105 protein-coding genes and 1 pseudogene are annotated in these 113,577 nt (G+C 72.1%); 62 read left to right on the forward strand and 44 right to left on the reverse strand.

Annotated elements, in window-relative coordinates:
• The first annotated feature begins 128 nt into the window (after nucleotides 1–128).
• From Pme01_RS07585 to Pme01_RS07610, 6 genes are all read left to right on the forward strand, one after another.
• Nucleotides 129–656 carry a hypothetical protein gene (locus tag Pme01_RS07585; RefSeq protein WP_203935487.1) on the forward strand — a complete coding sequence of 176 codons (528 nt, stop codon included), beginning with the start codon at nucleotides 129–131 and terminating at the stop codon, nucleotides 654–656.
• A gap of 64 nt (nucleotides 657–720) precedes the next feature.
• A complete protein-coding gene (locus Pme01_RS07590; RefSeq protein WP_168114887.1) occupies nucleotides 721–2,118 on the forward strand; it encodes an RNB domain-containing ribonuclease in 1,398 nt (465 codons plus the stop codon).
• 38 nt (nucleotides 2,119–2,156) lie between these two features.
• Nucleotides 2,157–3,935: an AMP-binding protein gene (locus Pme01_RS07595; RefSeq protein WP_275408505.1), complete on the forward strand. Its 1,779-nt coding sequence runs from the start codon at nucleotides 2,157–2,159 to the stop codon at nucleotides 3,933–3,935.
• Between the two features lie 62 nt (nucleotides 3,936–3,997).
• Nucleotides 3,998–4,705 carry an NADPH-dependent F420 reductase gene (gene npdG / locus Pme01_RS07600; RefSeq protein WP_168114888.1) on the forward strand — a complete coding sequence of 236 codons (708 nt, stop codon included), beginning with the start codon at nucleotides 3,998–4,000 and terminating at the stop codon, nucleotides 4,703–4,705.
• Nucleotides 4,702–5,466: a helical backbone metal receptor gene (locus Pme01_RS07605; RefSeq protein WP_168114889.1), complete on the forward strand. Its 765-nt coding sequence runs from the start codon at nucleotides 4,702–4,704 to the stop codon at nucleotides 5,464–5,466. The genes npdG and Pme01_RS07605 overlap by 4 nt, the downstream gene beginning before the upstream one ends.
• Entirely contained in the window at nucleotides 5,463–6,659 is a 1,197-nt protein-coding gene (locus Pme01_RS07610) for a cytochrome P450 (protein WP_203935488.1), read from the forward strand. The genes Pme01_RS07605 and Pme01_RS07610 overlap by 4 nt, the downstream gene beginning before the upstream one ends.
• 86 nt (nucleotides 6,660–6,745) lie before the next feature.
• Here the strand turns inward: Pme01_RS07610 and panB are convergent, their stop codons facing one another.
• The 3 genes from panB to Pme01_RS07625 form a co-directional block, all read right to left on the reverse strand.
• Entirely contained in the window at nucleotides 6,746–7,585 is an 840-nt protein-coding gene (panB, locus tag Pme01_RS07615) for a 3-methyl-2-oxobutanoate hydroxymethyltransferase (protein WP_168114890.1), read from the reverse strand.
• A 104-nt stretch (nucleotides 7,586–7,689) separates the two neighbouring features.
• Nucleotides 7,690–9,621, reverse strand: coding sequence for a DUF4132 domain-containing protein (locus Pme01_RS07620; protein WP_168114891.1), 1,932 nt, complete (start codon nucleotides 9,619–9,621; stop codon nucleotides 7,690–7,692).
• 6 nt (nucleotides 9,622–9,627) lie between these two features.
• On the reverse strand, nucleotides 9,628–11,388 hold the full coding sequence (locus tag Pme01_RS07625; RefSeq protein WP_168114892.1) for an NAD+ synthase: 1,761 nt from the start codon (nucleotides 11,386–11,388) through the stop codon (nucleotides 9,628–9,630).
• A gap of 215 nt (nucleotides 11,389–11,603) precedes the next feature.
• Between Pme01_RS07625 and glnA (Pme01_RS07630) the strand changes: the two genes are divergently transcribed.
• Nucleotides 11,604–12,956: a type I glutamate--ammonia ligase gene (gene glnA, locus Pme01_RS07630; protein ID WP_168114893.1), complete on the forward strand. Its 1,353-nt coding sequence runs from the start codon at nucleotides 11,604–11,606 to the stop codon at nucleotides 12,954–12,956.
• 10 nt (nucleotides 12,957–12,966) lie between these two features.
• On the opposite strand, the gene Pme01_RS07635 is transcribed toward glnA (Pme01_RS07630), so the two are convergent.
• The gene (locus Pme01_RS07635; protein WP_168114894.1) at nucleotides 12,967–14,064 is read right to left on the reverse strand and encodes an MGDG synthase family glycosyltransferase; all 1,098 of its coding nucleotides are present in this window, start codon (nucleotides 14,062–14,064) and stop codon (nucleotides 12,967–12,969) included.
• Nucleotides 14,065–14,309: 245 nt separating this feature from the next.
• On the opposite strand from Pme01_RS07635, the gene Pme01_RS07640 reads away from it, so the two are divergent.
• The 5 genes from Pme01_RS07640 to Pme01_RS07660 all read left to right on the forward strand — a co-directional run bounded on the left by Pme01_RS07640 (nucleotide 14,310) and on the right by Pme01_RS07660 (nucleotide 20,721).
• Complete coding sequence (locus Pme01_RS07640; RefSeq protein ID WP_168114895.1) at nucleotides 14,310–14,735, forward strand: VOC family protein; 426 nt, start codon at nucleotides 14,310–14,312, stop codon at nucleotides 14,733–14,735.
• Nucleotides 14,736–14,793: 58 nt separating this feature from the next.
• Entirely contained in the window at nucleotides 14,794–15,582 is a 789-nt protein-coding gene (locus Pme01_RS07645; protein WP_239088074.1) for a type 1 glutamine amidotransferase, read from the forward strand.
• Nucleotides 15,583–15,667: 85 nt separating this feature from the next.
• Nucleotides 15,668–18,607, forward strand: a complete 2,940-nt coding sequence (locus Pme01_RS07650) for a bifunctional [glutamine synthetase] adenylyltransferase/[glutamine synthetase]-adenylyl-L-tyrosine phosphorylase (RefSeq protein WP_168114896.1) — start codon at nucleotides 15,668–15,670, stop codon at nucleotides 18,605–18,607.
• Nucleotides 18,597–20,153 carry a hypothetical protein gene (locus Pme01_RS07655; RefSeq protein ID WP_168114897.1) on the forward strand — a complete coding sequence of 519 codons (1,557 nt, stop codon included), beginning with the start codon at nucleotides 18,597–18,599 and terminating at the stop codon, nucleotides 20,151–20,153. The genes Pme01_RS07650 and Pme01_RS07655 overlap by 11 nt, the downstream gene beginning before the upstream one ends.
• Before the next feature lie 67 nt (nucleotides 20,154–20,220).
• Nucleotides 20,221–20,721, forward strand: a complete 501-nt coding sequence (locus Pme01_RS07660) for a hemerythrin domain-containing protein (protein WP_168114898.1) — start codon at nucleotides 20,221–20,223, stop codon at nucleotides 20,719–20,721.
• A 67-nt stretch (nucleotides 20,722–20,788) separates the two neighbouring features.
• On the opposite strand, the gene Pme01_RS07665 is transcribed toward Pme01_RS07660, so the two are convergent.
• Together Pme01_RS07665 and glnA (Pme01_RS07670) are read right to left on the reverse strand one after the other, a co-directional pair.
• On the reverse strand, nucleotides 20,789–23,380 hold the full coding sequence (locus Pme01_RS07665; protein WP_373315468.1) for a penicillin acylase family protein: 2,592 nt from the start codon (nucleotides 23,378–23,380) through the stop codon (nucleotides 20,789–20,791).
• A gap of 118 nt (nucleotides 23,381–23,498) precedes the next feature.
• Nucleotides 23,499–24,923 carry a type I glutamate--ammonia ligase gene (gene glnA, locus Pme01_RS07670; protein ID WP_168114899.1) on the reverse strand — a complete coding sequence of 475 codons (1,425 nt, stop codon included), beginning with the start codon at nucleotides 24,921–24,923 and terminating at the stop codon, nucleotides 23,499–23,501.
• 282 nt (nucleotides 24,924–25,205) lie between these two features.
• Here glnA (Pme01_RS07670) and Pme01_RS07675 point away from each other — a divergent pair, with 282 nt between their 5' ends.
• Nucleotides 25,206–25,571, forward strand: a complete 366-nt coding sequence (locus Pme01_RS07675; RefSeq protein ID WP_168115074.1) for an RDD family protein — start codon at nucleotides 25,206–25,208, stop codon at nucleotides 25,569–25,571.
• Between the two features lie 61 nt (nucleotides 25,572–25,632).
• Here Pme01_RS07675 and Pme01_RS07680 read toward each other — a convergent pair whose 3' ends face one another.
• From Pme01_RS07680 to lipB, 3 genes are all read right to left on the reverse strand, one after another.
• Complete coding sequence (locus tag Pme01_RS07680) at nucleotides 25,633–26,322, reverse strand: DUF4191 domain-containing protein (protein ID WP_168114900.1); 690 nt, start codon at nucleotides 26,320–26,322, stop codon at nucleotides 25,633–25,635.
• A gap of 23 nt (nucleotides 26,323–26,345) precedes the next feature.
• A complete protein-coding gene (gene lipA, locus Pme01_RS07685) occupies nucleotides 26,346–27,263 on the reverse strand; it encodes a lipoyl synthase (RefSeq protein ID WP_239088087.1) in 918 nt (305 codons plus the stop codon).
• Between the two features lie 338 nt (nucleotides 27,264–27,601).
• Nucleotides 27,602–28,243, reverse strand: coding sequence for a lipoyl(octanoyl) transferase LipB (lipB, locus tag Pme01_RS07690; protein WP_373315469.1), 642 nt, complete (start codon nucleotides 28,241–28,243; stop codon nucleotides 27,602–27,604).
• A 150-nt stretch (nucleotides 28,244–28,393) separates the two neighbouring features.
• Here lipB and Pme01_RS07695 point away from each other — a divergent pair, with 150 nt between their 5' ends.
• Nucleotides 28,394–30,547 (forward strand): MMPL family transporter, encoded by a 2,154-nt coding sequence (locus tag Pme01_RS07695; RefSeq protein WP_168114902.1) that lies wholly within the window; start codon nucleotides 28,394–28,396, stop codon nucleotides 30,545–30,547.
• A gap of 61 nt (nucleotides 30,548–30,608) precedes the next feature.
• Here Pme01_RS07695 and Pme01_RS07700 read toward each other — a convergent pair whose 3' ends face one another.
• The 4 genes from Pme01_RS07700 to lpdA form a co-directional block, all read right to left on the reverse strand.
• A complete protein-coding gene (locus Pme01_RS07700) occupies nucleotides 30,609–32,333 on the reverse strand; it encodes a DUF6311 domain-containing protein (protein ID WP_168115076.1) in 1,725 nt (574 codons plus the stop codon).
• Between the two features lie 164 nt (nucleotides 32,334–32,497).
• A complete protein-coding gene (locus tag Pme01_RS07705) occupies nucleotides 32,498–33,394 on the reverse strand; it encodes a TIGR01777 family oxidoreductase (protein WP_168114903.1) in 897 nt (298 codons plus the stop codon).
• A gap of 90 nt (nucleotides 33,395–33,484) precedes the next feature.
• Complete coding sequence (sucB, locus tag Pme01_RS07710; protein ID WP_168114904.1) at nucleotides 33,485–35,353, reverse strand: 2-oxoglutarate dehydrogenase, E2 component, dihydrolipoamide succinyltransferase; 1,869 nt, start codon at nucleotides 35,351–35,353, stop codon at nucleotides 33,485–33,487.
• A gap of 78 nt (nucleotides 35,354–35,431) precedes the next feature.
• Entirely contained in the window at nucleotides 35,432–36,814 is a 1,383-nt protein-coding gene (gene lpdA / locus Pme01_RS07715) for a dihydrolipoyl dehydrogenase (protein ID WP_168114905.1), read from the reverse strand.
• A gap of 179 nt (nucleotides 36,815–36,993) precedes the next feature.
• Here lpdA and Pme01_RS07720 point away from each other — a divergent pair, with 179 nt between their 5' ends.
• Entirely contained in the window at nucleotides 36,994–37,314 is a 321-nt protein-coding gene (locus Pme01_RS07720; protein WP_168114906.1) for a hypothetical protein, read from the forward strand.
• Here Pme01_RS07720 and Pme01_RS07725 read toward each other — a convergent pair.
• On the reverse strand, nucleotides 37,311–38,864 hold the full coding sequence (locus Pme01_RS07725) for a leucyl aminopeptidase (RefSeq protein WP_168114907.1): 1,554 nt from the start codon (nucleotides 38,862–38,864) through the stop codon (nucleotides 37,311–37,313). The two genes, Pme01_RS07720 and Pme01_RS07725, sit on opposite strands and share 4 nt — an antisense overlap.
• A gap of 102 nt (nucleotides 38,865–38,966) precedes the next feature.
• On the opposite strand from Pme01_RS07725, the gene gcvT reads away from it, so the two are divergent.
• Nucleotides 38,967–40,064 carry a glycine cleavage system aminomethyltransferase GcvT gene (gene gcvT, locus Pme01_RS07730; RefSeq protein WP_168114908.1) on the forward strand — a complete coding sequence of 366 codons (1,098 nt, stop codon included), beginning with the start codon at nucleotides 38,967–38,969 and terminating at the stop codon, nucleotides 40,062–40,064.
• Here the strand turns inward: gcvT and Pme01_RS07735 are convergent.
• Together Pme01_RS07735 and Pme01_RS07740 are read right to left on the reverse strand one after the other, a co-directional pair.
• Nucleotides 40,061–40,834, reverse strand: coding sequence for an adenosylcobinamide-GDP ribazoletransferase (locus tag Pme01_RS07735; RefSeq protein WP_168115077.1), 774 nt, complete (start codon nucleotides 40,832–40,834; stop codon nucleotides 40,061–40,063). The genes gcvT and Pme01_RS07735 overlap by 4 nt on opposite strands.
• A 61-nt stretch (nucleotides 40,835–40,895) precedes the next feature.
• Nucleotides 40,896–42,632, reverse strand: a complete 1,737-nt coding sequence (locus tag Pme01_RS07740; protein ID WP_168114909.1) for a bifunctional adenosylcobinamide kinase/adenosylcobinamide-phosphate guanylyltransferase — start codon at nucleotides 42,630–42,632, stop codon at nucleotides 40,896–40,898.
• Nucleotides 42,633–42,739: 107 nt separating this feature from the next.
• Between Pme01_RS07740 and Pme01_RS07745 the strand changes: the two genes are divergently transcribed.
• The 3 genes from Pme01_RS07745 to Pme01_RS07755 all read left to right on the forward strand — a co-directional run bounded on the left by Pme01_RS07745 (nucleotide 42,740) and on the right by Pme01_RS07755 (nucleotide 44,253).
• Complete coding sequence (locus Pme01_RS07745; RefSeq protein ID WP_168114910.1) at nucleotides 42,740–42,940, forward strand: hypothetical protein; 201 nt, start codon at nucleotides 42,740–42,742, stop codon at nucleotides 42,938–42,940.
• 1 nt (nucleotide 42,941) lies between these two features.
• Nucleotides 42,942–43,727: a site-2 protease family protein gene (locus tag Pme01_RS07750; protein ID WP_168114911.1), complete on the forward strand. Its 786-nt coding sequence runs from the start codon at nucleotides 42,942–42,944 to the stop codon at nucleotides 43,725–43,727.
• 91 nt (nucleotides 43,728–43,818) lie between these two features.
• Nucleotides 43,819–44,253, forward strand: coding sequence for a MarR family winged helix-turn-helix transcriptional regulator (locus Pme01_RS07755; protein ID WP_168114912.1), 435 nt, complete (start codon nucleotides 43,819–43,821; stop codon nucleotides 44,251–44,253).
• Between the two features lie 72 nt (nucleotides 44,254–44,325).
• On the opposite strand, the gene Pme01_RS07760 is transcribed toward Pme01_RS07755, so the two are convergent.
• Complete coding sequence (locus Pme01_RS07760; RefSeq protein ID WP_168114913.1) at nucleotides 44,326–45,324, reverse strand: aldo/keto reductase family protein; 999 nt, start codon at nucleotides 45,322–45,324, stop codon at nucleotides 44,326–44,328.
• Between the two features lie 221 nt (nucleotides 45,325–45,545).
• Entirely contained in the window at nucleotides 45,546–47,057 is a 1,512-nt protein-coding gene (locus Pme01_RS07765) for a WG repeat-containing protein (protein ID WP_239088075.1), read from the reverse strand.
• 1 nt (nucleotide 47,058) lies between these two features.
• Here Pme01_RS07765 and Pme01_RS30795 point away from each other — a divergent pair, with 1 nt between their 5' ends.
• Complete coding sequence (locus Pme01_RS30795; RefSeq protein ID WP_168114883.1) at nucleotides 47,059–47,430, forward strand: hypothetical protein; 372 nt, start codon at nucleotides 47,059–47,061, stop codon at nucleotides 47,428–47,430.
• Between the two features lie 1,538 nt (nucleotides 47,431–48,968).
• Here Pme01_RS30795 and Pme01_RS07770 read toward each other — a convergent pair.
• The 3 genes from Pme01_RS07770 to nadA all read right to left on the reverse strand — a co-directional run bounded on the left by Pme01_RS07770 (nucleotide 48,969) and on the right by nadA (nucleotide 52,366).
• A complete protein-coding gene (locus tag Pme01_RS07770) occupies nucleotides 48,969–49,613 on the reverse strand; it encodes a DUF3043 domain-containing protein (RefSeq protein WP_168114914.1) in 645 nt (214 codons plus the stop codon).
• 58 nt (nucleotides 49,614–49,671) lie between these two features.
• Nucleotides 49,672–51,000, reverse strand: a complete 1,329-nt coding sequence (gene murA, locus Pme01_RS07775; RefSeq protein WP_168114915.1) for a UDP-N-acetylglucosamine 1-carboxyvinyltransferase — start codon at nucleotides 50,998–51,000, stop codon at nucleotides 49,672–49,674.
• Nucleotides 51,001–51,202: 202 nt separating this feature from the next.
• A complete protein-coding gene (nadA, locus tag Pme01_RS07780; RefSeq protein WP_168114916.1) occupies nucleotides 51,203–52,366 on the reverse strand; it encodes a quinolinate synthase NadA in 1,164 nt (387 codons plus the stop codon).
• 69 nt (nucleotides 52,367–52,435) lie between these two features.
• Here nadA and Pme01_RS07785 point away from each other — a divergent pair, with 69 nt between their 5' ends.
• The 5 genes from Pme01_RS07785 to Pme01_RS07805 all read left to right on the forward strand — a co-directional run bounded on the left by Pme01_RS07785 (nucleotide 52,436) and on the right by Pme01_RS07805 (nucleotide 56,094).
• Nucleotides 52,436–53,551: a glycerate kinase family protein gene (locus Pme01_RS07785; protein WP_168115079.1), complete on the forward strand. Its 1,116-nt coding sequence runs from the start codon at nucleotides 52,436–52,438 to the stop codon at nucleotides 53,549–53,551.
• 129 nt (nucleotides 53,552–53,680) lie between these two features.
• Nucleotides 53,681–54,049 (forward strand): iron-sulfur cluster insertion protein ErpA, encoded by a 369-nt coding sequence (gene erpA, locus Pme01_RS07790; protein ID WP_168115080.1) that lies wholly within the window; start codon nucleotides 53,681–53,683, stop codon nucleotides 54,047–54,049.
• A gap of 179 nt (nucleotides 54,050–54,228) precedes the next feature.
• Complete coding sequence (locus Pme01_RS07795; protein WP_168114917.1) at nucleotides 54,229–55,206, forward strand: carbohydrate kinase family protein; 978 nt, start codon at nucleotides 54,229–54,231, stop codon at nucleotides 55,204–55,206.
• 25 nt (nucleotides 55,207–55,231) lie between these two features.
• Nucleotides 55,232–55,675, forward strand: a complete 444-nt coding sequence (locus Pme01_RS07800; RefSeq protein ID WP_239088076.1) for a TlpA family protein disulfide reductase — start codon at nucleotides 55,232–55,234, stop codon at nucleotides 55,673–55,675.
• The gene (locus Pme01_RS07805) at nucleotides 55,675–56,094 is read left to right on the forward strand and encodes a DUF4395 domain-containing protein (RefSeq protein WP_168114918.1); all 420 of its coding nucleotides are present in this window, start codon (nucleotides 55,675–55,677) and stop codon (nucleotides 56,092–56,094) included. The genes Pme01_RS07800 and Pme01_RS07805 overlap by 1 nt, the downstream gene beginning before the upstream one ends.
• A gap of 11 nt (nucleotides 56,095–56,105) precedes the next feature.
• Here the strand turns inward: Pme01_RS07805 and Pme01_RS07810 are convergent, their stop codons facing one another.
• Both Pme01_RS07810 and Pme01_RS07815 read right to left on the reverse strand, forming a co-directional pair.
• Nucleotides 56,106–56,324, reverse strand: a complete 219-nt coding sequence (locus Pme01_RS07810) for a sulfurtransferase TusA family protein (RefSeq protein WP_168114919.1) — start codon at nucleotides 56,322–56,324, stop codon at nucleotides 56,106–56,108.
• Nucleotides 56,321–57,415 carry a cysteine desulfurase family protein gene (locus tag Pme01_RS07815; protein ID WP_168114920.1) on the reverse strand — a complete coding sequence of 365 codons (1,095 nt, stop codon included), beginning with the start codon at nucleotides 57,413–57,415 and terminating at the stop codon, nucleotides 56,321–56,323. The genes Pme01_RS07810 and Pme01_RS07815 overlap by 4 nt, the downstream gene beginning before the upstream one ends.
• A gap of 161 nt (nucleotides 57,416–57,576) precedes the next feature.
• Here Pme01_RS07815 and ctaC point away from each other — a divergent pair, with 161 nt between their 5' ends.
• Nucleotides 57,577–58,503 carry an aa3-type cytochrome oxidase subunit II gene (gene ctaC / locus Pme01_RS07820; RefSeq protein ID WP_373315470.1) on the forward strand — a complete coding sequence of 309 codons (927 nt, stop codon included), beginning with the start codon at nucleotides 57,577–57,579 and terminating at the stop codon, nucleotides 58,501–58,503.
• Between the two features lie 18 nt (nucleotides 58,504–58,521).
• Nucleotides 58,522–58,953: a cytochrome c oxidase subunit 4 gene (locus Pme01_RS07825; protein WP_168114921.1), complete on the forward strand. Its 432-nt coding sequence runs from the start codon at nucleotides 58,522–58,524 to the stop codon at nucleotides 58,951–58,953.
• A 235-nt stretch (nucleotides 58,954–59,188) separates the two neighbouring features.
• Here Pme01_RS07825 and Pme01_RS07830 read toward each other — a convergent pair whose 3' ends face one another.
• From Pme01_RS07830 to ctaE, 5 genes are all read right to left on the reverse strand, one after another.
• The gene (locus tag Pme01_RS07830; protein WP_168114922.1) at nucleotides 59,189–59,383 is read right to left on the reverse strand and encodes a hypothetical protein; all 195 of its coding nucleotides are present in this window, start codon (nucleotides 59,381–59,383) and stop codon (nucleotides 59,189–59,191) included.
• A gap of 164 nt (nucleotides 59,384–59,547) precedes the next feature.
• A complete protein-coding gene (gene qcrB / locus Pme01_RS07835; RefSeq protein WP_168114923.1) occupies nucleotides 59,548–61,170 on the reverse strand; it encodes a cytochrome bc1 complex cytochrome b subunit in 1,623 nt (540 codons plus the stop codon).
• The gene (gene qcrA, locus Pme01_RS07840; protein WP_168114924.1) at nucleotides 61,167–62,234 is read right to left on the reverse strand and encodes a cytochrome bc1 complex Rieske iron-sulfur subunit; all 1,068 of its coding nucleotides are present in this window, start codon (nucleotides 62,232–62,234) and stop codon (nucleotides 61,167–61,169) included. Before qcrA ends, qcrB begins: the two co-directional genes overlap by 4 nt.
• A complete protein-coding gene (gene qcrC, locus Pme01_RS07845) occupies nucleotides 62,231–63,085 on the reverse strand; it encodes a cytochrome bc1 complex diheme cytochrome c subunit (RefSeq protein ID WP_168114925.1) in 855 nt (284 codons plus the stop codon). The genes qcrA and qcrC overlap by 4 nt, the downstream gene beginning before the upstream one ends.
• Nucleotides 63,086–63,157: 72 nt before the next feature.
• On the reverse strand, nucleotides 63,158–63,757 hold the full coding sequence (gene ctaE, locus Pme01_RS07850) for an aa3-type cytochrome oxidase subunit III (RefSeq protein ID WP_168114926.1): 600 nt from the start codon (nucleotides 63,755–63,757) through the stop codon (nucleotides 63,158–63,160).
• A gap of 107 nt (nucleotides 63,758–63,864) precedes the next feature.
• Here ctaE and Pme01_RS07855 point away from each other — a divergent pair, with 107 nt between their 5' ends.
• Genes Pme01_RS07855 through trpD form a run of 3 tightly spaced genes read left to right on the forward strand, consistent with a single transcriptional unit; the run spans nucleotide 63,865 to nucleotide 66,375 of the window.
• Nucleotides 63,865–64,923: a cytochrome c oxidase assembly protein gene (locus tag Pme01_RS07855; protein ID WP_203935490.1), complete on the forward strand. Its 1,059-nt coding sequence runs from the start codon at nucleotides 63,865–63,867 to the stop codon at nucleotides 64,921–64,923.
• The gene (locus Pme01_RS07860; RefSeq protein ID WP_168114928.1) at nucleotides 64,920–65,321 is read left to right on the forward strand and encodes a response regulator; all 402 of its coding nucleotides are present in this window, start codon (nucleotides 64,920–64,922) and stop codon (nucleotides 65,319–65,321) included. Before Pme01_RS07855 ends, Pme01_RS07860 begins: the two co-directional genes overlap by 4 nt.
• Nucleotides 65,322–65,325: 4 nt before the next feature.
• Nucleotides 65,326–66,375 (forward strand): anthranilate phosphoribosyltransferase, encoded by a 1,050-nt coding sequence (gene trpD, locus Pme01_RS07865; RefSeq protein ID WP_168114929.1) that lies wholly within the window; start codon nucleotides 65,326–65,328, stop codon nucleotides 66,373–66,375.
• Here trpD and Pme01_RS07870 read toward each other — a convergent pair.
• The gene (locus Pme01_RS07870) at nucleotides 66,372–67,235 is read right to left on the reverse strand and encodes an alpha/beta hydrolase family protein (RefSeq protein WP_168114930.1); all 864 of its coding nucleotides are present in this window, start codon (nucleotides 67,233–67,235) and stop codon (nucleotides 66,372–66,374) included. The genes trpD and Pme01_RS07870 overlap by 4 nt on opposite strands.
• Before the next feature lie 59 nt (nucleotides 67,236–67,294).
• Between Pme01_RS07870 and Pme01_RS07875 the strand changes: the two genes are divergently transcribed.
• Nucleotides 67,295–69,241, forward strand: a complete 1,947-nt coding sequence (locus Pme01_RS07875; protein ID WP_168114931.1) for a S9 family peptidase — start codon at nucleotides 67,295–67,297, stop codon at nucleotides 69,239–69,241.
• Nucleotides 69,242–69,293: 52 nt separating this feature from the next.
• Here Pme01_RS07875 and Pme01_RS07880 read toward each other — a convergent pair whose 3' ends face one another.
• The 4 genes and pseudogenes from Pme01_RS07880 to Pme01_RS07895 all read right to left on the reverse strand — a co-directional run.
• Complete coding sequence (locus tag Pme01_RS07880) at nucleotides 69,294–69,581, reverse strand: Lrp/AsnC family transcriptional regulator (protein WP_168114932.1); 288 nt, start codon at nucleotides 69,579–69,581, stop codon at nucleotides 69,294–69,296.
• A gap of 42 nt (nucleotides 69,582–69,623) precedes the next feature.
• Nucleotides 69,624–70,454 carry an NTP transferase domain-containing protein gene (locus tag Pme01_RS07885; protein ID WP_168114933.1) on the reverse strand — a complete coding sequence of 277 codons (831 nt, stop codon included), beginning with the start codon at nucleotides 70,452–70,454 and terminating at the stop codon, nucleotides 69,624–69,626.
• A 9-nt stretch (nucleotides 70,455–70,463) separates the two neighbouring features.
• Nucleotides 70,464–71,000, reverse strand: coding sequence for an NUDIX hydrolase (locus tag Pme01_RS07890; RefSeq protein ID WP_168114934.1), 537 nt, complete (start codon nucleotides 70,998–71,000; stop codon nucleotides 70,464–70,466).
• A 17-nt stretch (nucleotides 71,001–71,017) separates the two neighbouring features.
• A pseudogene (locus Pme01_RS07895) lies at nucleotides 71,018–72,682 on the reverse strand (RelA/SpoT family protein); the annotation flags it as partial.
• 64 nt (nucleotides 72,683–72,746) lie between these two features.
• Between Pme01_RS07895 and Pme01_RS07900 the strand changes: the two are divergent.
• Together Pme01_RS07900 and Pme01_RS07905 are read left to right on the forward strand one after the other, a co-directional pair.
• A complete protein-coding gene (locus tag Pme01_RS07900) occupies nucleotides 72,747–72,923 on the forward strand; it encodes a hypothetical protein (RefSeq protein WP_168114884.1) in 177 nt (58 codons plus the stop codon).
• A 93-nt stretch (nucleotides 72,924–73,016) separates the two neighbouring features.
• The gene (locus Pme01_RS07905; protein WP_168114885.1) at nucleotides 73,017–73,334 is read left to right on the forward strand and encodes a hypothetical protein; all 318 of its coding nucleotides are present in this window, start codon (nucleotides 73,017–73,019) and stop codon (nucleotides 73,332–73,334) included.
• A gap of 271 nt (nucleotides 73,335–73,605) precedes the next feature.
• Here Pme01_RS07905 and Pme01_RS07910 read toward each other — a convergent pair whose 3' ends face one another.
• Nucleotides 73,606–75,339: a DEDD exonuclease domain-containing protein gene (locus Pme01_RS07910; protein WP_168115084.1), complete on the reverse strand. Its 1,734-nt coding sequence runs from the start codon at nucleotides 75,337–75,339 to the stop codon at nucleotides 73,606–73,608.
• Between the two features lie 188 nt (nucleotides 75,340–75,527).
• Between Pme01_RS07910 and Pme01_RS07915 the strand changes: the two genes are divergently transcribed.
• The 4 genes from Pme01_RS07915 (at nucleotide 75,528) to Pme01_RS07930 (ending at nucleotide 79,744) form a co-directional block, all read left to right on the forward strand.
• A complete protein-coding gene (locus Pme01_RS07915) occupies nucleotides 75,528–76,907 on the forward strand; it encodes an NYN domain-containing protein (RefSeq protein WP_168114935.1) in 1,380 nt (459 codons plus the stop codon).
• 66 nt (nucleotides 76,908–76,973) lie between these two features.
• Nucleotides 76,974–77,228: a hypothetical protein gene (locus Pme01_RS07920; RefSeq protein WP_168114936.1), complete on the forward strand. Its 255-nt coding sequence runs from the start codon at nucleotides 76,974–76,976 to the stop codon at nucleotides 77,226–77,228.
• 129 nt (nucleotides 77,229–77,357) lie between these two features.
• Entirely contained in the window at nucleotides 77,358–78,614 is a 1,257-nt protein-coding gene (locus Pme01_RS07925; protein WP_168114937.1) for a M48 family metallopeptidase, read from the forward strand.
• Nucleotides 78,611–79,744, forward strand: a complete 1,134-nt coding sequence (locus tag Pme01_RS07930) for a glycosyltransferase family 4 protein (RefSeq protein ID WP_168114938.1) — start codon at nucleotides 78,611–78,613, stop codon at nucleotides 79,742–79,744. Before Pme01_RS07925 ends, Pme01_RS07930 begins: the two co-directional genes overlap by 4 nt.
• 43 nt (nucleotides 79,745–79,787) lie before the next feature.
• Here the strand turns inward: Pme01_RS07930 and Pme01_RS07935 are convergent, their stop codons facing one another.
• Genes Pme01_RS07935 through Pme01_RS07945 form a run of 3 tightly spaced genes read right to left on the reverse strand, consistent with a single transcriptional unit; the run spans nucleotide 79,788 to nucleotide 83,933 of the window.
• Nucleotides 79,788–80,456: a response regulator transcription factor gene (locus Pme01_RS07935; protein WP_168114939.1), complete on the reverse strand. Its 669-nt coding sequence runs from the start codon at nucleotides 80,454–80,456 to the stop codon at nucleotides 79,788–79,790.
• 29 nt (nucleotides 80,457–80,485) lie between these two features.
• Complete coding sequence (locus Pme01_RS07940) at nucleotides 80,486–82,144, reverse strand: sensor histidine kinase (protein WP_168114940.1); 1,659 nt, start codon at nucleotides 82,142–82,144, stop codon at nucleotides 80,486–80,488.
• The gene (locus tag Pme01_RS07945) at nucleotides 82,134–83,933 is read right to left on the reverse strand and encodes an AMP-dependent synthetase/ligase (RefSeq protein ID WP_168114941.1); all 1,800 of its coding nucleotides are present in this window, start codon (nucleotides 83,931–83,933) and stop codon (nucleotides 82,134–82,136) included. The genes Pme01_RS07940 and Pme01_RS07945 overlap by 11 nt, the downstream gene beginning before the upstream one ends.
• Nucleotides 83,934–84,116: 183 nt before the next feature.
• On the opposite strand from Pme01_RS07945, the gene Pme01_RS07950 reads away from it, so the two are divergent.
• From Pme01_RS07950 to Pme01_RS07975, 6 genes are all read left to right on the forward strand, one after another.
• Nucleotides 84,117–84,566, forward strand: a complete 450-nt coding sequence (locus tag Pme01_RS07950; protein ID WP_168115085.1) for an SRPBCC family protein — start codon at nucleotides 84,117–84,119, stop codon at nucleotides 84,564–84,566.
• Nucleotides 84,563–85,402: a histone H1-like repetitive region-containing protein gene (locus Pme01_RS07955; RefSeq protein ID WP_203935491.1), complete on the forward strand. Its 840-nt coding sequence runs from the start codon at nucleotides 84,563–84,565 to the stop codon at nucleotides 85,400–85,402. The genes Pme01_RS07950 and Pme01_RS07955 overlap by 4 nt, the downstream gene beginning before the upstream one ends.
• 19 nt (nucleotides 85,403–85,421) lie before the next feature.
• A complete protein-coding gene (locus Pme01_RS07960; protein WP_168114942.1) occupies nucleotides 85,422–86,369 on the forward strand; it encodes an ROK family glucokinase in 948 nt (315 codons plus the stop codon).
• A 6-nt stretch (nucleotides 86,370–86,375) separates the two neighbouring features.
• Nucleotides 86,376–87,059: an endonuclease/exonuclease/phosphatase family protein gene (locus Pme01_RS07965; RefSeq protein WP_168114943.1), complete on the forward strand. Its 684-nt coding sequence runs from the start codon at nucleotides 86,376–86,378 to the stop codon at nucleotides 87,057–87,059.
• Nucleotides 87,060–87,199: 140 nt separating this feature from the next.
• Nucleotides 87,200–88,606 carry a flavin-containing monooxygenase gene (locus tag Pme01_RS07970; protein WP_168114944.1) on the forward strand — a complete coding sequence of 469 codons (1,407 nt, stop codon included), beginning with the start codon at nucleotides 87,200–87,202 and terminating at the stop codon, nucleotides 88,604–88,606.
• Nucleotides 88,603–89,406 carry an alpha/beta hydrolase gene (locus tag Pme01_RS07975; RefSeq protein ID WP_168114945.1) on the forward strand — a complete coding sequence of 268 codons (804 nt, stop codon included), beginning with the start codon at nucleotides 88,603–88,605 and terminating at the stop codon, nucleotides 89,404–89,406. The genes Pme01_RS07970 and Pme01_RS07975 overlap by 4 nt, the downstream gene beginning before the upstream one ends.
• Nucleotides 89,407–89,409: 3 nt before the next feature.
• Here the strand turns inward: Pme01_RS07975 and Pme01_RS07980 are convergent, their stop codons facing one another.
• Nucleotides 89,410–90,312, reverse strand: a complete 903-nt coding sequence (locus Pme01_RS07980; protein ID WP_168114946.1) for a DUF308 domain-containing protein — start codon at nucleotides 90,310–90,312, stop codon at nucleotides 89,410–89,412.
• Nucleotides 90,313–90,524: 212 nt separating this feature from the next.
• Here Pme01_RS07980 and Pme01_RS07985 point away from each other — a divergent pair, with 212 nt between their 5' ends.
• Nucleotides 90,525–91,268 (forward strand): lysophospholipid acyltransferase family protein, encoded by a 744-nt coding sequence (locus Pme01_RS07985; protein ID WP_168114947.1) that lies wholly within the window; start codon nucleotides 90,525–90,527, stop codon nucleotides 91,266–91,268.
• A gap of 30 nt (nucleotides 91,269–91,298) precedes the next feature.
• Here the strand turns inward: Pme01_RS07985 and Pme01_RS07990 are convergent, their stop codons facing one another.
• Nucleotides 91,299–91,991 carry a Crp/Fnr family transcriptional regulator gene (locus Pme01_RS07990; RefSeq protein ID WP_168114948.1) on the reverse strand — a complete coding sequence of 231 codons (693 nt, stop codon included), beginning with the start codon at nucleotides 91,989–91,991 and terminating at the stop codon, nucleotides 91,299–91,301.
• Between the two features lie 321 nt (nucleotides 91,992–92,312).
• Here Pme01_RS07990 and Pme01_RS07995 point away from each other — a divergent pair, with 321 nt between their 5' ends.
• From Pme01_RS07995 to Pme01_RS08030, 8 genes are all read left to right on the forward strand, one after another.
• Entirely contained in the window at nucleotides 92,313–92,822 is a 510-nt protein-coding gene (locus Pme01_RS07995; RefSeq protein WP_168114949.1) for a polyadenylate-specific 3'-exoribonuclease AS, read from the forward strand.
• A gap of 216 nt (nucleotides 92,823–93,038) precedes the next feature.
• On the forward strand, nucleotides 93,039–94,064 hold the full coding sequence (locus Pme01_RS08000; RefSeq protein ID WP_168114950.1) for a 6-phosphofructokinase: 1,026 nt from the start codon (nucleotides 93,039–93,041) through the stop codon (nucleotides 94,062–94,064).
• Nucleotides 94,065–94,162: 98 nt separating this feature from the next.
• A complete protein-coding gene (gene proC / locus Pme01_RS08005) occupies nucleotides 94,163–94,969 on the forward strand; it encodes a pyrroline-5-carboxylate reductase (RefSeq protein ID WP_168114951.1) in 807 nt (268 codons plus the stop codon).
• Between the two features lie 36 nt (nucleotides 94,970–95,005).
• Complete coding sequence (locus Pme01_RS08010; protein WP_168114952.1) at nucleotides 95,006–96,094, forward strand: FHA domain-containing protein; 1,089 nt, start codon at nucleotides 95,006–95,008, stop codon at nucleotides 96,092–96,094.
• 102 nt (nucleotides 96,095–96,196) lie between these two features.
• Nucleotides 96,197–96,721 (forward strand): PadR family transcriptional regulator, encoded by a 525-nt coding sequence (locus tag Pme01_RS08015; RefSeq protein WP_168114953.1) that lies wholly within the window; start codon nucleotides 96,197–96,199, stop codon nucleotides 96,719–96,721.
• A complete protein-coding gene (locus Pme01_RS08020; protein ID WP_168114954.1) occupies nucleotides 96,718–97,407 on the forward strand; it encodes an ABC transporter ATP-binding protein in 690 nt (229 codons plus the stop codon). Before Pme01_RS08015 ends, Pme01_RS08020 begins: the two co-directional genes overlap by 4 nt.
• Complete coding sequence (locus tag Pme01_RS08025; protein WP_168114955.1) at nucleotides 97,404–99,725, forward strand: FtsX-like permease family protein; 2,322 nt, start codon at nucleotides 97,404–97,406, stop codon at nucleotides 99,723–99,725. The genes Pme01_RS08020 and Pme01_RS08025 overlap by 4 nt, the downstream gene beginning before the upstream one ends.
• 53 nt (nucleotides 99,726–99,778) lie before the next feature.
• A complete protein-coding gene (locus Pme01_RS08030) occupies nucleotides 99,779–100,147 on the forward strand; it encodes a PIN domain-containing protein (protein ID WP_168114956.1) in 369 nt (122 codons plus the stop codon).
• A 54-nt stretch (nucleotides 100,148–100,201) separates the two neighbouring features.
• Here Pme01_RS08030 and Pme01_RS08035 read toward each other — a convergent pair whose 3' ends face one another.
• Complete coding sequence (locus Pme01_RS08035) at nucleotides 100,202–101,026, reverse strand: patatin-like phospholipase family protein (RefSeq protein ID WP_168114957.1); 825 nt, start codon at nucleotides 101,024–101,026, stop codon at nucleotides 100,202–100,204.
• 76 nt (nucleotides 101,027–101,102) lie between these two features.
• On the reverse strand, nucleotides 101,103–101,555 hold the full coding sequence (locus tag Pme01_RS08040) for a MaoC family dehydratase (RefSeq protein WP_168114958.1): 453 nt from the start codon (nucleotides 101,553–101,555) through the stop codon (nucleotides 101,103–101,105).
• Between the two features lie 26 nt (nucleotides 101,556–101,581).
• Here Pme01_RS08040 and Pme01_RS08045 point away from each other — a divergent pair, with 26 nt between their 5' ends.
• From Pme01_RS08045 to Pme01_RS08075, 7 genes are all read left to right on the forward strand, one after another.
• Nucleotides 101,582–102,175: a TetR/AcrR family transcriptional regulator gene (locus tag Pme01_RS08045; protein ID WP_239088078.1), complete on the forward strand. Its 594-nt coding sequence runs from the start codon at nucleotides 101,582–101,584 to the stop codon at nucleotides 102,173–102,175.
• A 39-nt stretch (nucleotides 102,176–102,214) separates the two neighbouring features.
• Nucleotides 102,215–102,964, forward strand: a complete 750-nt coding sequence (gene fabG / locus Pme01_RS08050; RefSeq protein ID WP_168114960.1) for a 3-oxoacyl-ACP reductase FabG — start codon at nucleotides 102,215–102,217, stop codon at nucleotides 102,962–102,964.
• 2 nt (nucleotides 102,965–102,966) lie between these two features.
• Nucleotides 102,967–104,145: an acyl-CoA dehydrogenase family protein gene (locus Pme01_RS08055; RefSeq protein WP_168114961.1), complete on the forward strand. Its 1,179-nt coding sequence runs from the start codon at nucleotides 102,967–102,969 to the stop codon at nucleotides 104,143–104,145.
• 76 nt (nucleotides 104,146–104,221) lie between these two features.
• Nucleotides 104,222–105,298 carry an acyl-CoA dehydrogenase family protein gene (locus tag Pme01_RS08060; protein WP_168114962.1) on the forward strand — a complete coding sequence of 359 codons (1,077 nt, stop codon included), beginning with the start codon at nucleotides 104,222–104,224 and terminating at the stop codon, nucleotides 105,296–105,298.
• 18 nt (nucleotides 105,299–105,316) lie between these two features.
• A complete protein-coding gene (locus Pme01_RS08065) occupies nucleotides 105,317–106,291 on the forward strand; it encodes a magnesium transporter CorA family protein (protein WP_168114963.1) in 975 nt (324 codons plus the stop codon).
• 81 nt (nucleotides 106,292–106,372) lie between these two features.
• Nucleotides 106,373–107,764, forward strand: a complete 1,392-nt coding sequence (locus tag Pme01_RS08070; RefSeq protein WP_168114964.1) for a class II 3-deoxy-7-phosphoheptulonate synthase — start codon at nucleotides 106,373–106,375, stop codon at nucleotides 107,762–107,764.
• Entirely contained in the window at nucleotides 107,757–108,776 is a 1,020-nt protein-coding gene (locus Pme01_RS08075; protein WP_168114965.1) for a threonine aldolase family protein, read from the forward strand. Before Pme01_RS08070 ends, Pme01_RS08075 begins: the two co-directional genes overlap by 8 nt.
• 24 nt (nucleotides 108,777–108,800) lie before the next feature.
• On the opposite strand, the gene Pme01_RS08080 is transcribed toward Pme01_RS08075, so the two are convergent.
• From Pme01_RS08080 to Pme01_RS08090, 3 genes are all read right to left on the reverse strand, one after another.
• A complete protein-coding gene (locus Pme01_RS08080; protein ID WP_203935492.1) occupies nucleotides 108,801–109,655 on the reverse strand; it encodes a deoxyribonuclease IV in 855 nt (284 codons plus the stop codon).
• A gap of 23 nt (nucleotides 109,656–109,678) precedes the next feature.
• Nucleotides 109,679–111,670: a Stk1 family PASTA domain-containing Ser/Thr kinase gene (gene pknB, locus Pme01_RS08085; RefSeq protein WP_168114966.1), complete on the reverse strand. Its 1,992-nt coding sequence runs from the start codon at nucleotides 111,668–111,670 to the stop codon at nucleotides 109,679–109,681.
• Between the two features lie 62 nt (nucleotides 111,671–111,732).
• Entirely contained in the window at nucleotides 111,733–112,371 is a 639-nt protein-coding gene (locus tag Pme01_RS08090; RefSeq protein ID WP_168114967.1) for a hypothetical protein, read from the reverse strand.
• A gap of 112 nt (nucleotides 112,372–112,483) precedes the next feature.
• Between Pme01_RS08090 and Pme01_RS08095 the strand changes: the two genes are divergently transcribed.
• Genes Pme01_RS08095 through Pme01_RS08105 form a run of 3 tightly spaced genes read left to right on the forward strand, consistent with a single transcriptional unit; the run spans nucleotide 112,484 to nucleotide 113,484 of the window.
• Nucleotides 112,484–112,831 (forward strand): Rv2175c family DNA-binding protein, encoded by a 348-nt coding sequence (locus Pme01_RS08095; RefSeq protein ID WP_203935493.1) that lies wholly within the window; start codon nucleotides 112,484–112,486, stop codon nucleotides 112,829–112,831.
• A 12-nt stretch (nucleotides 112,832–112,843) separates the two neighbouring features.
• Nucleotides 112,844–113,176, forward strand: coding sequence for a lycopene cyclase domain-containing protein (locus Pme01_RS08100; RefSeq protein ID WP_168114968.1), 333 nt, complete (start codon nucleotides 112,844–112,846; stop codon nucleotides 113,174–113,176).
• On the forward strand, nucleotides 113,173–113,484 hold the full coding sequence (locus Pme01_RS08105) for a lycopene cyclase domain-containing protein (RefSeq protein WP_168114969.1): 312 nt from the start codon (nucleotides 113,173–113,175) through the stop codon (nucleotides 113,482–113,484). Before Pme01_RS08100 ends, Pme01_RS08105 begins: the two co-directional genes overlap by 4 nt.
• Nucleotides 113,485–113,577 lie beyond the last annotated feature (93 nt).

Raw genomic sequence — 113,577 nt, forward strand, 5'->3', positions numbered from 1 at the left:
TCGCGACCAAGGCGACCGCCACCAAGGCGACCGCCACCGCGGCGAAGACGACCGCGGCGAAGACGACGGCCGCCAAGACGACCACGAGACCGGCGGCGAGGACCACCACGAAGACCGCGAAGTCTGCCGTGTCCAAGGCCGCTAGCACCGCCAAGCGGGCCACGGACACCGCGATGAAGGCCACGGACACCGCGAAGGCGGCGGTGACGAAGGCGGCCGACACCGCGAAGTCCGCCGCGGACATGGCGGCCAAGGCGGCCACGTCGGCGGCGGCGAAGGCGACCGAGGTGACGAGGACCGCGAAGAAGGCGGCCACGAGGGCCACCGGCGCCACCGTGCCGGCCCCGCGCCGGCGCGCCGCCGGTAGCGGCAACGGCGAGACCGGTACCACGCCCGCGAAGCGCACCACGGCCGCCACGAAGGCCGCGCCGGCCAAGCGGGCGACCTCCGCGCGTACCCGGACGGCAGTCGCGACGCCGGCTCCGGAGCCCGCCGAGCGGCCCGCCGAGGCGCGCGAGGCGGTGGCGCTGGGCCGTGACGTTCCGGCCGGGCAAGCCCGGCCCGGTGACATGCCCACCGGCGCGAGCGGCGACGCCGGCCGCGCCGAGTGGGCGGCGACCGCCGGGGCGCCGGGCACCGAGACCGTCCAGAAGTAAAGCGAGACCGTACGGAAACAACCCGGGTGGGGCGCCGTACGCGCGAGTGGGGTAGGACATACCCGTGGCACTTCGACGCGTACGTGCGCCCCACATCGATTTCGGCGTGCTGCGCCGCGAACTGAAGCTGCCGGAGGAGTACCCGGCAGAGGCCGCCGAGGAGGCGGAGCGGAGCGCCGCCGATCCTCCGGTACCCCCGGTCGACCGCACGGACCTGCAGTTCGCCACGATCGACCCGGCCACCTCGCTCGACCTGGACCAGGCGATGTGCCTTCAGCGGCGCTCCGGGGGTGGCTACCGCGTCCACTACGCGATCGCGGACGTCGCGGCCTGGGTACACCCGGGTGGTCCGCTGGACGCCGAGACGTGGCGTCGCGGGCAGACGGTGTACCTGCCCGACGGGAAGGTGCCCCTGCACCCGAAGGTGCTCAGCGAGGACGCCGCGAGCCTGCTGCCCGACCGGCCCCGTCCCGCCGTGCTGTGGACCATCGACCTCGACGCCGACGGCGCCACGGTGGCGGTACACGTCGAGCGCGCGCTCGTCCGCAGCCGCGCCAAGCTGGACTACGAGCGGGTGCAGTCCGACGTGGATGCCGGCCGGCTCGCCGAGCCGGTCGCGCTGCTTCCCGAGATCGGCAAGCTGCTCATCGAGCGAGGTCTGGCGCGGGGCGCCATCAACCTGCCGATGCCGGACCAGGAGATCGAGCGGGACGGGGACGGCTGGCGGCTGCGGCTGCGCGCGCCGCTCGCCGTGGAGGAGTACAACGCCCAGATCTCGCTGCTCACCGGGGTGTCGGCGGCCAAGATCATGATCGACGGTCGGGTGGGCCTGCTGCGCACGATGCCCGCGCCCCGGGCCGAGGCGGTGGAGAAGTTGCGGGCGGCAGCGCCCGCGCTGGGCGTGCTCTGGCCCGCCGGCGTGCAGGCGGGTGCCGTCATCGCGACGCTCGACCCGGCCGATCCCCGCGCCGCGGCCTTCCTCGACCAGGCGGCCGAGTTGATGCGCGGCGCCGGGTACCGGGCGTTCGAGGGGCAGGCGCCGGCCGACGCCGGCCACGGGGCGGTGGCCGCACCGTACGCGCACGTGACCGCGCCGCTGCGGCGGCTGGCCGACCGGTACGCGACCGAGGTCTGCCTGGCGCTGTACGGCGGCGCCGAAGTGCCCGACTGGGTACGGCAGGCGCTGCCGAAGCTGCCCGAGGTGATGTCGTCGACCGACCGGGTCGCCGGTGCGGCCGAGCGCGGCGCGGTGGACCTGGTGGAGGTCGTCCTGCTGGCCGGGCGGGTCGGTGAGGTCTTCGAGGCCGCCGTGCTCGACACCGCCCCGGGCGTCGTCGCGCTGGACGAGCCCCCGGTCCGCGCGCGCTGCGAAGGCGACGGACTCGTGCCGGGCACCCGGGTGCGCGTACGTCTGATCGAAGCCGATCCCTCTCGGCGAAAGGTCGTCTTCGGACTAGCCTGAGCGTGCGATACGCCACATGCCCCGAGGAGGTGGGCCGCGTGCTCGACCCGCAGTCCGACGACGCCCAACTCGACGGCTCGATCCCGGATGTCGTCGCCGGAACCGAGTTCCGGGCCGCCCGTGACTTCCTGCTGGACCATCGCGACGACTACGACACCGCGTACCGCGACTTCCGGTGGCCGAAGCTCGAGACGTTCAACTGGGCGGTCGACTGGTTCGACGGCGTGCTCGTCGTGGAGCGGCCCGACCAGACCGCGCTGTGGCTCGTGGAGGAGGACGGCAGCGAGACGAAGCGGAGCTTCGCCGAGATGTCGTCGACCGCCAAGCAGGTGGCGGCGTGGCTGCGGGCGCAGGGCGTGCGCCGGTACGACCGGATCCTGCTCATGCTCGGCAACCAGGTCGAGCTGTGGGAGGTCATGCTCGCCGCCGTCCGGATCGGCGCGGTCGTGATCCCGGCGTCGACCCTGCTCGGCCCCGACGACCTGCGCGACCGCATCGAGCGCGGCCGGGTCGACCACGTGGTCGCCCGCAGCGCCGACGCGGCGAAGTTCGCCGACATCGAGGGCGGCTGGACGCACGTCGCCGTCGGGGAGCCGGTCCAGGGGTGGCTCGCCTACGACAAGGCGTACGAGTTCGGAGGCGACGAGGCGATCGAGGGCCGCAGCCGGGGCGACGACCCGATGCTGCTGTACTTCACCTCCGGTACCACCGCCCGGCCCAAGCTTGTCGGGCACACCCACTCGTCGTACCCGATCGGGCACCTGTCCACCATGTACTGGCAGGGCCTGCGCCCCGGCGACGTGCACCTCAACATCTCCTCGCCGGGCTGGGCCAAGCACGCGTGGAGCAACGTGTTCGCACCGTGGAACGCGGGCGCGACGGTCCTGGTCGTCAACCAGGCCCGGTTCAACGCGAAAGCGCTGCTGGACGCCGTCGTACGCTGCGGTGTCACCACGTTCTGCGCGCCACCGACGGTGTGGCGGCTGCTCATCCAGGCCGACCTGGGCGCCTGGACGGTGCCGTTCCGGGAGTGCGTGGCGGCCGGTGAGCCGCTCAACCCCGAGGTCATCGAGCAGGTACGGGCCGCGTGGGGCATCACCGTGCGCGACGGGTACGGGCAGACGGAGACCACGGCCCAGATCGGCAACCCGCCCGGCCAGCCGCTGAAGCTCGGCTCGATGGGCCGGCCGCTGCCCGGGTACCGGATCGTCCTCGCCGACGTGCTGACGGGGGAGCGGGTACCGGACGGGGCCGAGGGCGAGATCTGCCTCGACCTGGGCGGCGAAGCAGCCGGTGACGGCTCGGCCGAGCGCCCCGTCAGTCTTATGAAGGGCTACCTCGACGACGACGAGCACACCGCGCACGCCATGCGCGACGGGCTCTACCACACCGGCGACGTCGCGTTCCGGGACGCGGACGGGTACATCACCTACGTCGGGCGTACCGACGACGTGTTCAAGGCGTCGGACTACCGCATCTCGCCGTTCGAACTGGAGAGCGCGCTGATCGAGCACGACGCCGTGGTCGAGGCGGCCGTCGTGCCCGCGCCCGACCCGGTGCGGCTGGCCGTGGTCAAGGCGTACGTGGTGCTCGCCGAGGGGCACCGACCCGGGCCCGAGATGGCGCGGGAACTGCTGCGGTTCGCGCGTGGGCGGCTGGCCCCTTACCAGCGGGTGCGGCGCATCGAGTTCGCGGAGCTGCCGAAGACGATCTCCGGCAAGATCCGCCGGGTCGAGCTGCGCGGCCAGGAGAACAGCCGCGAGGGTCGCGGCGCGCACGAGTACTGGGAAGAGGACTTCCCCGAGCTGAAGTCCTGATCATGTTGTGACGATCATGACGGCAGGGGTGCACGGCTGACCGACTCTGGGAGACTGGCGGAATGAGCTTCGACCCGAGCACCCTGCCGGACGTGTCGGACCTGACCGTCGGCATCCTTGGCGGCACCGGCCCGCAGGGCCGCGGGCTGGCCTACCGGTTCGCCCGCGCCGGCCAGCGGGTACGCATCGGCTCGCGCTCGGCGGAGCGGGGTTCCCAGACCGCCGCCGAGATCGCCGCGATGCCCGGCGTGGTGAGCGGCCTGGTCAACGGCAACCACGTCACCGGCGGCGACAACGCGTACGCCTCCGACTCGGACGTGGTCATCGTCGCGGTGCCCTGGGAAGGCCACGACGACCTGCTGAAAAGCCTCGCCGAAAAGCTGACCGGCAAGATCGTCGTCGACTGCGTGAACCCGCTCGGCTTCGACAAGCAGGGGCCGTACGTGCTGCCGGTGCCCGAGGGCAGCGCCGCGCAGCAGGCGGAGGCGCTGCTGCCGAACTCGCGGGTGTGCGCGGCGTTCCACCACGTCAGCGCGGTGCTGCTGATCGACCCTGAGGTCGCGGCGATGGACCTCGACGTGCTCGTCCTCGGCGACGACCGGGAGGCGGCCGCGGTCGTGCAGGCGCTCGCCGGCCGGATCGACGGGATGCGCGGCCTCCACGCCGGGCGCCTGCGCAACGCCGCGCAGATCGAAGGGCTCACCGCGAACCTCATCGCCCTCAACCGGCGGTACAAGGCGCACGCCGGCATCCGCATCACAGACGTGTGAACGACGACCTGGGGGAGCCGCTTCCGCTGGCGGCCCCGCCGCGACGGGTCGTCTCGCTCGTACCGTCGCTGACCGAGGCGGTCGCGGTCAGCGCGCCGGGCCTGCTGGTCGGCGCCACCGACTACTGCGTCCACCCCGCTGACCTCGACGTGGCGCGGGTCGGCGGCTCGAAGTACCCGAACGTCGACGCCGTGCTCGCGCTGGCGCCGGACCTCGTCCTCGCGAATGCCGAGGAGAACCGGCCCGAGGACGTCGAGGCGCTGCGGGCCGCCGGGGTCGGGGTCTGGGTGACGTTCCCGCGCACCCTCGACGAGGCGTTCGGGTCATTGTCACGGATGCTGTCGGTCCTCGGCGCCGACTCACCGGCCTGGCTGGAGCAGGCCCGCCGGGCTTGGGCCGCGCCGCCGGAGTACGCCCTGCGCGTCGTCGTACCGGTCTGGCGCCGTCCCTGGGTCGTCCTCGGTGGCCGGACGTTCGCCGGCGACCTGCTCGCCCGGCTCGGGCTGGTGAACCTCTACGCCGGCGACGCGCAGCGGTACCCGCGCCCGAGGCTCGCGGACATCCCGGAAGCCGACCTCGTCGTCCTGCCCGACGAGCCGTACGCCTTCAGCGCGGTCGACGGCCCGGAGGCCTTCGGTGGCCAGCCCTGCGCGCTGGTCTCCGGGCGGCACCTGACCTGGTACGGGCCGACCCTCGCGGAGGCGCGGGAGGTGCTGGGCCGTCAGTTGTCGTCGCAGGCCTGGCTACGATCTCCCGCGTGACACCCGCATTCGATCCCTGGTCACCGCTGTTCGTGGCGCACCCCTACGACGTGTACGCGAGCCTGCGCGAGGCCGAGCCGGTGAGCTGGTTCGAGCCGACCGGCCAGTGGCTGATCTCCCGGTACGACGACGTCAACGCCCTGCTGCGGGACCGGCGGCTCGGGCGCACGTACCTGCACGTGGCCAGCCACGCCGAGATGGGCCGCCCCGACGACCCGGAGCACCTCGCGCCGTTCTGGCACGTCGTCCGCAACGGCATGCTCGACCTGGAGCCGCCCGACCACACCCGGCTGCGCCGTCTCGTCTCGCAGGCGTTCACGGCGCGGCGCGTCGAGGCGATCCGGCCGACCGTGCAGCGCATCGCCGATGAACTCGTGGACGAGTTCGTCGCTGACGGCGGGGGAGACCTGATCGCCCGGATCGCCGAGCCGCTGCCGGTCACCGTCATCGCGGAGATGCTCGGCGTACCCGAGGCCGACCGGCACCTGCTGCGCCCGTGGTCGGCGGACATCTGCGGGATGTACGAGCTGAACCCGTCCCGCGAGGTCGCCGATCGGGCGGTACGGGCCTGCCTGGAGTTCTCCGACTACCTGCGTGCCCTGGCCCGTCGCCGGCGCGCGGAGCCGCAGGACGACCTCGTCAGCGCGCTCACCCAGGTCGAGGGTCTGACCGAGGACGAGCTGATCGGCACCTGCGTACTGCTGCTCAACGCCGGGCACGAGGCGACCGTGAACACGACCGGCAACGGCTGGTGGGCGCTGTTCCGTAACCCGGATGAGCTTTCGCGGCTGCGGGCCGATCCGGCGGGTCTGCTGCCGACCGCGATCGAGGAGTTGATGCGCTACGACACCCCGGCGCAGATGTTCGAGCGCTGGGTCCTGGAGGACATCACGGTACGGGGCGTCGCCATCCCGCGCGGCAGCGAGGTCGCGCTGCTGCTGGGCTCGGCCAACCACGACCCGGCCGTGTTCACCGATCCGGCCCGGCTGGACCTCGGGCGCGCCGACAACCCGCACATCACGTTCGGCGCCGGCATCCACTACTGCCTGGGCGCTCCACTGGCGCGCATCGAGCTGGCGGCGTCGTTCGGCGCGCTGCTCGCCAAGGCGCCCGGGATGAAGCCGGTCGAGACGCCGACGTGGAAGCCCGGATACATCCTTCGCGGCCTGGAGTCGCTGCTCGTCGAGGTCTGAAGATCGTCACAACCACCGGGAGGTCGTGGTCTCGGGGTGGTACTGAGACCACGACCTCCGATGCGCAGGTCGTGCCGATCACGCGGTCACTGGAAGGTGTGCTCCGCGGCGGGGAAGGCGCCCTCGCGTACCTCGTCGGCGTAGCGGCGCGCCGCCTCGGACAGCACCCCGGCCAGGTCGGCGTACCGCTTGACGAAGCGCGGACCCTTGCCGGTACGCAGGCCGGCCATGTCCTGCCAGACCAGTACCTGGGCGTCGGTGTCCGGCCCGGCGCCGATCCCGACCGTCGGGATCGGCAGTTCGTGCGTGATCTCCTTGGCGACCTCGCCGGGCACCATCTCCAGGACCACCGCGAACGCGCCGGCCTCGGCCACCGCGTACGCGTCGGCCAGCACCTCCGCGGCCGCGTCCCCGCGCCCCTGCACCCGGTACCCGCCGAGCGTGTGCTCGCTCTGCGGTGTGAAGCCGAGGTGCGCCATCACCGGGATGCCGGCGCCGGTCAGCGCGGCGATCTGGTCGGCGCAGCGGCGGCCGCCCTCCAGCTTGACCGCGTGCGCGCCGCCCTCCTTCATGAACCGGACCGAGGTGCGCAGCGCCTGGGCCGGGCCCTCCTCGTACGATCCGAACGGCAGGTCGGCGACGACCAGGGGGCGCTTCGTGGCCCGTACCACCGCGCGGACCAGCGGCAGCAGTTCGTCGACGGTGATAGGCAGGGTGCTCTCGTAGCCGAACACGTTGTTGGCGGCCGAGTCGCCGACCAGCAGCACCGGAATGCCGGCCTCGTCGAAGATCGAGGCCGAGTACTGGTCGTAGCTGGTGAGCATCGCCCACCGTTCGCCGCGCTCCTTGGCGGCGAGCAGATCGCGGGTGCGTACCCGGCGGCTGGTGACTCCGCCGTACAGTGACGCCACCTCGGGCTGGGACATCGTTGTCTCCCTCACACTCCTCGAGGCCCTCCGTCGGGTCCCCGGGCTATGAGGTCGATCGTCGCATCGGCGCTGTGGTACCCGGCAGTGTTCGATGGACAATCTCACAGGGACGTCTGCTCCAGATCGTGCCGCAGCCCGTGGTCGCTGATCTCGGCGTCGTGGGCCAGCAGCAGGGCCGTGCCGAGGATGTTCCGGAGCGTCTCGTCGTCGTCGAAGGGTACGAACGCGCCGCCGTCGCCGCCGCGCGCCGACTGCTTCGGCGCGATGGGCAGGTACGCGTTGTCCGGGCTCATCACGGCGCCGCCCGAGCCCAGATGGATCTTGTAGTCGTGCAGGTCGCCGTGGACCAGCAGGAACCGGTCGCCGACCCGTACCCGGTCACCGACCCCGAGCCCGGACAGCAGGTGGGTCAGCACGTCGCGCCGGGTCCGGCCGGCGGCCGACAGGTCACCGAAGCGGTACGAGCGCCAGTAGTCGCGGTAGCGCCCCTGCGGGCCGCCGTCGCGCCAGGCCGGGTCGCTACCGACGCTGGCGACCCCGACGGCGATGTCCACGTCCCGCAGGATCTCGCTGAGCACCAGCGGTGGCACCCGGTCCAGCGGTACCGGGTCGGGCCGGCCGGTGAAAGCCGGGCCGCCGAGCCGGACGAACCGGATCGGTCCGGTGACGACCTGCTGGTACGCCCCGGACGCGAACGTCTCCCGGTCGTCGGCCGGCGCGAGAAGGAACTCCGCGCGCAGCCCCCACTCGGGCAACTCGCGGGTCGCCGGCGCGGGGGCGTCGTCGTCGCGCGCCATCCGCAGCGTGTCCCGCCAGCCGCGCCGGGCGGCGACGGCGTGGAACCGGTGCTGGCGCAGGACGTGACCGGCGAAGCGGTCGGAGGAGACGGCCCCCTCCTCGTCGGCGGTTATCCGGTACACCTCCCGGTGCGCCTGCTTGAACGGCTGCCGGACGCCGTGGCGTTCGAGCCAGTCGCGCCACCCCTGTACCTCGTCGTCGGAGCGGCCGACCGGGTGCCACAGCTCGACGGTCGCGGCCGGCTCCGGGCGTACCGGCACGTCCTGGATGGTGCGCAGCTCGCCGTCCGCGTACCCGACCGGCAGCCCGTTCACCGTCCAGATCAGGCGCCGGGCCAGCGTGCCGACCAGTGGGTGGTCGGAGTACCGCTCCTGCCAGAGCGTGAAGCGCCAGGTGGGGGCGGAGATGAACAGGCGGTCGAGACGGTCACGCTGCGCGGTGAGCATCTTGCCGATGTCCCGGGCCGTGCCCCGCAGTTCGGCGAGCCGGTCGGCGTGCTGGCGGCGCACCGCCGCCGGTACCGACGCCAGCGCCGCCCCGCCGGCGTCGCGCCAGGACAGGTGCGCGTGACCGTCGGACACCACCAGCTCGGCGGTGGCGTCGCCGACCCGCTCGACCCGGCGGCCCACCTCGGTCAGGCCGTACGTGGGGATGCCGAGCTCCTCGATCTCCTCACGGGACAGACCGAGCGCGCTCGCCCGGGCGTCCAGTGCGTCGTGGATCCGGTTGAGGGTGCCGCGGTAGCGGACCCGGCTCGCCAGCCGTACGAGTTGAGCCAGCCCGGCGTCGCCGGAGAAGCGCGACAGCGCGTACACCGCGGCGTTCGCCACCTTCGGGCTACGCGGACCGACGCCGGCGACCCGACACAGGGCGGTCTCGACCAGGTCACCGAGCGCGCGGGCGGCGTCGTGGTGCGCCGGTACCAGCGCGAGCATCCAGGCCAGGCCGCGCAGGACGGTCGCGTTGCGCGGGCTGAGCCGGTCGGCCGATCCGGTGTCCCCGGCGGTGCGGGGCCGGCCGACGAGGGCGAACCAGTCGACCGCGCGAGCCCGGAACTCGTCCGGCCCGATGTCGGCGAGCAGGCTGCGCGCCCGCTCCTGCCAGCGACCCGACGGGCGGGCCGAGGTCGCCGTCGCGGCGTGCGCGACCAGTTCCCGCCAGGACGGCCCGAGGGCGTCCAGGTCGGCGGTCACCCGAGCGCCCCAGCGCTCACCCGGGTCCAGGGCTGGTGCCATGAGCTCCTAGACGGCTCCCTCCCGGAACCGGTTGGTGATGGGCAGCCGGCGGTCGCGGCCGAACGCCTTGATGCTGATCTTCGGCCCCGGCGCGGCCTGGCGGCGCTTGTACTCGGCCAGGTCCACCATCCGCAGCACCCGGTCGACCAGCGCCGGGTCGTGGCCGGCCGCGATCAGCTCGTCGCGGCCCAGGTCACGGTCGATGTACCCGACGAGGATCGCGTCGAGGACGGCGTAGTCCGGCAGCGAGTCGGTGTCGAGCTGGCCCGGGCGCAGCTCCGCGCTCGGCGGCTTGGTGATGGAGTTCTCCGGGATCGGCGGGGTCTCGCCGCGTCGGGCCGCGTCGGCGTTGCGCCACTCCGCGAGCCGCCACACCAGGGTCTTCCACACGTCCTTGATCGGGTTGAAGCCGCCGACGGAGTCGCCGTACAGGGTCGAGTAGCCCACCGCCAGCTCGCTCTTGTTTCCGGTGGTGAGGACGAGGTGTCCCTCCTGGTTGGACAGCGCCATCAGGATGATCCCGCGTACCCGCGCCTGGAGGTTCTCCACGGCCACCCCGGACAGCGACATGTTGGACAGGAACGCGTCGACCATCGGCTGGATCGGCTCGATCCGGTAGTCCAGCCCGGTGCGCTTGGCCAGCTCGGCCGCGTCGTCGCGGGAGTGCTCCGAGGAATGGCCGCTGGGCAGCGACACCCCGACGACGTTCTCCGCGCCGATGGCGTCGCAGGCGATCGCCGCGACGACGGACGAGTCGATGCCGCCCGACAGCCCGAGTACGACCGACCGGAAGCCGTTCTTGCGTACGTAGTCGCGCAGGCCCAGCACGAGCGCCCGCCACACCTCGGCCTCGTCGCCCACGCGCTCCGCGACGCCGGGTGCGGCGGACTCCGTCGACGGCGCCCGCAGGTCGCCGTCCAGGCGCAGCCGCTCCACCCGCATCTCGCCGCCGTCGAAGCTGTCGGCCGCCGCCGGATCCGCCTCCGGCAGGTCCAGGTCGATCACCAGCAGGTGCTCGTCGAACTGCGGCGACCGGGCCAGCAGCGTCCCGTCGGCCGCGACGACCATCGAGTCGCCGTCGAATACCAGCTCGTCCTGGCCGCCGATCATGTTGACGTACGCGACCGTGGCGCCCGCCTCGGCGGCGCGGCGCTGGACCAGCGGTAGCCGGACGTCGTCCTTGTTCCTCTCGTACGGTGAGGCGTTGATGTTGACGACCAGGCCGACCCCGGCCCGCCCGGCCACCGCGAACGGCCCGCCCGGCTGCCAGATGTCCTCGCACACCGTCAGAGCCACGTCGACCCCGGCCATGCGGACGATCCGCAGCGTGTCGCCGGGTACGAAGTACCGGTCCTCGTCGAAGACGCCGTAGTTGGGCAGGTGGTGCTTGAAGTACGTGGTGACCACCCGGCCGCCGTGCAGCAGCGCGAGGGCGTCGCGCGGCCCGCGGTCGGGTACGGCGTCGGCGCCGAGCCTGGCCGGCCCGTCCGCGTCCAGGTAGCCGACGACGACCGCGACCTCGCCGAGGCCGTCGGCGGCGAGGTCGGCCGCCAGCCGATCGAGCGTGTTCTTCGAGGCGGCCACGAACGACTCCCGGAACACCAGGTCTTCGACCGGGTACCCGGACAGCATCATCTCCGGGAACGCGACGAGTTGGGCGCCGGCGTCGGCCGCCTTGCGGGTGTGGTCGCGCACGATCGCGGCGTTCCCGGGGAAGTCGCCGACGGTCGAGTCCACCTGGGCGAGGGCGATGCGGAGCTGCGGCATGTATCCATCTTCTCGCAGGCGGCTGGTGGCCGGTCGGTTGCCCGGCCGGTGCCGGAAAAACCCTGGTTGGCCCCGCGCCGTAACGTCCGCGTAACAAGCGCGGGCAAGACTTTGCCCGGAATGAGCGGAGTCGCTCAGTCGATCAGGGACGCGAGCCGAGCAGGAATACCATTCGACCAGGAAGCCCGGTCGACCAGAAGCAGCAGGGGAACGCAGTGGATCGTCAGCAGGAGTTCGTCCTCCGTACCCTCGAGGAGCGCGACATCCGGTTCGTGCGCCTGTGGTTCACCGACGTACTGGGGACGCTCAAGAGCGTGTCGGTGGCGCCGGCGGAGCTGGAGGCGGCGTTCGACGAGGGCATCGGCTTCGACGGTTCGGCCATCGAGGGGTTCGCCCGGGTGTACGAGTCGGACATGGTCGCCATGCCCGACCCCACCACGTTCCAGGTCTTCCCCTTCGAGGGCGGCGCGAGCGGCGAGAGCGCCCGGATGTTCTGCGACATCGTGCTGCCCGACGGCTCGCCGTCCTGGGCCGACCCGCGCCACGTGCTGCGCCGCGCGCTGTCGAAGGCCGCCGAGAAGGGTTTCACCTTCTACACCCACCCCGAGATCGAGTTTTTCCTGCTCGAGGACGCGCCGACCGACGGCAGCGCGCCGCGCCCGGTAGACGCCGGCGGGTACTTCGACAACACCACCCACGCCGCCGCGCGCGACTTCCGCCGCCAGGCGGTGCTGTCGCTGGAGCGCATCGGCATCTCGGTCGAGTTCAGCCACCACGAGGTGGCCCCGGGCCAGCAGGAGATCGACCTGCGCTACGCCGACGCCCTCGCCACGGCGGACAACATCATGACGTTCCGGCACGTCATCAAGGAGGTCGCGCTCTCCCACGGCGTGCACGCGACCTTCATGCCCAAGCCGTTCTCGGAGCAGCCGGGCAGCGGGATGCACACGCACCTGTCGCTGTTCGAGGGCGAGCGGAACGTGTTCCACGACCCCGGCGACCCGATGAAGCTGTCGAAGGTGGGCCGGGCGTTCATCGCCGGGATCCTCACCCACGCCCGGGAGTTCACGGCGATCACCAACCAGTGGGTCAACTCGTACAAGCGGCTGTTCCCGCAGGTGCTGCCGGACCGGATCACCGAGTCGCCGGCGTACGTGTGCTGGGGACACCTCAACCGGAGCGCCCTGGTGCGGGTACCGGCCTACGGCAAGCCCAACTCGGCCCGCGTCGAGGTGCGCTCGCTGGACTCGGCCTGCAACCCGTACCTGGCCTACGCGGTGCTGCTCGGCGCCGGCCTGAAGGGCATCGAGGAAGGGTACGAGCTGCCGCCGGGCGCCGAGGACGACGTCTGGTCGCTGTCGGACGCCGAGCGCAAGGCGGCCGGGTACCAGGCGCTGCCGGAGAACCTCAGCGAGGCGCTCGACGTGATGGCCGGCTCCGAACTGGTGGCCGAGATCCTGGGCGAGCACGTGTTCGACTTCTTCCTCAAGAACAAGCGCACCGAGTGGGAGGAGTACCGCCGGGTGGTGACGCCGTACGAGCGGCAGCGCTACCTGACGATGCTCTGACCGTCGCCTTTCACAGCACGGCCATCTCCCGGTCGTCGCAGAGTTCGGCGACGACCGCGGCCGGGTCGTCGCCGACGAACGGCGCCCTGGCCACGGGGCGGGCGAGCGCCCAGGCGAGGAACGGGCCCAGTTCGTCGCGGCGGCGGACCCACGGGATCCAGCCCGCGGTTTCCAGCGCGGCGGCGTTGGTCCGGCCGTGGCCGTCGAGGCTGCGGTAGGTGAGCACCGGTACGCCGGTCGCGAGCGCCTCCAGCGAGGTGAGGCCGCCGGCGTTCTGTACGACGACGTCACAGGCGGAGAGCAGTGCCGGCATCTCGTCGGTCCAGCTCAGCGCGATCACGTCACGCGCGCCGAGCTGCTCGCGCAGCACGTCGTTGCGCCCGCACGCGACGACGGGTACGACCAGGCCGGTCGCCGCGAGGTCGGCGGCGGCCTCGGCGATCTCACCCACGCCCCAGGAGCCGGCGACGACCAGTGCCAGCGGCGCGGCCCCGGGCAGGCCGAAGCGGCGCCGGGAGGTGAGCCGCCGCCCGGCGTCACCGATCGGTCCGAATCCGGGGGAGAGGGCCGGTGTGGTCACCCGTACCCGGCCGGCGCCGGCCAGCCGGGCCTGCTCGGCGGCGACCGGATGCAGCGCCAGGTGCAGGTCGACGCCCTTGGCGACCCACAGCGGATGGACCGACAGGTCGGTGAGGTACGTGACCACCGGCGCGGCCAGCGCCCCGCGCCGCCGCAACTGCCCCAGCACCTGGCTGGCCAACGGGTATGTGGAGACGACCGCGTCGGGTCCGGCCGCGAGGCGGCGGCGGGTCGCGCGGCGTGCCAACCCGGCCGCCGCCTCGGCCGTGGCGGCCACCGCCGGGTACCGCTGCAGCGCGCCCAGCAGCCACTCCCAGCTGTGCGGCGCGACCTGGAGCTCGGTCCGGTACAGCCGGCGCAGGACGGCGCCGAGCGAGGCGGGCAGCAGGTCGAGGAAGTCGAACGCCTCGACGTGCAGGCCGGCGCCGGTGAGCCGGCGGCCGAGTTCCCCGGCGGCGCCGTCGTGGCCGGCGCCGATGCTGGCCGAGACGATGGCGATCCGGCGCGCCCCGCGGGGCTGAGAAGTCATGCCCCGACCCTGCCGCTACGGCCGTGCGACTGCCATCCGGGTGTGTCCCCGACTTGGCCCTGAATCGATGACCCTGTATCGGATCGGGGTCGCCGGATCGTCGTACCCCGCCCGCCGCTTCTTCCGTGATAACTGAGGGTTTGGGCGCTGGGCCACCCAAAACTCTCGGTGATCACAGAGTTGGGCCGGCAACGGTGGGCAGGAATGCCGGGTGAAGGGCACGCCCGATGGGAGGAGAACGCACCATGGCCACCCGGGTGCGAGTAGTGATCGACTGTGCCGAGCCGGAGAAGCTGGCGGAGTTCTGGGCGCAGGTGCTCGGATACGAGGTGCAGGACCCGCCCCACGGGTACCCGACCTGGGAGGACTTCTTACGGGCGCGGGGCGTCCCCGCGTCCGAGTGGAGCGCGGTCATCGATCCGGACGGCATCGGCCCCGGCATCTGCCTGCGGCGGGTACCGGAGCCGAAGACGGCCAAGAACCGGGTCCACCTGGATCTCGCCGTCAGCGGCGGCCCGGACGCCCCGACCGAGGCCCGGCGGGAGCGGATCTTCGAGGAGGCCGCCCGGCTGGAGACGTTCGGGGCCACCCAGCAGCGCGCCGTCGAGGACTGGAGCGGTTTGTGGGTGATCATGCAGGACCCGGAGGGTAACGAGTTCTGCTTGCACTGACTCGCTGGGAGTGACGAGTGTTGACGGCTCGGTCGGTGACACCCGATAGCCTCGACGCGTGAGTAGCGAAACCCCGCGCGGCCGGCGATGCCTGGTGGTGCAGAACGACCCGACCGACGACGTCCGCCGACTGGGCGACTGGCTGATCGAGGGCGGCCTCGAGCTGGACGTGCTGCGGCCGTACGCCGGTGCGACGGTACCCGACAGCCTCGACGGTTACGCCGCTCTCGTGGTGATGGGCGGAGAGCAGAACGCGTACCCGGGGCCCGACGGCCAGCCCGGCGCCCCGTGGTTTCCCGAGCTGGAGCGGCTGCTGCGCAAGGCGGTCCGGGGACGGGTACCGACCCTGGGGGTGTGCCTGGGTGGGCAGCTGCTCGCGACCGCCCACGCCGGCACGGTCGAGCGCAGTCCGTCCGGCCCGGAGATCGGCGCCCGGCTGGTCGCCCGTCGCGACGTGGCCGAGGCCGACCCGCTCTTCGGCGCGGTACCGTTCGCGCCGGACGTGCTGCAGTGGCACCAGGACGAGATCACTGAGCTTCCGGCCGGCGCGGTGCTGCTGGCCGCCTCGACCCACTACGCGCACCAGGCGTTCCGCCTCGGTGACGCGGCCTGGGGCGTGCAGTTCCACATCGAGTGCGACATCGAGATGATCGCCGCGTGGGCCTCCGGCAACCTGGACGTGCTGGCCGACCTGGGGCAGGACCCGATCGAGCTGCTGGAGTCGTGCGACGCGGTGATGGACGACGTCGAGGAGGTGTGGCGGCCGTTCGCGAAGCGCTTCGCGGCACTCGCGCTGACCGGTCCGACGGCCATCGGTTCGCGGCACCTGCCGGTGATCGGAGCATGATGGCGTTTCCGCGATCTCGGACACGTGGCGGTACTACAGGCCCGATCGGTATCCAAGATCGCAGAGAGACCATGGGGTGGCCACGGTGAGCAGGCCGGTCAGCGCGACGGCCCGGCTCGTGCGGTACGGGTTCGTTGACGGCGCCCGGGCCCGCGAACTGCTCGGGCCGCAGGGGCTCGAGCTGTGGGACGAGGCCGGTCGGGGGCCGGCCGGGGACGGGGCCGAACTGCTACTGGAGGCCTTCGCCCAGGTGGCCGACCCCGACCTGGCGCTGCTGCAGTTGCAGCGCATGGTGGAGGCCGAACGGCGCAACGGTTCGAGCGACGTGCTGGCGGCCGCGCTGTCCGACGCCACCCTGCGCGGGCGGCTCCTCGCGGTGCTCGGCGCGTCGGCGACCCTCGGCGACTACCTGGTCGCGAACCCCGGCCAGTGGCGGGTGCTGGCCGCGCCGCTGGACGGGCCCGTGCTCGAGGACGCGCCCGACGTGCCGACGCTGCGCCAGGCGTACCGGCGCAGCCTGCTCCGCATCGTCGCGGCCGACCTGACCGGCGGCTCCGAGCTGGAGCAGACCATGGCGGCGCTGTCCGCCCTGGCCGACGCCACCCTCCAGGCAGCCCTGGCGATCGCGGCGGCGGAGAAGCCGCAGGAGGCCCAGGCCTGCCGCCTCGCCGTCATCGCGATGGGCAAGTGCGGTGGCCGGGAGCTCAACTACGTCAGCGACGTCGACGTGGTGTTCGTCGCTGCGCCGGCCGAGCCGACTCAGCCGGCCGGACCCGACGTCGACCAGGAGGTCGTGCTGCGCGCCGCGGCGCTGCTGGCGAGCCGGCTGATCCACATCTGCGGGCTCGTGGCGTGGCCGGTCGACGCCGCGCTGCGCCCGGAGGGCAGCCGGGGGCCGCTGGTGCGTACCCTCGCGTCGCACCTGGCGTACTACCGCAAGTGGGCGAAGACCTGGGAGTTCCAGGCACTGCTCAAGGCACGCCCGGCAGCCGGCGACACCGAGCTCGGCGCCGAGTGGCTGCGCGAGCTCCAGCCGCTGATCTGGCACGCCGCCGAGCGCCCCGAGGCCGTCGACGAGGTGCGCTCGATGCGGCGGCGCATCATCGACGCGGTACCCCGTACCGAGCTGGACCGGGAGATCAAGCGCGGCCCCGGCGGCCTGCGCGACATCGAGTTCGCGGTGCAGCTGCTGCAACTGGTGCACGGGCGGGTCGACGAGTCGCTCCGGTCGACGTCCACATTGGAGGCGCTGCGGGCGCTGATCGACGGCGGGTACGTGGGCCGGACCGACGGCGAGGCTCTGGGTACGGCGTACCGGTTCCTGCGTACGGTCGAGCACCGGCTGCAGTTGCAGCGGTTGCGGCGTACCCACACGGTGCCCGACGACCCCGAGGCGCTGCGCTGGCTGGCCCACTCGCTCGGGTACCGGGGCGACGTCCGGCGGGACGCGGTCGAGGCGTTCTCCGCCGACTGGCACCGCCACGCCGGCGACGTGCGCCGGCTGCACGCCAAGCTGCTGTACCGGCCGCTGCTGGAGGCGGTCGCCCGGGTGCCGTCCGAGGAGCTGCGGCTGACGCCGGAGGCGGCCGGGGCGCGGCTGAAGACCCTCGGGTACGCCGATCCGGCCGGCGCGCTGCGCCACATCCAGGCCCTCACCGGCGGAGTGTCGCGGACCGCGCTGATCCAGCGCCAACTGTTGCCGGCGCTGCTGAGCGAGTTCGCCGACGCGCCCGAGCCGGACCGGGGGCTGCTGGCGTACCGGCAGGTGTCGGAGAAGCTGGGCAGCACCCCGTGGTACCTGCGGCTGCTGCGCGACGAGGGGCCGGTCGCGCTGCGGCTGTCCCGGCTGCTCGGACTGTCCCGGTACGTGACCGAGCTGCTCAGCCGGGACCCCGAGGCGCTGCGACTGCTCGCCGACGACAGCGAGCTGGTACCCCGCTCGACCGCCGTGCTCTGCGACGGGTTCGGTGCGGCGGCGGCCCGGCACGACGACCCGGCCCAGGCGATCGCGGCGGTACGGGCGCTGCGCCGCCGTGAGCTGTTCCGCATCGCCGCCGCCGACCTGCTCGGCCTGCTCGACGTGACCGCGGTGGGGGAGGCGCTCGCCTCGGTGACCGACGCGACCCTCGCCGCGGCGCTCGCCATCGCCAACCCCCACGGTCTGCCGATCACCGTCATCGGGATGGGCCGGCTGGGCAGCGCGGAGATGAGCTACCCGTCCGACGCCGACGTGCTGTTCGTGTACGAGCCGCCCGCGGGCATGCCCGAGGAGGCGGCCGCCGGCGCGGCGCACGCCGTCGCCGAGGAGCTGCGGCGACTGCTGTCGATGCCCTGCCCCGACCCGCCGCTCGGGGTCGACGCCGACCTGCGGCCGGAGGGCAGGCAGGGGCCGCTGGTACGCAGCCTCGACGCCTACCGGCGCTACTACTCCCGCTGGTCGAAGGTGTGGGAGGCGCAGGCACTGCTGCGCGCCCGGTACGTCGCCGGCGACGCCGACCTGGGCACCCGGTTCCTGGAGCTGGCCGACCGGACGCGGTACCCGGTGGGTGGGCTGTCGCGCGAGCAGGTCACCGAGATCCGCCGGATCAAGGCACGGGTCGACAACGAGCGGCTGCCCCGCGGCGCCGACCCGGCGACCCACATCAAGCTCGGCCGCGGCGGCCTCGCCGACGTGGAGTGGACGGTCCAGCTCCTGCAACTGCGGCACGCCCACGACGTCGAAGGACTGCGCACCACGCGTACTCTCGAAGCTCTTTCCGCCGCCGCGCACGCGCAGCTGGTCGACCCGGTCGACGCCGCGGCGCTCGACGCGGCGTGGCGGCTGGCCACCCAGGTCCGCAACGCCCTGACCCTGGTACGCGGGCGGCCGGTGGACCAGCTGCCCCGGCGCGGGGTCGACCTCGCCGGCGCCGCGCAGGTGCTGGGCCGGCCGGAGGGCAGCGACCCCCAGGAGTTCCTCGAGGAGTACCTGCGAACCGCGCGGCGGGCGCGCCAGGTGGTGGAACGGATCTTCGATGCGGGTTAAGGCGGCAGCTGGCCTGATCGCGTTCGTGCTGTCCGTCGGGTACCTGCTGGCACCCCCGATGGGGACCGACCTGTCGGCGCAGGTGGCGCGGACCGGGTTCTTCGCCCGCAACGGTTCCGTGCCCGTCGACTTCGGCTGGTACGGCGGGGAGAGCCAGTTCGGCTACAGCCTGCTCACCGCGCCGCTCGGCTCGGTGCTGGGGGTACGGCTGCTCGGGGTGCTCGCCGCGGTGGTCTCGGCCGTCGCCTTCGCCCACCTGCTGTCCCGCCGGCACGCGCACCGCCCGCTGCTCGGCGCCGTCCTCGGCGCGGTGGTCCTGGTCGCCAACCTGGTCAGCGGCCGCACCACGTTCGCCGTGGGTACCGCGTTCGGCATGCTCGCCCTCTGCGCGGTTGCGGCGTCGTGGCCGGTCCGGCCGGTCCGGCTGGTCCTGGCCGCCCTGCTGGCGGCGCTCGCCACCTGGGCGAGCCCGGTCGCCGGCCTGTTCGCCGGGCTGGCCGGCGGCGCGCTGCTGCTGGCCGGGCTGATCCGGCGCGACCGGGAGCAGTACCGGTGGTACCCGGAGAGCCTCGTGCTGTGCCTGGCCCCGGTGGCCGCGCTGCTCCCGATGGCGCTGCTGTTCGGCAACGGCGGGGTACAGCCGTTCACCGCGGAGTCGATGCGGATCAACGTCGCGCTCGCGGCGGCGACCTTCGTGATCGTGCCGGCCCGGCACCGGGCCGTCCGCTACGGCGCCGTGCTCACGGTGCTCCTGCTGCTGGCGGCGTTCTACCTGCCCAGTCCGATCGGGTCGAACGCGCTGCGGCTGCCGATGCTGTTCGCCCTGCCGGTGGTGGCCGCCTTCGCCACGGTCGAGCCGCGGTGGCTGGCCGCCGCCTGCGCCGGGCTCGTCTGGTGGCAGCCGCCGGTGATCCTCGACGACCTGGGCCGCGCCGGGTCGGCCGAGACCCGGGCCGCGTTCTACCGCCCGCTCACCGACGAGCTGGCCCGGCGGGCGCCGATCGGCCGCGTCGAGGTGGTACCGCTACGCGACCACTGGGAGACGGCGTACGTCGCGGCGGCGGTACCGCTGGCCCGGGGCTGGGAGCGGCAGGCCGATGTGGAGCGCAATCCGCTCTTCTACCGCAACACGCTGTCCAGCGACGGGTACGCGGCCTGGCTGCGCCGCAACGCGGTCAGCTACGTGGCGCTGGCGCCGGAGAGCGTGCCGGACACGTATGGCAGGCAGGAGGCGGCGCTCGTCGCCACGGTGCCGCCGTACCTGCGGGAGGTGTGGCGGGACCGGACCTGGCGGCTGTACGCAGTTGTCGACCCGGGCCCGTTCGTGTCGGGGGCACGGTTGGTGGAGTCGTCGGGCGCCGGGGTCACCCTGGTGGCCGACGCGCCCGGCGACGTGGTGGTACGGGTGCGGTGGTCGCGGTGGTCGAGCCTTGACGGGCCGGCCGGCTGCCTGGCCCCCCGCCCGGACGAGTGGACGACCGTACGCGTGACGCGCCCCGGCCGGTACCGGCTCGCAAGCAGCCTGTCGCCTCGGTCCCACTGCTGATCGGCGAGTTTCATTCGGCGGTCCTGAGGGCACCACAGCTGTGTCCGAGACGTTTGAAGGAGCCGAGATGTCGACCGACGCGATCGTTTTGTTGAAGGAAGACCACAAGCGGATCCGCAAGCTGTTCAGGGATTTCCAGCAGGCCGGAGACGGGGCGAAGGTCGCCAAGGGGAAGATCGTCGATCAGATCATCGAGGAGCTGACGGTCCACACGTACCTCGAGAACGAGATCATGTACCCGGCGGTGCGCAAGGCACTACCCGACCTCGAGGACGACGTGCTGGAGTCCTACGAGGAGCACCACGTCGCCGATGTGCTCTGCATGGAGCTGTTCGCGATGAAGCCCGACGACGAGCACTTCGACGCGAAGACCACCGTCCTCATCGAGAACGTCACGCACCACATCGAGGAGGAGGAGCAGGAGTGGTTCCCGAAGGTCCGGGAGGGTCTGGGCCGCAAGGAACTGCAGGAGATCGGCGAGGCCATGATAGCGAAGCGCGACGACGCTCCGCGCAAGCCGACCCAGCCGAGCGCGCTCAAGAAGGCCGTCGACGCGGTGATCGCCTGACCCCATTTCCATGGTCCTGAAGGATTTTCCGTGCTCTGACACGGAAAATCCTTCAGGACCATTGGTATCAGGGCTGCAGGGTGAGCGTGTGCGCCGCCTCACGCTCGATGGTGGCCCGCTGCCAGCGCATCGGCAGCGTCCCGCCGGTGCGCCACAGCTCGAACTGGTCGGAGTAGTGCGGGCTGAACGCGTGCCCGGACTGGCCCATCAGCTGGATCCAGCGCGACTCGTCCAGGTTGGACATGTCAACGATCATCCGCATCGACGGTACCCAGTCCACCTCGTACCCGACGCGCGCGTCCCAGCCGGTCGCGTTCACGATCGACCCGCCGCCCGAGGTCGGGGCCGGCCCCACGTTGAACAGCCACTCGATCGGTGCGATCCCCGACTTGCCGAAGGTCTGGTTGCGTACGGTGATCTCGTGCACCGAGCCCCAGCGCCAGCTCGCCGGGTCGCCGCCGAGCCGCTGCGACAGCTCGTCGTACGCGTCCCGCATCGCCGCCGCCACGATCTCGTCGCGCGACTCGCGCACCGGCGTGCTCCGGTCGTCCCACCACGGTGACGCCGGCTCGGCCAGCAGCGCCCGAACGACCTCGAACCAGCGGTCCTCACCGTCCGGCCGGCGCTCGGCGGGCAGCTCGTCGAACGTCCGCGACAGCAGGTGCCGCCAGACCGCGTTGTAGTACGCCGCAGCCGCGGAGCTTCGCGCCTCCTGCGTACCGGGCTCGCCCTCGGCCGGCTGCTGGAAGTCCCAGCCGCGCAGCAGCTCCCGGGCGTTCTCCACGGAGCCGGTCGCCTGCGCCTTCAACAGCACGGGTACCAGCGTCGGCGCCATCCCGTTGCGGTTGTCCATCTGCATCCGGGACACGTCGGCGACGCTGATCTTCGAGCCGGCAGACCCGATCATCTCGTTGATGCGCTCGGCCCGGTAGCCGTACGACCAGTCGTCGGTCAGGAACCGCGGGTACTCCGGCCCGATGACGGCCTGGTTGGCGGTCACCACGTAGCCCTGCGCCGGGTTGTACACACTGGGCAGTTCGTCGAAGGGGAGGTAGCTCTTCCACTCGGACATCGAGTCCCAGCCGGGTGCCGGCCAGCGGCCGTCGCCGCTGCCGCGTACCGGGATGCGCCCCGGCGACTGGTAGCCGATGTTGCCGTCGACGTCGGCGTAGATCAGATTCTGCGCCGGTACCTCGAACTGCGCCGCGGCCTTGCGGAAGTCCGACCAGTTGCGCGCCGCGTTGAGGGTGAACACGGCCTCCATCGTGCGACCCGGGTCCAGGGCCGTCCAGCGCAGCGCCACCGCGTACGCGTGGTTCTGCTTCGCGTCCGGTTCGGCCGCGGCGCCGGCGACGGTCGCCGGCGGAGCGGCGCCGATGGCGCGCAGCTCTTCCGAGGCGTCCGACAGCAGCGGGCCGTCCTTGGTCGTCCGCACGGTGATCGTCACCGGCTGGCCGCCCGCGACCTTCACGACCTCCTGGCGCTTGGAGAGGTCCCGCCACCGGCCGTCCACGAGGTACCGGTCGCCCTCGACCTTCTCCAGGTACAGGTCGGTCACGTCCGGACCGAGGTTGGTGAAGCCCCAGGCGATCCGGTCGTTGTGGCCGATGACCACGCCGGGCAGCCCGGAGAAGCTGAACCCCTCCACCCGCAGGCCGCACTCGCAGTGCAGTCCGATCTGGAACCAGATGGCCGGCATGCTCGCGCCGAGGTGCGGGTCGTTGGCGAGGATGGGCTTGCCGGTGGCGGTACGCGAGCCCGCGATCACCCACGAGTTGGAGCCGATGCCGGCGCCGTTCGTACCGAGCAGCTTCGGCAGGCCGGCGAGGTCGCTGCTCAGCTGACCGAGCGGCACCGCCGCGAGCTCACTCCCGCCCCCGCCGCCCGGGGCGGCGGAGCTGGTACCGGTTGCGGCGAACGTCCCCGCCGCCACGGTCCCGCCGGACACGATCGGCGCGTTGCGGTCGTACGGGTACGCCGGGAAGAGCTGCTCGACCTGGTCGCGGCTGAGCCCGCTACCGAGCAGCGCCGCGCGCTCGATCTCCTGCGCCATGTTGCCGCGCAGGTCCCACGCCATGGCCTTGAGCCAGGCGAGGCTGTCGACCGGGTTCCACGGCTCGGCGCGGTAACCGCTGTTCTGCAGGCCCAGGACCGCGTACTCGAGGCTGGCCCGGCTGCCGTCGTGCTCGCGCAGCCAGGCGTTGACGCCGTCCGCGTACGCGGTCAGGTACCGGCGGCTGTCGGCCGACAGCAGGTCCCACTCCCGCTCCGCCACCCGGCGCCACCCCATGGTGCGCAGGTAGACATCGGTGGCGACCTGGTCTTTGCCGAACAGCTCGGCCAGCCGGCCGGCGGTGACGTGCCGGCGGAAGTCCATCTCCCAGAACCGCTCCTGGGCGTGCACGTAGCCCTGCGCGCGGTACAGGTCGTCGGCGGTCTTCGCGTACAGCTGCGGCACGCCGTGGGCGTCTCGGTACACGGTGACGGCGCCGGACAGGCCGGGTAGCCGTGCCGCGCCGTCGTACTGGGCGAACGACCGGCGTACGGTCCACACCCCGCCCCCGGCGGCCGCCAGCGCGAGGACGAGGACCGCCGTCAGCGACCAGGTCAGGATGCGCAGCCACCGGCGTCGTCTGCGCGGAACGTGTGCTTGATTCACATCGCGAGACTCTAGGGGTACCGGGCCTGCCGTCAGTACCGTCCGAAAGGCCTAGGGACGCGAGAGCCGGGCCCGCACGTAACGGCGGGCCCGGCTCTCGGCGTGGTTCAGTCGTCGATCAGCAGTCGTAGTACATGGCGAACTCGTGCGGGGTGGGCCGCAGCCGGACCGGGTCGATCTCGTTCTTGCGCTTCCACTCCACCCACGTCGAGACCAGGTCGGACGTGAACACGCCGCCCTCGAGCAGGTAGTCGTGGTCGGCCTCGAGCCGGTCGAGCACCGCGTCCAGCGAGCCCGGCACCTGCTGCACGTTGGCGAACTCGTCCGGCGGCAGGTCGTACAGGTCCTTGTCGATCGGCTCCGGCGGCTCGATCTTGTTCTTGATGCCGTCCAGGCCGGCCATCAGCATGGCCGAGAACGCCAGGTACGGGTTGCTCGAAGGGTCCGGCACCCGGTACTCGACGCGCTTGGCCTTCGGGTTGCTGCCCGTCACCGGGATGCGGGTGCAGGCGGAGCGGTTGCGCTGCGAGTACACCAGGTTGACGGGCGCCTCGAAGCCGGGCACCAGGCGACGGTACGAGTTGATCGTCGGGTTGGTGAACGCCAGCAGCGACGGCGAGTGGTGCAGCAGGCCGCCGATGTACCAGCGGGCCACGTCGGACAGGCCGGCGTACCCGGTCTCGTCGTAGAACAGCGGCTCGCCGCCCAGCCACAGGCTCTGGTGGGTGTGCATGCCGGAGCCGTTGTCACCGAACAGCGGCTTGGGCATGAACGTCACGGTCTTGCCGGCGGCCCAGGCCTCGTTCTTGATGATGTACTTGAACAGCTGCAGCTGGTCAGCGGCCTGCAGCAGCGTGCCGAACCTGTAGTTGATCTCGGACTGGCCGCCGGTGCCGACCTCGTGGTGCGAGCGCTCGACGGTGAAACCGGCGTCGATCAGCCGTCGTACCATCTGGTCGCGCAGGTCGGCGAGGTGGTCGACCGGCGGGACCGGGAAGTACCCGCCCTTCATGGCGGTCTTGTAGCCGCGGTTGCCGCCCGGCTCGTCGCGGCCGCTGTTCCACGCGCCCTCGATGGCGTCGATGTGGTAGTACGCCTCGTGCACCGCGGTCGAGTGCCGGATCGAGTCGAAGATGTAGAACTCCGCCTCCGCGCCGAAGTACGCGGTGTCGGCGACGCCGCTGGCGGCCAGGTAGGCCTCGGCCTTCTTGGCGACGTTGCGCGGGTCGCGGCTGTAGGCCTCACGGGTGAACGGGTCGTGCACGAAGAAGTTCAGGGCGAGGGTCTTCTCGATCCGGAACGGGTCGATGAACGCCGTCGACACGTCCGGGAGGAGCATCATGTCCGACTCGTGGATCTCCTGGAAACCCCGGATCGACGAACCGTCGAAGGCCAGGCCCTCGGTGAAGATGCTGTCGTCGACCGATTCGACCGGCATGTTGAAGTGCTGCATGACGCCGGGCAGGTCGCAGAAGCGTACGTCAAGGAAGCGGACGCCCTCGTCTTTGAGGTATCGCAGGAGTTCCTCGGGGTTGGCGAACACACGTCCTCCAGTACTGTCGTTCGGCGCAAAACTAGAAGTGACGGTAGAGGGGCCGGATTGCCCACCCATGTCTCGACTGTTTCCGACGTGTTTCCTCGATCGATTCCGCTGTTGCGCACGTCACGCCGGTTGTGGCGTCGCGCGGGCGGCCCAATAGTCTGGTGAGCCGTGGCGGAACAGAGGAAACCGGCGGAGCCGGTCGTAACCGACAGTAACGCGACGGCGCCGGAGTCGGTAGCGCCGTGGCCGATCGCGAGCCTCCAGCGCCGGTTCGGCGCGCTGATGATCGACTGGCTGCTCTGCCTGTTGATCGCCGGGTTCCTGGGGCCGTTCCCCAACAACTGGGCCCCGTTCGTTCTGGTCGTGGAGTACGCGTTCTTCCTCGGCCTGTTCGGCCAGACGCCCGGCATGCGCCTGACCGGGATCGCGGCCGTGTCGGCGGCCGACGGGCGGCCGATCGGGATCCCGCGGGCGCTGCTGCGCGGTGTGCTGCTGGCGCTCCTGGTACCGGCGCTGGTCATGGACCGGTACCGGCGCGGCTGGCACGACCGGGCAGTCGGTTCGGTCGTGATCGCTACGAAGCGGTCGGCCGCCGCCGAGCCCGAGGCCTGGGCCGAGCCCGGCGCCCCCTCAGCACCCTCTTCGTGATCGTGGCGGATTTTCCGTGCTCCGGCACGGAAAATCCGCCACGATCGTGGAAGAAACGGGGTCAGCGGCCGCGCATGGCGCGGAAGGAGCCCTTGGGCCGCATGTTCTTCGGGATCTGGCCCTGCGGCATCTTCGGCCGGGTGCTCAGCGCCTTCAGGCGCCGGTCCAGCGCGTTGACCTCTTTGCCGCTGATCGTACGGGGCAGCCGCATGAGCGTGTTGCGCAGCTTGTTCAGCGGCATCAGGCCCTCGGCGTCGCCGATGATGAAGTCGCGCATGTCGGCGCTGCCGATCACCTTGGCCAGCCGCCGCTTCTCCTGGCCCAGCAGCTGGCGTACCCGCTGCGGGTTGCCCTCGCCGATCAGGATCACGCCCGGCCGGCCGACCACCAGGTGCACCACGTCGAACTGACCCGTGTACTGCACGGCCTGGGTCACCCGCCAGTCGCCGCGCATGTTCTCGATCAGTGCGGCGGCGGCGCCCGGCTGGCCGGCCATCTCCGCCATCATCGCGTTGTTGGAACGCAGGTTCAGCACGATCATCACGGCGAGGACGGCGGTGAGCAGGCCCAGGGCGAGCCAGGTCCAGCTCGCGCCCAGGGCCACCGCGATCCCGGCGGCCGCGAGCGGCACGATCACCGCGATCAGGACAAGAGGGAGGAACAGCTTGTCCCGCTTGGCGGTGAAGGAGAACACCATCCCGATCTGCTTGAGGCGATCGCGGAACTTGACTTTCTGGGGGGCGGTGGCCATGGAGCCGAGTCTAGTGTGCCCGGTCACGGCGCCTTTGCTGGCGTGACCGAACGCGCATCGACCGCCTGCCGGTACAGCCGGCCGGCCCGGTACGACGAGCGGACCAGGGGCCCGGACATCACGCCGGCGTAGCCGATCTGCTCGGCCTCCTCGCGCAGCTCGACGAACTCCTCCGGCTTCACCCAGCGCTCCACCGGGTGGTGGCGCGGGGTCGGGCGCAGGTACTGCGTGATCGTGATCAGCTCGCAGCCGGCCTCGTACAGGTCGCGCAGCGCCTGCGACACCTCGGCGCGCTCCTCGCCGAGGCCGAGGATGAGGTTGGACTTGGTGACCAGCCCCTCCGCCCGGGCGCGGGTGATGACCTCGAGGGAGCGCTCGTACCGGAACCCCGGCCGGATCCGCTTGAAGATCCGCGGCACCGTCTCGACGTTGTGCGCGAGCACCTCGGGGCGCGAGCCGAAGACCTCGGCTAGCTGCTCCGGGTCGGCGTTGAAGTCGGGGATCAGCAGCTCGACGCCGCAGCCCGGCAGGAGGGAGTGGATCTGGCGGACGGTCTCCGCGTACAGCCACGCGCCGCCGTCGGGCAGGTCGTCGCGGGCGACGCCGGTGATCGTGGCGTACCGCAGGCCCATGGTCTTGACCGACTCGGCCACCCGCCGGGGCTCGTCGGCGTCGAACTCGGCAGGCTTGCCGGTGTCGATCTGACAGAAGTCACACCGACGTGTGCACTGGTCGCCGCCGATGAGGAAGGTGGCCTCCCGGTCCTCCCAGCATTCGTAGATGTTGGGGCAGCCCGCCTCCTGGCAGACCGTGTGCAGCCCTTCCCGGCTGACCAGGCCCCTGAGCTGGGTGTACTCCGGCCCCATCTTGGCTTTGACCTTGATCCACGGCGGCTTTCGCTCGATGGGGGTCTCGGCGTTGCGGGCCTCGATGCGCAGCATCCGGCGGCCCTCGGGCTGGACGATCGTCACGTCGTCAGCGTACGCCCCGGCGCCGGTGGCTCGCCGCGACAAAGACCGCGATGAGCGTCACGAAATGGGTCGCGCTGGTCGGGGCGGCGAACGTGCGCGAGGTCACCCTCTTCCCGCGGGACCTGCACCGCCTGACGCCATAGGGCGACGCCTCAGGACACCGTGCGCGCGGCTTTGCTCTGCTCCCGGATCGGCATCACCGGTAGGTGAGCTACCGGTGATGATGCCTGAGCGGGAGCAGAGCAAAGCGCGGTGATGGCAAAGAGCGGGTGCGGTGACGGCGGCGAACGGGTGCCGGTGGTGGCGGTTCAGGCCAGGATCGTCGGCAGGTGCTTCTCGACGATCGGCAACGCCTCGGCGACGGTGATCTGCCGGCCCAGCTCGGCCGACAGCGACGTGACGCCGGCGTCGCGGATGCCGCAGGGCACGAAGTTGTCGAACGCGCCCAGGTCGCAGTCGCAGTTGAGGGAGAAGCCGTGCATGGTCGCGCCGCGCGCCACCCGGATGCCGATCGCGGCGACCTTGCGCTCCGGTCCGCGCTCGTCGGAGGGCACCCAGACGCCGCTGCGGCCCTCGACCCGGTCCGTCGGCAGGCCGAACTCCGCGCAGACGTCGATGAGCATCTGCTCGACCCGGCGCACGTACGCGACGACGTCGAGCGGGTCGGGCAGCTTGACGATCGGGTACCCGACGAGCTGTCCCGGGCCGTGCCAGGTGATCTTGCCGCCCCGGTCGACGTCGACGACCGGGGTGCCGTCCATCGGCCGGTCCCACGGCTCGGTGCGCTTACCGGCGGTGTACACGCTCGGGTGCTCCAGCAGCAGCACGGTGTCGGGCTCGGTACCCGAGGCCACCGCCTCGTGCAGCCGGCGCTGCTCGTCCCAGGCGGTCAGATAGTCGGTTACCCCCGCATGCACCGGTCGCAGGGTGCCAAGGCTCGCACTGGTCACGTCGATGAGCGTAGCGCTGCCGGGCCGCCGCCCCCATGATCGCCGAAAGTTCGGGGTCTCATAGCGCCCGATCATGGGTATGTCCGGAACCCGGCCGGGTACCCTCTCTGCGTTCTGACACCACGTGCCACTTTGGCGATTGGAGCGGGGATGACGGTCGGAGAAAGGTCGACAGCGCGGCGACGGCTCCGCTGGCTGCTGCCGGCGCTGGGCATCATCGCATTCCTGCTGGTCGCAGGGCCGCTGGGTAGCCTCGCGGGCAAGGTCTCCGAGGTGCAGCGCAACGACAGCGCCGAGTACCTGCCGGCCAGTGCCGAGGCGACCACGGTCCTGGAGCAGACCAAGCGGTTCGCGGGCCGGGACACCATGCCGGTGTTCATCGTCTACAGCCGGCCGTCCGGCCTGACTCCGGACGACCAGCGCAAGATGGCCGCGGACGTGGCGGAGATCAACAACCGACTCGGCGGCAAACTGGCCTCCCCGGCGGTCGGACCGGTCCCGTCGGCCGACCGGCGCGCAGCCCAGGTCCTCGTGCAGTTCGCCGGCTCGGACGCGCAGAAGCTCAAGACCGACATCAACTGGATCCGCGACCGCGTCGGCGACACCCCCGGGCTGAGCGGGCACGTCGGCGGCCCGGGCGGGGTCCTGGCCGACATGATGACGGTGTTCGACGCGATCAACGGCATGCTGCTGGCCGCCACCGCCGGCATCGTGCTGTTCATCCTCGTCGTCGTGTACCGCAGCCCGATCCTGCCGCTCGTGGTGCTCGGGGTCGCGGGCGTGTCCCTGGGCATCTCCAACGGCCTGGTGTACCTGCTGGCGCGCAACGACATCCTGACCGTGTCCGGGCAGACGCAGGCGATCCTGGACGTCCTGGTGGTCGGCGCCGGTACCGACTACGCGCTGCTGATGGTCTCCCGGTTCCGCGAGGAGCTACGCCGGCACGAGTCCCGGTACGACGCCATCCGCACCGCCTGGCGCGCCTCGGTCGAACCGATCGCGGCGAGCGCCGCCACGGTCATCCTCGGGCTGCTCTGCCTGCTGGTGTCGAACCTGAAGTCCAACCAGGGGATGGGCCCGGTCGCCGCGATCGGCATCTTCTGTGCACTGGTCTGCATGCTCTTCCTGCTGCCGGCCGTACTGGCGCTCTGCGGGCGGGTGGCGTTCTGGCCGTTCCTGCCGCGCTTCGGTTCCCGGCCGGTCGAGGAGCACGGCGTGTGGGCCCGGGTCGCGCGGATGGTCGGCGCCCGCCCGCGGATCGTGTGGGTGGCGACCGCCCTGGTCCTGGGCGTCTGCTCCCTCGGCCTGGTCCGGCTGCAGGCCGACGGCATCCCGCAGACCGAGCAGTTCCTGGGCCGCCCCGACTCCAAGATCGCCCAGGAGGAGATCGGCCGGCACTTCCCGGCCGGCACCGGCAGCCCCGCCATCGTCACCGCGCGGGCCGACGCGCTCAACGACGTGGTCAGCGCCGCTCGGGCGGTACCGGGCGTGGCGCAGGCGGTCCCGTTCACGCCGGTACCGCCGCCGGCAGCCACCCCGCCGATCGCGACCCCGCTGCCGAAGATCGTCGAAGGACTGGTCCGCGTCGACGTCACCCTCGCCGTACCCGCCGACTCGCCGCAGGCCGACGACGTGATCACGGCGCTGCGCACGAAACTGCACGCACTGCCGGGCGCGGAGGCGAAGGTCGGCGGGTACACCGCGATCAACCTGGACGTACAGAGCACGGCGCGGCACGACCGCAACGTGATCATCCCGCTGGTGCTCGGGGTGGTGTTCGTCGTCCTGATGCTGCTGCTGCGGGCGGTGGTCGCCCCGCTGCTGCTGATCGGGACGGTCATCCTGTCGTTCCTCGCCACGCTCGGCGTCTCCGGCGTGGTCTTCCGCGACCTGCTCGGCTTCGCCGGGGCGGACTCGTCGTACCCGCTGTTCGCGTTCGTGTTCCTGGTGGCGCTCGGGGTGGACTACAACATCTTCCTGATGACCCGGGTACGCGAGGAGGCCGCCCGGCGCGGCCACCGCGCGGGCACGCTCGCCGGCCTGTCGGTCACCGGTGGCGTGATCACCTCCGCCGGCGTGGTGCTCGCGGCGACCTTCGCGGCCCTGTCCGTACTGCCGCTGGTGTTCGTCGCCGAGGTCGCGTTCGCGGTCGCGTTCGGCGTCCTGCTCGACACCCTGGTCGTACGGTCACTGCTGGTGCCGGCGCTCACCGTCGACGTCGGCCGGGCCGTCTGGTGGCCGGGCGCGCTGTCGAGGCGGCCGGTGCCGGCGGCGGCCCCGCAGGAGCCGGCGCCGGTCGGCTGAAGCCCCTCCCGTGATCACCGAGAGTTCGGGGCGTCGGAGCGCCCCGAACTCTCGGTGATCATCAGTTGGCCACGCGCCAGAGCCACACGTCGTCGACGCGCGTCGGCTGACCGTACAGCTCGGTCGCCAGCTCCAGGACCAGATCGTGGTTTCGGGCCCACCGGGTGCCCTGGCCGGCGCCGGCGGGCATCACCACGACCCGGCCGCCCCAGTACTCGAGGTCCTTGCGCGCCTCGACCTCCATCACCGGCGTGATCGCCAGCGGCCGGTTCCCGGCCAGGGCGGTCTCGGCGAAGGTGGTCTGGGTCCAGCGGGGCACCGGCCCGATACGGCCGCGGCCGCCCGCGTCCGGCCCCAGGAAGAAGCCGGCCGGGATCCGGAACGTCGCACCGTCGCCGCTCGACAGCGCGGCCGTCTGCCAGCGCTGGCCGTCCGGGATCCAGTCGGACGGCACCGGCAGCGGGATCAGCGTCTCGCCCGGCTCGACGTACCCGCGCCACGCGCCGGAGCTGAAGAAGTGCGGCACGGGCGAGCGTTCCATGGTCAGCAGCGGGACCGGCACGATCGGCAGCAGGCCGATCGCCACGGCGGCGGCGACCAGCCGCGGTCGCCGCAGCTCCGGCAGCCGGTCCAGGCCCAGGGCCAGCAGCACGCCGGCGAGCGCGGTGACGATCAGCGCGAGCCGGCCGGGCAGCGCCGAGTCGAACAGCGGTGCGTGCCGCAGCAGCGCGTACGGCAGCGGGAAGCCGGTCCGGTACCCGGCGACGTGGAGCTCGGGGCCCAGCGAGAGCACCGCGAACGCCACCACGCTGTAGAGCACGGCGCGCGCCAGCCTGCGCCGGGCGAGATCACGGGCGCGCAGCGCCAGCACACCAGCGCCGACCAGGATCAGCAGCGTGGTGACGCCGAAGAAGCTGTTCTCCTCGGTCGGGTTGGCCGCGAGCCGGCTGTCGAGCCCCAGCATCCCGGCCATTGACCGGCGCGGGAAGGCGCCGTACGCCAGCAGGTCCTCGCTGTGCTGGACCTGGTCGAACCCGGTGCCGTGGTAGTGGCCGGGGCCGAAGAACATCATCCACAGCGGGTACGCCAGCAGCGCGAACGCGGTGACCGCGGTCGCGCCCAGCCCCCGGGCGAACGTCACCAGCGTGTCGCGCGGCTCGCGGTGGCCCGTCAGCAGCCAGAAACCGAGGAACACCCCGCAGGTCAGCGCGGTGAAGAACAGCGTCTCCCCGCCGAGGGAGTACTGCACGGCGACCAGCGCGCCGAGGATCATCCCGTTGCGTACCGCGCGGCCGGGCCGGCGCAGCTCCAGGACCCGCCAGACGATCAGCGGTATGAGGTAACCCGAGGCGAAGTTGACGTGCGCGTTGGCGTGCGAGACCAGCCCCGGCGCGAAGCCGCAGAACAGGCCACCGACGATCGCGGCGGCCCGGCTCCGTACGACCGTGCGCGACAGCAGCAGGTACCACGCCACCGGGGTGGCGGCGATCCCGAACGTCAGCGCGATCGCGAACGACACCGACGGGCTCAGCAGCAGCGTCACCGGGGCGAGCACCCAGCCCAGGACGGACACCGCGGTGTTGACGGCGAGGTTGGCCCCGAGCGGCGCGTTGAGCAGCGACGTGAAGAACGGGTCGTGACCGTTGCGCAGCGTGTCGGCCGCGTACGACAGCAGCCACTCGAAGAGGGACTGGTCGCTGGCGTTGACCCGCATCGCCCGGTGGTTGGGGTCGATCCACAGGCCGGAGGTGAGCCAGCCGGTGATGGCGAGAGCCAGCACGACCATGAGCACGTCGGCGGACCGACGCCCCCGTCGGCCGGCGTCCGGTTCGGTCTGCCTATCGGCGAGCGCCGTGCCGGCGACCGTCCCGGCACTGTCCTGTTGCGTCACTGACACTCGGGGCAGGGTACCAACGCCTGCTGACGGAGGTTCGATCGCGGCCCGGTCATCTACGGATGCTCGACGGCCCAGCGAAGCGCCGAGGTCACGTCGCGGTACCGGAAGTCGAACCCGGCCGTGGTCAGGACACCCGGCAGGACGCGTTGGCTGGCGACCGCCTCGTTGCCGAACTCACCGAGCACCGCCCGCAGCGCGAGCCGCGGTACGGGTACCAGCGCGGGCCGGTGCACCTGCCGGGCCAGGGCGCGGGTGAACGCGGCGTTCGTGACCGGGTTCGGCCCGGTCAGGTTCACCGGGCCCGATATGTCGTGGTCCAGCAGGAACCGTACGGCCGCCAGCCAGTCCGGCAGCGAGATCCAGGGCAGGTACTGGTCGCCGCTGCCCAGCTTGCCGCCGAGGCCCAGCTTGAACAGCAGCAACAGCGGCTTGAGGAAGCCCTCGACGGAGTCCAGCGGTAAGCCGGTACGCAGGTGCGCCACCCGTACCCCGGCCGCCTCGGCGGGTGCGGTGGCCGCCTCCCACTCCCGGCACAAGTCGGCCAGGAAGCCGGTACCGGGCGGGGCCTGCTCGTCCACGGGCCGGTCGCCGGTGTCGCCGTAGAAGCCGACCGCCGACGAGTTGAGCAGGATCTTCGGCTGATGCGAGTCGATCGCGGCCAGGGCGGCCGCGAGGGTGGCCGTGGTGTCGACCCGGCTGTCCCACAGCTCACGCTTGTACGCCTCGGTCCAGCGCCGGCCGCCCACGTTCGCGCCGGCGAGATTGATCACAGCGTCGGCGTCCGCGACCACCTCCGGGTCGACCCGGCGCCGGGACGGCTCCCAGCGGGTCTCGGCCGCGGTACGTGGTTCACGCCGTACCAGCGTCCGGATCTTGTGCCCGTCCTCGGTCAGGGCACCGACCAGCCGGGTACCGAGAAAGCCGGACGCGCCGGCGACCAGGATCCGCATGAGCCACACCCTTCGCGGGAGACGTTCGCTGAAGACGGGAGAGTCCGGGCGACCGTACGGTGCCCGGACTCTCCGCGATCATGCTTGACCTCAGGCCAGGCCGAGCTCCGACTCGAAGTGGCCGCCCTCGAGGCGCTCCTTGATCGTGGTCAGGAACCGCGCCGCGTCGGCGCCGTCGACCTGCCGGTGGTCGTAGGAGAGCGCGAGGTACACCATCGAACGCGGCACGATGATCTCGCCAAGGTCCGGGTCGTCCACGACGACGGCCCGCTTGACGACCGAGCCGGTACCGAGGATGCCGACCTGCGGCTGGTTGATGATCGGCGTGTCGAACAGGGCGCCCCGGCTGCCGGTGTTGGTCAGCGTGAACGTGCCGCCCGACAGCTCGTTCGGGTCGATCTTCATGCTGCGGGTGCGCTCCGCCAGGTCGGCGATGCGCTTGGCCAGGCCGGCCAGGTTGAGGTCACCCGCGTCGCGGATCACCGGAACCATCAGGCCCTTCTCGGTGTCCACCGCGATGCCCAGGTGCTCGCCGTCGTGGTACGTGACGGTGTTCGCCTCCAGGTCGATCGAGGCGTTGACGTTCGGGTGGGCCCGCAGCGCCTCGACGGTGGCCAGCGCGAAGAACGGCAGGAACGACAGCTTCACGCCGTGCAGCTGCTGGAACTGCGCCTTCGCCTGGTTCCGCAGCCGTGCGATGCGGGTGACGTCGACCTCGACCACGGTGGTGAGCTGCGCCGAGATCTGCAGCGACTCGACCATCCGCTTGGCGGTGATGGCCCGGATCCGGGTCAGCTTCTCGGTACGGCCACGCAGCGGGCTCGGCTGCGGCTTCGCCGGCGCCGAGGTGGAGCCGCCCCGTACGCCGCTGGGCTGCGCCTTGGCCGGCTGCGCGGCCTTCGCCGCCTCCGCCCGCTGGCGCTCGGCGGCGTCGAGGACGTCCTGCTTGCGGATCCGCCCGCCGACCCCGGTACCGCTCAGCTTCGACAGGTCGACGCCGTGCTCGCCGGCGAGGCGGCGTACCAGCGGCGTGACGTAGCCGCCGAAGTCCTCGACCGCCTGGGCCGCGGTGGCCTGCTGGCCGGCACCGTTACCGGCGGCTGCGGCGGCCGGCTGCGGCTGGGCCTGGGCGGGCTGGGCGGTCTCCGCCTTCGCGGGCGCGGGCTGGGCCTGCGGAGCCGGCTGGGCCGCCTCCGCCTTCGCCGGCGCGGGCTGGACCTGCTGCGCGGACTCGGCCTTCGCGGCCGGCTGCGCGGCCTGCTCGGGCGCGGCGTGCCGGGCCTGCGCCGGCTGGGCGCCGCCACCGGCCTCCCCGATGACCGCCAGCTCGGCGCCGACCGCCACCGTCTCGTCCTCGGGCACCTTGATCTCGAGCAGCGTGCCGCTCACCGGCGCCGGGATCTCGGTGTCGACCTTGTCGGTGGAGACCTCGAGCAGAGGCTCGTCGGCCTCGACGGTGTCGCCCACCGACTTGAGCCAGCGGGTGACCGTACCTTCGGTGACCGACTCGCCGAGCGCCGGCATCGTCACCGGCGTACCCGGGCCGCCGCCGGACCCGTTGCCCGACTGCTCGCCGCCGCCCTGGGGCTGGCTCGCGGCCACCTTCTCGGCGTCGGGGGCCGGCGCCTCGGGCTCGGCCTCCTCGGCCGGCGTCGCGGTCGGCTGAACCCCGGCCTGCTCGTCGCCGGTCCCGGCCGGTGCGCTGTCGCCGACCGACTCGCCGTCGCCGGCGATGATCGCCAGCTCGCTGCCGACCTCGACGGTCTCGTCCTCGGCCACCACGATCTTCGAGAGGATCCCGGCGGCGGGGGAGGGGATCTCGGTGTCCACCTTGTCGGTGGAGACCTCGAGCAGAGGCTCGTCGGCCTCGACCCGATCACCCTCCTGCTTCAACCAGCGGGTGACGGTGCCCTCGGTGACCGACTCGCCGAGGGCCGGCATGGTGACCGATACCGGCATTTCACAGACTCCTCATATGTAGCTGGTGTCGCCAGCTTTTCACGTCGTCAACGACTACTGGGTGGTAAGGGTTTTGGCTCACCCGTGGACGTGCAGTGGCTTGCCGGCCAGCGCCAGGTGGGCCTCGCCGAGCGCCTCGCTCTGGCTCGGGTGCGAGTGGATGAGCTGGGCGACCTCCGCGGGGAACGCCTCCCAGTTGTAGATCAGCTGCGCCTCGCCGATCAGTTCGCTGACCCGGCTGCCGACCAGGTGCAGGCCGACGACCGGCCCCTCGGGGGCGCGGACGAGCTTGACGAAGCCCGCGGTCTTGAGGATCTGGCTCTTGCCGTTGCCGGCCAGGTCGTAGGTGACCGTCTCGACCTTGTCGCCGTACTTCTCGCGCGCCTTGGCCTCGGTCAGGCCCATGGACGCGACCTCCGGCTCGGTGTAGGTCACCCGCGGGATGCCGCTCTCGTCGATGACCGGCGGGTTCAGCCCGGCGATCTCCTCGGCGACGAAGATGCCCTGCTGGAAGCCGCGGTGGGCGAGCTGGAGACCCGGCACGATGTCGCCGACGGCGTACACGTTCGGCAGGTTGGTGCGCAGGCGCTCGTCGGTGAGCACGAAGCCGCGCTCCATGGTGACGCCCTGCTCCTCGTACCCGATGTTGGACGTCACCGGCCCGCGCCCGACGGCGACCAGCAGCAGTTCGGCCTCGAGGGTGTCGCCGCCCTGGATGCTGACCTTGACGCCGGCGTCGGTGGTCTCGACCTTCTCGAACGGCTTGCCGACCTTGAACGCGATGCCGCGCTTGCGGAACGCCCGCTCCAGCGCCTTCGAGCTCTGCTCGTCCTCGGCGGCGACCAGGCGGGGCAGCGCCTCGACGATGGTGACGTCCACGCCGAACGACTTCCAGGCGCTGGCGAACTCGCAGCCGATGACGCCGCCGCCCAGGATCACGGCGGACGCGGGTACGTGGTCGAGGGCCAGGGCGTGCTCGGAGGTGATCACGCGCTCACCGTCGACCTCCAGGCCCGGCAGGGACTTCGAGTACGACCCGGTGGCGAGCACGATGTTGCGGCCGGTGTACCGCTGGCCGTTCACCTCGACGGCGTTCGGCGCGACCAGCCGGCCCTCGCCCTCGACGTACGTGATCTTGCGGGACTTGATCAGCCCTTGCAGGCCCTTGTAGAGCCGGCTGACGACGCCGTCCTTGTACGTGTTCACGGCCTTCATGTCGATGCCGTTGAACGTGGCCTGGACGCCGAACTGCTCGGCCTCGCGGGTGGCGTCGGCGACCTCACCGGCGTGCAGCAGCGCCTTCGTCGGGATGCAGCCGCGGTGCAGGCAGGTACCGCCGACCTTGTCCTTCTCGATCAGCACGACGGACAGGTCCAGCTCCGCGGCGCGCAGCGCGGTGGCGTAACCGCCGCTGCCGCCGCCGAGGATCACTACGTCGTAACCGGCGTTGGGGTCGCTCACGTATATCTCCCTGGCGGTGCACGGCCGGTCACGGCGGCCGGCGCTATTCACAATCCTCGGACATCTTGTCACTGTGTGAAGGCAACTGAGAAACGAGGTGCCCTACGACACGCTCATCGGGCGTACCCTTTGCGCACCGCCGGCCGGGCCGGCGGCCCTGACGGGGAGGAGGATCGTCGGTGGCTCTGTTTCGGCGACGCCAGAAGGCGGCGGTCGCTGGGCGCCGTGCGGCCAGCCAGGAAGACCTCGAACATCTGGAGCACTTCGCGCGTAGCCGGCGTGGCGTGGAGGCGCTGATCGAGCCCCGCACGACGGTCACCGAGACCACCGTCATCCTCATCGCCCACGACGGGGAGTGGACCCGCCGGCGCATCGGCAGCCCGGACGAGGCCCGCCGCTGGGGCCACCGGCTCGGGATTCCGGTCTACGACGTCGCGCTGGTCGGGTACCCCCAGCGCATGCGCGACTACAACGCCCGCCGCAAGCAGGCCGAGGCCTAACCGTTCGCGGCGACGTCCTCGATCAGCGCGGTCAGCGTGCGTACCGGTACCCCGGTGCCGCCCTTCGTCCAGTACCCGAACGGCTCGCCGGAGTGGTACGCCGGCCCGGCGATGTCGACGTGGGCCCACGGCAGGCCGGCCGGGACGAACTCGGACAGGAACACGCCGCCCTGGAGCATGTGGCCGGCGCGGTCCATGCCGGCGTTGACCTGCGAGATGTCGGCCACCTCGGACTCCATGCCCTTGCGGACGTCGTCGGGGAGCGGCATCGGCCAGCCGGGCTCGCCGACGGCGTCGCCGACCTCCTTGAGCCGGCGCAGGAAGTCGGCGTCGCCCATCAGGCCCGCGACCCGCTTGCCCAGCGCGACGACCTGCCCGCCGGTGAGCGTAGAAGTTTCGACCAGATAGTCCGGGTTGTCCTCGCCGGCCCGTACGATCGCGTCGGCCAGCACCATCCGGCCCTCGGCGTCGGTGTTGAGCACCTCGACGTGCTTGCCGCCGTACATGCGCACCACGTCACCGGGGCGGTACGCCGAGCCGGAAGGCATGTTCTCGGCCAGCGCCGCGTATCCGGTGACGGCCACGTCCGGCTTGAGCGCCGCGACCGCGAGCATCGTGGCGGCCACCGCGGCCGCGCCCGCCATGTCCGACTTCATCTCCCACATGCCCTGCGCGGGCTTGATGGACACACCGCCGCTGTCGAACGTGATGCCCTTGCCGACCAGCGCGACGTGCTTGGCCGGGGAGCCGTCCGGCCGGTACGCCAGCCGCACCAGGCGGGGCGGGGCGGACGAGCCCTGGCCGACCGCGAGGATGCCGCCGTAGCCCGCCTCTGCCAGCGCCTTCTCGTCGAGGACCTCGACCGAAAGGCCCGCCTTGGTGGCCGCCTCGGCGATCGCGTCGGCGAAGGCCGGCGGGCGCAGGTCGTTGGGGGCGGTGTTGACCCAGTCGCGGGCGCGGTGCACCGCCGACGCCACCGCCACGACCCGGTCGGCCTCGCTGGTCATCGTCGGGTCGGCGGCGTCCGGTACGTGCACGCTCACCGCGTCGACCGGCTCCCGCCGCCCGGGCGACGGCTTCGTCTTGTACGCCGCGAACCGGTACCCGCCCAGCAGCGCGCCCTCGGCGGTCGCCCGCAGGGCCTGTACCGCGTCGGCGCCGCTCGGGTCGTCCGACAGCGGGAGGCTGAGCACCACGCTGGACAAGCCGGCCAGGGCCCGTACCGCCGAGCCGGCCGCCCGGCGCAGGGTCTCCGGTGCCGGCGCCGGACCGGTCGGCTCCGGCCCGAGGCCGACGGCCACGACCAGCGGCGCCGTGATCGTGCCCAGGCCGGCGAGCTTCGTGACCTCACCGGTCGCGCCGGTCGCGCCGAGCAGCGCGAGCGTCTCGGTGAGCCGGCCCTCGAACGCGGCGGCGATGCTCTCCGCGCCGGACGCGAGCAGCAGCGGAGAACGGCCGGGTTCGGGCTCGGCGACGCTGTGCACCCCGATGACGACCGCGTCGACGCGCAGTTCGGCTGGGTCGGTGTCAACCAGGTTGAGCGAGGTCACGGGTTCTCCGTCCGCAGGGAGTGCCTTCCGGGCCGATGCTAGGCGACGATCATCGACGGCCGGTGGCGAACCCCCCGGAGCCGACGCGATAGGTTGCCAGCCATGACCGAAGCAGCGTTGCTCCGTCCTGCGCTCTACCCACGCCACGCCGAGCTAGGCGCCAAGTTCGCGGCTTTCGGCGGCTGGGAGATGCCGCTGGAGTACGCAGGCGGCGGAGTCCTCAAGGAGCACGCCGCGGTCCGCGAGGCGGTCGGCGTGTTCGACGTGTCCCACCTGGGCAAGGCGACGGTGACCGGGCCCGGTGCGGCCGGCTTCGTCAACGCGTGCCTCACCAACGACCTGGGCCGGATCGGGCCCGGGAAGGCCCAATACACCCTCTGCTGCGACGACGCCACCGGCGGCGTGGTGGACGACATCATCGCCTACCTCAACGCCGCCGACGACGTGTTCCTCGTGCCGAACGCGGCCAACACCGCCGAGGTGGTACGGCGGCTCGCCGCCGCCGCGCCGCCCGACGTCACCGTCACCGACCGGCACCGCGACTTCGCGGTGCTCGCGGTGCAGGGCCCCCGCTCCGCCGACGTGCTGGCCGCGATGGGGCTGCCGACCGGCCACGGGTACATGAGCTTCACGAGCGCCGGCGACGTCACCGTGTGCCGCACCGGGTACACCGGCGAGCACGGGTACGAACTGGTCGCGCCGGTCGGCCGCGCCACCGAACTATGGGACGCGATCATGGCGGCCGGCGCCGAGCACGGCATCCGCGCCTGCGGCCTGGCCGCCCGCGACACCCTGCGCACCGAGATGGGCTACCCGCTGCACGGCCAGGACCTCTCGCCGGAGATCACCCCGGTGCAGGCCAGGTCCGGCTGGGCGGTCGGCTGGTCCAAGCCCCGGTTCTGGGGCCGCGACGCGCTGCTGGCCGAGAAGGAAGCCGGACCGCGCCGGACGCTGTGGGGCCTGGAGGTGCTCGACCGGGGGATTCCCCGCCCGCACATGACGGTGCTCAGTGGCGACACCCCGGTGGGGGAGATCACCAGCGGTACGTTCTCGCCCACCCGCCGGATCGGCATCGCCCTCGCCCTGCTCGACACGGCCGCCGGACTGGTCGAGGGCAGCGAGGTCGAGGTCGACGTGCGCGGCCGCCGCTCGCGGATGAAGGTGGTCAAGCCGCCGTTCGTTTCGGCGGGGGTTCGCTAGGACAGCGCCAGCCCCAGGTAGGCGATCGACACGCCGACCTCGACGACGGCGCCGAGCACATCACCGGTGACGCCGCCGATCCGCCGTACCGCGTGCCGTACCAGCAGCAGCGCGGCGGCGAGCGAGACGAACACCGCCGCCGGGCCCTGCCACGCCCGGCCGGGCACGGCGGGCAGCGCCACCACCGCGACGAAGGCCAGGCCCGCGACGGCGGCAAACCACCCGACGGTACCGGCGACCATGGCGCCCAGGCCGCCGGGGCGCGCCGCCGGTACCCCGCGCCGGCAGGCCCAGGCGACCGCGAGCCGGCCCGCCGCCGCGCCGGCCGCGACCCCGGCGAGCGCCGCCGGCCAGGCCCGGTCCAGCAGTACGGCCGCGCAGGCGGCCTGGAGCAGCAGGCTGAGGACGACCGCCGCGACGCCGAACGGGCCGATGTCCGGCTTCTTCATCACGTCGAGGGTGCCCGCCGCGTCCCGGTACGAGCCGAGCCCGTCGGCGGTGTCGGCCAGCCCGTCCACGTGCAGGCCCCTGGTGAGCAGCACACCGAGCCCGACCGTGGCGACGCCGGCGACCAGCGGCGGCGCGCCCAGCCAGCGCAGCCCGAGGCCGGCGCCGGCCAGTACGGCGCCGAGCACCGCGCCCACGACCGGGGCGAGCGCCATGGCGACGCCCGCCGCGGCCCGGTCGACGCGACCGGCCCGTACCGGAGCCACGGAGAACGTCGTCAGCGCCAGTCGCAGCCCGGCGCAGATCGTCCGCGCCGGCCGCAGCCCGGCGCAGGTCGTCCGCGCCGGCCGTAGCCCGGCGCCGAGGACGCGATCACGGCCCGGGTCAGGCACCGGGCAGCGTGGCGGCGAGGGTGAGCGCCGAGCGCAGCATTGGCAGCGCCGCGAGCGCCGTCGCGCCCTCACCGAGCCCGAGCTTGAGGTCCAGTACCGGGGTGACGCCCAGGACGTCCGCGCCGAGCCGTACCGCCGGGTGGCCGCCGGTGTCGGGCAGCAGGATCCAGTGCCGGGTCTGGGCGCCGAAGTCCCGTGCGACCAGCGCGGCCGCGACGCCGACCGGTCCGTCCAGCAGGACCGGGGTACGGCGGGAGGCGGCGCCGAGCAGGACGCCGGTGGCGACGGCGTGGTCGGCGCCGCCCAGCGCGGCGAGGACCGCCCGAGGGTCACTGGACCGCGAGCGCACCCGGTGCAGCGCGTCGCGTACGGCACCGCACCGCCGCATCCAGGCCAGGTCGTCGATGCGTCCGCCGGGGACGACGACGCGGCCGAGCAGGGCGGCAGCCTCGCCGTTGGCGGTCGCGGCGATCACCGCCGCGGCGGCGGCGTCGGCACCCGCCCCGCCGGCGCCGAGGACGATCAGGTCGGTCCCGGCGTCCACCGCGCTCTCGGCCAACTCCCAGCCGTAGCGCAGCGCCGCGTCGACCTCGGCGTCCGACAGCGCGTCCGCGTCCTCGATCGCGCCGACCGCGCCCGGGCACCGGACGGTCTGCACCGCGGCGCCGGCGGCGCCTGCCAGCAGCGCCAGCGTGCCCTCGCCACGCTCGGCGTCGTCGAGCCGGCGCGCGGCCGTGGCCGGGGACTCGCCCGCCGCGACGTCGCCGGCGTGGTCGGCGTGCAGCAGCAGCAGCCGTACGTTCTGCCAGGGCCGGGGGATGGGCAGCCCCTGGGTACCGGCGGCGAACCGGACGACCGGGGCGAGCGCCCCGAAGCCGGCGCCGGCCACGTCGAGGGTGGACAACCGCTCGCCGGCCGCGGCCGACGCCGCCTCGTCGGGCATGGGCAGGCTCATGCCGACCGCGATGGTCGGCATCCCGGTGGTCGTCCCGGGCGCCGCCGCGTCCAGGGCCGGCAGGAGCATGGTGTCCGTCTCGGACCAGGCCAACAGGCCCGGGTCGGTGACGATGCTCTCGGTGGGCTCGGGTGCGGGGGTCGCGACCTGGGCTGCGGGCTCCGCCGGCGCCGGGGTGCGGACCGGGCCGGCGGCGAAGGTACGGGCTCCGGCGCCGCGCGGATCCGCGCCCTTGACCCAGGTGGGCTGCCCCGCGACCACGAACGCGACCGCGTCGCACGCGTCGGCCACCGCCCGGTTGATCTCACCGATCCGGTCGGTGAAGAGCCGGCCGGCGGTGGTGTGCGCGACGACGGACAACCCCACCTCGGGGCTGACGAGTACGAGGGCGGCGGCGGGGCAGTCCCGTACGGCGGCGGCGAGCGGCTCCACGTCGACGGCGCGGGCGTTCTCGTCCCAGGCGCCGGCGGCGTCCAGGGTCGCGGTGAGCCAGCCGCCGAGGTCGTCGACGAGTAGTGTCTCGTCCGGCTTGGCCTCGCCGAGCAGCGTGACCAGGCGGTGGGGATCGGAGCCGATCTCCTCGATCGACCAGCCGGCGGGGCGGCGCTCCCGGTGCGCCGCGACCCTGGCCCGCCAGTCCGGATCGTCCGAGCCGGCGGCGGTGGCCACGTAGCGGACCTGTGCGGCGTCGGACACGAGTTGTTCGGCAAGCTCCGACTTGCCGGAACGGATTCCGCCCAGTACGAGGAGACGCCTGCCAGACTGCCACGACATGCCCCGTACCTTATGGCGCACGGCACCGTGTCCGTCGCCCGGCGTCCGAGTTTCCGGGCGGGGGTCGTTAGGCTGACCGGGGACCTGACGGGGAAGGGGTGCGAGACATGGCGTGGACATGGCAGTACGAGGACGCCCAGGGGCGGTCTGTCGACGGGCCGCACGAGGCGTTTTCCAGCCAGTCCGACGCCGAGTCTTGGATCGGGCAGACCTGGCGTGATCTACTGACGGCCGGGGTGGTCGCCGCGAGGCTGGTGGAGGAGGACCGGGTGGAGTACCGGATGAGCCTCCTACCGCCAGGGGAGTGACGTGCTAGGCAGCGAGCGCCGCCCGTACGGGGTCAGTCGCGCGCATTTCCGGCCCAGTCCGATCTTCATCTGCCTCGCCGGCCTGGTCGTGGTCAGCGGCTGGATGGCGTGGACGAACTTCGGCAACGCCCGGTTCAACGTATTCCTGTTCGTGGTCTCCGGCTGGCTCGTTTCGCTGTGCCTGCACGAGTACGCGCACGCCGTCGTCGCCTACCATGGCGGTGACCGGATGGTGGCGGAGCGGGGTTACCTGACGCTGGACCCCACCAAGTACACGCACCCGTTCCTGTCGTTCGTGATCCCGCTGGTGTTCGTGCTGCTCGGCGGCATCGGCCTGCCCGGCGGCGCGGTCTGGGTCGACCGGCACGCGATCCGCAGCCGGGGCTGGGACAGCTTCATCAGCTTCGCCGGCCCGGCCACCAACCTGCTGTTCACGATCGCGCTGGTGCTGCCGTTCGCGTTCGGCGTCGACACCGCCACCCACCCGGTCTTCTGGCAGGCGGTGGCGTTCCTGGCGTTCCTGCAGTTGACCGCGACGGTGCTCAACTTCGTGCCGATCCCCGGCGTCGACGGCGGCAACCTCATCCACCCCTGGCTCAACCCGCAGTGGCAGCGGGGCTTCGCCCACGTCGCGCCGTACGGGATGCTCATCCTCATCGCGCTGCTGTGGACGCCGAGCATCGGAGGGCTGTTCTTCGGTTTCGTCTACTTCCTCGGCGATCTGATCGGACTGCCGTACGACCTGGTCTACTACGGGCGTGAGCTGTTCCCGCACCTGAACATGTGACTGAACCGGTTCGGGGTCGGGTCGCGCTGAGGCCCGGCGGCAGCGTTGTTACTGTTCACCCCTCGAAGCAAGAGCCCGAGGAGTGACCACCGTGACCGAGCCGCCGCCCTCCGTCGACAGCGAACTGGCGACCCGCCTGCGGCTCGCGGTCGGTCGCCTGGCCCGCCGGATCCGACTGGCCACGAACGACATTCCACCGCTGCAACTGTCCGCTCTCGCCACTCTGGACAAACACGGCCCGCTGCGCTCCGGTGAGCTCGCCGCCCGCGAGGCGGTGACCGCCCCGACGATGACGCGGGTGCTGTCGTCGCTGGCCGAGCGCGGTCTGGTCATCCGCGAGCCGGATCCGACCGACGCCCGATCGGTACGGGTATCGCTGTCCCCGGCCGGCGTCGAGACCCTGGCCCGGATCCGGTCGGAGCGGACCGCGCTGCTGGGCGCCCGGGTCGCCCGGCTGTCCGACGAACAGCGCGCGGCGATCGTCGCGGCGCTGCCCGCCCTCGAGTCGCTCGTCGAGGAAGACTGATCGTCACGATCTCCGGGGAGTCGTGGCCTCCGGACATCCGTGAGGCCACGACTCCTCGGAAAGTCGTGAGGATCAGGGACGCTGCGCCGGGCTCTCGGTCTTGGCCGCGTCCCGCTCGACGATCGGGTCGAGCGCGGCGTCGATCGCCTTCAGGACCTCGGCGTCGAGCTTGACGCCGACCGCCTTGACGTTGTCCTGAAGCTGCTCGGGCCGGGTGGCGCCGACGATCGCCGACGACACGTTCGGGTTCTGCAGCACCCACGCGATCGCGAGCTGCGCCATGGTCAGCCCGGCCTGCTCGGCGATCGGCTTGAGCTGCTGTACCCGGGCCAGCACGTCGTCGTCCATGAACCGCGAGATCATCGCGGCGCCCGACTTCTCGTCGGTGGCGCGGGAGCCGGCCGGCGGCGGCTGGCCCGGCTGGTACTTGCCGGTGAGCACGCCCTGGGCCATCGGCGACCACACGATCTGGCCGATGCCCAGCTCCTCACAGGTGGGCACGACCTCGCCCTCGATGACCCGCCAGAGCATCGAGTACTGCGGCTGGCTGGAGACGAGCTGGATCTTCAGCTCGCGGGCCAGCGCGTGCGCCTCGCGGATCTGCGAGGCCTTCCACTCGGAGACGCCGATGTAGTGCGCCTTGCCGGAGTGGACGATGTCGGCGAAGGCCTGCATCGTCTCCTCCAGCGGAGTGGCGTAGTCGTACCGGTGGGCCTGGTACAGGTCGACGTAGTCGGTCTGCAGCCGGCGCAGGGACCCGTTGATCGACTCCATGATGTGCTTGCGGGACAGGCCACGGTCGTTGCGGCCGGGGCCGGTCGGCCAGTACACCTTCGTGAAGATCTCCAGGCTCTCGCGGCGCTGGTCCTTGAGCGCGCGCCCGAGGACCTCCTCCGCGCGGGTGCCGGCGTACACGTCGGCGGTGTCGAAGGTGGTGATACCCAGGTCGAGGGCGGCGCGTACGCACGCGGTCGCCTGCTCCTCCTCGACCTGCGAACCATGAGTGATCCAGTTGCCGTACGAGATCTCGCTGACGAGCATCCCGGAACGGCCAAGATGACGGAACTCCATGACCTTGACCCTATCGCTGTCTCGTAAGGAGTGTCCCGTGTGGCGGTAGCTACGAGCTATCGCGGGCTGTCGACCTTCTCCGGGTCCCGCTCGACGACCGGCCCGAGGACGTCGTCGATCGCCCTCAGCAGGTCGGCGTCGAGCCTGACGGGCGGAACTCCATAACCCCGACCCTAGACCCGGGGCGGTCCGGGCGCCCGGCGCGCCTACCGGGCGTGCGCCTACAGGATGGGCCGGGCGTCGGTCAGCAGCCGCTCGAGCTGGTCGGCGACCTCGGCCCGGCTGGCGTACTCCGCCTCCAGCAGCGGCCGCCCGCGGCGGTCCAGCGCGCCCCAGCGCTGGGCCGGAGTGGCGAACAGGAGCGCCACCGGGTGGATGACCACCGCCGGATGCATCGGCGACACCAGCATCCGGCCGGCGCGTTCCACCACACCCTTGTACGGGCCGAGCGCGACGACGGCCAGACCGTCGTCGCTGAACCCGTCGATGTACCGCCCGTCGAACAGCGCCGTGGCGAAGCCGTCGTAGCGCAGGGGTACGACCAGCTTGCCGGTGCTGTCGACGGCCCCCCACCGCCCGTCGCGGCGCACCGCCGCGAGGCCCCGCCGGAACGGCCGTACGTCGTCGAAGCCGGTCGAGACGAGGACCTTGTTCGACCGGTCGACGGCGATCCAGCCGGTCGTGCCGTCCCGCGACACCCAGGCGATGCCGTCCGAGAAGCCGCCCACGCCCCGGTACCCGGCAGTGTGGTCGATCAACAGGTCACCGACCTCGTTGATGAGCTCCCAGTGCCGCGAGCCCGGGCGCTGCACCCACGCCGTACCCTCCCGGAACGGCTGCACGTCGGTGAACCGGGGGGCGATCCGGAACACCCCCAGGTCGTCGGTGAAGCCCCAGCGCCGGGTGTGCTCGTCCAAGGTCGCGGTCAGCGGCTTCGGGATCCGCAGGAGTTCCCCGCGCGACCGCGGGTACGGGCCGAAGCCCTTCTCCGCGGCACCCCGGAACACCGCGTCCAGCGTCAGCTCGGTCTGCTCGATGAGGTCGGGGTCCTCTTCCTTGCGCAGTTCGAGCGCCTTCTCGAAATGGGTGCACGCCTCGATGAAGCGGCCCTGGTCATAGGCGCACTTACCGGCCTGGTGGTGCATCGTGGCGCGGAGCCGGTCGGGAAGTTCGGTGGAGTTGGCCAGCGTGAACAGCCGGTCCGCCTCCTCGTACTCGCCCCGCCACTGCATCACGTGCGCGAGCCGCGCCTGAGCGATAGCGATCCGGCGTAGCTGCCCGGTGGCCTCGGCGTGGGCGAGGGCGAGCTTGCCGTCGGAGAGCGCCTTGTCGAGGTCGCCGAGCAGGCGGGAGACCACGGCGCGCAGGCTGAGCAGCCGCGCGCGCGGCCCGTTGTCTGCCATCCCGTCGAGCTTCTCGGTGAGCTGGCGGCGGACCTCCGCGAGTTCGTCGATCCGCGCGCCCTCGACGACCTCCCGGAGGGTGTCCGGGTCGTAGCGCCACCGGTACCCCGCCAGCACCTGCTCGGCGTCCGCGTGCAGCGAGGGCGGTGCGGGCTTCTCGGGCGCCGGTGACTCGGCCGGGGGCGCGGGGGGCTCGGCCGCCGTCGCGCTCTCATCCTCCGTGCCGGGCTTTTCGGGTACGGGCGGAGCCTGCCCGCCGTTGTCCACCGTGCTCGGGGGCGCCGAGACGGGTGGAGCGGAGACCGGCGCGGTCTCGCCGGGGAGGTCCACGGTGCTCGGCGGTGCCGATACCGGTGGGGCGGATACCGGCGGTGCCGGTGCGGATGGTCCCGGTGCGGGTGGTGCCGATACCGGCAGCGCGGATGCGGGTGGTGCCGAGACCGGTGGCGCGGACACGGGTGGCCCCGAGACCGGCGGTGCCGAGACCGGCGGTGCCGAGACCGGTGGCGCCGAGACCGGTGGGGCGGATACCGGCGGTGCCGGTGCGGGTGGTGCCGATACGGGCAGAGCGGATGCGGGTGGTGCCGAGACCGGTGGCGCGGACACGGGTGGCCCCGAGACCGGCGGTGCCGAGACCGGTGCCAGTGAACCGCTGCGCGGCTCCGGCGCGGCGTCGGGTGTACGGCCCTGCGGCGCCGCCTGATCGGTCGGGGGAACGCTGCCGGGCGTCTCGGCCGGCGGGCGGGGTGTCTCCGTAACCGGACGCGGCGTCTCGGCCGGCGGGCCGGGTGTCTCCGTAACCGGACGCGGCGTCACGGCCGGCGGACGGGGCGGGCCTACCGGGCCGGTGTGATCGGGCGGAACCAGGCGACCGGGGAACACCGGTCGCCCGCCGGGCGCGGGCGGGGCCGGATGGCCACCCGGTACCGGCCGGCCGGTAGGACCCGGCGGCCGGGCATGGCCTACGGTCGGACCACCTCCAGGTCCACCCATCGGACCGGCCGGTCCGTTCGGGCCGGCGTGGCCCGGACGACGATGCGGCGGCGGACCGGCGACGCCCGGCCGTCCCGGCGCGGCCGGTCCCGGCCTCGGCGGGCCGGACATCGGCGGCCCCGACATGGGTGGGCTCGACATCGGCGCGTCGGACATCGGAGGCCGGTACGCGGGCGGGCCTGACATGGGCGGCCCTGACATGGGCGGCCCCGACATGGGTGGGCTCGACATCGGCGTATCGGACATCGGATGCCGGTACGCGGGCGGTCCCGACATGGGCAGACCCGATACCGGAGGACCGGACATGGGTATCCCCGACACCGGCTGATCCGGAGCCTCCCACGCCCCGTGCCTGGGCCGTCCTCCCTGGCCGGGAGGGGCTCCGGCGTGGCGGGGCGGCGTCGGCGGACCGGCCATCCCCGGCCGGCCGGGCAGGGGAGCGGAGCCGGGCGGGACCGGCCCGCGCGGCGCCGTACCCGGCGGCCGGCCGTACGTGCCGCCCCGTGGCGGGATGGGGGCGCCGGGGCGTGGTGGGCCGGCGGGGTCCGGCCGAGGGCCGCGGTGCGACGGCCGGTACGCCGAGCCGTACTCGCCGGTCTGCGGTGGACCCTGCACCGGACGGGGCGTCGGGGCGGCGCCCCGGTGCGCTCCGGGTGGCGGCGGGTACCCGGGCGGGGGCGGGCCCGGTGCGCGACCGCGGAGCTGGTCCGTGCCGTCGCCGTACGGCGGGCGGGCGGCCCGGCCTGGTTGACGGTAGTCGGGTGGTAGCGGGCGGACGCCGGGCGGGGGCGGCGCCGGGCCGGTCCGGGGCCGCAGCTCCGGCCGCGGGTACGGCTGCCCGCTCCGCCGCTGGTCGGGCCGTTGATCTCGGTACCCGTCAGGACGGCGCGGCTGGTCGTCGTCGGCGTCCGACGCCGAGGCCTCCGTGTCGGGGCTGGTCCGGGGGTCCGGCACGGGACGGCCCCACGGCACGGTGGGCATGGTCGCCCAGGCAGGCGCGACGGAACCCGGATCCTCGTCCGGGTACACGTCGCTCACGCCAGATCTCCTCGCCCCAAGAGAAATCCCCGCGCCGGGAATGACCAGCGTCTCATGGCGGGCTCAGATACATTCTGGCGCGGTTGCGGATGGAGGGTACGGCTTGGGCCTCGTTGCCGCCACCGGGACGCCCGCGATCGCCACCACTCGGCAAGTTGTGGCGTCAGGGGGTCCCGGCGACCACGACTCCCGTGCCGAAGTCTGTGGCGGCTAGACCTTCTCGCCGATCTTCACCCGAGGCTTGGGGATGCGGAAGCGGCGATAGCTCAGCGAGCGCATCGCCGCATACATGTACAGACCGGCCATCTTCTGCTGCGTCTTCGGGAAGCGCTCCCGCACCAACCGGTTGATCTTGCGGCAGATCAGCAGCACGTCGACGATGACCGCGAAGCCGACCAGCAGCCACACCAGGTTGGCCGCCAGGGTGACGGTCGGCGGCAGGAACTTGAGCGACGAGATCAGCAACAGGATGAACGCGAAGCTGAAGAACCAGGTGCCCGCGGTGTGCCGGGAGTCCACGATGTCGCGAACCAGTGCCCGCTCCGGACCCCGGTCGCGGGGCATCAGATAGCGCTCGTCGCCGGCGAGCATGCCGGCGCGCTGCTCGGCCCGGGCCTCGCGCTGCTTCTCCCGGGCCCGCCGCGCGGCCTGCTTGCGGTCAGCGGGCGGCGCCTCCCGCACCACGCCCGCGCGGGGACGCTTCGGGGTGGCCTTGCCGAGCTCTTTCTTGCTCGGCGTGTACCCCTTGCGGTGGGACGCGGCCCCGGACTCGGCGGAGGCGGCGTCGGCCGAGGTGAACTCGGCTACAGCATCGTCAACCAGATGGGCTGACTTACGGCGAAAGAGCGACGGCACGCGGTGAAGGGTATCCGACGGGGCGGCACCGGTTCCAAGGTCATCACGGACCCGAGGGTCAGCCGCGCTCGACGTGGGCGCCGAGCGCCGCCAGCTTGCCCTCGAAGTCCTCGTACCCGCGGTTGATCAGGCTGACCCCGTGGACCTGGGACGTGCCCTCGGCGGCCAGCGCCGCGATCAGGTGGCTGAAGCCGGCCCTCAGGTCGGGGATCATCAACTCGGCGGCGTGCAGCTTGCTCGGCCCGGCGATCACCGCGGAGTGCAGGAAGTTGCGGCGGCCGAAGCGGCACGGCGTACCGCCGAGGCACTCCCGGTACACCTGGATCGTGGCGCCCATGCTGCCCAGCGCCCTGGTGTAGCCCAGGCGCCGCTCGTACACGGTCTCGTGCATGATCGAGAGGCCGCGGGCCTGGGTCAGCGCGACCACCATCGGCTGCTGCCAGTCGGTCATGAACCCGGGGTGTACGTCGGTCTCGAGGACCACCGCGCGGAGCTCGCCGCCCGGGTGCCAGAACCGGATGCCCCCGCCCACCGGCGAGTCGTCGACCTCGAAGGCGCCGCCGACCGACAGGTACGTGTTGAGGAACGTCATCATCTCGGCCTGGCGGGCGCCCTCGACGAACACGTCGCCCTTGGTCGCCAGGGCGGCCGCGGCCCAGCTCGCCGCCTCGATCCGGTCGGGGATCGGGCGGTGCGTGTACCCGCCGAGCCGCTTCACACCCTCGATCTCGATGACCCGGTCGGTGTGGACCTTGATGATCGCGCCCATCTTCTGCAGCAGGCAGATCAGGTCGATGATCTCGGGTTCCACGGCCGCGTTGCGCAGCTCGGTCACGCCTTCGGCCTTCACGGCGGTCAGCAGGACCTGCTCGGTGGCGCCGACGCTCGGGTACGGCAACTGCAGCTTGGTGCCGTGCAGCCCGTTGGGTGCGGTGATCTCCATCCCGGACGCGGTCTTGTCGACGATCGCGCCGAACTCGCGCAGCGCCTGCAGGTGGAAGTCGATGGGACGGCCGCCGATGTTGCAGCCGCCGAGGTCGGGGATGAACGCGTGGCCGAGCCGGTGCAGCAGCGGGCCGCAGAGCAGGATCGGGATCCGGCTGGAACCGGCGTGGACGTTGATCTCGTCGGCGTCGGCCCGGTCGGCGTTGGCCGGGTCGAGGACCAGCTCGCCCTCGGTCGCGCCGTCGCTGACCCGTACCCCGTGCAGCTCCAGCAGGCCGCGCACGACCTCGACATCGCGGATCGCGGGTACGTCGAACAGTCGGCTGGGCGAGTCGCCCAACAGCGCGGCCACCATCGCCTTCGACACAAGGTTCTTGGCTCCGCGTACCCGGATGTTTCCGTGTAGCGGGGCGCCGCCGTGCACGACGAGGACGTCGTTCAACGCAAGCCTCCGGAGCTGGACGCACGAGTGGGGGAGGGGAACCGAAAGATCACGGTCCGGTCTCGCCGGGGCAGCATATCCCCGCCGTCCTGGTACGGCGACGAGCGGAGGCGCGGTCGTGACGTGAAATTGAAATTTCTCAACAGATTATCGGCACAGCGTTACTGAGCAGGGCCGGAAGGTGATGAGTTGCCGGGGTTGGCTACGGCAGGGCGAGCATCTGGTCGAGCGCCGCCCGCGCGTGGTACGCGGTTCGCTCATCGACCGTGATCTGGTTCACGACCCGGCCGGCGACCAGTTCCTCCAGAGCCCAGACCAAATGCGGCAGGTCGATGCGGTTCATCGTCGAGCAGTAGCAGACGGTCCGGTCGAGGAACGTGATCTGCTTGTCCGGGTGCGCGTCGGCGAGCCGGCGCACCAGGTTGAGCTCGGTGCCGATGGCCCAGGACGAGCCGGCCGGCGCCGCATCCAGGGTCTTGATGATGTACTCGGTCGATCCGACGTAGTCGGCGGCGGTGACGACCTCGTGCCGGCACTCCGGGTGTACCAGCACGTTGACGCCGGGGATCCGGTCACGCACCTCGGTCACGCAGTCGAGGGTGAACCGCCCGTGCACCGAGCAGTGTCCCCGCCACAGGATCATCTTCGCGTTGCGCAGTTGCTCCACGGTCAGCCCGCCGTTCGGCTTGTGCGGGTTGTAGAGCACGCAGTCGTCGAGCGTCATGCCCATCTGCAGCACCGCCGTGTTGCGGCCGAGGTGCTGGTCGGGCAGGAACAGGACCTTCTCGCCGCGCTCGAAGGCCCACCGCAGCGCCCGCTCGGCGTTGGACGAGGTGCAGACCACGCCCTTGTTGCGGCCGACGAAGCCCTTGATGTCAGCGGAGGAGTTCATGTACGTGACCGGCACGGTCCGGTCCGCGACGCCCAGGTCGACGAGCGTGTCCCAGGCCTCCTCGACCTGCGCCAGCACGGCCATGTCGGCCATCGAGCAGCCGGCGGCCAGGTCGGGCAGCACGACCCGCTGCGCGTCGCCGGTGAGGATGTCGGCGCTCTCGGCCATGAAGTGCACGCCGCAGAAGACGATGTACTCCGCCTCCGGCCGGGCGGCCGCCTCCCTGGCGAGCTTGAACGAGTCGCCGGTCACGTCGGCGAACTGGATGACCTCGTCGCGCTGGTAGTGGTGACCGAGCACGAACACCCGGTCGCCGAGCGCGGCCTTGGCCGCGGTGGCGCGCGCGACCAGGTCGGGGTCGCTCGGCTCGGGCAGGTCGCCGGGGCAGTCCACGCCCCGCTCGCTGGCCGGGTCGGCGCCCCGGCCCAGCAGGAGGAGGGCGGTCGCGGTCGAGGACGGTTCAACCCAGGTCACAGATCAATGCTCGCACGCTTCCGACCGGCCCGAATGCCCGGGGAATGTGACGTGGCAGACTCCCTCGCCATGCGGGTACTGATCTGTCCGGACAAGTTCGCCGGAACCCTGTCGGCGCTGGAGGTGGCCGCCGCGGTGGCCGAGGGGTGGCACGAGGTGGCCCCGGACGACGAGGTCGTCATCCGGCCCCTCTCCGACGGCGGGCCGGGGTTCCTGGACTCGCTCGCGCTGCCCGCGGCGCGCCGCGTACGGGTGGAGACGACCGACCCGCTGGGCCGCGCCACCACCGGCGAGGTGCTCGTCGACGGCGCGACCGCGTACATCGAGAGCGCCCAGGCGTGCGGCCTGCACCTGCTCACGGAGGCCGAGCGCGACCCCAAGGTCACGACGTCGTACGGACTTGGCCCGCTGGTCACCGCCGTGGTGGAGAGCGGGGCCACGGAGGTCGTCATCGGCCTGGGCGGCTCGGCCACCAACGACGCCGGCGCCGGCATGCTCGCCGCGCTCGACGCGGCGCCGCTGGACGACGCCGGGTACGCCCTGCCGTACGGCGGCGCGGCGTTGGCCGCCTGCGCGCGACTCGGCGGCACCCCCCGGCTCCGCGGCGCCCGCCTGGTCGCCGCCACCGACGTCGACAACCCGCTCGTCGGCCTGCACGGCGCCAGCGCGGTGTTCGGGCCGCAGAAGGGCGCCGCCCGTGAGGACGTACTGCTCCTCGACGCCGCCCTGGCCCGGTTCGGCGAGGTGCTCGAGCGTGACCTGCCCACCTGCCCGGTCGGGCTGGCGGCCGCCCCGGGCGCCGGTGCGGCAGGCGGCCTCGGCGCCGCGATCCTCGCGCTGGGCGGCCGCCGGGAGTCCGGCATCGACCTGGTACGGCGCCTGTCCGGCCTGGACGACGCGCTGGACGCCGCCGACGTGGTGATCACCGGGGAGGGCTCGTTCGACCACCAGTCGCTGCGCGGCAAGGTCGTGGCCGGGGTGGCCGAGGCAGCCCGGGACCGGGCGCTGCCGTGTGTGATCCTCGCCGGCCGGATCAGCGCCGGCCGCCGCGAGGCGGCGCGGATCGGGGTGACGACCGCATATTCGTTGGAGGACCACTTCGGCTCGGTGGACGAGGCGATGAACCGGCCGGCCGAGGGGCTCCGGGCGCTCGCCGCCCGGGTGGCCCGGCAGTGGAGCCGGTGACCCCGGTACCCCAGCCGGTAGATTGAGCAGGTGAGCACGGGCAGAGGCCTGTGCCACAATGGGGAATGCTCTCCGGGGTGGCTGTCGTTGCGCCCGGGTGGACCTTACAAACCAGCGCAGGGAGCACAGATCGTGACCGCTTCGCAGACCGAATCAGTTCAGGCCAGTAACCCGGCCGGCGTTGTCCTTAGCGACCTTGCCGCCCAGAAGGTCAAGGCCCTGATCGAGCAGGAGGGCCGCGACGACCTGCGGCTGCGCGTCGCGGTGCAGCCCGGTGGCTGCTCCGGCCTCCGCTACCAGTTGTTCTTCGACGAGCGTTCCCTCGACGGTGACGCCGTCTCGGAGTACGACGGCTTCGCGGTCGTCGTCGACCGCATGAGCGTGCCCTACCTGTCCGGTGCGACCATCGACTTCGCCGACCGCATCGACGCTCAGGGCTTCACCATCGACAACCCCAACGCGCAGGGCTCCTGCGCCTGCGGCGACTCGTTCCACTAAGTCGCGTCGCGCTCGCAACGGCCGCGCCCCTCGTGGGCGCGGCCGTTTTGCATGCACCCTCACCCACCCCGACCACCCCCCACCACGGGGGTGGCGTCGACGTACGCCGACGTCCGGGGGTGCCAGCCGGTAGGCTCACCGACGCTGTACGACCGCCACGAAGACACCCAGAGGTTTCCATGAAGATAGCTGTGACGGGCTCGATCGCGACCGACCACCTGATGCACTTCCCGGGCCGGTTCGCCGAGCAGTTGCTGCCCGACCAGCTGCACAAGGTGTCGCTGTCGTTCCTGGTCGACGACCTGGTCGTACGCCGTGGCGGGGTGGCCGCCAACATCTGCTTCGGGATGGCCCAGTTAGGGCTGCGCCCGACCCTGGTCGGCGCCGTCGGCGCCGACTTCACCGACTACCGCGCCTGGTTGGAGCGGCACGGCGTCGACTGCGACTCCGTGTACGTCAGCGAGGTCGCCCACACCGCGCGCTTCGTCTGCACCACCGACGAGGACATGTGCCAGATCGCGTCGTTCTACGCGGGTGCGATGGCCGAGGCGCGCAACATCGAGCTGGCCCCGATCGCCGAGCGCCTGGGCGGCGTCGACGTGGTCCTGATCGGCGCCGACGACCCCGAGGCGATGGTCCGGCACACCGAGGAGTGCCGCACCCGCGGGTACGCGTTCGCGGCCGACCCGTCCCAGCAGCTCGCCCGGATGTCGGGGGAGCAGGTGCGCACGCTGATCGACGGAGCCGCGTACCTGCTCACCAACGACTACGAGAAGGACCTGCTCGAATCGAAGACCGGGCTGTCCGACGCCGAGGTGCTCGACCGGGTCGGCGTCCGCGTCACGACCCTGGGCAAGCACGGGGCGCGCATCACCGGGCGGGACATGGAGCCGGTGAATGTGCCGGTGGCCAGGGAGATCCAGGCGTACGACCCGACCGGCGTGGGCGACGGCTTCCGGGCGGGCTTCTTCGCGGGCCTGTCGTGGGGCCTGTCGCTGGAGCGCTCGGCCCAGGTCGGCTCGCTGCTGGCCACGCTCGTACTGGAGACGGTCGGCACCCAGGAGTACAGCGTGCGCGGTGACGAGTTCATCAAGCGGATCGCCGAGTCGTACGGCGACGAGGCCGCAACGGAGATTGCTCCGCATCTGTTTGGGTAATGAGGGGCGGCTGTATCCTCGCGTGGTGTCCTCTCCAATGACCGGTCTCGTCGTCGCCGTCGCCGTCCTGCTGGCGTCGGCGGCCTTCGGTCTGGTCCGCCGGGCCCGGGACGGCAAGCTCCGCGAATCGCCGCGGCCGGATGACGGTCAGGTGCTCGCCCGGCTCGGTGTCGACGGTGGGGCCGAGGTCACGCTGCTGCAGTTCTCGTCGGCGTTCTGCGCGCCCTGCCGGGCCACCCGGGCCCTCTGCGCCGCGGTGGCGGCGGAGGTCGAGGGCGTACGGCACATCGAGGTGGACGCCGAGGAGCACCTGGACGAGGTCCGGGCGCTGAAGATCATGCGGACCCCGACGCTGCTGGTGGTGGACGCCGCCGGTCGGGTGGTACGACGTGCCGCCGGCCAGCCCCCCTCGCGGGCGCATCTGCTGGCGGCGATCGGTGAAGCGACGAGAGTCGGGGGTACCCGGTAATGCTCGATCCACGCGGGCCGCGGTTCGCCGCGATGATCACGTCAGTCGTTCTTGTTGTGGTTCTGATCACGGGCAGTGGGTGGCTCGCGCTCGCCCAGGCCGTGGTCTTCGCCGCCGGCGCGGCCAGCATCCGCTACGCGCCCTACTCGTGGATCTACCGCAAGTTCGTGGCCCGCCACCTGGGCCCGCCGCCCGCGGAGCGGGAGCCGTCCGAGCCGGTCCGGTTCGCCCAGGGAGTCGGGTTCGCCTTCATGGCCGTCGCCGCCGCCGGCTACCTCGCCGGCGCGCCGCTCGTCGGCCTGATCGCGACGGCGGGCGCCCTCACGGCCGCGTTCCTCAACGCGGCGTTCGGCCTCTGCCTGGGCTGTGAGATGTACCTCCTGCTGCAGCGGGTCCGGGCCCGGTTCTCCACCAACTAGCGGTTCGCCGGCTAGGTGAGCCGCCGCACGTCGTAGCCGTCCGTGACCGCGCCGACGTACTCCTGTCCGCGCATCCGGCACCACGCCGGGATGTCCACCGCGGCGGCCGGATCGTCGGCGAGCACCCGCAGTACCGCGCCGACCGGAAGCTCCGGTAGGCGGCGGGCGAGCGCGATCACGGGCAGCGGGCAGCGCTGCCCCCGGCAGTCGAGGGTCTCCGGTCCGGTCACAGTCCGCTCACCCCCGCCTGCGCGCGCAGGTCGGCCACGACGCCCGGCAGGACCGCCAGGAACCGGTCCACCTCCTCCGAGGTGGTATCGCTGTGCAGCGACACCCGTACGTTGCCGTGCGAGAGCACCCCCATGGCCTCCAGGACGTGGCTGGGGCGCAGCGTCGACGAGGTGCACGACGAACCGGACGACACTGCGAAGCCGCGCCGGTCGAGAGCGTGCAGCAGGGCCTCGCCGTCGACGTACAGGCAGGAGAAGGTCACGAGGTGGGGCAGCCGGCCGACCGGGTCGCCGACGATCTCGACGTCGGGCACCGTCGCGGCCACGGTCGTGCGGATCCGGTCGACCAGCGGCGACAACCGGGTGGCCTCGGCCGCCGCGGTGCTCTGGACGGCCCGCAGCGACGCCGCCGCCGCGACCACGGCCGGCAGGTTGGCCGGCGGTTCCGTGGGGCGGGGATCGAGCCAGCGGGTGCCCTTGCGGACCACCAGCACCCCGACGCCGGGCGGGCCGCCCCACTTGTGGGCACTGGCCGACAGCAGGGACCATCCGGCGGGCACATTGACGCGACCCACGGACTGGGCGGCGTCCACGTACAGCGGCACCCCGGCGTCGGCGCACAGCGCGGCCGCCTCCTCGACCGGCTGGACCGTCCCCACCTCGTGGTTGGCGCTCATCAGTGCGGCCAATGCCACACCCGGCGCCGCCACCGCCTTGGCGAACGCGTCGAGATCCACCCGGCCCAGCCGGTCCACCGGCACGTCCACCCCGGGAGCGGCCTGCAGGACGGACGAATGCTCCACGGCGGACCGGACGAAGGTCACACCGACCCGGTGGCGGCCGTCCAGCCCGCCGCGCACCGCCAGCCGGGCTGCTTCCGTACCGCTGGCGCAGAAGTACAGCTCGTTCTCGCGTACCCGCAGCGACTCGGCCATCGATCCGCGTGCCGCGTCCAGCAGCTGCCGGGCCCGGCGGGCCTGCGAGTACAGTTTGTCCGGATCAAGCCAGCCGTCGTCGAGCGCCGCCAGCAGGGCCTGTCGGGCCACGGGGTGTAACGGCGCGGCGGAGGCGGCGTCGAAGTAGGTGGACACATATTCAGGGTAGGGACACGGTGACCCCCTGCCAGGCGGGCCCGGTGTGGTCGAGTAATCTGCGACCGTTAGTGACGCCTTCCGGGCGGCGAGAATCAAGATCGCAGAAGCGGTATCGGCGGGCGGGGATCGCGGCCTTCGGGCTAAGGAGGCAGAAGCAGGTGTTCGCAAGGGGTTCGGGCGCGGGTTCCGCACGGGCGCGCAACCGCCGCGGACGGGTCGGCGCGCGCGTCGCCGGTCTCGGGGTTACGGCGCTCGTCGCGGTCATGGCGCTCTCCGGGTGCTCGCTCGGCTCCGTCGGCTCGGCCTTCAAGGGCTTCGGCTGGCCGGAAGGTGGCGTGTCGGACCGGTCCCACCGGATGTACGACCTGTGGGTCGGCTCGGTGATCGCCGCGCTGGTCGTCGGCGTCCTCGTGTGGGGGCTGATCTTCTGGTGCGTGATCCGCTACCGCAAGCGCGGCGAGGAGCTGCCGCTGCAGGTGCGGTACAACCTGCCGATCGAGTTCCTGTACACGGTGCTGCCGTTCCTGGTCATCGCCGTGCTCTTCTACTACACGGCCACCACCCAGAGCTACGTGGACAAGATCAGCAAGAACCCTGACGTCAAGGTCGAAGTCGTCGCGTTCAAGTGGAACTGGCAGTTCCGCTACCTGGACGCGAACGCCGCCGGCGCCGACGGGCAGGCGATCTCCACGATCGGTACCAGCGACTACGTCCCGGTGCTGGTGGTGCCGACCAACAAGAGCATCCTGTTCTACGAGACCTCCAAGGACGTCATCCACTCGTTCTGGGTGCCGGACCTGCTCTTCAAGCGCGACGTGTTCCCCGGCAACGTGGAGAACAAGTTCCAGGTGACCGTCGACAAGGAAGGCTCGTACGTCGGCCGCTGCGCGGAGCTGTGCGGTGCCTACCACTCGATGATGAACTTCGAGATGCGCGCCGTGACGCCGGAGAAGTACGAGCGGTTCATCGCCGCCCGCAAGCAGGGGATGAGCACGCCCGAGGCGCTCCAGAGCATCGGCGAGAAGGCGTTCGCGACGACGACGACGCCGTTCCCCTACGACCAGCAGCAGCGCGCGGCGAGCTGACGCGGACAAGGACGCATCATGAAGAGCGAGTACAAGCTTTTCGCCATCGTGGCCGGCTTCCTCTACGTCGCGGCGGCGGTCTACGGCTGGTGGACCTGGTACGACAGCCCGGTCCACCGGATGGAGTGGATCGGGGTCGTCGCCCTGATCCTGTCCGGCCTGCTGTGCACGATGTGCGGTGGCTACTTCTGGTTCATCTCCCGCCGGATCGACCTGCGGCCGGAGGACCGGGCCGACGCGGAGATCGCGGAGGGCGCGGGCGAGCTGGGATTCTTCGCCCCCGGTAGCTACTGGCCGTTCGGGCTGGCGCTGGCGGCGACCGTCACCGGCCTCGGCCTCGTCTTCTGGGCCCCGTGGCTGATCGCGACCGGCTCGGCCGCCATCCTCGTGACCACCGGCGGTCTGCTGTTCGAGTTCTACACGGGCTCGCGGCGCGGCGTCGAGCACTGACCGAACCCACTTTCCCCCACAGCGCCCCCTCAGCGGGGCGCTGTGGCGTTTCCGGGGGAGGAAGTGGGGTTTGGCGTTTGGGGGCCGGGAGAAGCGCTCTGAGCGCGTCTGGCGGTCCTTAGAGCGTGCTTCCGCGCGGTCGGCGGTGTCGATGCCGCGGCAGGAGTACCGCGGCTTCTACCACCGGGTCGACCAGCCGCCGGGGCGACCAGTGAATGGACGGGCGACGGCTACGTCAGGCCGCCCTGCGGGCGGCTACGGCCGAGCGCCGCTCCAGGCGTACCGGCGGGAACGACGCGATCAGCAGCGCCTCTCCGCAGCCGGAGCAGACCCACTCGTCGCAGTCGGCACCGTGCTCGTCCTCGCACGGGGGCTGCTCGAACACACACACCGTGGCGCAGTGACCGCAGTACAACTCGAGGAAACGCATAGTCGGCACCTCCAATCCGCCTCGCCTGCGAGCCTGCCACGGGCGTCGGACCCAGCGGTGGACCTCAGGCGGCGTGTCGGGCGAATCGCCGCACGCCGCCGATCAGGGGCACGCAGAAGGGGCGCTCACCGACCGGTGAGCGCCCCTTCTGCGTGCTGCGTGGGTTACTTCTTGCTGCTGGTGATCTCCTCGCGGGAGGTTCCCGCGCCGACCGGGCGCTCCTCCTGAGGCGCCGGCTTCGCCGGCTCCTCGATCGGGAAGAAGAAGCCCTTCACGGTCGGCACCAGCGCGCCGAGGCGGTTCATCTTCTTCGGGACGACCCAGCCGGCGTACGGCAGCTCGGTGTGGCCGTGCGCGTCCGGGACGGCGAGCGGCTGGTGCACCTCGACGAAGCGCCCGTCCGGCAGCCGCTTGATGATGCCGGTCTCCACGCCGTGGGCCAGCACCTCCCGGTCGTGCTGCTGGAGACCCAGGCACGCCCGGTAGGTCAGCCAGTACGCCAGCGGCGGCACGATCAGCAGGCCGATCCGGCCGGCCCACGTCATCGCGTTCAGGCTGATGTGGAACTTGTACGCGATCACGTCGTTGGCGCCGGAGAGCAGCAGCACCAGGTAGAACGACACCGCCATCGCGCCCAGAGCGGTCCGGGTCGGCACGTCACGGGGGCGCTGGAGCAGGTGGTGCGCCCGCTTGTCCTTGGTGAACCGCGCCTCGATGAACGGGTAGAACAGCGGCAGCATCGTCAGCACACCGGGCAGTACGACCGTCGGCCAGAACAGCGGCGGGAGCGTGTAGTGGTGCCCCGGCCACAGCGGGAAGCGGGCCTCCCACGGCGGCATCAGACGGGTGGAGCCGTCGAGGAACATCACGTACCAGTCGGGCTGGCTGGCCGCCGAGACCACCGCGGCCTCGTACGGGCCGAACAGCCAGACCGGGTTGATCTGGAAGAGGCCGCCGAGCAGCGCGACCAGGCCGAACACCAGCATGAAGAAGCCACCGGCCTTGGCCGCGAAGCCGGGGAACATCCGGATGCCGACCACGTTGTGGTCGGTCCGGCCCGGGCCGGGCCACTGGGTGTGCTTCTGCTTGACCAGCAGGCCCATGTGCGCGGCGATCAGGCCGAGCAGGATGGCCGGCACGAGTAGTACGTGCGCGATGTAGAGCCGGCCGAGGATCTCGTGACCCGGGAACTCCCCGCCGAACAGCGAGGTCGCCACCCAGGTACCGACCACCGGGATCGACAGCATGATCGCGTGGGCGATGCGCAGACCGGTACCGGACAGCGCGTCGTCGGGCAGCGAGTACCCGGCGAAGCCCTCGACGAAGCCCAGCCAGAAGAGCAGGACGCCGATGATCCAGTTGAGCTCACGCGGCTTGCGGAACGCGCCGGTGAAGAACACCCGCAGCATGTGCGCCACGATCGCGGCCATGAACAGCAGGGCCGCCCAGTGGTGCATCTGCCGCATGATCAGGCCACCGCGGACCTCGAACGACAGCGTCAGGCTCGACTCGTACGCCCGGGACATCTCGATGCCCTTGAGCGGCGTGTAGGTCCCGTCGTACGTGACCTCCTGCATCGACGGGTCGAACCACAGGGTCAGGAACGTACCGGTCAGCAGCAGGATGACGAACGAGTAGAGCGCGATCTCACCGAGCAGGAACGACCAGTGGTCCGGGAAGACCTTGTTGAACAGACGACGTAGCGGGCTCGATACCTGGAGCCGGTCGTCGATCTCCGCTCCGGCCTTGGCGGGCAGTGCCGCTATGTCAATTTTTCGCCGCTTCATGGCCGCTCCCAGAACCCAGGTCCGATCGGGACCCTGAAATCAGACTTTGCCACGAAGACGCCGTTCTCCACCGTCAGGGGCAGCATCGGCAGCCGGCGGGTGGCCGGGCCGAAGACCGGCCGCGCGTTGTCGGTGATCTGGAACTGCGACTGGTGGCAGGGGCACAGCAGCCGGTTGGTCTGCTGCTCGTAGAGGCTCGCCGGGCAACCGGCGTGGGTGCAGATCTTCGAGTACGCCACGTAGTTGCCCCACATGGCCCCGCCGTCCTCGGAGTTGACCGCGACGTTCTTGAGGTTCGCCCGCAGTGCGTCGGCGTCCTTCTGGCGGAGGTGGATCAGCAGGACCGGCGAGTCGGCGTGCTGGTTGGTCGCACCGTGCGGTACGCCGGGGAAGACCGTCGCCTGGCCACCGACGCTGACGTCCTCGGGGCGGACCTCGCTGCCGTCCTCGCGGGTGACCTTGATCAGATTGCCGTTCGCCGGCTTCCACGCGGTCTCGAACAGGATGTTGCCCGGCTTCTTGATGAGGCCGCCGACCAGCGGTGCGGCCGCGGCCAGGCCGAGCGGCGCCGCGCCGACCAGCAGCGCGCCCTTGAGGAGCGGGCGGCGCTTGATGCCGGTCTCGTCGACCATGTTCATGATGGTCGCGCCGGTCAGGGCGCGCTCGTCCAGGTCCGGCGCGTCGTGGCGGTCCTGGATCGAGACCTCTTCGGGCAGCAGCTTCTTCGCCCAGACGACGATCGCGGCGCCGAGGCAGGCCAGCGAGCCGCCCAGGGTGAGACCGAGTACCGGGTTGTAGAACTTGTCCAGGCCGGTGCCGTGCTGGTACTCCCACGGCCACCAGATGTAGGCGACGACGAAGGCGAGGCCGAGCAGGCCGGTCAGGCCGAACAGCAGCGCGATCGTCCGCTCGACGCGGCGCTCGGCCCGGGTGCCGGGCTTCGGGAAGCGGGGAGCGTAGTGCACGATCTCCACGCCGTCCCGGCGGGCGCCCTCTTTGACCAGGTCAAAGCGGCTTAGCGTCGGATCTTTCACGTCGTAGTCGACGTCGGTGTCGGTACTCATGACTTTCCTGCAATCCAGATCGTGACGAACATGATCGAAACCATGCCGACCAGGAAGATCACCAGAGCCTCGGGTACCGGTCCGTAGCGGGCCAGGCCGAAGCCGCCCGGGTCCTTGTCGTGCTTCTGGTACTGGATGTACGCGATGATGTCGCGCTTCTCCTGCGGCGTGAGCTGGTTGTCACCGAACACCGGCATGTTCTGCGGTCCGCTGAGCATGGCCGCGTAGATCTGCCGGTCGGTGGAGGGCTCCAGGCTCGGTGCGAACTTGCCGGACGACAGGGCGCCGCCGTTCGCGCTGAACGCGTGGCACGACGCGCAGTTGACCCGGAACAGCCGGCCACCCTCGGCGACGTCACCGCCCGCGCGGAGGTTCTCGCCGGACGGCAGCTGTGGCCCGCCACCCAGCTCCTGGATGTACGCGCCGATCTGCTGCGCCTGCGCCGTCGTGAACATCGGCTGCTTGCGCTCGACCTGCGCCTGCTGGGGCCGGGCGGCGGGCATCCGGCCCGTCTCGACCTGGAACTCCACGTTGGCGGAGCCGACACCGATCAGGCTGGGGCCGCGGCCCTCGACGCCCTGGGCGTTGGGGCCGTGGCAGGTGGCGCAGCTCTGGTCGTACTGCCGCTTGCCGATCTGGGCCGCGTCGGACAGCTTCGGCGTGTCCTGGGCCTGGCTGCCGGGTGCGAACGCGGTGTAGGTCCCCCCGACGATGGCGAGCGCGGCGGCCAGTCGGAGCCCCGCGAAGACGCGGCGGCGCAGCCGGCTCTTCCGCACAGGACCGGCCAGCAGCCTGCCGCGCCGGACTTCACGTGGCGGACCGGCGGCGCCGGCCGAATCGTCGAAACTCATGTCCTCAACCTTTGTCGTCACGTACGTCGTCGTGTTAGACGGGCCGTTGATGCGATGTGTGACCCGCTCGCGTCACTTCAGCAGGTAGATCATGCTGAACAGACCGACCCAGACCAGGTCGACGAAGTGCCAGTAGTACGACACGACGATCGCCGAGGTGGCCTGCGCGGGGGTGAACCGCCCCATGGTGGTGCGGATCATGAAGAAGATGAAGGCGATCAGACCGCCGGTCACGTGCAGACCGTGGAATCCGGTCGTCAGGTAGAACATCGATCCGTACCCGTCGGCGTTGATCTTGACGCCCTCTTCGACCAGGGTGCGGTACTCGTTCGCCTGGCCCAGTACGAAGACCAGGCCCATGATGAACGTGAGGGTGAACCACCGGCGCAGCGCGTGCACGTTGCCGCGCTCGGCGGCGAACACGCCGAACTGGCAGGTCACCGACGACAGCACGAGGATCACCGTGAACGTCACCGCGTACGGGATGTTCAGGTGCGGAGTGTGTTCCTTCCACAAACCTGGAGCCGCCGCGCGGATCGAAAAGTACATCGCGAACAGCGCCGCGAAGAACATGAGCTCACTGGAGAGCCACACGATCGTTCCGACACTGACCATGTTGGGCCTGGTCAGTGAATGAATCTGACTCTTGGAGATGGCTGGGGCCGCAGTCACGCCGCCATTATTGCCCGCCACGAGTGTCGCTACGCGCCGGGGTCGCCGCATTCGTGCGTGTCGCCACCGTCTGGGCGGTCCGGTGCGGGGCGGATAGCCTCGTGTCCGTGCAGTATTCAGGTCCTGCGGTCGGATTTCTCGCGCACGGCGGAGGCGACGAGCCTCTCGAGCCCGTGGGCGCCGGCACGCTGCTCCATCTCGACCTCAACCCGTGGCTGACGACGTCGCTGCTGGCCGTCGCCATCGCGTACCTGTACGCCGTCTGGCGGCTGGAGCGGCGCGGCGACCGCTGGCCGGTGCTGCGGACCGTGGCGTTCCTCGTCCCCGGCCTCGGCGGTATCGCGTCCGTCACCCTGACCGGGTTCGCCGCGTACGACACCAGCCTGCTGTCGGTGCACATGGTCCAGCACATGGTGCTGTCCATGATCGCGCCGATCTTCCTCGCGCTCGGCGCGCCGGTGACGCTCGTGCTCCGTACCGTCCCGCAGCGGGCCCGGCGGGTGCTGCTGTCGGTGCTGCACAGCCGGGTGGCGAAGATCTGGACGTACCCGCTGTTCGCGTACGGGCTGTTCGTGACGACCCCGTTCGTCCTGTACTTCACCGGCCTGTACGAGCTGACCATGCGCAACGAACTGGTCCACGAGCTGACCCACCTGCACTTCATCGGGGTCGGCTGCCTGTTCTTCTGGCCGCTGATCGGCATCGACCCGCTGCCCGGGCGCTGGCCGTACCCGGGTCGCGCCATGCTGATGTTCCTGTCCACGCCGTTCCACACGGTGCTCGGGCTGACGGTCATGCAGAGCACCACGCTGCTCGGCGGTGACTGGTACCCCTCGCTGCACCTGGACTGGTCCGACCCGTTCGGCGACCAGCGGGTGGCCGGCGGCATCCTGTGGGCCGGCGGTGAGGTGGTCAGCGTCACAATGCTCGCCGTGCTGGTCGTGCAGTGGATGCGCCAGGCGGAGCGGGAGGCCCGTCGGGTGGACCGGAAGCTCGACCGGGAGGAGGCGGCCGACACCGTCGGCACCCCGTGGTTCGCGACGCCCCCGGCGGCACCGGCAGGAAACGACACCGCATCAGAATTGCCGGCCGGCACCGGTACGGGGAACGACGACGAGTACGATCCCCTCGGCAGTCGAGACACTCAGGGAGCCAGCAGCCGATGACCGAGGGCAACTACACGGTTCTGCTCTACAGCGACGACCCGGCGGTGCGGGACCGTATGCGGCTGGCCATCGGCACCCGGCCCGCCAAGGACCTCACCGTGCGGTTCGTGGAGTCGTCCACGTACGCGGAGACGATCCGGACCGTCGACGACCAGGACATCGACCTGGTGGTGCTGGACGGCGAGGCCGCCCCCGCCGGTGGTCTCGGCATCGCGCGCCAGCTCAAGGACGACCTGCCGGACGCACCGCCGACCTGCGTGGTGATCGCCCGGGCCGCCGACCGCTGGCTCGCCGCGTACGCGCGGGTCGACGCGACCCTCGTGCACCCGCTCGACCCGGTCCTCACCGGGCGTACCGTCGCCGAACTGCTGCGCGGCCGCGCGGCGGTCACCGGGTAGTCCGATGAGCGACCGGAGCTGGCGGACCCTGCTCGCGGCGCTGCTGCGAGCCGAGGAGCTGTCGACCGACGACACCGCCTGGGCCATGGGCGAGATCATGTCCGGCCAGGCCACGCCGGCGCAGATCGCGGCGTTCGCGGTCGCGCTGCGCGCCAAGGGCGAGACCCCGGCGGAGATCGCCGGCCTGGTCGAGGCGATGCTCGCCAACGCCGCCCGGGTGGAGCTACCGGCCCAGGTACGGGCGTCCGCCGTCGACATCGTCGGTACCGGTGGCGACGGTGCCCACACCGTCAACATCTCCACCATGTCCGCCGTCGTGGTGGCCGCCGCCGGCGTGCCGATCATCAAGCACGGCAACCGCGCCGCCTCGTCGTTGTGTGGCGCGGCCGACCTGCTGGAGCAGTTCGGTATCCCGCTCGACCTGGGCCCGGCCGAGGTGGCCCGGTGCGTGACCGAGGTCGGGATCGGGTTCTGCTTCGCGGCGCGGTACCACCCCGGCATGCGCCACGCCGGCGTACCGCGCCGGGAGATGGGCGTACCCACGTTCTTCAACTTCCTGGGCCCGCTGACCAACCCGGCGCAGCCGGCGAACGCCGCGGTGGGCTGCGCCGACCCCCGGATGGCCGGGGTGATGGCCGAGGTCTTCGCCGGCCGGGGCGACTCGGTCCTGGTGATGCGCGGCGAGGACGGGCTCGACGAGTTCACCACCGCGGCACCGACCCGGGTGTGGGCGGTCCGCGACGGCCGCGTGACCGAGACCGTGGTGGACGCCGCCGACCTGGGCATCGCCCGCTCGGGCGCGGGTGACCTGCGGGGCGGTGACGCCGCGCACAACGCCGAGGTGGCGCGCGACCTCTTCGCCGGCAAGCCCGGCCCGGTGCGCGACGCGGTGCTGGTCAACGCCGCCGCGGCGCTGGTCGCGCAGAGCGGGTGGGGTGACGACCTGGCCACCGCCCTGCGGACCGGGCTCGACCGGGCCGCCGCCGCGATCGACTCCGGCGCCACCGCTGACCTGCTGCGCCGCTGGGTCGCGACGGCCCAGGCCGCGGCCTAGTCCGGCAGGCTGTCTGCGAACCGGGCCACCCGCCCGGCGAGGGGCGCGCTCGCGCGTACCCATCTGAAGTGATCGAGCGGGCCGCCCGCCTCGCCGGTCGTGTAGTGCACCCGCTCGACCGGCGCGGCCGCGAACTTGGCGCACAGGTGGTCCGCGGCCGACCGCGGCGTGTACCGGTCGTCGGAGACGCTGACGGCGAGCACCGGGGTGCGTACCGCCGCCAGCCCGGCCTCGGTGTCGACGCCGTCCAGCACCGGGTACCGCCCCTGGCGGGCGGTGTAGGACCAGTCCCGGATGACCCCCCGGGCCTGCCGGCCGCCGAACTTCCACCCGGGCCACACGCCCAGCAGCGCGGACGTGGCGGCGATCCCGCGGGTGCTGGCCAGGATGGCGGCCCGGTGCCAGCCCGGATAGGTACGCCAGTAGGGCATCCCGACCGCGACCAGGACCAGGCCGGCGACGCCCGCGTCGGCGTACCGACCCGCGTCGGCGCTCCGCAGCGCGAGGTGCAGCGCGCACACGTGGCCGCCGAGCGAGTGGCCGAGCAGGATCGTGCGCCGGCCGTTCAGCCGGGCCTTGAGCGCGTCCTGTACGGCGGCGACGTCGTCGACCAGTTCGGCGTACCCGTACCGGGAGGCCCGGCTCGGCGCCGGCGTGCTGGTACCGGTGCCCCGCAGGTCGGCCACCACGACCGCGAGGCCGGCGGCGGCCAGCTCGGTGGCGAACGGCCGGTAGTACCGGGCCGGGACGCCCATCGCCGGCCAGATCACGACGGCCGGGGAGTCCTCGCGCGTGTCCGGGTAGACCTGCAGGCCCAGCCGGTCGGAGCCGCGGTCGAGGTACTCCTGGGCGAAGTCCATGGCGGTCAGCATAGGGCTACCGGTCCGTAGCCAGCTATCGACCGGGATAAGGTCCGGTCATGCAGCCTTCCGACCTCTCGCTCCCGCGCGTACCCGGAACCCCGACCCTCACCCCCGACGGTGCGGCCGCCGTCGTACCGGTGCAGCGGACCGACCTCGAAGCCGACTCGTACACGAGCCAGTTGTGGCTGGTGCCGACCGACGGGTCCGGGCCGCCCCGGAAGCTCACCCAGGGGTGGCGCGACGGCGACGCGGCGATCTCGCCGGACGGGAAGTGGCTGGCGTTCGTACGGGCGGTGCGTGAGGAGCCGGCCCGCGACGCCGATCCGAGGACGGCCAAGGTCGGCAAGCCGCAGCTGTGGGTCATGCCCATCGACGGCGGCGAGGCGCGCCGGCTGACCGACCACCCGCTGGGCGTGGACCGGGCGCCGGTCTGGAGCCCGGACTCGACCCGGCTGGTGTACACCGCGCGGGTGCCGGAGGACGGCCGGTACGGCACCGTCCCCGGGCGCGGGCCGGAGCACGAGCCGCCCCGGCGGATCACCGGCTTCCAGTACCGGGTCGACGGGGTCGGCTTCCTCAACGACCGGCGCCGCCACGTGTTCGTCGTGGACGCCCTGGCCGAGGCGGCGGAGCCGGTACAGGTCACCGAGGGCGACTTCGACCACGGCGAACCGGAGTGGAGCCCGGACGGTGAGCTGCTGGCGTTCGCCGCGGCCCGCCACTCCGGGCGCGACGACGACCTGATCAGCGACCTGTGGGTGAGCCGGCCGGACGGCAGCGGCCTGCGGTCGGTCACGAACGGCGGCTTCCGGGTGTGGCAGCCCCACTTCTCGCCGGACGGCGGGACGCTGTTCTTCGTCGGCATCGACTGCGACGGCCGGCACGCCGTGTGCCGTACCAACCTGCTGTGGTCCGTGCCGGTCTCCGGTGGCGCGCCGACGGCCCTGACCGACCCCGAGCGGCACGGGCTTACCGCGCCGGGGGGCAAGATCGCGGTCACGCCCGACGGCGTGCTGTTCCTCAGCGAGAACCGGGGCGCCGTGGACCTGCTGCGGATCTCCTTCGACGGCGGCGAGGCGGAGGTACTGGTCGACGGCGAGCGGCAGGTCCTCGGGGCGGTCGCGGCCGGCGACGTGATCGCGGTGACGGTGGCAGACCCCACGACCTGGGGTGAGCTGGCCGTCGTCGAACCGGGTGGCGGGCTGCGCCAGCTCACCGACTTCAACGCGGGCTACGCCCCGGTCTTCGCCCAGGAGGAGGTCGACGCCACCGCGCCCGACGGGTACCCGGTCCACGGCTGGGTGGTCCGGCCGGCCGGCGACGGGCCGCACCCGGTCCTGCTGATGATCCACGGCGGCCCGTTCGCGCAGTACGGCTGGGGGCTGTTCGACGAGGCCCAGGTGTACGCCGGGGCCGGGTACGCGGTCGTGATGGGTAACCCGCGCGGCTCCTCCGGGTACGGCGAGGCGCACGGCAGGGCCGTGATCGGCGACGTCGGCGAGGTCAGCGCGACCGACCTGCTGGCGCTGCTGGACACCGCACTGAAGGCGCCCGACCTGGACGCCTCCCGGATCGGGGTGCTGGGCGGGTCGCACGGCGGCTTCATGACGACCTGGATGGCCGCGCACCACGGCGACCGGTTCTCCGCGGCGATCAGCGAGCGGGCCGTGAACGCCATCGACAGCTTCACCGGCTCGTCGGACATCGGCTACTTCTTCGGCGAGGACCTGTACGGCGCCGACCGGGCTCAGCGGGACCGGCAGAGCCCGCTCAGCCACGCCGACCGGATCGACATCCCGATGCTGATCATCCACTCGGAGCAGGACTGGCGCTGCCCGGTGGAGCAGGCGCAGCGGCTGTACGTGGCGCTCAAGCTGCGCGGCGTACCGGTGGAGTTCCTGCTGTTCCCGGGTGAGGGGCACGAGCTGTCCCGCTCGGGTCTGCCCTCGCACCGGGTGGCGCGCTTCGAGGCGATCCTGGAGTGGTGGCGCCGCTGGCTGTGAGCCGGCGCTGTCGTCGCGCCGTCCCGGGATCGGGGCGGCGCGGCGGCGTCACTCAATCGGTGTCGGTGAAGCCGATCGCGAACGCCTCCTCCAGGTCGTGCTTGGAGTACGCCCGGAAGGCGATGTGCGAGTCGGTATTGATCACGCCGGGCACCTTGGAGATGCCGCCGGCGATCACCTCGGCGATCTGGTCGAACTCGCGGACCCGCACCATCGCGATCAGGTCGACGCCCCCCGCGACCGAGTAGACCTCGCTGACGCCCGGCAGGTCCGCCAGCGCCTGGGCGACCTCGGGGATCGAGTCGGTGGCGCAGTCGATGAGAACGATGGCGTTGATCACCCTGAGCTCCTTTGCGCGGGTGGGCGGCGGAACATCCACATGCTACGGCGCCGCCGGTACGGTCAGGTCGCGACCGACCCTAACGGCGTCCACGAGGTGCTCGTCCGGTCCGACGTGCCCGCCCGGCCACACCACGCCCCGGGTCACCCGGCCCTCGACCCGCGCGTGCGCGCCGACCACGGCCCGGTCCAGGTCCCCGGTCACCTCGGCCGCGGCATCGACCAGCTCGCCCCCGCCCGCGGCGTGCAGGTTGGCGGCCAGGTAGTCGGCGGGCGTACCGGTGTCCAGGTACGTCCCGTCGTACTCCACCACGGTCAGAGCCCCGGCGGCCTCGGCCGGGCGCCAGACCGTGCGGACCAGGTCGGACGGCTCGGCCTCCAGCCGGCGCACCATCGACCACGGCAGCAGCGACAACCCGGCGAACCGGTACCGGCCGAACTCGGCCGGCCGGTCCCCGGCGGGTACGCCCAGCAGCCGTACCGTCTCGCCGTCCCAACCGTCGACCAGCGCCGCGACGTCCGGGCCGGCCGGGGCCGAGGAGGCCAGGTAGGCGTCCGCGTTGGCGACCAGGACGCCCCGCCCGGCGATCCAGTCGCGCAGCCCGCCCACGCCGCCGGAGGTGCCGAGCGGTTCACCGGGCTCCACCGACAGGTGCGCCCGGTCACCGACCTCCGCCACCACCTGCTCGCCCAGGTAGCAGGCGTTCACCGCCACCCGCTGGGGGCCGGTGAGTCCGAGCCCGGCGACCCGCGCCAGGGCCCGGTCGAGCAGGGTGACGTTACCCACCGGGCAGAGCGCCTTCGTGCGTACCTCGGTCAGCGGTCGCAGCCGGCGTCCCTCACCCGCGGCCAGCACGACCGCGCAGATCTCCATCAGCGGTCCTCAGTCGTCCTCGGCCTGGCCTGCCAGCGGACCGATGTCGTAGTGGGCGAGCAGGCGGGCGGTCGGCCTGGTCAGCCGGGGCAGCGCGTCGAGCGGGTACCACGCCGCCTCGTGCACCTCGGCCTCGTCGATGGTCAACGCGTCGTCCGCCGGTACCGAGACCTCGAAGACCATGTCGACCCAGCGCCCTCCGGTGTGGACGATCGCATTGGGCACACCGGGGCGCAACCGGGCCGGCTCGACCCGGATGCCGGTCTCCTCGGCCAGTTCACGCGCGGCGCCGGCCGCCGGGTGCTCGCCCCGGTTGAGGATCCCGCCCGGGATCGACCAACCGGGTCCGGGCGGCTGGCGCAGCAGCAGGATCCGCCCGGGTGGGTCGGCATCGGCGTCGCGCACGATGGTCACCGCCCCGATGACGTACTGCGTGCTGCCCATCCGGACGAGCCGCTTCCGCCACGTGAACGGCAGCCGGTAGAACGAGCGGTACGCGGCCAGTCGGAGCAGCCGGAGCGCGGTGGGTCGTCCGGAAGAGGTCATCCGGAAAGGCTAATGGGTCAGTTGGGGGAGTGGTCGACCGAGGCGATCAGCCGCTCCACCAACGCGGGCGCCTCGAGCTTCCGGTCGGCCACCGCCACCAGCAGCGTCTCCATGTCCGGGTAGCCGAGCTTGGCCGCCAGCCGTACCAGCGGGAGGTCGCTGCCCAGGCCGCGGCCGCACTGGCGCAACGCCAGGCCGATGGCGAGCCGCCCGAGCCGTACCTTGTCGGCGATCGTGACCGCCGGTGCCTCCTCGCCGGCGAACCAGCCGCCGATGTGCAGCCGGGCCTGCGGCGTCTTGACGAACTGGAGCCACTCGCGGGACGGGCCGGGCGCCGGTGCCTGGTCGTCGAAGTCGAACTCGTCGCGCTGGCCGGGCCGGGTGATGATCTCGACGACGTCGCCGTCGTCCAGTTCGGACGAGAGCGCGACGAGGCGGCCGTTGAGCCTGGCCCCGATGCACCGGTCGCCGACGTTCTTGCTGAGCGTGTACGCGAGGTCGACCGGCGTCGCCTCGGCCGGCAGCAGCACCGGCCGCCCGGTGGACGTGAACACGATGATCTGCGACTCGGCGAGATCGCAGCGCAGCGACGCGAGGAACTGGGCCGGATCGCTGGCGGCGCTCTCCCAGTCGAGCACCCGGCGCAGCCACGCCAGCTGCTCCTCCTTGGCGCTCGCGGAGCGCGCCGCGTGCTGGGGGTAGCGGAAGTTGGCGACGATGCCGTACTCGGCGTCGCGGTGCATCGGCGCGGTGCGGATGAGCACCTCGAGCAGCTCGTCCTCGGGGCCGATCACGGTGGTGTGCAGCGAGCGGTACAGGTTGTTCTTGGGCGAGGCGATGAAGTCCTTGAATCGGCCCGGTACCGGCCGCCATCGGCCGTGCATGGCGCCGAGCGCCGCGTAGCAGTCGGCGTCGGGCCCGTCGACCACGATGACGACACGGGGGAGGTCGTGCGGCTCGCGGTAGCCGCCGGCGACGGTGTCCTTCCAGATCGAGTACAGGTGGCGCGGACGCGGGGACACGGTGGCGTCCACCCGCGCCCGGTGCAGCGCGGTCTCCACCTGGGAGATGACCCGGCCGAGGTAGTCGCGCCAGCCGCCGCGGTGCTTGACGTAGTCGGCGACGAGCGCGTGCCCGCTGGGGCTGAGCGCCTTCAGGACGCAGTCGTCGAGCTCCCGCTTGAGGGCCTGGATGCCCAGCCGGTCGCAGAGCGGCACCAGCACGTCGCGGGTCGCGCGCGCGATGCGGGCCCGGGACGCGGGGGAGCGGGCGTCGAGGGTACGCATGTTGTGCAGCCGGTCGGCGAGCTTGATGATGAGCACCCGTACGTCCCGGCCGGCCGCGATGATCATCTTGCGGATCGTCTCGGCCTCGGCGGCATCGCCGTAGAAGACCTTGTCGAACTTGGTGACGCCATCGACCAGCAGGGTGACCTCGGACCCGAAGTCGCTCTCCAGGGCCTGCAGGGTGTAGCTGGTGTCCTCGACCGTGTCGTGGAGCAGCGCGGCGACCAGGGTGGTCGTGTCCATGCCCAGCTCGGCGAGGATCTGGGCGACGGCGAGCGGGTGGGTGATGTACGGCTCGCCGCTCTTGCGCATCTGGCCCCGGTGCATCTGCTCCGCGATCGCGTACGCCCGGCGCAGCAGGTTGGGGTCGCCGCCGGGGTGGATCGAGCGGTGCGCGCGGTTCAGGTTGCCGACCGGATCGGAGGCGCCCGGCCACGGCAGGATCGACAGCAGCCGGCGGGTGAATCCGGTGCTGGGGGTGGTCGGGGTGGTGGCCGGCGCCGAGAAGGCGGGCGGGGCCGGCTTGGCCGGCTTCGAAGCGGCCCGTTTCGGGGCGGCTGGTTTCTTGGCCGTCTCATCCGTCGTCGCGGCCGGTGGACCCGCCTTGGTGCGGGCGGCGGTCGAGGGTTTGGGCTGAGGCGTACGTCGGGACGGATCGGGCGTCCTGCCGGAACCGCCCCGCGGTCCCGGTCGGCCAGCCGCCGGCGGCTTGGCGCGGGTCTCACCTGATGTGGCAGCGGAGGCGGACTTTGCGGTCGTCGAGGCGGGCTTTGACGTCGAGGCGGGCTTTGACGTCGGCGCGGGCGTGGCGGTCGGCGAGGATTTTGCGGTCGGGGAGGGCTTCGCGGCCCCGCCCGGCGTGGTGTCCGCCGGGGCCGGACCGCTCGCGGTGGTGGTGGTCCCGGTGGCCGCGGTGGTCGAGGCGGGGTTGGCCGTCTCCGGGGTCGCGGCTTCGGTCCGTCCGAGCGACGCTGATACGGGCGCCGGTAAGGGCACCGATGCCGTCGGGGCGGGTGGCGACGGGCGCGCCGCATTGTCCTGGCGCTGATGGATCGCGGGGAACCGGTCGCCGGGCGTACATCGGTCGTCGGTGGGCGCGTCGTCGCGCGCGGGTTTCGCGCGATGCAGGTCGTCCCAGCCGACCGCTTCCGGAAGGGCACTCTGCGTAGGCTCAAGGCGCCCGCCGATCCCGAAAACGCCGGAATCCACTCGGACACCTCCTCTGACCGGTTCGGGCCACCAGAGTGGGGGGTTCATCCAGCCTAGTTATCAGCTTGGCAGACGAACGGTTATTTGAGGATGTGCGTTCGTACGATTCATTAAAGCCCCAAGTGGGTGATACCGCCCATGGCAGCTTCGGCAGTCGCCAGAAGTTCACGCCAGCGGCCCGCACCGTCCACCGGGGACGCCCAGCCCCCATCGACCTCCACCAGGCGGGTCTCCGGCCGCTCCAGCCAGGCCAGCACCCGTTCGGTCTCCTCCGGACTGGCGCACGGCACCGGCCCCGGACCGGGGCGAACCGTCTCGGCCGTGGCCAGCAGGGCGTCCAGCGCCGGGCGGGGATGCACGCGGGGTGGCGAGGCACCGGCGGCGGCCAGCCGGCCGTGGCGGATGACCGCCAGCTCCCAGCCACCGGCCGCACCGGGGCGGGCCGCGACCACCTGGCTGAGCGCGGTCAGCGAGGCGAGCCGCTGCATCCGTACCGACGCCTTGAGGAACGCCACCAGCCGGCCGCGTACCGCCGCCGCGTCCTCGTACCGCCTCCCCTCCGACAGCGAACGCATCCTGTCCAGCAGCCGACGGACCACCTCGCTCGGGTTACCGGTGGTCGCCTCGCGGAACGGCTCCGCCGCGCTCGCCGTGTACTCCTCGGGGGAGATCCGGTGCTCGCAGGGCGCCGGGCAACGGCCCAGCTCGGCGAGGGCGCACGCCACCGTGGTGCGACGGGTCGACAGGCGCAGGGTGCACTGTCGCAGCGGCAGCGCCTCGTGCACCCCGGCCGCGGCGAGCTCGGCGTGCCGGCGGGACGCGAACGGGCCGAGGTAGGAGCCACCGTCGCCGGTGAGCGTGCGCACGACGGACAGCCGCGGGTAGGCCTCCGCGGTCAGCTTGAGCCAGACGACGCGTTCGGGGAACTTCGACCGCCGGTTGTAGGGCGGCTTGTGGGCGGCGATCAGCCGCAGCTCGCGTACCTCCGCCTCGAGGGAGTGGGCGCACTCGATGGCCTCCACCCGCTCGGCGGCGGCCAGCATCTCGGTGTTGATCCGGGCCCGCTTCTCCGAGGCGGTGAAGTAGCTGCGGACCCGGGTCGCGATCGCCGAACTGGTGCCCACGTAGAGCGGGCGGTCCTTGCCGTCGCGGAAGACGTACACGCCGGGGGTGTTGGGCAGGTTCTCGGCCAGGTGCTTCTTGCGGCGCTGGGTGGGGCTGACCGCCTTGACGAACTCCAGGGCGTCGCCGAGCGTGTGGACGCGGTGCCCGCTGAGCCGGCCGATCAGGGCGTGCAGCACGTCGACGGTGGCGCGGGCGTCGTCGAGGGCCCGGTGACAGGGCTGGCGGGCGTTGCCCCCCAGCCACCTGGCCAGGGTGGCCAGCTTGTTGTTGGGCACCTCGTCGCGGGTGAGGACGCGCCGGGCGAGCGCGGCCGTGTCGAGCACCAGCGGCTTGGGCCACGGGTACCCGTGCGCGGCGCACGCCGCCTTGAGGAAGCCGGTGTCGTACGGGGCGTTGTGCGCGACCAGGACCGCGTCCCTGGCGAACTCGAGGAAGGCGGGCAGCACGCTGTCGATGCGCGGGGCGGGCAGGACCATCGCCTCGGTGATGCCGGTGAGCACCGTGATGTACGGCGGGATCCGCTCACCCGGGTTGACCAGCGTCGCGAACTCGCCCAGCTCCTCGCCACCGCGGATCTTCACCGCGCCGATCTCGGTGATGCCGCCCCCGTCCGGGGCGCCACCGGTGGTCTCCAGATCGACCACGACGAAGGTGGTCGCGAACAACGAGCGAGCCCGCGCGTCGTCGAACAGGGCGTCCAGGGTCTCCTGATGGAACATTTCACGCGCCGCTTCCGCCACGGCGGGCAGGTTACGGCCCCGGTCCGACACTTTGCCCGGCGCCGCGCGCTTCCGGCGCCGTGATCGGCACCACCCTGTACGCGACGAGGTGGGCGGCGGGGGTCCGGCCGCGAAGATCGGCTGACCGGCCACGACAGTCGTGACGTCGGCAGTGCGACACTTGTCGCATGTCCGCACAGGAGCCGTTTGCCGCCGAGACAGCCGACGGGACGGGCGGCGCTGCGCGGGAGCAGGGCTTCGAGCCGGAGCCGGTCCTGCCCGAGCCGGTACGGCAGCGCGTGATCACGCTGGCCGCCGCCGCGATCACGGACCTACCCATCGAGGAGCTACCGACGGCGCTGCGCCGGGTGGCCAAGTTCGCCCCCAACCGGCGTGCCCGGCTCGGCGGCCAGGTCATCGCCACCCAACTCGCCGGCGACCCGCTGCTGCGGCAGCGGCTGGCCACCCGGGCCGTGGAGGCGGCGGGTGGGCTCGGGGCGGCGATCGTCGAGGGGGCGCCGCCGGCCGCGGCCGACCCGGTCGAGGTCGCCGCGCTGGCGTACCTGTCCAGGCCCGAAGGGTGGCGCGACCTGGTCGTGGCCGCCACCCAGGCGGTCCGCGCGGACACCGCGAGCGCCGCCGTCGAGGAGCGGATCCGCGAGACCGAGCAGCGCGCCGCGCGGGCCGAGCACGACCGGGCGGTGGCCCGGGTCGAGGCGGACAAGCTGCGCGACGAACTGGCGCGGCTGCGCGACGAGACCGCCGGCCTGCGCGAGGAGGCCCGCACCCTGGGCAAGGCGCTGCGGGAGGCGCAGGCGCGCGAGCGCAAGGCGGGCGAGATGCTCGCCACGGAGAAGGGCCGCGCCGCCCGGGCCACCGCGGAGCACGACGCGGAGGTACGCCGGCTGAAGACGAAGCTGGCAGAGGCGGAGTCGCTGGCCGGGGCGGCGCGACAGACCGCCAAGGACGCGCGGGCCGTCGACGACGCGCGGCTGTGGCTGCTGCTGGAGACGATCGGTCGGGCGGCGGTGGGCCTGCGCCGGGAGTTGGCGCTTGAACCGACCGACCGGATGCCCGCCGACTTCGTCGCCGACGTCCATGCCGAGCAGCCGGGCGCGACCGGCGGCGCGACCAGCGCGCGGGCCCTCGACGCGGACGACCCGGCGCGGCTGGATCAACTGCTCGCGCTGCCCAAGGCGCACCTGGTCGTGGACGGGTACAACGTGACCAAGCGAGGGTTCGCTGAGATCTCGCTGGAGCAGCAGCGCGGTCGGCTGGTCAACGGTTTGGGCGGCCTGGCCGCGCAGACCCGCGCCGAGGTCACCGTCGTCTTCGACGGCGCCGAGCGGGTCGTCGGCCTGCCGCCGGCGCCACGGGGCGTCCGGGTGCTGTTCTCCCACCAGGGCGAGACCGCCGACGACCTGATCCGCCGGCTCGTCCGGGCGGAGCCGGCGGGCCGCCCGGTCGTCGTGATCTCCTCGGACCGGGAGGTGGCCGACGGGGTGCGCCGGCACGGCGCGTACCCGCTCGGCGCGGACACGCTGCTGCGGCGTCTGGCCCGGTCCTGACGGTTTCTGTCGTACCCCCTTCCTAGGTTGTGGTTACCCACAGTGGTGGACCCACTAGGAGGAGTCATGCTGATCGACTGCGACACGTGCAAGGTGCGCGGGCAGGCGTGCGGCGAATGCGTGGTCAACGTGCTGTTCGGCCAGGCACCACCGGCCGCCGCCGGCACCGAGGCGGACGTCGGCCCGGCCGACGAGGCCGAGCGGCGCGCCCTGCAGGTGCTCGCCGACGCCGGCTTCGAGGTGACGGTGCTCAGCCGGGAGGACACCCGGCCCCGGTTACGGCTGCTGCCGTCCGTGCGGCGCGGTCACCACGCCGCATAAGACGCGGTCACCACGCCGCACAAGACGCGGTCACCACGCCGCATAAGACGCGGCACCACGCCGCACAACCTGGCCGTGACGGCCGCCGATTACGATTGGCTCGCCCGATCAAGCGGGAGGAGCCGCGCGATGACCCCTCGGTGGTGGGCCGCTGCCACGCTCGTGGCTCTGCTCGCGGCGCTGGCACTGGTCACGGCGCTGCGGGTGCCCTGGGGCAGTTCGCCCGCGCCCCGCGCCGACCAGGTCGCGGCGCTGCGTGAACTGCCGGCCGACGCGGTCGCCCGCGGCCGTGCGTTCCACGCGGCCCTGCGGCCGGGCATGTACGGCGGGATGGTCATCGGCCTCCTCGCGGCGCTCGTACTCGGCCTCACGCCGTTCGGCGCCGCGCTGGTACGCCTGGCCGGCCGACCGTTCGGAGGGCACTGGCTGGCAGAGGCGCTCCTGGGCGGGCTGCTGGTGGTCTTCGCCGGCGAACTCGTCGGCCTGCCCTTCGCCGCCTGGCGGCAGAGCGTGGTCCGCCGGTACGGCCTGTCCACCCAGAGTTGGGGCGGATGGGCGGTCGACCTGCTCAAGGCGTACGCGATCGGCGCGGTCCTGGGCGCGATCGTGCTGGTCGGCTTCTACACGGTCACCCACTTCGCGCCCCGGTGGTGGTGGGCGTTCGGCGCGGCCGGTGCCGCCGGGCTGACGGTGCTGCTCACGTTCGTCTTCCCGGTCCTGATCGAGCCGGTGTTCAACAAGTTCACCCCTCTTGCGCCGGGCCGGTTGCGCACCAACCTGATCGCGATGGCCGACCGCGACGGCGTACCGGTCTCCGACGTCCTGGTCGCCGACGCCTCGCGGCGTACCCGGGCGGTCAACGCGTACGTCTCGGGGCTCGGCCCGACCCGCCGGATCGTCGTCTACGACACACTGCTGCGCGAGGCGCCCCCGGCCGAGGTGGAGTCGGTCGTCGCGCACGAACTCGGTCACGCGCGCGACGGTGACGTGGTCACCGGCACGCTGATCGGCGCTCTGGGCGGGGCCGCCGGCGTCTGCGCGCTGTACCTGGTCGGCTCCTGGACCGGCCTGCTGCGCCGGGCCGGGGTGGAGTCGTTGGCCGAACCGCGCGCGGTTGCGCTGCTGCTGGCGATCGGCGCCGTCGCCGGGCTCGCCGGCGGACCGCTGCAGAACGCGGTCTCGCGGCGGATCGAGGCCCGCGCCGACCGGCACGCGCTGGCCCTCACCCGCGACCCGGACACGTTCGCGACCATGCAGGCCCGGCTGTCGCAGGTAAACCTGGGGGATCCGGACCCCAACCCGGTCGAGTACGCGCTGTTCGCGTCGCACCCGTCGACGGTGCAGCGGATGGCCGCGGCCCGAGCATGGTCGAGGAGCGCCAGATGACGCGAACCCTGCTGGTGACCAACGACTTCCCGCCCCGGCCCGGCGGCATCCAGCAGTTCGTGCACAACCTCGCGGTGCGCCAGCCGGCGGGGGAGATCGTGGTGTACGCCTCGACCTGGAAGGGCTCCGGGAAGTTCGACGCCGACCAGCCGTTCGAGGTGGTCCGGGAGGACACCGGCGTGCTGCTGCCCACGCCCCGCGTCGCGCGCCGGGCGGCGGAGCTGGCCCGTACGTACGGCTGTGACACGGTCTGGTTCGGGGCGGCCGCGCCGCTCGGACTGCTCGCCGACGGGCTGCGGCGGCGGGCCGGGATCCGGCGGGTGGTGGGGCAGACCCACGGGCACGAGGTCGGCTGGGCCGCCGTCCCGGGCGCCCGCGGCCTGCTGCGGCGCATCGGCCGCGGCGCCGACGTGATCACGTACCTGACCGGGTACCAGCGGGAGCGGTTGGGTCGCGTACTGGACCGGCTGACCACTCTGGAGCGGCTGGTCCCCGGCGTGGACGCGGAGGTGTACCACCCCGGGGTCGACGGCACCGAGGTCCGCGCGCGGTACGGCCTGGCCGGCCGGCCGGTCGTGGTGTGCGTGTCCAGGCTGGTGCCGCGCAAGGGCCAGGACGCCCTGATCCGGGCGCTGCCGGAGATCCGCCGCCGGGTGCCCGACGCCGCGCTGCTCGTGGTCAGCGGCGGCCCGTACCGGAAGACGTTGCAGCGGCTGGCCCGCGAGGCCGGCGTCGCCGACCACGTCGTGTTCACCGGCTCGGTGCGGTGGGAGGAGCTACCGGCGCACTACGCCGCCGGGGACGTGTTCGCGATGCCCTGCCGTACCCGCGGCGGCGGCCTCGACGTGGAGGGGCTCGGCATCGTCTACCTGGAGGCGTCGGCGACGGGGCTGCCGGTCGTGGCGGGTGACTCCGGCGGCGCCCCGGACGCGGTACGCGACGGTGAGACCGGCTACGTCGTGAGCGGGCGCGACCTGGCCCAGATCGCCGATCGGGTCGCCACCCTGCTGTCCGACCCCGACCTGGCGCGCCGCCTCGGTACAGCCGGGCGGGCCTGGGTGGAGGCCGAGTGGGGCTGGCAGACCCAGGCCGACCGGATGCGGGCCCTGCTCACCGGCGCCCAGCCGTAGAGCCAAGCGGGCGCCCCGCGACGAGCGGGGCGCCCGAAGGCGATCAGAACTTGGGCGAGTCGGGAGCTTCGAGCAGGCCGAGCCGCAGCGCCGTCATCAGCGCCTGGGCCCGGTTGGCCGCGCCCAGCTTCTCGTACAGCTTCGAGATGTGGGTCTTGGCGGTCGACTCGGACACGAACAGCTGCTTGGCGATGCCCGCGACGCTCATGCCGTCGGCGAGCAGGCGCAGCACCTGACCCTCGCGCGGGGACAGTTGCGGCCCGGTGGGCGCCAGCCGCCGCTTCATCGCCTCGGCGAGGTCGGCCGCGGTGAAGGCGCTGGGCGCCGACGCGGCGTGGCGGGCGGCCGCGACGACCTCGTCGGCGGGGGCGGTCTTCGGTACGAACGCGCTCGCGCCGGCTTCGAGGGCGCCGAACAACTGGTCGTCGCCGGCGTACATGGTCAGCACGACGATGCCCATGTTGGCGCTGGTCTTGCGGAGCGCGCGGGTGGCCTCGAGGCCACTGCCGTCGGGCAGACGCAGGTCCATGATGACGACATCGGGCTGCAGCGCGCCGGCCTGGCGGATCGCCTCGGCCGCGGTCGCCGCCTCGCCGACCACCTCGAACTGCCGGTCACGCTCGAACGCGTGGCGAAGCCCCCGGCGAATGAGGTCGTGGTCGTCGACGAGCAGAACCTTGGTCCGGGTGGTCGAGGTGACGGGTGTGGACATTCCGGAGCTCTCTCCTTGCTTAGTGTGACTCACACGCTACCGCGCCGCGGCGCGGAGCCAAGCACAACTGCCACTGTCGTGCCACTCGGCACACGAGGCCTGATCTCCAACCGGCCACGGATACGTTCCGCGCGTTCAGCCATGATTGCAAGACCGTACCGGCCCTCTTTGGGCCGATCCACCATCCCGTGTCCGTCATCTGACACTTCGATCTCGGCGAACGGCGGATCAATGGTGCAGGTCACCCACAGGTTCTCGGCTCCGGCGTGCTTGCGCGCGTTCGTGATCGCCTCCTGGGCGATGCGCAGCAGTTCGGCCTCTGTGGCGGCGGGCAGCCGGGCGGTCGACTCGTCCAGCGACAGGTGCACCCGCAGGCCGGCCGACTGCCCGACGGTACGGGCGTAGTCCGCGATCGCCGTGGCCAGGCCGCCGTACCGGTCCACCTCGCTGCGCAGCTCGAACAGGGACAGTCGCAGCTCGGTGATGACCCGGGTGACCTCGTTGCGCAGTACCCGCAGCTCCTCGGTGGTGGCGTCGACGTCCGGGAGGGTGGCCAGGGCGTTGTCGATGCCGTACCCGACCATCACCAGTTCCTGCGCGACCCCGTCGTGGATCTCGCGGGCCAGCCGCTGCCGTTCCTCCGATGTCGCCAGCGAGCGGACCTCGTCGAAGAGCAGGGCCGCCTCCAGCCGCAGCGCGGCCGGCGCGGCCACCTGCGCGGCCTGGGCGACCAGGGCCGGCGGGTACGCGCCCGGCGAGTCGGCCTCCAGCGCGATCAACCCGATCGTACGGACGCCGGCGACCAGCGGCACGATCAGCGCCGACACCTCGACCCCCGGGGGTACCGCGGAGCGGGCCTGCGACCGGTTGGCCGTCTGCGGTTGCTGGCTGGCCCACGCGTCGGCGATCGCCGAGTCGGCGTCCAGGCCGGTCTCCCAGTCGACCCGGTCGGCCCCCATCTGGGCCAGTACCACCAGCCGGCCGCCGCCGCTGGTGGACAGGACGGCCGCCCGGGTCGCCGGCGCGACCGCGCGTACCTCGTCGAGCAGGTGCTCGGCCAGGCCGCCGGGGTCCAGAGTGGCGCCGGGCAGTTGCCGGGCGACGCTGCGCAACTGGGTGAGCAGGCGGGTCGCCTCCGCGTACGGCTGGGGCGAGTCGCGCTGGGCGAGCAGGCTGTGCTGCAGGATCCCGGCCACCGCCGCGGCGGCGATGCTCAGGCCGACCCACTGGACGGCCGAGCCGGTGAACCCGGCCGGGCCGAGGTCGGGGTCGGCGAGCCGGGCCGCGGTGAGCACCACGACGGCGGTCGCCAGCAGCGCGGGTGGCTCGAACCGGCGACGGGCCAGGGTGGCCGCCACGGTCGGTACCCACAGGTAGGCCAGGACGACGGCCGCGGCGCCCACGGTCGCGCCGGACCGGTAGGCGGCGTGCGCGATCGCGGCCGCGGCGAGACAGGTGACCGCGACCTCGGCCATGCGCGACAGCGGTCCGATCACGCGGTGCTGCGGCATCAGTACGGCCGGAGCGCCCGCCAGCACCATCAGCGCCAGCCAACCGAGCACGTCCTGGTACGGCGCCAGGCGCAGGGACAGCACCGCCACCAGGGCGAGCACGCCGGCCCGGACCGCCAGTCCGAGCAGGCGCGGCCGAGGCAGGAGTACGGGATTGAGTGGCTCCTCAACTGCCATAGATCGCGGCGATCTCGTTGGCGTACTCCTTCATGACCACGTTCCGCTTGACCTTGAGCGATGGGGTCAGCTCGCCGGTCGCCTCGGTGAAGTCACGGGGCAGGATGCGGAACGATTTGATCGCCTCGGCCTTCGAGACGGCCTGGTTAGCGTAGTCGACGGCCTCCTGGACGGCCGCCCGCAGTTCCTCGTCGCGGGACAGTTCGGCCACGGTGGCGTCGGCCGGCTTGCCGTGCTCGGCCTTCCACGCCGGCAGCGACTCCTCGTCGATCGTCACCAGCGCCGCGATGAACGGCTGCCGGTCCCCGACGACCATGCACTGGCTGACCAGGACGTGCCCGCGGATGCGGTCCTCCAGCACGGCGGGCGCGACGTTCTTGCCGCCGGCGGTGACGATCAGTTCCTTCTTGCGGCCGGTGATGCTCAGGAACCCGTCGTGGTCGAGGGTGCCAAGGTCACCGCTGTGGAACCAGCCGTCGGCGTCGAGCGCCTCGGCCGTGGCGGCCTCGTTGTTCCAGTACCCCCGGAAGACCTGGGGGCCCTTGATCAGGATCTCGCCGTCGTCGGCGATCTGCACCGTGGTACCGGGCAGCGGGCGACCGACCGTACCGAGGCGGATCCCGTCGTCGAAGTTGGCCGCGACCACCGGGGAGGTCTCGGTCAGGCCGTACCCCTCGCGGACGTCGAGGCCGATGCCCCGGTAGAAGTGGGCCAGCCGGACGCCGAGCGGCGCGCCGCCGGAGATCGCGTACTCGCAGCGCCCGCCGAGCGCGGCGCGCAGCTTGCCGTACACGAGCTTGTTGAACAGCGCGTGCTGGGCGCGCAGCACCAGCCCGGGGCCGCCGGAGTCCAGCGACTCGCTGTACGCGATCGCGATCTGCTCGGCCCGCTTGAAGATGCCGCCCTTGCCGTCGGCGGCCGCCTTCTGCTGCGCGGTGTTGTAGACCTTCTCGAACACCCGCGGCACCGAGAGGATGAACGTCGGCTGGAACGACGCCAGGTCCGCGACGAGGTTCTTGACGTCGGGGGCGTGCCCCATCCGGACCCGGGCCTGTACGCAACCGGCCTGGATGATGCGGGCGAACGAGTGGGCCAGCGGCAGGAACAGCAGGGTTGCCGCGTCGTCGCGGAACAGCGCCCGCAGCTTGGGTACCGCGTTGGCGATGTCCGCGTACAGGTTGCGGTGGGTCAGTACGCAGCCCTTGGGTCGGCCGGTGGTACCGCTGGTGTAGATGATCGTGGCGGTGTCGTCGGCGTTGACCGCGTGGCGGCGCTCGTCCACCTCCTCGGCTCCGACGGCGGCACCGGCGGCGACGAGTTCGTCGACCGCGCCGCGATCGGCTTCGATCTGCCAGAGGTGGGTCATCGTCGGGATCCGGTCGCGCACCTCAGAGACGGTCGCGCGGTGGGCGTCGGTCTCCACGAAGCAGGCGACCGCGCCGGAGTCCGACAGGATCCAGGCGACCTGCTCGGCGCTGGAGGTCTCGTAGATCGGTACGGTGACCGCCCCGGCGGCCCAGATCGCGTAGTCGATGAGGGTCCACTCGTACCGGGTCCGGCTCATCAGGCCGATCCGGTCACCCACCTGTACTCCGGCGGCGATCAGGCCCCGGGCCAGCGCCACCACCTCGTCGAGGAACTGGCCGCAGGTGACGTCGCGCCACTCGTCGCCGACGCGGCGGGCGAACTGGATCGCGTCCGGCGCCTGCGCCGCGTTCGCCCATACCGGGTCGGTGAGGTTGGCCGAATCGCCGATGATCGCGACCGGCGGTACGGAGAACTCCCGCACGTCGACTCCTCGCGTGTCTGCTGGCCGGTACCCGAAACGTACCGGCAATCCGGCCGCCACTGTATGTGGGGTTTACTGGAGCGCGCGCCGTGAGCGCGATCACGTGAGACGTTGATCAACTCGCTGGCGACTCTGGGTGAGCCGAAGAAGTGTGCCCGGCTCGGCGAGGGTAGCCTGCCGTTCATGACGGACACCTCGACGCAGTCGATCGACATCGACGCGCCGTGCGATAAGGTCGCCGCGGTCATCTGCGACTTCCCTCGGTACCCGGAGTGGGTGTCGGCGGTCAAATCCGCCGAGGTGGTGGAGGAGTACGAGGACGGCTACGCCAGCCAGGTGCATTTCGTGCTGGACGCCGGGGTCGTTGCCGACGAGTACATCCTCTCCTACGAGTACGCCGATGACGCCTCCCGCATCGAATGGCACCTCGTGAAGCCATCGAAGATGCAGAAGTCGCAGAGCGGCTCGTACGATCTTGCCGACAACGGCGACGGCACCACGACGGTGACGTACACCCTTGCCGTGGAGCTGTCGATCGGAATGTTGGGAATGTTCAAGCGCAAGGCTGAAAAGATGATCATGGATTCCGCTTTGAAGGAACTCAAGCGCCGCGTCGAGTCGGGTTCGGCGTGAGCGGGTACGACGAGCGACTCGGCTCGGCCCGCGAAGAGGCGGAGCGGCTCGTGGCGGCCGGCCTGGGCTGGGCGTCGACGGCGCTGCACGGCGTCGAGGCGAACCGGCAGTTGCGGGTACTGGCCGAGCAGGTCCTCGACTCGGACCGGGTCCACGACCTCGCCGCCGGCCTCGCCGGTTTCGTGAGCGGCGTGACGCCCGGTGCTGCTGGTGGTTCCGGCACATCCGGACCCGGTGTGTCGACCGGCTCCGCCGACTGCTGCGTGTGCCCGGTGTGCAAGGCGATCTCGGCGTTGCGCGACCCCAGTCCGGAGTTCGCCGAGCGGCTCGCGTCGGCGGTCGGCGACGTCGTGGTCGGAATCAGCGGGCTGCTCCGCGCGTTGAGCGGGACGGTACCCAGGCCGGGGCACCGCGGTGCCGAGGATCCGTGGCACGAGGCCACCACCGCGCCGGAGTCCTCGGACCCGGCAGCGCGTCCGGAGTCCTCGGACACCCCGCCGCGTCCGGAGTCCTCGGATACAGCGCCGCGTCCGGAGTCCGAGGGTGCCGGGGCCGCGCCGGCCAAGCGGGCCGCCAAGAAGGCGGTGGCCAAGAAGGCCGTCGCGAAGAAGGCGGTCGCCAAGAAGACGGTCGCCAAGAAGACGGTCGCCAAGAAGACGGTCGCCAAGAAGACGGCGGCTGAGCCCGCCGCCAAGAAGGCAGCGGCGAAGAAGGCGGTGGCCAAGAAGGCCGTCGCCGGCAAGACCAACGCGCAACAGGCCGTGGCCAAGAAGGTCACGGCGAAGAAGGCTGTCAGGAGGGCGGTCCCCAGGGACCCCGGCGACGGCCCCGCATGACGAACGAAAGCAGGAACGCGTGTCGTTGACCATCGGAGTCGACATCGGTGGGACCAAGGTGCTCGGCGGCATCGTCGGCCCCGACGGGCAGGTACTGGCCCAGGCGCGTCGACCCACGCCGGCCCACGATCCCGCCGGTACGCTGATCATGATCAGCGATGTGATCTCCGAGCTGACCAGCATCCACGAGGTGGACGCGATCGGCGTCGGCGCCGCCGGCTGGATCGACGCCCAGCGTTCGAAGATCATGTTCGCGCCGAACCTCGCGTGGCGGGACGAGCCGCTGCGCGACCGCATCGCCAGCCGGTTCGACGTTCCCGTCGTGGTCGAGAACGACGCCAACGTGGCCGCGTGGGCGGAGTTCCGCTTCGGCGCCGCCCGTGCCGCCTCCGACTCGATGGTGCTCTACACCGTGGGTACCGGCATCGGCAGCGGGATCGTCCTCGGCGGGGAACTGATCCGCGGCGCCCATGGCGTCGCCGCCGAGCTCGGTCACGTCAGGGTCGTACCCGACGGCGAGCTCTGCGGCTGCAAGCGCCGGGGCTGCCTGGAGCAGTACGCCAGCGGCAGCGCCCTGGTCCGGTACGCCCGGGCCACCGCCAAGGAGAACCCCGACAAGGCCGAGCGCCTGCTCACCCTCGCGGGCGGGATGCCGGAGGCGATCACCGGTCCGATGGTCACGGCCGCCGGCAAGGACGGCGACCCGGCCGCGATCGCCGCGTTCGAGCAGGTCGGGTACTGGCTGGGCAACAGCATGGTCGACCTCGTCCAGGTCCTCGACCCGCAGGTGATCGTGATCGGCGGCGGCGTGATCGACGCCGGTGAGCTGCTCATGGCCCCGGTCAGGGCCAGCTTCCGCGACTCCCTCGAGGCGCGCGGCGTCCTGCCGGTAGCCGAGGTGAAGGCCGCGGAGATGAGCAACCTCGCCGGGGTCGTCGGCGCCGCCGACCTGGCCCGCCGCCACTAGAAGACCGTGAAGCTGCGCCTGCTGTCGTACAACGTGCACGGGCTGCGCGACGACCTCGACGCCCTCGCCGCGGTGGTACGGGCCGCCGAGCCCGACGTGGTGGTCGTACAGGAGGCGCCGCGCCGGTTCGGCTGGCGGGCGAAGTCGGCGGCGCTCGCGCGCCGCTTCGGCCTCGTGGTGGCCGGCGGTGGCCTGCCGGCCCTGGGCAACCTGGTGCTGACCAGCCTGCGGGTACGGGTGCTGGGGGAGACCTGCGTCCGGTACCCGCTGACGCCCGGTCGGCACCTGCGCGGTGCCGTGGTCGTCCGGTGCGAGGTCGGGCGTACCCGTTTCGCCGTCGCCGGCTCGCACCTGGCCACCGACGACCGCGAGCGGCCCGCCCAGGCCGAGCTGCTGCGGCGGGTACTGGCCGAGGTCGAGGACCCCCTGCTGCTCGGCATCGACGTCAACGAGACCCCGGCCGGCGACTCCTGGCGTACCCTCACCGGCGCCGGACTGGTCGACGCCGCCGCCGTCACGGGGTACGCGGATCTGCCCACGTTCCCCGTCAGCGGGCCGGACCGCCGCATCGACGCGATCTTCGTCGACCCGCGCTGCGAGATCCTGGAGTACCGGGTCTTCGACCCGCCGCCGGCGCAGCTGGCCAGTGACCACTTCCCGTTGCTGGTCGACGTCACCCTGCCTTCGTGATCATTACGACTCTCGACGAGTCGTGGTCTCCGGACGCCGTTGGGGCAATGACTTTCCCGAAGTTGTGACGATCTTCTCCGCGAGGGTGGACAAGACGCTTCCGCTGCCGAGAGGATGCCGAGCCGGGAGGGGAGTCAAACGTGACTGACGACATCGGGATTCGGCCCGACACCGCGGCATCCGCAGCCCGGGTGTGGCGCGACGGCGAGCCGGTGTACGACCGCGGCGACGCGGTCTGCGTGATCGGCGCCGGGGGCAGCGGCCTCAACGCGATCAAGAACCTCCGGGAGGCCGGGTTCAGCGTCGACTGCTACGAGCGGGAGACCACCGTCGGCGGGGCCTGGAACTGGCGGCACGACCGCAGCCCGGTCTACGCCGGCGCATACCTCATCTCGTCGAAGCCGTTCACCCAGTTCCCCGACTTCCCGATGCCCGACGACTGGCCGGACTACCCGCACCACTCGCAGCTACTGGCGTACTTCGAGCGGTACGCCGACCACTTCGGCCTGCGCGAGCACATCTGGTTCGGCACCGAGGTGACCCGGATCGACGCGGTGCCCGACAGCCGGCACTGGGACGTCACGATCCGCGGTTCGCGCGGGGGGGATCCGAAGACCCTGCGGTACGCCGCCGTCGTGGTCGCCAACGGCCACAACTGGTCGCCGCGCTGGCCCGAGCTCGAGGGCCTGGAGGACTTCCGGGGACAGGTGCTGCACGCGAGCGCGTACTCCGACACGGCCCAGTTGCGCGGCCGCAAGGTCCTCGTCATCGGGGGCGGCAACACCGGCTGCGACATCGCGGTGGAGGCCGCGCAGCAGGCGACCCGCTGCTGGCACTCGACCCGCCGCGGCTACTGGTACGCCCCGAAGTACGCCATGGGCCGCCCCGCCGACCAGGCCAACGACCTGATGCGATGGGCGCGCCTGCCGATGTGGCTGCGCCGCTGGATGTTCAAGCGGCTGCTGGGCGCGACGATCGGCGACTTCACCCGGCTGGGCCTGCGCCGGCCCGACCACGAGCTGTACGAGTCGCACCCGGTCGTCAACAGCCAGCTTCCGTACTACCTCGGGCACGGCGCGATCGCGCCGGTGCCGGACGTCGCGCGGTTCACTCGCAACGGCGTGGAGTTCGTCGACGGGTCGAGCGCCGAGCCCGACCTGGTGATCTTCGCCACCGGGTACCGGCCGGAGTTCGAGTTCGCCAGCCCTGAGCTGCTGGGCATCGACCACGACGGGAAGCCCCGGCTGCGGCTGCAACTGTTCTCCCGTACGCACCCCACGCTCGCGGTCGCCGGTCTGGTTCAGCCGGACAGCGGCATCTTCCCGATCGTGCACTGGCAGACCGCCCTGATCGCGCGCTGGCTGCGGCTGTGGGACACCGCCCCGGAGCGCGCCGCCGCGATCTGGAGCCGGCACCAGGGCGAGCCGGAGCGGCGGTTCACCCAGGCGCGGGTCACCGGCTCCAGCCGGCACTGGTTCGAGGTCGACCACATCGTGTACCTGCGGGCGCTCCAGCGCTCCCTCGACGAGCTGGAGGCCGTCAAATGACCGTGAAGATCATGCGGCAGCGGGAGTGGGCGTTCCCGCCGGCACCCGCGCGCCGCGAGGTGCTCACGGCGACGCCGGCCGAGCCGACCGACGCCCCGCCGCTGCTGTTCGTGCCCGGCTTCAACCACGGCGCCTGGGCCTTCGCGGAGCACTGGCTGGAGCACGCCGTCGAGCGGGGCTTCCCGGCGTACGCCATGAGCCTGCGCGGGCACGGTGAGAGCGGCCCGTCGCCCGGGGCGGACCTGCGGGCGTACGTGCACGACGTCACCCAGGTGGCGGCGGGCCTGCCCCGGCAGGCGGTTCTGGTCGGACACGGCGCGTCGGCGCTGGTGGTGGCGATGGCGCTGGCCCGGTACCCGGCGCGGGCCGCCGTCCTGGTGTCGCCCGTCTTCGGCGGCGTCCGCGCGGCGTTCTCCACGCTGTTCCGCGCCCCGCTGGTGGCCGCGCCGGCGATCGTCGGGCGGCCGTTGCGCCCGCGGCGCGGTCACCTGTTCAGTCGTGACCTGCCGATCGCCGATGGCAGCCGGTACGCCGCGCGGCTGGGCGGGGCGTCGGCGCGTGCCCAGTGGCAGTTGGTCGCCCACTCCGCACCCGAGGATCCGGTCGGCACCCCGCCGGTCCTGGTGGTCGGCAGCCCCGACGACCGCGTCGTCGGCCGGGCCGCGCTCACCGCCGTGGCCCGCCGGTACGGGGGTGCCCCCCTGCTGTTCCCCGGCATGGGGCACGACCTGATGCTCGACGCCGGCTGGAAGGAGCCGATCGACGCGATCCTGGATTGGCTGGACAAAATCGATCAGTAAGGGTCAGACGATGGCCCCGTCGTCGTCCGACCCGTCGTCGGACTCGTCGCCGGGGCGCAGCCGCCAGATCAACGTGATCACGCCGGCCAGCAGCGCGCCGAAGCCGAGCAGCATCGCGACGTCGGCGTCGATCGGCAGCACGTCGGGCTTGAAGAACAGCAGCAGCCCGCCCGCGATCCCGGCCAGCGCGAGCACCACCGGCGCGGGTGGCCTGGGCACCGGAGGCGGGGGCGGGGGCGTGTAGCCCTCGTCGCTGTCGGGCAGGTGGGCGCCGAACGTGTCGAGCGCGTCGAGCAGCGTCGGTTCGTCGGGGGAGCGGGTGGCCGGCCGGTCGGGCGCCCGCTCGCTCCGGTCGGCGGCGCTGTCGCGCGCCTCGACCTCGTCGGTCTCCAGGTCCAGTCGGTGGCCCAGGTCGGGGTCGGTGTCGTCGAGGGCTCGCTCGGAGATGTTCTCCGCCGCCGGCCAGGGCGGCGCGGTGTCGTCGAACGTCGCGTCGTACCCGGCGACGATGCGCGCCCAGGCCGCCTCGACGTCGACCTTCCCGTCCGCGTCGGCGACCGGTGAACCGGACGGCGAGACGGCCTGGTCGCCGGTCGCCGACTGGCCGACGGCGGCCCCGCCTGCGCCCGCGCCCTCGTCGGCGCGCAGTTGCGCGAGGTACTCGCGTGCGGTGCCCAGATGCTCCCGATCCGCGTACAACCGGTCGATCGGACGGGTCGGCAAGGTCGTCGTCCGGGTGACCGGGTGCAGGTCGGTGGCTGGCAGCAGGTACGCCGCTATGCCCTCGCCGGCCAGCACGTCGAGCAAATGTTCGCCCACGCGCGGATCGACGTCGCCCACTGCGGCATATTCGGCCGCGCTGAGCCCGTTGTCGCGCCTTCCGCGCCGGAAGCCACCCGCTGGCACCGGCTCTGCCCTCCTGTCGCGGACCGCGCCACGACGACGGGTACGCCGCGGGTGACCGCTGACCGAAATCCTGACACGGTTGCCCACTGTTCGGGGAGTGCGTTGTGGTGTGAGGTACTGGGTTCGTACGCTCAACAGCAAACAGACGGATGCGGCCGGCGGATGGTCGTACACCGGACGGACACCAAAACGGTGTATTTGGAAGGACGGGTGTGGTCTACTCGCTGCTCAAGTACCTCATCCTCGGCCCATGGCTGCGGTTGATCTTCTGGCCTAAGGTCGAGGGTCGCGAGTACGTGCCTGCCACAGGCCCGGCGATCCTCGCCAGCAACCACCTCTCCTTCTCGGATTCGATCTTCATGCCGCTGATGGTCAAGCGGCGGGTCACGTTCGTGGCGAAGCAGGAGTACTTCACCGGCCGAGGGCTCAAGGGCTGGCTGACGAAGATGTTCTTCGTCGGTACCGGCACGATCCCGGTCGATCGCTCGGGCGGCCGGGCGGCCCAGGCGGCGATCGACACCGGCCTGCGGGTGCTCCGGGAGGGGCACATCTTCGGGATCTACCCCGAGGGCACCCGGTCGCCCGACGGGCGGCTCTACCGGGGCAAGACGGGCGTGGCGCGGCTCGCGCTCGAAAGTGGAGCGCCCGTCATCCCGGTCGTGATGCTCAACTCCGACGTCGTCCAGCCGCCGGGCAAGCTCCTTCCCAAGATCAAGCGGGTACGGATCCGGTTCGGTCCGCCGATGGACTTCTCCCGGTACCGGGGGATGGCCGGTGACCGGTTCATCGAGCGTGCCGTGACCGACGAGATCATGTACGAGCTGATGGAGCTCTCCGGCCGGGAGTACGTCGACGTGTACGCCCAGAAGGTCAAGTCCGGCCAGGCCAAGTCGGGCCGGTCCAATCCGGCGGAGCCGTCGGAGCCGTCGCAGTCCTCCTCGGCCGTCGCCGCGTAGCGGTACCCGGTGCGACCGAGCGCCCGGTGGTCAGCGCTCGGTCATGCCGGCCCGGCGCCGCAGCGCCCCGAGGTCGGTGACGACGATGCGCCTGCCCTCGGTACGCAGCCAGCCCCGGCTGGCGAAGGATCCGATCGCCTGGTTGACGCTCTGCCGGGAGCCGCCGGCCATCTCGGCCAGCTGGCTCTGGTTCAGCTCGATCGTCACCATCGGCGCACCCGTGTCGCCGGCCAGGCGGACCAGCGTCTTGGCCACCCGGCCGGGGAGGTCGAGGAACACGTGGTCGGTGTTCTGCTCGGTCAGCCGCCGGATCAGGCCGCCCAGCGAGCGCATCACCGCATCCAGGATCCGCGGGTTGGCGTGTACCAGCTCCAGGAACGCGCCCCGGGACAGGGCGAGCGCCTGGCAGTCCTCGATCGCCTCGGCGGACGCGGAACGGGGCGACCCGTCCAGAAGTGACACCTCGCCGAGCACGTCCGGCGGCCGGACGACCGAGAGCACGGCCCGCTCGCCGGTCGGCGCGGTACGGAAGACCATGACCGCGCCGCGCCGGACCACGATGACCGACTCGCCAGGGTCATTCTCGACGAACAGCAGCTGACCCTTGCGATAGGTCCGCGGAACGGCGGCGGCGATGACGCGCTGGCGGACCTCCGGCTCGAGGGCTGCGAACATCTCCACACCGGTCAACGCGTCGCCGGGATCCGGTAGCCGAACCTCCACGGTCCAACCCCTCCCCGGTAGGAACCCGACAGTTACCCCAGATCATGACGGCCCGGTTGCGCTGTGTACACCCCCGGACGTCGATCGTCCGACTCTGGATCGTCGCAGGTTAGCGCTCCCAGCACGGATGGCGAAGGACGGTATGCCGGCGATCACGATCAGTTGCACAAACGCGCTACGGGCTTATGTGTACCGATCGACCGCCGTCGGTGCAAGTTCCGGCTGTCGCAAGTGGACCGTCTCTCCGGTCCCGAGCTGTCCGGCCGGCCCCACCCCGCCCCGGCGTGAGGGCGGGCGGCGGGACGGTGGAGGATGGGAGCGATGCCGTACCGCTACTTCTACGACTGCGAGTTCATCGAGGACGGGCGCACGATCGACCTCGTCTCCATCGGGGTGGTCGACGAGCGCGGCCGGGAGTTCTACGCCGTGTCGACCGAGTTCGACGACTCACGGGCGATCCCGTGGGTGCGCCGGAACGTGCTCGACAAGCTGCCCTCGCCGGCCGACCGGGCATGGCGCTCGCGCGAGCGGATCCGCGACGACCTGTACGAGTTCCTGACCGAGCCGCTGCGAACCGGTGACGCCGACGAGATCGAGCTGTGGGCCTGGTACGCCGCGTACGACCACGTGGCGCTGGCCCAGCTCTGGGGGCCGATGACCGCGCTGCCCCGGGAGCTTCCCCGGTTCACGAAGGATCTCCGGCAGTTGTGGGACGACCACGGCCGCCCGCCGCTGCCCACCATGGCCGACCGCCATGACGCGCTGGTCGACGCCCGGCACAACCTGGCCCGCTGGCAGGCGATGGGGCCGATCGGCCGGGGCGGTGCATAACGGATCCCGGCTGGGAGCGCGTCCGACATCATCGAACTCCATCGCGGCGTCGCTACGTCCTCGCTCCCGTAGGCGACTACAGTGCGCAGTTGCGGCCCGCCCCGGGCCGGCAACGATGCCGAACGCGGGGCCGGATCTTCGTCCCATCCGTCCGGCCTGCGCCCACGGGGCCCGCCTGTCGTTTACGCGCAAACAATTGGGAAGGACGACCAGGTTATGCGTATCGGCGTGCTCACCGGTGGCGGTGACTGCCCCGGCCTCAACGCGGTCATCCGCGCCGTGGTCCGCAAGGGCGTCTCAACGTACGGCCACGAGTTTGTCGGGTTCCGCGACGGCTGGCGCGGGCCCCTCGAGGGGCTGACCCGCCCGCTCGGCATCCCCGAGGTGCGTGGCATCCTGCCCCGCGGCGGGACCATTCTGGGCTCCTCGCGTACCAATCCATTCAAGATCGAAGGTGGCGTCGAGCGGATCAAGGCCAACCTGGCCGACCACGGCATCGACGCGCTCATCGCCATCGGCGGCGAGGACACCCTCGGCGTCGCCACCAAGCTCGACGAGCTGGGGGTCAATGTCGTCGGCGTACCGAAGACCATCGACAACGACCTCGGCGCGACCGACTACACGTTCGGCTTCGACACCGCCGTCAACATCGCCATGGAGGCGATCGACCGACTGCACACCACGGCCGAGAGTCACCACCGGACCCTGGTCGTCGAGGTGATGGGCCGGCACGCCGGCTGGATCGCCCTGCACGCCGGGCTGGCCGGCGGCGCCAACGTGATCCTGCTCCCGGAGCGCAACTTCGACATCGACCAGGTCGCCGCGTACGTGGAGAAGCGGTTCCAGACGCAGTACTCCCCGATCATCGTCGTCTCGGAGGGCGCGATGCCGCTGGAGGGTCAGATGGTCCTGCAGAACCAGGAGAAGGACGCCTTCGGGCACGTCCGGCTCGGCGGCATCGGTCAGTGGCTGGCCGGCGAGATCGAGGAGCGTACCGGCAAGGAGGCCCGTACCGTCGTGCTCGGGCACATCCAGCGCGGCGGCACGCCCACCGCGTTCGACCGGGTCCTCGCGACCCGGTTCGGCCTGCACGCGATCGACGCCGCCCACGACGGCGACTTCGGCACGATGGTGGCGCTGCGCGGCACCGACATCGTGCGGGTGCCGCTGGCCGAGGCGACGCGGGAGCTGAAGACGGTACCGGTCGAGCGGTACACCGAGGCCGAGGTCTTCTTCGGCTAGTAGATCTCGGGTCGTCGCGAGCCGCGGCGGCTGAGTACATCCGGTCGTCTGCTCCGGGGCGCTCGCTCCGGAGCAGACGACCCTGGAAAGGGGTTGGCATGCACACCATCGCGGTGATCGGCGCCGGCAAGATCGGTGAGGTGCTCCTGTCCGGGCTGCTGCGCGCGGGCTGGCCGGTCGAGCGGCTGCTCGTCACGGCCCGGCGCGCCGAGCGGGCGGCGGAGCTGACCGGGCGGTACGGCGTCGAGGTCGTCGACAACGCCACCGCCGTGGCCCGGGCGGACGTCCTGGCGATCGCCGTCAAGCCGCAGGACGCCGAGGCCCTGATGGTCGACCTCGGGCCGCGGATCCCGGCCGAGAAGCTCGTCGTGAGCCTCTGCGCCGGCCTGCCCACCTCGTTCTTCGCCAAGTGGCTGCCGGCGGGCACCCCGGTCGTACGGGTCATGACCAACACCCCGGCCCTGGTCGACGAGGCGATGACCGCGATCTCCGCGGGCGCCCACGCTTCGGCTGCGCACCTCGTCCTGGCCGAGGAGATGTTCCGGCCGCTGGGGCGCACGATCCGGGTACCGGAGTCGCAGCAGGACGCGGTCACCGCGCTCTCCGGCTCGGGGCCGGCGTACTTCTACTACCTGGTCGAGGCGATGACCGACGCCGGGATCCTGCTCGGCCTGCCCCGGCAGGTGGCGCACGATCTGATCGTGCAGACCGCGATCGGTTCGGCGATCATGCTGCGCGACTCCGGCGAACACCCGGTCACGCTGCGCGAGGCGGTGACCTCGCCGGCGGGTACGACGATCAACGCCATCCGGGAGCTGGAGAACCACGGGGTACGCGCGGCGCTGCTCGCGGCGCTCGAGGCCGCCCGTGACCGGGCGCGTGAGATCGCCGACCAGAACGTCTGACCCCCGGGCGACCAGGGGACCGGTAGCCTACTTCGCGTGCGATTCGAAGTAACGCGCGCGCTGGACGCCATCGAGCGCAGACTCAGTACCGACCCGTTGAAGACCGGCGCCGTCGTCGACCTCGGTGAGGCGGTACGGTTCGCCGACCTCGACGGTGGCCGGCCGGCCCAGCTGATCCGGGTCGGCATGGTGATCGACGCCCTGAGCCGGCAACTGGGCGACGACGGCGTGGCGCTGTACCCGGTCGCCTCCCGTGGCCTGCTCTCCGACACGGACCTCACCTCCAACGAGCGGATGGTGATCCGCCGCTGGTCCGACGACGGGCTCGCCGAGGTCGTGCCGGCCGAGGTGCCGGCCCTGGCCCGGGTGTGCGAGGTCGCCGCTCTGATCGGCCAGCCCGTGATCAGCCGGTCGCCGCTGCCCGGGTACAGCGGTCTGCGGTACGCCCCGGTCGCCGCGGCGGGCGGTGCGGCGCTGGAGGGCGGTTCCGGTACGGCCCCGCAGCGCCACACCGTGCTCGGGCGTCGGTGGCAGTGCCCCGTGCCCGACTGCGCGAGCTTCGGCTCGACCGCGGGCCCGTTCTCCGGCGGAGCGGCCCGCGACGGCGGCCAGCCGCCGCCGCGGCTGGTACGGGGCCAGCCGCTCTGCCCGCGCCACGGCGAGCGGCTGGTCGACGCCGGGCCGCAGCCGGTCGCGGTACCGATGATCGCCCGGGTCGACGGCGCGGTGCGGGAGCGGTTCGTGGTGAGCGACGGGCGTCCGGTGGTCGTCGGTCGCGCGCCCGACCAGGGTGTGGTGCTCGGGCCGTACCTCGACGAGGAGGCCGTGCGCCGGGTCAGCCGCAGTCACCTGCGCCTGGAGCTGCGGGGCAATGACCTTCAGGTGACCGACCTGAGCACCAACGGCACGGTCGTGCTGAGCCGGCCCGGCCCCCGTGACGCGACGCGCCCGGTCGGGCTCTCTCTCGAGCAGCCGTACGTGCTGGGGGAGTGGGACCTGGTGCAGCTGCACGAGGGGGTCGAGGTGTGCCGGGCCGACCGCCAGAGCGCGTCCAGCGCCGCGGCGCAGCAGAGCTCCGTCATGGGCGACGCACCGACCATGGCGATGCGCCTGCCGCGCCCGTAATCCCTTCACGATCCGCGAAAACCCCTGCGGGAGGACCTCCCGCAGGGGTCTTCGCGCGTAGGTATACCCCCGTGTGTATACCTGGTGTGTATAGTGCCAGTCATGTCAATCGGTCAGGCGTTCCTGGGACTGCTGGAGTCCCAACCCCGCCACGGGTACGACCTCAAGCGGGCCTACGACGAGCGGTTCGGCCAGGGCCGTCCGCTGCACTACGGGCAGGTCTACGCGACGCTGTCACGGCTGCTGAAGAACGGCCTCGTCGAGGTCGACAGCGTCGAACCGGGCGATGGCCCGGAGCGCAAGCGCTACGCGATCACCGCGGCCGGTGTCACCGACGTGGAGCGGTGGCTCGGGCAGCCGGAGAAACCGGACCTGCATCTGCAGAACACGCTGTACATGAAGGTCGTGCTCGCGCTGCTGACCGGACGCGGCGCCGCGGACATCCTCGACAGCCAGCGGAGCGAGCACCTGCGCCTGATGCGTGAGCTCACCCGGCGCAAGACCGACGGGGACCTCGCCGACCAGCTCATCTGCGACTACGGACTGTTCCACCTGGAAGCCGACCTGCGTTGGCTGGAGCTGACCGCCGCCCGCCTCGACGACCTCGCCGGGAAGGTGCGCCGATGAACGACAGAGGTGTGCCCCTGCTCGTCGGCCGTGATCTGCACAAGTCGTACGGCCCCACCGCCGCCCTCGACGGGGCCTCGATCCACGTACGGGCCGGCGAGATCGTGGCCGTCATGGGACCGTCCGGGTCGGGCAAGTCGACGCTCCTGCACTGCGCAGCCGGGATCGTGCCGCCTGACTCGGGGCGGATCAGCTACGACGGCCGCGAGCTGAACGCGATGTCGGACGTCGAGCGCAGCGCGCTGCGGCGCCGCGAGTTCGGGTTCGTGTTCCAGTTCGGCCAGCTCGTACCGGAACTGACCTGCCTCGAGAACGTCGCGCTGCCGCTGCGGCTGGACGGCGTGAAACGCCGCGAGGCCGAACGCCGGGCGGCCGGATGGCTGGACCGGCTGGAGGTCGCCGACATCGCGCACCAGCGGCCGGGCGAGGTCTCCGGAGGCCAGGGCCAGCGGGTCGCGGTGGCCCGGGCGCTGGTCAACCGGCCGCGCGTGCTGTTCGCCGACGAGCCGACCGGGGCGCTCGACTCGCTCAACGGCGAGCGTGTGATGCGCCTGCTCACCCAGGCGGCGCGCGAATCGGACACGGCCGTCGTCCTGGTCACCCACGAGACGAGGGTGGCCGCGTACTCCGACCGCGAGGTCGTGGTCCGGGACGGCCGTACCCGCGACGCGGAGCTCGTCGCGTGACCGGGCGATGGACCGCCGACCTGATCTTCGGGGCGCGGTTGGGCTGGGCCGGTGGCCGGGACGGCTGGATCCGGACGGCGATGACCGCGGTCGGGGTGGGGCTCGGCGTGGCGATGCTGCTGACGGCGGCGTCCGTCCCCGCGATGTTCCAGGGCCGGCACGACCGGGGCGCGGCGCGCGACTTCTCGGCGAGTATTGGAGCCCCCCTGGCCAAGAGCGACCGGACCCTGACGGTACGGCGGTACGAAACCTGGTTCCGCAATTCCTCGGTGTACGGGTTGGAGCTCCAGCCCGACGGCCCCGGCGCGCCGGTGCCGCCGGGCGTCGACCGGCTGCCGCGGCCCGGAGAGATGGTCGCGTCCCCGGCCCTGGCCCGGCTGCTGGCCACACCGGACGGTGCACTGCTCGCACCGAGGCTGCCGTACCGGATGGTGGGGTCCATCGGCGCCGACGGCCTCATCGGCCCCGACGAGTACGTCTTCTACGCCGGCAGTGATCGGATCGCGGGCCGGGAGGACGTGTACCGCATCGACCGCTTCGGTAACCCGGGCGGCGGCCCGGAGGAGCTGAGCCCGATGCTCGCCCTCCTGGTCGTCATCATCTTCGTCGTCCTGCTGCTGCCCATCGGGGTGTTCATCGCCGCGGCGATCCGCTTCGGCGACGAGCATCGCGACCGGCGGCTCGCGGCGATCCGGCTGGTGGGCGCGGACAGCCGGATGGCGCGGCGGATCGCGGCCGGGGAGGCACTGAACAGCGCCGTCCTGGGCGTCCTGACCGGCGCCGTGTTCTTCGGAGTCGGGATCCAGTTCGTCGAGCGGATCACGGTGGGCGGTATCACCGTGTTCACCTCGGACGTGAGCCCCGATCCGGTGTTCGCCGCCCTCGTCGCGCTGGCGGTCCCGGCGGCGGCCGTCGGGATCACCCTGCTGGCCCTGCGGCGCGTCGCCATCGAGCCGCTGGGCGTCGTACGCCGAGCCGGTGCCACCCGGCGCCGGCTGTGGTGGCGGCTGATGCTGCCGGTTCTCGGCCTGGCGCTGCTGTACCCGCTCATCGGACAGGTCGGGGCCACGGGCGGGAGGCTCGCGAACGCGTACCAGGTCGCAGCCGGTGCCATCCTCCTGCTGATCAGTGTGGTGGCCGTGCTGCCCTGGCTGATCGAGGGCGTGGTGCGCCGGCTGCGGGGCGGCGGGGTGGCCTGGCAGTTGGCGACCCGCCGGCTGCAGATGGGCAGCGGGACCGCAGCCCGGGTGGTCAGTGGGATCGCGGTCGCCGTCGCCGGTGGTATCGCGCTGCAGATGCTCTTCTCCGCCGCCGCGGCCGCCAACACCGTCGAGACCGGCCAGGACACCGCGCGGGCGCAGGTCCAGGCGGGCTTCGGGCCGGGCGACGGCCCGATGGACGCCGCCACGATCACCGCGACCTTCCGCGCCGTCCCGGGCGTGCGCTCGGCGTTCACCGTCACCCAGTTCTACGGTGTGGACCCGGCGGCGCAGCCGTCCGCCAGCGGGCAGCCAGTGATCAGCGTGCTCATCGGCGGCTGCGGAGCCTTGGCCGAGATCGCCGTGATCGACCACTGTGCCGACGGTGACGCCTTCGTGGTGAACGGGCGGGGCGAGGCCGGCGCGCAGGGCGCCGCCACGCCGGGCCCCGGCCAGCGCGTGCGGATCGGCGACGTCGAGTGGACCGTACCCGCCGCCGTGCGGCCGGCCCTGCCCGGGCGGGACCCCCTCGGCCGAGAGGCCGGTGGCGTCCTCGCCACTCCCGGCGCACCCGGCGTGGCGGCCCTGCCGGCGGCCAACGTGCAGACGCTGATGCGGGTCGACCCGGCAGTGCCCGACGTCTACGAACACATCCGCAACGCCTCGTTCCGCCTCAGCCCGGACGGGTATGTCAACCTCCTGCAGTCGACGCGGGAATCCGACCGGTTCACGACCATCCGCAAGAGTCTGTTCGTCGGGCTGGTGATCACGCTGCTGCTGATCGGGGTGAGCCTGCTGGTCTCGATGCTGGAGCAGTTGCAGGAGCGGCGCCGGCTGCTCGCGGTACTGGTCGCGTTCGGTACCCGGCGGGCGACCCTGGGCTGGTCGGTGCTGTGGCAGACGGCCGTACCGGTACTGCTCGGTCTCGGGCTGGCGGCGGTCGCCGGGGCCGGCCTGGGCGCGGTTCTGCTCGGGATGATCGGTGAGCCGGTGCGGTTCGACTGGGCGAGCATGGCCGGGGTCGCCGGGGTCGCAGCGGCTGTCGTCCTGCTCGTCACCGCGCTCAGCCTGCCGGCCCTGTGGCGGCTGATGCGCCCGGAGGCCCTACGGACGGAGTGATTGGGGTTCACCGAACCCGCACACTCTTCGCCGATTGTGGGTAGAACTGGTTCGTGCTCATTGTCGTTGACGGCGCGAACGTGGTCGGCTCCGTGCCGGACGGCTGGTGGCGGGATCGGGCCGGTGCCGCCGAGCGGCTGCGCGACGCCCTCGCCTCGGCCGGGCCGGCCGCGCTGGAGGGCGGCACCGATGACGACGAACTCGTCCTCGTCGTCGAGGGTGCCGCCCGCCGGGTGCCCCCCGTGCCGGGGGTACGGGTGGTCGCGGCGGAGCGCTCCGGCGACGACGCCATTGTGGACCTGCTCAGGCGGGAGGGGAGCGGTGGCGGGGTCGTCGTCACCGCCGACCGCGGCCTGCGGGACCGGGTGACCGAGCTGGGCGCCCGGGTCGTCGGCCCGAGCGCCCTGCGTATCCATCGCTGACCGGCGGGCGGCAGCCCGGCCGGGCTGCCGGGCTGGCTGGGCAGGCCGGGCCGCTCAGCTCAGCTGCACGGCCCCTTCGCGGGCCAGGGCCGCGCCCTGCGCCAGCCCCGCCTCCAGCGCCGCCACCCGGCGGGACGCGTCCAGCACGTTCGGCCCGATCGCCCGCAGCGCGCCGGCATCGGGCTTGACGACGACCACCTTGGCGGTCTCACGCAGCGCGTCCAGCTCGGTGAGCGGCGCCCCGATCGGCGAGTCGGCCATCGGCGCGATGACCACGATCTTGTCGCACCCGGCGGCCAGGTCGGCGTTCGTACCCGACCGCACGCCGCCGTCGATGTAGCGCCGGCCGTTGATCTCCACCGGCGGGAAGACGCATGGCACGGCGCAGCTCGCCGCCACGGCGCGGACCAGCGGAGCCCCGGAGTCGCGATCCCAGGTGACGAACTCGCCGGTCTCGGCGTCGACGCCGGTGATGACCAGGCGCCGCTCCGGCCACTCCTGCTGCGGCATCCGGGCGGCGAACCACTTGACCTGCCGGTCCGGGTCGCCCAGGTCCACACTCAGGGCCAGCGCGCCGACCCGGGCCCGGGCTTCGAGCGGGTCGAGGGACGGATCGCGCAGGATGGCGAAGGCGCGCATCGCGAATTTGATGTCGATGCGGGACGACTTCTGTTCCTGCTCCTCGCGCTGGATCTTCACGGCGGCGTCCAGGTCGACCCCGGACGCCACCATCGTGCCGACGATCGAACCGGCCGAGGTGCCGACCACGAGGTCGGCGGTGGTCAGGTCGACCCCGCCCCGGCGCAACCCCTGCAGGACGCCGACCTCCCACGCGATGCCGGTGATCCCACCGCCGCCGAGCACAAGGGCGCTGCTCATGTCGTCGCTCCGCTTCGCTGCGCGACGGCATGAGGCACCTGCGCGCTGAGCCTTCTGGTTCGCTCGCTGCGCTCGCTCACGCGTAGTACCTCGCGACCGTCTCGGCGACGCAGCACGGCTTCGAGCCGCCCTCGGCCTCGATGGTGACCCGGCCGACCACCTGGACCCCGCCCTCGACCGGCGTGACCTCGACCAGTTCGACCCCGGCGCGCACCCGGCTGCCGACCGGTACCGGCGAGGGGAAGCGAACCTTGTTGACCCCGTAGTTGACCCCCATGCGTACCCCGCTGACGCGGTACACCTGGGCGTTGAGCATCGGGATCAGCGACAGGGTCAGGTAGCCGTGGGCAATCGTGCGCTTGAACGGGCCGCTGGCCGCCCGCTCCGGGTCGACGTGGATCCACTGGTGGTCACCGGTCGCGTCGGCGAACAGATCGATCCGCTTCTGGTCGATCTCGTGCCACTCGCTGTATCCGAGGTGCTGGCCGACGGAGTCGGCAAGGGCAGTCAAAGAGGGGAACTCTCTCATGCACTCGGAGTGTAAGTTCTTTGGCTGTGAACGTCGACGGCCGTACCGCGCGGGCAGTCCGTACCCGCCGCGCCGTCGTGGACGCGTTCCTGGTACTGCTCGGCGAGGGCGAGCTGCGGCCCACCGCGGAGCGCATCGCCGAACGCGCCGGCGTCTCGCTGCGCGCGCTGTGGACCAACTTCGCCGACCTGGAGACCCTGTACGCGGCGGCCGGCCAGCGCCAACTCGAGCAGCAGGCCGAGCTGGCCCGCCGGATCAACCCCCGGCTCCCGCTGGAGCAGCGGGTGGCGGCGCTCGCCCGGCAGCGCGCCCAGGTGCTCGAGTTCCTGGCGCCGGTCGCTCGCGCGGCCCAGCTACGCGAGCCGTTCTCCGCGCAGCTGCGGGCCAACCGCGCCCGGCAGTACCAGATAGCCCGCGAGGAGCTGGCCCAGCTGTTCGCCGCCGAGCTCACCGCGGCCGGCCCACGCTCCGAGGAGCTGCTCAACGCGTTGACCGCGGCGAGTACCTGGCCGGCGTGGTCGGCGCTGCGCGACGACCTCGGCCTTGGGGCCCAGGCCGCCCGCCAGACGATGGCGCGCATGCTGTACTCACTACTTTCACAGCCATTTACCGATCAGTAGAGTGCACCGCGAGTGCATGTTCTTTCGAAGGGACCGACCATGGCTCGAGTCGCGATCGTTACCGGTGCCGCCCGTGGCATCGGCGCCGCCACCGCCGAGAGGCTGGCCGCCGACGGGTTCGACGTCGCCGTGCTGGACCTCGACGAGGCGGCGTGCAAGGACACCGTCGACCGGATCACCGAGACCGGCCGGCGCGCCATCGCGGTCGGTGCGGACGTCTCCGACGCCGCGGCCGTCGACGCCGCCCTCAGCCGGATCGCCGAGGAGCTCGGCGCGCCGGCGGTGCTGGTCAACAACGCCGGCGTGCTGCGCGACAACCTGCTGTTCAAGATGAGCGACAGCGACTGGGACACGGTCATGAACGTGCACCTGCGCGGCGCGTTCCTGATGAGCCGGGCGGCCCAGAAGTACATGACCGAGCAGAAGTGGGGCCGCATCATCAACCTGTCCAGCAGCTCCGCGCTGGGCAACCGGGGCCAGGCCAACTACTCGGCGGCCAAGGCCGGCCTGCAGGGCTTCACCAAGACCCTCGCGATCGAACTGGGCAAGTTCGGTATCACGGCCAACGCGGTCGCCCCGGGCTTCATCGTCACCGACATGACCGCCGCGACCGCGGCCCGCGTCGGTGTGAGCTTCGAGGACTTCCAGGCCGGCGCCGCCAAGCAGATCCCGGTGCAGCGGGTGGGCCGGCCCGAGGACGTCGCGCACACCATCTCGTTCCTCGCGAGCGAGGGCGCGGGCTTCGTGTCCGGCCAGGTCATCTACGTCGCCGGCGGACCGCTGAGCTGACCATGGACGCCACCGAGCTGCGCGAGCGGGTACGCGACTTTCTTCAGCGCCACGACCCGGCCACGATGGACCGGCTGGAGTTCCTGCGGGCCCGCTTCGACGCGGGCCTGGCCTGGATCAGCTACCCGGAGGGGCTGGGCGGCCTGGGCGCGCCCCGCTCGCTGCAGCCGGTGGTGGACAACGAGTTCGCCGCCGCCGGGGCGCCCGACAACGACCCGATGCGGATCGCCATCGGCCTGGGCATGGCGGCCCCGACGATCCTGCGTCACGGTACCGACGAGCAGCGCCGGCGGTGGCTGCGCCCGCTGTGGACCGGCGAGGAGGTGTGGTGCCAGCTCTTCAGCGAGCCCGGCGCCGGCTCCGACCTCGCCGCCCTCGGTACCAGGGCCGCAAGAGACGGTGACGGCTGGATCGTCAACGGGCAGAAGGTCTGGACCTCGCTGGCGCACGAGGCGCGGTGGGCCATCCTGATCGCCCGTACCGATCCGGCGCTGCCCAAGCACCAGGGCATCACGTACTTCGTCTGCGACATGACCGACCCCGGCGTCGAGGTGCGGCCGCTGCGCCAGATCACCGGCGAGGCCGAGTTCAACGAGGTCTTCCTGTCCGACGTACGCATCCCCGACGCGCACCGCCTCGGCGAGGTCGGCGAGGGCTGGCGGGTCGCGCAGACCACCCTGATGAACGAGCGGGTCGCGATCGGCGGCGGTGCCGTCCCGCGCGGGGCCGGCTTCATCGGCGTGGTGGCGAGGGCCTGGCGGGAGCGGCCCGAGCTGCGTACCCCCGGCCAGCACGACGCGCTGATGAAGCTGTGGGTCTCCGCCGAGGCCGGTCGGCTCACCGCGCAGCGCCTGCGCGAGCAGCTGGCCACCGGGCAGCCGGGCTTCGAGGGGTCGGCGGTCAAGTACGCGTTCGCCCGGCTCAACCAGGAGATCTCCGGCTTCGAGCTGGAGCTGCTGGGGGAGGACGGACTGCGCTACGACGACTACACGATGCGCCGGCCGACCGGCGTCGGCTGGGACGCGCGCTCACCCGGGTACCGGTACCTGCGGGCCAAGGGCAACTCGATCGAGGGCGGTACCTCGGAGATCCTGTCGAACATCATCGCGGAGCGGGTGCTCGGCCTGCCGCCGGAGATCCGGGTCGACAAGGACGTCGCGTGGAAGGACCTACCCCGATGAGCGAGCGTAGCGAGCGAACCAGAGAACTCAGCGTCGTCGAGGCTCGTCGTGGCGCCGAGCGAAGCGAGGCGGCGCGATGAGCTTGCTGTACAGCGACGTCGAGGAGGAGCTGCGCGGCTCCGTCCGCCGGGTGCTGGCCGACCGGGCGCCGTGGACCGCAGTCCTCAAGCGCACCGAGAGCGACGAGCCGTACGACCAGGCGCTCTGGCGTACCCTCGCCGCCGACATCGGGGTCGCGGCGCTGCCCGTACCCGAGGAGTTCGGCGGTGCGGGCGCCTCGTGGCGGGAGGCGGCCGTGGTCGCCGAGGAGCTGGGCCGGGCGGTCGCGCCGGTGCCGTACCTCGGCGCGGCGATGGCCACCGAGGCGCTGCTGACCCTCGCGGCCGACGAGCTGCTCCGGCCGGTGGCGGCCGGGCAGCGCACGGTCGTGCTCGCCGTGCCGCTGGGCACCGGGCCGACGGCGACGCCGCCGGTCTCGGTGCGAGCCGACGGTGACACCCTGACCGGCACGGTCACCGGCGTCGCCGACGCGCTCGCCGCCGACGTGCTGCTGGTGTTCGCCGGCGACGCGATCTACGCGGTGGAGGCGGCCGCAGCCACCCGTACCCCGGTGCTGTCGCTCGATCTGACCCGGCGCCTTGCCGACGTGACGTTCGACGCGGCCCCGGCCCGCCGCCTCGCCGCCGGCGAGCCGACCCGTCAGGCGTGGCGGGCCGGCTGGCGGGCCGGCGCGGTGCTGCTGGCCAGCGAGCAGCTCGGCCTCGCCGAGTGGTGCCTGACCACCACCGTCGAGTACGTGAAGACCCGCCACCAGTTCGGCCGGCCGGTCGGCTCGTTCCAGGCGCTCAAGCACCGGCTCGCCGAGCTGTGGGTCGCGGTGACCCAGGCCCGCGCGGTGGCCCGGTACGCCGCGGGCTGCCTGGCCGACGACGACCCCGACACGGCCGTCGCCGCGTCGCTGGCGCAGGCGCACTGCTCGGCGGTCGCGGTCCGGGCGGCCGAGGAGTGCGTCCAGATGCACGGCGGGATCGCGATGACCTGGGAGCACCCGGCGCACCTGTATCTGAAGCGGGCCAAGAGCGACTCGATCGCTCTCGGTACGCCTGCGCGGCACCGCGCGACCCTGGCCGGATTGGTCGATCTCCCCGGCTGAGTATCTACCCTGGTCACCATGGCGCGCACCCGGCTGTACCGCAACGGCGTTCTGGAGGCCGAGGACTTCCCGGTCGAGAAGATCTCCGACCACCTGGAAGACGATCGGGCGGTCGTATGGCTGGACCTCGTCGACCCGACGCAGGCCGACTTCGATGTGATCAGTGAGGAGTGCGGCCTGCACCACCTCGCCGTCGAGGACGCCCTGAACTTCGGCCAGCGCCCGAAGCTGGACCGGTACCGCTCCCACCTGTTCATCTCCGCGTACGGGGTCCGGCTGGACGGCCGCGAGGGTCGCGTCGTCACCGACGAGATCGGCGTCTTCGTCACGGCGCAGACCCTGATCACGGTCCGGCGCGGCGACGGCCTCGACCTGGACGCGGTGGTGGCCCGCTGGGACGACAACGCCGACCTGTCCAGGTACGGGGTGGCGTTCCTGCTGCACGGACTGCTGGACTACCTCGTCGACGGCCACCTGGCCGCGGTGCAGGAGCTCGACCAGTCCCTGGAGGACGTGGAGGGGTTGCTGTTCGACGCCGACCGGCCGTCGGTGCGGGCCGTGCAGCGGCGCTCCTTCCGGCTGCGCCGCAGCCTGGTGGTACTGCGCCGGGTCACGCTGCCGATGCGCGAGGTCGTCAACGCGCTGATGCGCCCCACTCTGCACGTCGTCGGCGAGCCGATGCTGCCGTACTACCAGGACGTGTACGACCACGTACTGCGGGCCGCGGAGTGGACCGAGTCACTGCGGGACCTGGTGACCACGATCCTGGAGACGAACCTCACCGTCCAGGGCAACCGGATGAACCTGATCATGAAACAGGTGACGAGCTGGGCGGCGATCATCGCGGTACCGACGGCGGTGACCGGCTTCTACGGCCAGAACGTGCCGTACCCCGGCTTCGGCAGGCCGGGGGGATTCATCACCTCCACGCTGGTGACCGTCGTGTTGTCGATTGCGTTGTACGTCACATTCAAGCGCAAAGAGTGGCTGTAGAGCCGAATTTCCCGTGTCCACCGGTCGGGATCATGGCACTCCTCCAGCGGACCACTCGACGGCGAAAGTACCCTGGTCGTCATGCCAGAGCAGTGGCACCACTTCCGTTACCCCGGGCCGGAGATCGGCCACCAGGCGCTGACCCAGGACGAGATCGATGCGTTCGGCCTCGACCGGTGGCGCGAGCTTCCGCGCGCACAGACCCCGCCGTGGCCCGACCCGTCGGTCGTCGACGAGGTCGCCTCGGTGCTCAACACCGTCCCGCCGATCGTCGCCCCCTACGAGGTCGACCAGCTGCGCGACCGGCTCGCCCTGGTCGCCGACGGCAAGGCGTTTCTGCTCCAGGGCGGTGACTGCGCGGAGACGTTCGCCGACAACACCGAGAGCCACCTGCTGGCCAACGCCCGCACGCTGCTGCAGATGGCGGTCGTGCTCACGTACGGGGCGAGCCTGCCGGTGGTCAAGGTGGGCCGGGTGGCGGGCCAGTACACCAAGCCCCGCTCGTCGGCCCTCGACGCTCTCGGGCTGCCGGCCTACCGCGGCGACATGATCAACTCGCTGGACCCCGACCCGCAGGCGCGGATAGCCGACCCGCAGCGCATGATCCGGGCCTACGCCAACGCCTCCAGCGCGATGAACATGCTCCGGGCGTACCTGGGCGGCGGCATGGCCGACCTGCACGCCGTGCACGACTGGAACAAGGGGTTCGTGCGCGACTCCGCGGCCGGCCAGCGCTACGAGGCGATCGGGCGCGAGATCGACCGGGCGATGGGCTTCATGAAGGCCTGCGGCGTCAACGACGACGAGGCCCTGCGCAGCGTCACGCTGTACTGCTCGCACGAGGCGCTCGCCCTGGAGTACGAGCGGCCACTCACGCGCATCGTGGGGCCGCGGGCGTACGGGCTGTCCGGGCACTTCCTCTGGGTCGGTGAGCGCACCCGGCAGCTCGACGGGGCGCACATCGACTACATCTCCCGCATCGCCAACCCGATCGGCGTCAAGCTCGGGCCGACCACCTCGCCCGACTACGCGATCGAGCTGTGCGAGAAGCTCAACCCCGACAACATCCCCGGCCGGCTCACGCTGATCGCGCGGATGGGCAACGGCAAGGTCCGCGAGGCGCTGCCCGCGATCGTCGAGAAGGTCACCGCCTCCGGTGCCCGGGTGGTGTGGCAGTGCGACCCGATGCACGGCAACACCATCGAGTCGTCGAACGGGTACAAGACCCGCCACTTCGACCGGATCGTCGACGAGGTGCTCGGCTACTTCGCGGTGCACCGCGACCTGGGTACCCACCCGGGTGGCCTGCACGTCGAGCTGACCGGCGAGGACGTCACCGAGTGCCTCGGCGGCGCCCAGGCGATCGAGGACGCGGACCTGCCGGGCCGGTACGAGACCGCCTGCGACCCGCGCCTGAACACCCAGCAGTCGCTGGAGCTGGCGTTCCTCGTGGCGGAGATGCTCCGTGGTTGATCTCCGCTCGGATACGGTCACCAGGCCGACCCCGCGCATGCGCGAGGCGATGGCCGCGGCCGAGGTCGGCGACGACGTGTACGGCGAGGACCCGACGATCAACGCGCTGCAGGCCGAGGTCGCGGCACTGTTCGGGCACGAGGCGGCGCTGTTCACCCCGACCGGCTCGATGGCCAATCAGATCGCGATCCAGCTCGTGGTGCCGCCGGCCGAGGAGCTGCTCTGCGACGCCGACGCGCACGTGGTCACGTACGAGGTCGGTGCGGCGGCGGCGATCGGCGGCGTGTCCAGCCGTACCTGGCCGGCGCGCGGGGCCGACCTCGACCCGGACGAGATCGCCGCGATGATCCGGCCCGAGGGGTACCACGCGGTACCCACCCGGGCGATCGCGGTGGAGCAGACCCACAACCGGGGCGGCGGGGGAGTGATCCCGCTGGCCACGCTGGAGCGGCTGCGGTCGGTGGCCGACGACGCCGGCCTGGCCCTGCACTGCGACGGCGCCCGGATCTGGCACGCCCACGTCGCCGATCAGGTGCCGCTCGCCGCGTACGGGCGGCTGTTCGACACCCTGTCGGTCTGCCTGTCCAAGGGCCTGGGCGCGCCGGTCGGCTCGGTCGTGATCGGCTCCGCCGAGAAGATCGAGAAGGCGCGCTGGATCCGCAAGCGGATGGGCGGTGGCATGCGGCAGGCCGGCGTACTGGCCGCCGCCGGCCAGTACGCGCTGCGCCACCACATCGCCCGGCTGGGCGACGACCACGCCCGTGCTGCCCGTCTCGCGTCGGCCCTGGCGCCGTTCGGGGTGGTCGACGCGGAAGCGGTACGGACGAACATCGTGCCGCTGGACCTGACCAAGGCGTCGATCGACGCGCCTTCGCTCGGGGCGGCCGCCAGGGCCGAGGGCGTCCTCGTGTCGGTCATGGGCCCGCGCCTGGTACGCCTGGTCACGCACCTGGACGTCGACGACGCCGGCATCGTCAAGGCGATCGACGTCCTGACCCGCATCCTCTCCTGACCCGCTCTCCCGTACGGGCCGTGATCATGAGGAGTGGGGCGCCAGGGATCTGAGCAGCGCGATGTCCGCCGGGTGACCGGCACCGTCGTCGTTGGGGGTCTCGACGATCAGGGGTACGCCCCGGGCCGCCGGATGCGCCAGCAGCTCCGCGAACGGCGCCGCTCCGATCGTCCCCTTGCCCACGGACTCGTGCCGGTCCCGGGTGGAGCCGCAGGCGTCCTTGGAGTCGTTGGCGTGTACCAGCCACAGCCGGTCCGCGCCCACGGCGCCCACCAGCGCGTCCAGCGTGGCGGTCATGCCGCCAGGCGCGGCCAGGTCGTGCCCGGCCGCCCAGGCGTGGCAGGTGTCGAAGCAGGTACCCAGCCACGGATGACGGTCGACGGCGTCCAGGTACGGGCCCAGGTCCTCCACCCGTGCCGCCAGGGACCGCCCGCCGCCCGCGCTCGGCTCAACGAGAAGCTTCGGCAGCCCTTCCGCGGCGGCCAGGTCGAGCAGCGGCAGCAGCGCCTCCCGTACCTGGATCATGGCCTTTTCGGCGTGCCCGGCGTCCACCGCGCTGCCGGCGTGGAAGACGACACCCCGGGCGCCGATGGCCGCCGCGCGGCGCAGGGCGTGCTCCAGGGTCGCCGCCGACCGCTCGACCGTGGCCGAGGTCGGGGAGCCGAGGTTGACCAGCAGCGACGCGTGCACGTAGGAGACCACCCCACGGTCGACGCAGCCGCCGGCGAAGGCCTCGTCCTGGCGCGGGTCGCCGGTCGCGAGGGCCCAGCCGCGGGGGTTGGACACGTACACCTGTACCGCCGCGGCCTCGCTGCGATCGAGGTAGCGCAGCCCGCCCTTGGCCAGCCCACCCGCGACCGTGGCGTGACCGCCGATCACGGGGCGGTGCCCCGGATCCGGATCTATCCGAAGCACCAGAGTCCGATCGCCGTACCCGGCGGCACCTGCTGCCCCGCCGGAGGGTTCTGGGCCCGGACCGTGTTACCGGCCTGCAAGATGATCTGCGCCTGCAAGCCCACCTGCGCGAGGATCTGCCGCGCCTCGTCAACGCTGCGGCCGACCACGTTGGGCACGGCGACGGCGGCCGGCCCCTTGCTCACGGTCAGCGTGATGGTCGCGCCCGGCTCCACACCGGCGCCGTCGCCGGGATCCTGCGCCAGGACGGTGTTGGCCGGCTTGTTGTTGTCCTGCTGCTTGACCGTGACCTTGAGGCCCAGCCCGGCCAGCGTCGCCTGCGCCTGGTCGAGCGGCTGGCCGACCACGCTCGGCACGGTCACCGGCGCCCGGCCCTTGCTGACCTTGAGCACCACCTTCGTACCCGGCTTCACCGACGTCCCGGCCGGTGGGTCGCTGCTCACCACCGAGCCGGCCGGCACCAGGTCGTCGAACACCTGGACGACCTGGACACTCAGCTTGAGCGAGGCCAACTCGGCCGTGGCCAGCGTCGCGTCCTTGCCGGCCTCGTCGGGCATCTGGTAGCGCTCGGGCCCCAGAGACAGCGTCACCGTGACCGTGCTACCGGAGACGACCCGCTGGCCGGCCTTCGGGTTCTGTACCAGCACGGTGTCCTTGGCGATCTTCTCGTCGAAGCGGCCGGAGTCGAAGCGCACGGTCAGTCCGCTCTGCTCGACGAGCCCGGCCACCTGCGCCTTCTGTACGCCCACCAGGTCGGGGGCGGTGGTGAACCGGCCCACCCCGAACCACCAGCCGCCGATCACCACCAGCAGGCCGAGGACCGCCAGGGCGGCCGCGACCGACAGCCGTCCGCGCGGGCTGCCGAGAACCCGCTCCTTGAGCCCCTTGAGACCGCCACCGGACGGCGCGGGGTCGGCGATGTACGGCCGGGGATCGCGCGGACGGGGGTGGGTGGCCGGCAGCTTGGACCAGGCCGGTCGCTCCGGGGGTACCGCCGGCGGGCGCACCGCGCTGTGCATGGTGACCGTGGCGTCGTTGTCGTACCGCGGCACCACCACCGTCGGGGCGGCGTCGGCCCGGAACCGGGCCGGCGCGGTGACCGTACCGATCTCGTCGCGGGCGTCCTGCACCTCGGTCAGCAGCGTGCCGGCGTCGCTCGGGCGCACGTCGGGGTCCCGGCGGGTCGCCCGCGTGACCAGGTCGTCGACGACGGGCGGGAGGCTGGGCACGTACCGCGACGGCGGCGGGATGTCCCGGTCGACGTGCTGCCAGGCGACCTCGACGGGCCGCTCGGCCTCGTACGGCACCCGGCCGGTGAGCATCTCGAACAGCACGACGCCGGCGGAGTACACGTCCGCGCGCGCGTCGGCGTGCCCGTCGGTGACCAGCTCCGGCGCCACGTACGCCACGGTCGCGAGCAGTTGCCCGCCGCTCGTCGGGGCGTCCACGCTGGCCTCCTCCACCGCGCGGGCCAGGCCGAAGTCGGCGACCTTCACCACGGCGTCGAGCAGGTTGTGGTTGGGGGCCTCGGCGACGAGGACGTTCTCCGGCTTGACGTCGCGGTGCACCAGGCCGGCGCGGTGCGCGGCGGCGATCGCGGCGAGCATCTGCTCCATGATCGCGAGCGCGTCGGCCGGCGCCAGCCGCCGCTTGTCGGCCAGCAGTTCGCGCAGCGTCCGGCCGCGCACGTACTCCAGCACCAGGTACGGCAGGCCCTCGTGGGTGCCCTGGTCGTACACGGCGACCACGTTGGGGTGGGTCAGCCGGGCGATCACCTTCGCCTCGTCGGTGAACCGTTCGAGGAACCGCGGCTCGTTGGCCTGGGTCGGGTGGATGATCTTCAGGGCGACGGTACGCTCCAGCCGTTCGTCCACGGCCGTGTAGACGGTCGCCATCCCGCCGCGTGCGACCCGCGCGCGAACGCGGTAGCGTCCGTCGATGAGCGCCCCGATGAGATTGTCGGCGACTGTCGTGTCCATCGGCAGCGAGTGTACGGCGGATGAACCGCTGACGTAGCGCGAGTCGTGCCGGATCGGTGAATCTACGGCGTCGGCGAGGCTGAGGGCGCCGCGGACGGTGACGCGCTGTGGCTGGTCGAGGCCGATGGCGTTGCCTCGGGTACCGGGCTGCGCGACGGCGGGGACGTGGTCACCACGACCGACGGAACCGGTTCCGCGGGGCCGGCCGGGCGGGCGGCGGGCGTCGCCGACGGGCGGGACGCCACGGCGGCCTGGGGCCTGGCGGGCGGCGCGGCGCGGTGCTGGCGCGACGCCGGCGAGGAGGCTCCCGCCTGCGTCGCGGTGGCCGGGGCCCGCTCCGGTACCGGCACGCCGGCGTTGGCGTCGGCCAGGAGAATGCCGAGGCCGCCGGTGACGGCGAAGAAGGTGCCGGTGGCGGACGCGGCGATCACGCTCGCCACGGCGCCGGTGGCCAGCACCCGGCGCGGGTCCTTCAGCGGTGCCCAGATGCTCACCCGCTCGGGCAGCGGCTCGCTGTACCAGTCCTCGTCGGCGGTCGTCACCGGTCGGGGCCGGAGGTCGAGGCTCGCCCCGTCGCCCGGCCGGTCCCGATGGGCCGCCGCGTCGGGTTCGCCGTCGGCGCCGGGCCGACGGTCGAGGTCGTAACGGATCGAGCGCCATGCGCCGAGGACCTCCCGGCGCATCGTCTCCCAGGGCTTCACGACGCTGTCCCTTTCCGTACCGTCACTCGCGGGTCGTGGTTTCGTGGATCATGCGGGTGGTCAGTCGCGGGTCAGTTGGATCTGCCGGTGGGCGCCATGGCAGGGTGAGGAGGTGACCGACGACGCCGAGCAGCCCGCCGAATGGCTGACGCTTCCCGACATTGCTGAGCGCCTGGACCTCGGGATCTCCCAGGTGCACCAGAAACTGCGGGACAACGAACTGATCGCGGTGCGCCGCGACGGCGTACTGCGCGTGCCCGCGGAACTGGTGGCTGGCGACACGGTGCTCAAGCACCTCCCCGGCATTCTGACCTTGCTGCGTGACGCTGGGTACAACGACGAAGAGGCAATTCGGTGGCTGTTCACGCCCGATGAGTCCCTTCCGGGTACTCCTGCGGTGGCGTTGTCGGGGCATCAGGCGACCGAGGTCAAGCGCCGGGCGCAGGCGCTGGGGTTCTGACCGGCGTCTGCCGTGCGGCATCTTCTGTACCTCGCGGTCCTGCTCGGCTGCCTGGCCGGGGCGCTGTGGCTGGAGCCGATCCTTCGGGTCGGTGTGCTGCGCCGGTGGCGGCGGCTCCTGCTGACGCTGCTGCCGGTCGTCGTCGTGTTCACGGCGTGGGATCTGGCGGCGATCGCCGCCGGTCACTGGACCTTCGATCCCGCTCAGATGACCGGGGTACTGCTGCCGGGCGGCCTGCCGTTGGAAGAGCTGCTCTTCTTCGTGGTGGTACCGGTCTGCGCGGTCCTCGGCTTCGAAGCCGTCCGCACCGTGCTGGCCCGCGTGGGTCGTGGAGACCGGCGGTGACGTACACGGTCGCCGCGGTACTCGGTGTGCTCGGGGCCCTCGCCGTCGACGTCGCGCTGCTGCGGACCCGGCTGGTCGCCGGGCTGACGTTCTGGGCCACGTACCCGATCATCTTCGGGTTCCAACTGCTGTCCAACGGCGTGCTGACCGGCTTCGGGGTGGTGCGCTACAACCCGGACGCGATCCTGGGCCTGCGGATCGCGTACGCGCCGGTGGAGGACCTCGCGTTCGGCTTCGCCCTGGTACTGACGACCCTGTCGGTCTGGGTCTGGCTGGGCCGCCGCTCCGGCTCCGCTCCTACCCCATGATCACCTCCCTTTCCCATGATCACCGAGAGTTGTGCACGCCATAGCGACACAAAGTCTCGGTGATCATGGGAAGTGGGGGTTTTCCACAGCCGC

The organism is Planosporangium mesophilum, assembly GCF_016863255.1.
In the GTDB taxonomy this organism is placed as follows: domain Bacteria; phylum Actinomycetota; class Actinomycetes; order Mycobacteriales; family Micromonosporaceae; genus Planosporangium; species Planosporangium mesophilum.

Bases quoted from the DNA above. Each gene is read 5' to 3' on its own strand.
- Pme01_RS07930 (WP_168114938.1), top strand. From the start codon at position 78,611: ATGACGCGAACCCTGCTGGTGACCAACGACTTCCCGCCCCGGCCCGGC.
- Pme01_RS08000 (WP_168114950.1), top strand. From the start codon at position 93,039: ATGCGTATCGGCGTGCTCACCGGTGGCGGTGACTGCCCCGGCCTCAAC.
- Pme01_RS07830 (WP_168114922.1), bottom strand. From the start codon at position 59,383: ATGCGTTTCCTCGAGTTGTACTGCGGTCACTGCGCCACGGTGTGTGTG.
- trpD (WP_168114929.1), top strand. From the start codon at position 65,326: ATGAGCGACCGGAGCTGGCGGACCCTGCTCGCGGCGCTGCTGCGAGCC.
- qcrB (WP_168114923.1), bottom strand. From the start codon at position 61,170: ATGAAGCGGCGAAAAATTGACATAGCGGCACTGCCCGCCAAGGCCGGA.
- Pme01_RS07885 (WP_168114933.1), bottom strand. From the start codon at position 70,454: ATGGAGATCTGCGCGGTCGTGCTGGCCGCGGGTGAGGGACGCCGGCTG.
- Pme01_RS07785 (WP_168115079.1), top strand. From the start codon at position 52,436: ATGCGGGTACTGATCTGTCCGGACAAGTTCGCCGGAACCCTGTCGGCG.
- gcvT (WP_168114908.1), top strand. From the start codon at position 38,967: ATGACCGAAGCAGCGTTGCTCCGTCCTGCGCTCTACCCACGCCACGCC.
- Pme01_RS07995 (WP_168114949.1), top strand. From the start codon at position 92,313: ATGCCGTACCGCTACTTCTACGACTGCGAGTTCATCGAGGACGGGCGC.
- Pme01_RS07920 (WP_168114936.1), top strand. From the start codon at position 76,974: ATGCTGATCGACTGCGACACGTGCAAGGTGCGCGGGCAGGCGTGCGGC.
- Pme01_RS08055 (WP_168114961.1), top strand. From the start codon at position 102,967: ATGGACGCCACCGAGCTGCGCGAGCGGGTACGCGACTTTCTTCAGCGC.
- npdG (WP_168114888.1), top strand. From the start codon at position 3,998: ATGAGCTTCGACCCGAGCACCCTGCCGGACGTGTCGGACCTGACCGTC.
- Pme01_RS07890 (WP_168114934.1), bottom strand. From the start codon at position 71,000: ATGACCTCTTCCGGACGACCCACCGCGCTCCGGCTGCTCCGACTGGCC.
- lipA (WP_239088087.1), bottom strand. From the start codon at position 27,263: ATGCTGCGCATCGAGGCCCGCAACGCCGAGACCCCCATCGAGCGAAAG.
- Pme01_RS07740 (WP_168114909.1), bottom strand. From the start codon at position 42,632: ATGTCGTGGCAGTCTGGCAGGCGTCTCCTCGTACTGGGCGGAATCCGT.
- proC (WP_168114951.1), top strand. From the start codon at position 94,163: ATGCACACCATCGCGGTGATCGGCGCCGGCAAGATCGGTGAGGTGCTC.
- Pme01_RS08020 (WP_168114954.1), top strand. From the start codon at position 96,718: ATGAACGACAGAGGTGTGCCCCTGCTCGTCGGCCGTGATCTGCACAAG.
- Pme01_RS07655 (WP_168114897.1), top strand. From the start codon at position 18,597: ATGCGGGTTAAGGCGGCAGCTGGCCTGATCGCGTTCGTGCTGTCCGTC.
- panB (WP_168114890.1), bottom strand. From the start codon at position 7,585: ATGTCCCAGCCCGAGGTGGCGTCACTGTACGGCGGAGTCACCAGCCGC.
- Pme01_RS07950 (WP_168115085.1), top strand. From the start codon at position 84,117: ATGACGGACACCTCGACGCAGTCGATCGACATCGACGCGCCGTGCGAT.
- Pme01_RS07680 (WP_168114900.1), bottom strand. From the start codon at position 26,322: ATGGCCACCGCCCCCCAGAAAGTCAAGTTCCGCGATCGCCTCAAGCAG.
- Pme01_RS07805 (WP_168114918.1), top strand. From the start codon at position 55,675: ATGCTCGATCCACGCGGGCCGCGGTTCGCCGCGATGATCACGTCAGTC.
- Pme01_RS08015 (WP_168114953.1), top strand. From the start codon at position 96,197: ATGTCAATCGGTCAGGCGTTCCTGGGACTGCTGGAGTCCCAACCCCGC.
- Pme01_RS07935 (WP_168114939.1), bottom strand. From the start codon at position 80,456: ATGTCCACACCCGTCACCTCGACCACCCGGACCAAGGTTCTGCTCGTC.
- Pme01_RS07675 (WP_168115074.1), top strand. From the start codon at position 25,206: ATGATCGACTGGCTGCTCTGCCTGTTGATCGCCGGGTTCCTGGGGCCG.
- Pme01_RS08035 (WP_168114957.1), bottom strand. From the start codon at position 101,026: ATGAGCAGCGCCCTTGTGCTCGGCGGCGGTGGGATCACCGGCATCGCG.
- Pme01_RS08040 (WP_168114958.1), bottom strand. From the start codon at position 101,555: ATGAGAGAGTTCCCCTCTTTGACTGCCCTTGCCGACTCCGTCGGCCAG.
- fabG (WP_168114960.1), top strand. From the start codon at position 102,215: ATGGCTCGAGTCGCGATCGTTACCGGTGCCGCCCGTGGCATCGGCGCC.
- Pme01_RS07745 (WP_168114910.1), top strand. From the start codon at position 42,740: ATGGCGTGGACATGGCAGTACGAGGACGCCCAGGGGCGGTCTGTCGAC.
- Pme01_RS07925 (WP_168114937.1), top strand. From the start codon at position 77,358: ATGACCCCTCGGTGGTGGGCCGCTGCCACGCTCGTGGCTCTGCTCGCG.
- Pme01_RS07975 (WP_168114945.1), top strand. From the start codon at position 88,603: ATGACCGTGAAGATCATGCGGCAGCGGGAGTGGGCGTTCCCGCCGGCA.
- Pme01_RS07660 (WP_168114898.1), top strand. From the start codon at position 20,221: ATGTCGACCGACGCGATCGTTTTGTTGAAGGAAGACCACAAGCGGATC.
- Pme01_RS07705 (WP_168114903.1), bottom strand. From the start codon at position 33,394: ATGCGGATCCTGGTCGCCGGCGCGTCCGGCTTTCTCGGTACCCGGCTG.
- Pme01_RS07915 (WP_168114935.1), top strand. From the start codon at position 75,528: ATGTCCGCACAGGAGCCGTTTGCCGCCGAGACAGCCGACGGGACGGGC.
- qcrC (WP_168114925.1), bottom strand. From the start codon at position 63,085: ATGAGTTTCGACGATTCGGCCGGCGCCGCCGGTCCGCCACGTGAAGTC.
- Pme01_RS07620 (WP_168114891.1), bottom strand. From the start codon at position 9,621: ATGGCACCAGCCCTGGACCCGGGTGAGCGCTGGGGCGCTCGGGTGACC.
- Pme01_RS07640 (WP_168114895.1), top strand. From the start codon at position 14,310: ATGGCCACCCGGGTGCGAGTAGTGATCGACTGTGCCGAGCCGGAGAAG.
- Pme01_RS07910 (WP_168115084.1), bottom strand. From the start codon at position 75,339: ATGTTCCATCAGGAGACCCTGGACGCCCTGTTCGACGACGCGCGGGCT.
- Pme01_RS07860 (WP_168114928.1), top strand. From the start codon at position 64,920: ATGACCGAGGGCAACTACACGGTTCTGCTCTACAGCGACGACCCGGCG.
- Pme01_RS08060 (WP_168114962.1), top strand. From the start codon at position 104,222: ATGAGCTTGCTGTACAGCGACGTCGAGGAGGAGCTGCGCGGCTCCGTC.
- pknB (WP_168114966.1), bottom strand. From the start codon at position 111,670: ATGGACACGACAGTCGCCGACAATCTCATCGGGGCGCTCATCGACGGA.
- Pme01_RS07795 (WP_168114917.1), top strand. From the start codon at position 54,229: ATGAAGATAGCTGTGACGGGCTCGATCGCGACCGACCACCTGATGCAC.
- Pme01_RS07700 (WP_168115076.1), bottom strand. From the start codon at position 32,333: ATGGTCGTGCTGGCTCTCGCCATCACCGGCTGGCTCACCTCCGGCCTG.
- Pme01_RS07695 (WP_168114902.1), top strand. From the start codon at position 28,394: ATGACGGTCGGAGAAAGGTCGACAGCGCGGCGACGGCTCCGCTGGCTG.
- Pme01_RS07625 (WP_168114892.1), bottom strand. From the start codon at position 11,388: ATGCCGCAGCTCCGCATCGCCCTCGCCCAGGTGGACTCGACCGTCGGC.
- Pme01_RS07940 (WP_168114940.1), bottom strand. From the start codon at position 82,144: ATGGCAGTTGAGGAGCCACTCAATCCCGTACTCCTGCCTCGGCCGCGC.
- Pme01_RS07760 (WP_168114913.1), bottom strand. From the start codon at position 45,324: ATGGAGTTCCGTCATCTTGGCCGTTCCGGGATGCTCGTCAGCGAGATC.
- Pme01_RS07870 (WP_168114930.1), bottom strand. From the start codon at position 67,235: ATGGACTTCGCCCAGGAGTACCTCGACCGCGGCTCCGACCGGCTGGGC.
- Pme01_RS08065 (WP_168114963.1), top strand. From the start codon at position 105,317: ATGGCGCGCACCCGGCTGTACCGCAACGGCGTTCTGGAGGCCGAGGAC.
- Pme01_RS07875 (WP_168114931.1), top strand. From the start codon at position 67,295: ATGCAGCCTTCCGACCTCTCGCTCCCGCGCGTACCCGGAACCCCGACC.
- Pme01_RS07825 (WP_168114921.1), top strand. From the start codon at position 58,522: ATGAAGAGCGAGTACAAGCTTTTCGCCATCGTGGCCGGCTTCCTCTAC.
- qcrA (WP_168114924.1), bottom strand. From the start codon at position 62,234: ATGAGTACCGACACCGACGTCGACTACGACGTGAAAGATCCGACGCTA.
- Pme01_RS07635 (WP_168114894.1), bottom strand. From the start codon at position 14,064: ATGACTTCTCAGCCCCGCGGGGCGCGCCGGATCGCCATCGTCTCGGCC.
- sucB (WP_168114904.1), bottom strand. From the start codon at position 35,353: ATGCCGGTATCGGTCACCATGCCGGCCCTCGGCGAGTCGGTCACCGAG.
- Pme01_RS08070 (WP_168114964.1), top strand. From the start codon at position 106,373: ATGCCAGAGCAGTGGCACCACTTCCGTTACCCCGGGCCGGAGATCGGC.